This is a genomic window from Alkalicoccobacillus murimartini (assembly GCF_030813245.1).
Taxonomy (GTDB): Bacteria; Bacillota; Bacilli; order Bacillales; family Bacillaceae_D; genus Alkalicoccobacillus; species Alkalicoccobacillus murimartini.
The window spans coordinates 461,371-576,713 of the sequence record NZ_JAUSUA010000002.1; the positions used below are offsets into that span (position 1 = coordinate 461,371).

Genomic DNA, 115,343 nt, shown 5'->3' on the forward strand with positions numbered 1-115,343 from the left:
TAGCAATTTCGACCATCAAATAACACAGGCTCTTTCAAAAAAGAGACGTATTGAGCTGGAGTTAACTCTTTAAACTCATCCCATTCTGTTACAAGAAATGCTGCATCTGCACCGTCTAAGGCAGACTCAACACTATCAACAAAATCGACCGCTTCTGGGAAGAGCTTCCTTGCTGGTTCCATCGCAACCGGGTCATATGCGACAACATTCGCTCCAGCCAAAACAAGCTCTCTCGCTAGTATAGTGGAAGCAGCTTCACGCATATCATCTGTATTTGGTTTAAAAGCAGTTCCAAGCATAGCAATGGTTTTTCCACGTAATGAATCAAAATGCTCTCGTGCTTTATCAATTAAAAGACGTTGTTGTTTGTAGTTCACTTCAATAACCGCTTTTAGTAGAGTAAATTCATGCTCTACATTTCCTGCAATTTGAACAAGAGCACTTGTATCCTTAGGAAAGCATGAGCCTCCATAACCAATTCCTGCATTCAAGAATTTCTCACCAATCCGCTTATCTTGGCCCATACCTTGCGCAACATCATCTACGTTGGCTCCGAGCTTTTCGCAAAGGGCTGCAATCTCATTTACAAAGCTAATCTTTGTTGCTAGGAAAGCATTAGAAGCATACTTAATCATCTCTGAACTACGAATATCGGTCTTGAAGATTGGAATTCCAAAAGGTTTGTTTATCTCTTTCAAAATGGAAGCAGCTAGCCCAGTACTAGAACCAATCACAATGCGATCACCGTTAAACGTATCATGAACAGCTGAACCCTCACGAAGAAATTCAGGGTTTGAGACCACATCAAAAGGAACATCGGTATGCTTCTCAATATATTGCTTAATATAATCATTCGTTCCAACAGGCACTGTACTTTTTGTAACAACAACCGCATAGTCTGCGAGGTATTCAGCGATGTTACGAGCAACTGATTCAATAAAACGAAGATCAGCCGTTCCATCCTCTTTCTGAGGGGTTCCAACGGCAATATAAATGGCATCCGCCCCAGCGAATGCCATCTCATGTGAAGTCGTAAATGATAACCGACCCGCTTCATAATTCTTTTTCATTAGTTCTGATAAACCTGGTTCATAAATTGGAGAGATTCCTTCTCTCATTGAAGCTACTTTCTGTTCGTCAATGTCTACGCATATTACTGAGTGACCGATTTCTGAGAGGGCGACTCCTGTGACAAGGCCTACGTAGCCGGTTCCTATGACAGCGATATTTTTCATATTTATCAAAACCTCATTTCGAATTAATAGAATAATTAATTATTTCGATAGATTCATGAGACCGAGTGTTCCTTTATCACTTATCTCCCTCGCAGGAATATTTCCAATTGTTTTATTAGGTGTTAGAAAAGATTTATTAACAACTGAGTTTGCTCCTATTGCTATATTATCAGCAATTTCAATTTCTCCGAATATTTTCACTCCAGGTCCAATATAAATTCCATCCCCTAATTTTGGAGCCTTGTTTTTTGAACAGCCTCTGTACCTATGTTTACACACGTATGAATTCTGCAATTCCCCCCAATTCTTGCACCACTATTAACTACAAATGTCCCTCTGTGAGCAATACTTAACCCCGGAACAAATACATTTAATGGAATCGAGAATCCGAGCTTAATGCTTAAATGTTTGTATCGAACTCTACAATATATAAGTTTTATTTTTACCAAGGATAGTCTTTTTATGTTTATTTTTATAATACTCAACATGCCTAAGGTATAACTGAAATCTCCAAATTTCATCAGAAAAAAACTTTGGGCGATTTGCAGTTTTACCTAAGTTAATTTTATCTTGTCTTAAATATTTTATTAGATCAACTCTAGATTCAATAATTTTTATCACTACTCTCAAGTTAATAGATAATTATTTCACAGATATTTGTTAAAACTTGTTCTTAATTGTTCTTTTTTAAATTCTACGATACTACTATCTATCAGATAATCATTATATATTTCATTAACTTCAGGAAATGAATCTACTTTAAGATCACAAATTTTTGGATCCACATTAAATGCTGAATAATAATCATTAAATTTAAAGCCATCTCCCATTAAATTATTTGTATATGTTAATCTTTTGTTAGGAATACCAAAGCTATCTGCAACTATTAATCCGTGAAGACTGCTTGAAAGGATAGTTTCACACTCTCCAATTTGTTCGACTACTGTTAAAGGATCTATTGTTAGATCGATAAGAGTAGAGTTATTATAATTATTCAATAAATCAAAAAACTTTTGTTCGTTTTTCTCTTTAAAATGTGGGATTATACCTACTTTATATTTCTTTGTAGCTTTATTTTTAACAAGCTCTGAAGCTAATAATCCACCATCACCTGTAGGGACATCCAAATTTCTATTTAAAATTTTTTCTAACCTCTGCCTACTTAATTCGCCTCTAACTGCAGCTATATTTACGTTACTTCTTATACTTATATGATCTTCATCAGAATAATTAATAAAGCCAGTAGACCAAACTTGTAATGGCGCTTGTAACCTACCGTAAAATGATTTCACTAATTTCTTTGGAAAACTACCAACTACTTCAGATTTTTTTGGAAAGAAAGCATTTAAACTACTTCCTATACCAGTAGTCTCACATTTCCATTTATTACTATGTGTTATCTCGTAACCAAATAGTTCTTCGACAATCAATTCGTTCAACAAATCCCCCATATTTCCAATTTTCGCGTAATTCATTTTTATGTTTTTCAATTTGATATCCCCTAACTTTTTTTACTAGTTTTATACAATACAAAAAGAAGAATTACATAAATTATAAGATATATATCATTAATTAACTTAAGAAAAATCTCAATAGGTAAATTCATGTTTGATGATATAAAATAAATACAAATTGCCGATACAACGAATAACAATTGAAGCATTAACTTAAGTAACTGTTTTCCAGAAATAATAAACCCATGCATCATTGATGTGGTTATGAACCGTATTGCAAACATTGGAATTAATATCTTCACATATTCACCTGATATCATCCATTCGGAACCTAAAAATAAAGCAAATAAATCCTCTACTGTAAACCATAAAAATACGAAACCTATTAGAGAGAGTAATGATAATATGGTCAGATAACTTTTGAATGTATTATAAAAATTTCCTTTCTCATTTTTCTCAAATGTCGCTTTCTTGAAAAAAACTTTCGCTACATTAGAACTAATTAATGTTAAGGGAAGTGTTAAAAGGATGATCCCCATATGAAAATAACCAGTTTCTGTAATCGAGAATAATTCCCCTATAAGAATTGGTAATATCATAAAAGAAAAACTGGTAGCAAATACTCCTGGCAAAGAAAAAAATGGCTGTACTTTAAAATCTATTGCTACCTTTTTCACCTCTAAGATATCTATGTTTTTAAAATTTTTAATATTTGACCTTAAAAACCTTGACTGAGACTTTATTCCTGTAATTTCTGACAATACCTGCGACATTATTAATCCTATATAACCTAGACCAAACAATCCTGTAAGTATCTTGCTAAAGTTTAACACTATCGATTTTCTAAAAGTTACTTTTGACATTAACTTATACTGTTCGAATCGATTGTTGTATGAGTCTAGGATATTTCTTAACCCACCTAAAAATACCAAAGGAATAATTATGAAGAACCAATTACCAATTAAACTAAATGTTGTAGGGAAAAAACGGTTATAACTTATTAATAATGGAATTAATATAATCGACATTAGTATTAGTATTAATCCACAAAGTATTATGATTGAATTAGCAGAAGAGTTTTTACGAGCAGATACAATAGCTAAATGGTACTGCATAGTTACTACCGGAACTAACATCGTTACTGTTGAAATAACAATAGCAAGTAAACCTATTTCAGATGGTGAATATATTCTAGTTATAACAGGTTGGGTTAAAATGGTTATTATTTGAGCCATTAAAACGCCAGTACCAAGAGTAATAATTTGTCTCATACCACTAACTTTGAATATTTTTAAAACTTTGCTTTTCAAATCACGCACCTCTAAAATGTTTTGTCATTCTTTTGATTATATTTTAAATACATTGAATAAGTTAGACCTAGCGTAGCAAATAAAAAAACATTTTGAGGTGAAGAATTAAATGTTGGTGATCCCATAGATTCAACTAGAGTTTGAGTTAATGCTAAACCAGAAAATAACAGAAGAACCTTAATATTTTTGTCTTCTACTTTCTTGGCTTTATTAATGGATCCTATTATTAAAGCAAGATACGTAGAAATTAATAGAATTGCACCCAAATATCCGGTTTCACCTAATATATTAGGCCAATAAGTATCCATTGCGTACTTTGGATCTTCAGGATATAACCCATAAATTGAATGTAAATTATACTGATAATAAAGATTTGAGTAATCCCTTACAGCAATGTAACCACCAAATTCACCAAATCCCGCGCCCAATGGGAAATTATTATTAGCAATTAATATTGATACATAGTACAAAGCTGTTCTTGCAGTGTCCATATATCCTGCATTTAGGTATCTATTAAAAGTGAAGTCAACAAAATTTAGAAATATATCCCCAAATAAGAAACTCACTACCCCTATAATTATTATTGTGGGAAGGAAACTGTACAAAGCTTTCTTAAATGAATAAACAAAATAAAATAAAATTAGCACAAATAGAAGTGCAATAATTGTTTTAAACCTAAACGAAAGTAATGAACAAGCAAATAGAATAGCGCAATACACTAAATATTTGTTCTCCCCATTGATTTTATATTTAACAAGGTTATAAATTCCAACAAATACAGTAAACCACGCAAATATTGCAGGTAAAACAAATATAGATTTCACTGTGTGTATTGAATTAAACCGGTATTCAAGTCCTGTTCTTGCATTGAGGACTGTCCTTAAAGTAGTAGGAGCAATAAGATCAATGACAGTAAATATAACAACTATCATTACAGCAATTTTCGAAAATTTAAAAAATCTAATTACATCATCTTTTGAATAATTTATATTAACAAAGACAATATAAAATAATAACCCTTTAAGTATTAGTAAAGATCCTTCTAACATTTTTACAAAAGAAACATTATTATAAAAACCTGAGAAAAAACCTAATAGAAAAAGAGTTATTAAAACGATTATTGTTTTAGCTCCTCTTAATTTCTCTCCTTTAATAATACATTTTATAATTATTACTGGAAGCATTATCAATATGAATAACTCGTCAAAATAGGAAACTACATTTCCTAAATCGCCCACCACATATTTCATAAGATTAATTATTGTTTCTTGGAAGAGTATAATAAGAAGAAAATAGGGAACTACTAATTTAAATTTTGCTTCATCGAGAAATGAAACTATTGCTAAAATATATATTAAAAAACATACGAAAATTAATAATGATTGAGAATCATATGATGCTAATAGTCCAATAGCTACAGATAATATCCCTGTAAATAAATAAAAGTATTTAGAATTCAATTCAATTTCTTTAATCATTCTTAAATGGAAATGATGATATTAGCTCTTTCTTTTTTAATTCAATATCATCAAAAGATAGAGTATAATCATTCTTAATTTCTGATATATTAGGTACATTATCTTTATTTAAATCTGCAGGTGAATATTCAATCCCAAATGAAGAATAATAATCTCTAAATTTAAATCCATCACCTTTTAACTTGTCTGAAACAATTATATGTTTATTTGGAACATTAAAGCTATCTGCTACTATCAACCCGTGTAAGCTACTTGAAAGAATGACTTCGCATTGAGCGATTTGTTCAATTACACTTATTGGATCTTCTTTTAAATCTATTATTTTCGCATTTTTATTATCCTTATAAATATCACTAAAAACTTTCGAATCTTGTTCCCTAAAATGAGGAATGATTCCTAAAGAAAACTTTTTATTCACTTTATAATTTATTAAATTACTTGCTAATAAACCAGCATCTCCTGTTGGAATGTCTAATTTCACTCCCAGAATTCTCTCAACTTTCTGTTTACTTAACTCGCCTCTTACAGCATGAAATACAGTATTTTTTCTATAAAAATAACTTTCATTAATGTTTTCTCTTAAAAACCCTGTCCCCCATATATGTACATCTTTAAAAAATGGCGCTGTCAATTTTTGAGCAACCCTTTTTTTTCTTTTATCTGACAACAAAAAACTTTCTAACCCACTACCTATACCACTCATTTCACAAGTTAAAAAGATATTGTGTCTTGACTTCATTCCAAATAATTCATCTACAATTAACGGATTCAGTAGGTCACCCATGTTAGGTAATTTTTTATAATATAAATTGATTTTTTTCATTAATATTAATCCTCTTTTCTATTATATCTGTTTTAATTCTTGTACGAATTTTCTGTAATTTATATCTGAGTTATAATTCTTCTCCCAATGTAACCTCGATGAATTCCTAAAAGAATATTTTGATTCTCTATCTATTAAATTGTAAATTTTTTCAACAGCAAATTTCACATCAAAGTTTCTATTTAATAAATGCCCATTAACTCCTTCATCAATTATTTCACCAGTACCTCCTACGTTAGTAGCGATTATAGGAATCCCAAATGACATGGCTTCCATAATTGAAACAGGTATACCTTCACTTGAACTAACATTAATAAATATATCAATATGATTTTGCTTGTAATACTCCATTAGTTCTGAATTGCTAACACTACCTTTAAAATCAACATTAATATTTCCTGTAATTTTTTTTGCATATTCTTTAATTTTTTTTTGTTGACTACCTCCCCCAAAATGGGTCCATTTTATTTTTCTGTCTTTGAATTCACTTAAAATATCAATAATCAAATGAATTCTTTTTACTTTTTCTATTCTAGAACAAGATACAATATGAATTATTGAGTCTTGATCAGAAGGGTTTAAACCACGATTAGGTACACCTAACCTCGATAAATGTATTTTATAACTGTAATTGGGGTATTTTCTAGAAATATAATTCCTTCCATCCTCAGAAATTGAATACACTTTATCAACCTTACTCAATATATGTTCTCTAAATGCAATGTACTTTCCTTTTTCCTCTTGTTCATATATGTCATATCTATGAGCTCTAGAAATTACCTTAACTTTACATTCTGAATACTTACTTATATGCTCTTTAAGTTTTATTGCAATTTCCGCTGTATAGTGCAGCCAATAACTATATATTATAATTTCATCATATTGATTGAAGTTATACTGCTGAATTTTTTTTCTTATATCTGCAAATGCTTTTTTGGGAATATATGAAAACGCAGCACATTTAGCTACTCTAATTGGATGATGTAATATTCTTTTATTTTTTTCTATATCATATATAATATCTTTCCAAAAAAGTGTGTTTGATAAATATCTAAAAACACCAAAATACTTAGGGGAAGTATTACTAACAATGTCAACTCCTTTAGGTACAGACCTTGTTTGTTTAGGGTTATTTTGAGTCAGAGCTGCTATTACTATCACTTTATCAAAATGGTTATTTATTTCACCTATCTCATTTTCGACAAATGGTTCTCCTTTATAAAACGGATAGTTTCTAGTAATCATAATAATGCATCTTTTCATAACATTTTTCCTTTCAAAAAATAATTAGACCTTATAAAGAAAATCATTTATGCTATTAATTATATCTTTAGTGTTAGATTTATACTCCCCCATGTTTACTCTTTTAATATCAATTAATGCATCTTTCAAATTTTCTATTTCATATAGACCATAAATTAAGTTCAAATTGTCGAACTCTTTAATTATTTCAATTTGATGATTATCAACATGTTCTTTATATTTCTTCATTCTAGGAATAGCGATTACTTTTTTCTTCGATTTAACTCCCTTCATAATTGATCCGGTACCTCCGTGAGTAATTAATATTTCACTTTTTTCTATTTGTTTTTCGAATTCATTCTTATTTAAAAAATTCTTGAACTTGAAGTTCTTAGGGGCATAATTAGAGTAACCAGTCTGTGCGTATATCTCTGTCTTCAAATTTAATTCACATGATATCTCATCCATTTTAATTAACAGCCTATCAAACTGAAATTTTTGGGATCCAGTAATAATAAATATCAATATATCCCTCCTTTATAAATTGCATTTTTATAATATTTCTTCAAACCTTCCCATTGAATAATAAATATATCAGCGTATTGATAAGCTATTTTTCCTGATATAGTTGGTGAATTAACTTTAGAGAAAGATTCAATAAATATAATTTTTTTTCTGAATAATTTTGCATACATTATAGTTGGTATAGAAATTAGCGCACCTGTAGAAATTACTACATCAGGCTTTTCTTTAAGAAATATATATAAACTCTTTAAAGACAATTTTATTAATTTAAATATAAAAATCAATTCACGTCTATTAACCTGTGTCACTTCATAACATCTAATGTTTTTGTTGTTTATTTCATAATTTGTTTTTTCTGTGACAATATAGCTATCATTCTCAATCATAATTGGAAATAACATCATCAATTGATCTAAATGTCCACCCGAAGAAGCTATAAAACATATTTTCATAATCCCCTCAAACTCTCAATTCTATTTTGTATTAGTTTTGGAAACAAAAACCTTGAAAAATACAATTGTTGTTTAAAAGGTACTGATCTAAGTAAAATTGACTTTATTAATAATTTAAGTACTTTAGTTTTACTCCAGATTTCCCCTTCTTGGCTTGCAATTGTTTTTAAATAAAACGCATTATACGCTTTTTTAGATAGTCTTTTTTTACTTGACTCAACCCATTTGGTAGAAAAACTAGCATTTTTATAATTTGATATTCTTAATCTGTCTTGTTCTCTGTGACGAATCACTAAAGGTTCATTTATAAAATAAAAAGAGTTCTTGTTTTCTTCTAACCTTAAACAAAAATCCCAATCTTGATGTTTCCCAAGGTTTTCATCAAACATTATTTTCTTTGCAAGTTTGCTTGATAGCATAAGGGTGCTTGTTTGCATTACACCATTAGATGAAAAAATGTAGTCTCCAACTTTTTCGTTTTCTTTTATCGCCCGGTGCGGTTTTATTTTCTTATTGTACCCATCATCATCAAATAATGCAGAGTAGAATACGTTCTTATCTCTATTCTCTTCAATATGTTTTACATAAACATGCAGTTTTGTTGATAACCAAACATCATCTGAATCTAAAAAGGCGACGTAGTCACCTTTCGATCTCTTAATACCTAAATTTCTTGCAACTGATCCATTGGTATTAGAACTTTGTTCAATATAAACTATCTTTTCATTATCCAACTCTTTTATTTTCTTTTTAGTATCATCAGTAGATCCATCATCTACCACAATTATTTCAAGTTTTTCGTATGTTTGTTCAAGTACACTTTTAACAGCCCTTATTAATAAAGCGCTCCTATTGTACGTAGGTATAATTACACTAATATAAGGATTCATTCTTCATCTCCATCCTTAAGCGAGTATTCGTTCATTTAAAAAGCCTTTGATCTAAGCATAACCATGATAGTCAAATATATTAATTTCATGTCTAAAACCAAGCATCTTTTTCTCATATATTCCATGTCCATTTCAAGCATAGCTTCAAAACCAACATGATTTCTAGATGAAACCTGCCATATACCTGTGCACCCTGGTATTACAAGTAATCTTAACTTTTGGTATTCAGTATAAATTTCAACTTCTCTTTTCAAAGGGGGTCTTGGCCCTACTAAACTCATTTCACCCTTCAAAACATTTACCAGCTGCGGTAACTCATCAATACTAGTTTTCCTAATTATCTTTCCTATCTTGGTAATACGTGGGTCTTCCTTCATCTTAAACATAGCACCGCTTACTTCATTTTGATCTAGTAAGCTTTCTAGTAATTCTTCAGCATTACTGACCATCGACCGAAACTTATACATCTTAAATTCCTTTTCGTTTTTTCCAACTCTTGTTTGTTTAAATAACACTGTTCCTTTAGGATTTTCTAGTTTAATTAAAATCGTAAGAAGGAGAAATAATGGTGATAGAAAAATTAGACCTAAACATGATGCAACAATATCCAGTAATCTCTTAGTGAAAAGATAGGCGAAAGAATCGTTAATAATTATTTCCTTAGATAATACTGTTTTAGAATGAGCAACTCGTGTACTGGCTTCATCCATTTAAACTCTCCTTCCTTTATTTTGTTTTATAATGTAGTGCAGTAAAAAAAGCTAGAGAATCGCTCAAACTGATGTAAGCGCTTTTCTAACTTTTTTTACCTTTTTTAATTTCTTTGTGGGGTTATCCCCTGAGGCATCTAACCTCTCCTCACATCATGCCCTTGACGACTGGCGCCTAAGGCTTGTGGCCCGTTGCATGATCGAGTATCTCCAACTGATAGCGGTAGAGGAGACATAACCGTATTCTCAAATTCTTCTGATTATTTTAATTTTACAGAAAATAGTTTCGTTTTCATAGATGCTTATAGTACGATCTCGGCATAGGGACTATAGTAGTCTGTAGACTAGATCTGTCGGTTATGAATTCTGAATGGTTTGTTCACTTTGTACGTATTCTCTCATTTTCTTGACGAGCTCATCTTTTAGTTCATCCCGTTGCATCGCAAAGTCTATCGTTGTCAGGACAAAGCCTAATTTCTCTCCTACGTCATATCGTGTACCTTCAAAGTCATAGGCGTAAACACTTTGCTCTTGGTTCAGCATCTGGATGGCATCAGTTAGTTGAATCTCACCACCAGCTCCGGTTTCTTGTTTCTCAAGGTGAGCGAAGATCTCAGGTGTTAAGATATATCGTCCCATGATGGCTAAATTGGATGGCGCTTCTCCAAGAGGTGGCTTTTCAACAAAACGGTTCACTCCGTAAAGTCTGCCATTAGACTCTAATGGATCAATAATGCCGTAGCGATTGGTTTCGTTATCAGCTACAGTTTGTACACCAATGACCGATGCCCCGGTTTCGTTGTATTGATTGATGAGTTGTTTGGTACATGGTGTGTCGCCTTGCACAATGTCATCACCTAGAAGTACGGCAAATGGTTCATCACCGATGAATTTGCGAGCAGTCCAGACAGCATGCCCGAGTCCTTTCGGTTCTTTTTGGCGAATATAGTGTAGCTCTACTTTAGAAGCAGCAGTCACTTTTTCTAGGAGCTCTAACTTTTGTTTAGCTAGTAAATTTTGCTCGAGTTCAAAGGCGTGATCAAAGTGATCTTCTATCGCACGTTTTCCTTTACCAGTTACAATAATGATGTCTTCAATACCAGAGGCAACCGCTTCTTCAATAATATATTGAATCGTTGGTTTATCGACGATTGGTAGCATTTCTTTTGGCATTGCTTTGGTTGCGGGCAGGAAACGGGTTCCGAGTCCTGCTGCAGGAATAATCGCTTTTTTGACTGGTCTCATTTACTTGGTCTCTCCTTTTTGGCATCTCTCTACTCTCAATATTTCTCTATTCATTCAAAAGATTCCAATATAACGTTTGCGTTTGAAGCGTTCTGGCGGAAGAAATGGAATCTGATGATCCTTCACTATTCTTGTTAAATTCTGTTGCAGGAAATTAGAAGTTTCTTTACCGAACCGATTCTCAACTTGATATAAGGCTTTTTGCAGGTTGGTAGTGTCTGTTTTTGGTCGATCTGTATCCGAAGTCATCATGTGTACAAGGTTACAGCCGATCATTTTTTCTGTTGTTCGTTTGACATATGTGCCTGCCTTGCCTGTGACACTCGTTGCAAGGACTTGCAGGAGTATACCTTGTTTAACAAGCTTATATAATAAATCTGGTTGTTCAATTAAATAACGGTTACGTTCTGGTTTAGATAGAATCGGGGTGATATCCTGTAGCTGCAACTGATAAAGCTGCTCAGCTAAATCCGATGGTACCTCTCCTTCAGGTAGTTCAATAAGCAAATATCTAGAATGGTTAATCGTTAGTAGAGAATGTGATTTGTAGTCTTCAACAAGCGTTTCATTATAACGAACTAGCTGGCCAGGCGAGATCAAAATTGAAATATTCCGTCTAATTAGTTCGTCATTAAAAGTCGAGACAGCTGATTCAAAAAGGTCAACTGTATGAGGAGTTGGATGCTCTGATAAACGTGGAGCTGCAATGATATGTTCAATCCCATTATTATAGGCATTTTTAACTATCTCTAAAGACCTATCTTTTGATAGTTGTTGCTTGCAAATAATCGGAATAATACGGTTATATAAATCAATCATGGCTATCCCTCTCTCTCGAATAATAAATATAAGAAAGTAATTCCATAATCGACCCTATCATACTACATATAGGATGAAATATCGATACTTCCCCAATATAAATTTGTTAATTTTACATTACAATCAATTAACATTTCATAGTTTTTGCCGAATACCATAACGTAAGATGTGTGTATATAGTATGATAGAACGAATGTCGTTACACTAACGTTACACCTTATGGAAAGAGGGTATGAATTGCCTACTATATATATGTGACCAGATTATTTATAACCACTATTATTCTACTTACTCACTTTCAAGTGTTAGTCTTAAGATCATCGCGGCTACGGGGCACGTGCCCCACTTACGGAACCACCTGAGATACTGTCGTTGGACCTAATCGCTAGTTATTTGCACACATTACTTCACTCACTCACTTGATTTGGAGTCTGGTATCCATCTTGCAAGATTCCTCTTCTGAGCTCTTACTATTCTTCACTATGCAAAAATAGTTCCAGATCATGTGAAATCTCTTAGTTTAATGGACTTACTTTTACACCAAAGATAGAAAGCGATGCATTTGAGTTCACTAACTTACTTCAATAAAAGCCAATCTTGCTAACATGGGAACGTTAAAATAAAGCTTGTCGAACCGTTGCTCTCCACATTGAACCAACTATTGCTTCGAATTTGTTATGTCGAGTGGTTTTTGACATGAGCTTTCAAATAGAGGAAGAATTTATTGAAATCATTCAATTGGTTACAGATTATTCTCAATCTGTTGGATAAAAACGATGTATGAGTATCGGACCCAAGAAGGCCATTACAGCCGTTCAAGATGATCGACTGTGCGACTTGCTTAATTTATTTGTATGAATATTTAGATGATGAGGCCGGTAGAGAGAAGTGGCTGGAGAAAAAGACGCTGGTTAAGATCTAGAGAGTGGTCCCGTCTACATTGCAGGCGGAATTTTTCGTGTGTAATGAGAGTAGTTTTGATCCAGGGACTCCTTGTATCCCAAAAAGCAATGAGTTTTATAGACTCATTGCTTACGAATCAACCAAAAAAACTAAAGCGTTTTTTCTTTTTTCGAACGGGTTCTGGCGGGTGAATGATTAAGTTTTGGTTTGAGACTAAGAGCTCGCCATTCTCTCGAAATTGATAGAGAAGGTCCGTCCCATGCTCTTCTTCTATTATATCCGATGCTTGCTTCATCCGAAATGTTCGTGCTTGCAGGTTATGGGCATCGGAGGCGAGAAGGTGTGCTAGGTTAGCTTCAATTAATTGATCGGTAAAGCTTTTGATTGTTTTACCAAAGTGACCGGTGACACTTGATGTTGTGATTTGTGTTAGCGCACCATTACGTACAAATTCAAATAGCTTATCTGGCTTTTGGAGCAAAACCTTATTCCGTTCTGGATGTGCAATAACAGGCGTATAGCCTTGTACGGCTAAATCATAAAACAATCGCTCACTATAAGCTGGAACTGAATTTGTAGGAAACTCTACTAATACGTAGCGACCTTCACCCATTAACGGGATGGAGCGACCGAGTGCTAAATGTTCAACTAACTCTCCAAAAAGTCGGATTTCCTGCCCAGATTTAACGGTTAACGGGATACCTTCATCTATAAGCGCAGAATTCACAGCCTCAACTCCGGCAGCCATCTCATCAACCGTTGAGTCGAAATAAGGGTTGGCATGATGAGGCGTAGCGATAATTGTTGTAATGCCCTCTTGGACAGCTGTACGTGCCATTTCTACACTATGAGAGAGTGATGCCGCTCCATCATCTAGGCCAGGAAGAATGTGACAGTGAATATCAATCATAGCGAATCACCTTCTAATCTCATTCATTTCGTTTAATAATAATAATAGCTCTTCTCATCTACTGGTTTATTATTAAGGATGACACCTAATAGATTTGCCTTTGTTTTGTTTAATAGTTCCTTTGTTTTGATTATCTCATCTCGATCAGTTTTGCCACTCGAGGTCACAAGAATGGTCCCGTCTACCTTACTAGCGATGAGCTGTGCATCGGTAACAGCCATTACTGGCGGTGCATCTAAAATAATAATATCAAATTGGTCCAGTGCCTCTTCAAGCACTAGCTCCATCATTCGTGAATTTAATAGTTCAGCTGGGTTGGGGGGGATGGGGCCACATGTCAAAATGAATAAGTGTTCAATTTTAGTCAATTGAACCGTTTCCTCAAGCGAAGTTTGTTTTGATAATACATTTGTTAATCCTCGAGTGTTAGCAGTAGCAAATGTATAGTGTACCGTCGGACGACGCATATCAGCATCTATAATTAGTACACGCTGTCCGTTTTGCGCCATCACAATCGCTAAATTTGCCACACTGGTTGATTTACCTTCCCCTGGTCCTGCTGATGTGACAACAAAACTCCGTAATTCTTTATCGACTGAAGAAAATTCAATATTGGTACGAATGGTTCGATACTGCTCCGAAATCGGCGAGTGTTTATGTAAGTCTGCAATTAACTGGCGTTGTGTCTTATTTCTTGTGGATCTTGATGTTCCTTTACTTGAACGCATGACCATCTTTGCAGCACCTTCCTTCTATGAACTTTTCTTTAAGAAATCGTCTACACTATCCATGTTGGAGATGGCTCCAAGTACTGGCATATCAAGTGCATCCTCAAGGTCTTTTTCTGTTTTGATTGTCGTGTCAAAATATTCTAACAAGAAAGCAAGTCCAACGGCAGCCATTAGACCAACAACAAAAGCAATGGCGATGTTAAGCATGGAATTAGGGCTTACCTGTGATTGGTTTTCGGCGACAGTCGCAGGAGATAAGATACTCACATTCTCGATATTCATTAGATCCGGTACTTCCTCTTGGAAAACCGTAGCAATCGTATTGGCAAGCATCGCTGCTTCCTCAGCACCAGAATCTTCAACGGTTATATTCATAACCTGTGATTCATTGGCACTGTTAACGGTAATCATTTGATTTAATGAACCAGTAGTTAAATCAACACCTGATTCCTCAATTACTTTGTCTAAAATAAATGGACTTTTAATTATTTCATTATACGTACTGATCATTTCGATATTAGTGCGAATATCATTTTGACTAAATGCATTCTCTGGATTTGGGTTGGTTTGATTGACAAGAATTTGGGTGCTATTTTGGTACATTGGCGTGAGTACAAAGAAGCTAACCGCTGCCGCCACAACCATTGCGATAACTGGGAGGAAAATAAGTAGTTTTAAGCGCCTTCTTAACGTCTGAAATATGTCTTTTAGACTAATGGTTTCTTCCATCCGATACAAATACCTCCTAAATGGTGTAACTTTTCTATAGATATTTTGGATTATATCATAGTTTCGTAGGGAGAACCGATTAATTTTCGCTTGTGTATCTGTAAATTTTTCACTATACTTATGAAAGTATTATGCCTTAAAGGTCTAAAGACCTATACAACTTCAAAGAGAGGCGTTAAGAATCTATGAGAAAAGGTTTTAAAATTGCTATTATTGTAGTCGGTGTATTGTTCCTTGCAGGTGTAGGTTTTGCTTATTATGTGTACGACTCCATTCGTGATACCGCTAATGCGATCCACGAACCAATAGATGGTCGGCAAATGCCAACAAGAGATGTAAGCATTGAAGACTCAGAACCCGTATCATTCTTGATTGCAGGTATTGATGCAACAGGAGATGACTTATCAGGACGATCTGATACGATGATCTTAGTAACTGTTAATCCAGCAATGAATTCATTAAAAATGTTAAGTATCCCTCGGGATACACGCACCGAAATTGTTGGACGTGGTACGGTTGAGAAGATTAACCATGCATATGCATACGGTGGACCAGCCATGGCGATGGACTCCGTTGAAAACTTATTCGATGTCAGTATCGACCACTATGTGTCGATTAACATGGAAGGTTTTAAAGAATTAATTGATGCGCTAGGTGGCGTGACAGTTGATAACGACTTTGAATTCAGCCTAGATGGATACTCTTTCCCGGAAGGCAGACAGTTCTTAAGCGGCGAAGAAGCCCTCGCTTATACTCGCATGAGAAAAGAAGATCCACGGGGAGACTTCGGACGAGCAGCTCGTCAACGTGAAATTGTTGAAGCTGTGATTAAAGAAGCGGCTCAATTCAGCTCTATTACAAAAGCAAATGAGATGCTAGACGTTGTAGGCGGATCAGTCAGAACAGATATGTCTCTAGATCAAATGTGGACTCTACAGAATAACTATAGAGGCTCGCTAGGTACAGTAGATCAGCTTGAATTTGACTATACGACGCCTACGATCGATAACGTGTCTTATGTTGTGTTAAGCGATGAGACTGTAGCAGAGATTAGTGCTGAATTGAGAGAGCATTTGGAATTAGATTGATAGATTGATGAGGAACCCCCTGTAGCTGCTGCTGTGGGGGGTTTTTGTAGTGGGATGACACATGAGTTTTTTGGGGCATTAGCAAGAAGAATTGAAGCCGAGTAAAGAAGATGAGAAACCGGACCAAGATATAAAATCACATAGCAATAGAAATACCTCCCTACCAAGACTGAGCTACGCTACAGCAAGAAGTCGACATCGATAAAAAGAACAAGAACCAATTTATCAAGTACATAGCTCATTCACCAAGCTGAATCCACTTTTAGCAAGAATGCAAGCGACCTCACCAAGTGACATGTAGGCGTAACAAGAAACAACCTCTCCGACGCCAACTCAAAAACCCCTCCGAATTAGTTTCGGAGGGGTTAAATAAATGTTTAATTAAAAGCGTTTTGCTCCTAGGTAGCGAGGCTTCCAGTAGCTGTTGTCTAGGCTTGTAATGGTTACGCCTGAGCTAGATCCAGAGTGGATGAATTGATTGTTACCGATATAGATTCCATTATGAGATGGGCCTGATTTGTAGGTTTCAAAAAAGACTACATCTCCAACTTGTAGAGATGATACGTTACTTCCAGCGCTGTATTGTGATGCGGCTGTTCTTGGCACTGAGATGCCTTGTTGCTTGAAGACATACTGAATGAATCCGCTGCAATCAAAGCCAGCTGGTGTAGCTCCACCCCAAACGTATGGTACTCCAACGTGTTTTGATGCTTCTGCGATTAAGTTTGTTACAGTGGCACCTGAGTTATTGTTCACTGTTTCGTTTTTTGTTTGTGTGTCTGGCTTATAGGTTGAGCCTTGTCCAAGTTTTGCGAACGTTTTTGGTCCTGCAATGCCGTCAGCAGATAGTCCGTTCGCACTTTGGAATTTACGAACTGCGTCACGCGTGTCATTTCCGTAATAGCCTGTTGGGTTTTGGTTGAATACCCCTACTGAGCGAAGCTGTGATTGAAGTTCTGTTACAGCTGCTCCTCGGCTACCTACACGTAGGACACTTGAGCTTGCCGATGGTTTTGCTTGGTTAGTATTTGTGTTCGTCTGATTAGACGGTGCTGGTGCTTTTGACCCGGTGTTATTCAGGGCAGCAAATGTTTGTGGTCCTGCAATGCCATCTACTTGAAGCTTTTTGTTTTGTTGGAACGAGCGAACAGCATCTCTTGTTGCGTTATCGTATTGTCCGTTAGGCTCTTTGTTCAGAAATCCAGCTGAGCGAAGCTGTGACTGAAGCTGTGTCACTTGGTTCCCGCTGCTACCGACACGTAAGATACCCGAGTAAGAAACAGTTGAGTTTGAAGCTGGTGCGGGCGCAGAGGTAGTTGCTTTCTTAGCCGATCCACCTTTAATGGCTCCAATCGTCTGAGGTCCTGCAATACCGTCCACCTTCAGATTATTGGCTTTTTGGAAACTACGTACAGCATCAGTTGTAATCGATCCGTAGTATCCAGTTGATTTTTCATATGTAAAAAATCCTTTTGACTTCAGCTCATCTTGAAGCTGAGTGACGTCTGAGTGATTCATCCCTTGACGAAGAGTCTGGTCTCCAAGTGCAGCATCGGCAATAGTCGGTACACCTAAAACAATTCCAGTTGCAACAGTTGAACTTAATACGGCCTGTTTCATTTTCTTAGCTGTTGATGATTGGCTCAAAAAAAGAACCTCCTCTAATTCTCTAGTTTGTGTTTGTTATTACTTACTTCGGCTACGTGAGTTAACTATTAAATAAGACCTGTTTATTATCTCTCATTAAATTGCTAAAATAAGGGATAAAACTCGATTATATTCCTAAATTCTACACGATTCTACGCTACTAATCTATCATTGTAACGAAACTGTAATATTACATTTGTACATTAGTTCAGCGCGCTCATGGCGCACCTTAACATATTTCCCAATAAGCATAAGAAAACCTAGCGATTAAATCGCCAGGTACGATTACGATCCATGTTTTATGTGTCCAGCAAGTGCGTACAACGCAAGGGTTGAGGCAAAGTGGGATGAGATATCATTTGGATCCTGCTGCGGATACACTTCTACAAAATCCATTCCTACTAACCCACGAGAAGCAAACTCATAAACTAGCGTTAACAGTTCATAGCTAGTTAAGCCATTGACATCAGCTGGTCCTCCAGGATTAAAGGCTACATCCAATACGTCACTACAGATCGACAAGTACACCATATCCACATTTTCACTAGCCATGTCATAAAGCTCACCAGCAAATGTACGCAAGTCCGTTGCTTCCCTAATTTGGTTCACAGTGACTGTTTTTGCGCCAGCTTCCTTCGCATAACGACCAGTGGCTGGTTTGTTACGCGGCCCGTGAATCCCCGTATGGATGAGGCTTTCGTTCACCACACCATCTAGTTCATAAAGCCTTGCAAAAGGAGTGGATCGCGCATATTTTTCACCCTCATGATGCGGCATATTGTCATAGTGGGTATCAAGGTGCAGAATACCAACTTTTTTCCCAGGGTGAGCTTCTGTTAGACCTTGGACAATCGGGTATGTAATTCCGTGGTCGCCTCCAAGTGCAATCGGAAACTTATTCGTTTTCCAAACGTCTTTGGCAAAGGCTGCGATTCGATTCATTGTTTCGTCCACATCTGCCGGAACAACATCAACATCTCCTAGATCTGCTAGTGTTAGATGTTCAAACACATCCAAATGATCAAGCTCTGGAAGATAACCGGAATAACGACCGGAGCACAAGCGCATCACCTTTGGACCAAGCTCACAACCCGTATAATCCCCCCACGTTACCGCACCTTCCCAAGGTACACCATAAATCAGAACATCCGCCTTCTCAATCGAATCCGTCGTTCCATTTATTGCGCCAAGAAACGGCGGAGTATTACCATATAACATATTATTACTGTTGGACATCGACTCAGTCCTCTCGAATGAATTCAGATAATGAATACCCTACTTCTAGTTGATTCAAACATTTATTTGAAGGATAGGATGTACGGGGCTTGGTAGATGGAATGTTCTTCTTGGTTAGGAGTTATTATCTCTTGGTGATTGCGCACTGTTCTTGGTGAAATTCATTCTGGATTTGTGTCTAACGGGTCTCTCAAATATCACCCACTCACTCTTGGTGGATCCTCTATCATCTTGGTATTATAGCTATTCTTCTTGATATACTTCCGCAACCTTCGAAGTGAAATCTAAAAAACCGGTGAGACACATAGATGTCCTCACCGGCCGTTCTCATTTCTAGTTAGCTAAGATGGTTGAGCATTCCTTGACAAATCCTAGCTTTATTAAGTGCACTGGTAAATTGAGAGACTGAGATATCTACAAATAAGCTGCTGTGATCCCTGAATGTAATTAATGTTCCGTTTTTCCCGTGCTTCTTACACGATCTGCTTGTCAGAACATGACTTGCAAAAAACCATACACAGTCAGGGTGGGTTGGAGAATGAGTTGGGCCGGCGATGATGGATTGGCGCTCGCTAATTAAGACGGGCACTTTGTTACGCAAGCCAAGAAGTTTTCGGATATATTCAATTCTTCCAAGATAACTGGAGCCATTAAGCAGGCATGCAGCTTCAAGTAATTGACGCGGCGTTTTCTTTACTAGGTAAGTCGTATTCTCTTCCTTCACTATGGTTACATATTCAATATCTCGATTAGGTTGCATAGATAATGTTTCACTATTAATATCGTACTCATCTACATAATGGATATCTTCCTGTTCAACATTGTACATAGTAATGAGATCGCCTCCTGATAAGTTTAAGAATTTTGCTATTTCAAGCAGTTCCAGATAAAATACGTCCTGTTTTCTGACTAATGCCCTAGAGAAATGTCGTAAAACAGATTGTTTGAGTATCATTTGCCATCTTTTGCTGATGTGCGTATGTATGCAAACTTTCGTAATCTATGCTTACCGCGGAATACTTGGAAAGCGCGCTTTCAGAATGGCGATAACAGATGACTTTACATTTCAATGATGTACTAAAACAGTATACCCCTCTCATAAAAGGTCAGATTAAGAAGCTGCGACTTACGCAGGACTATGATGAATACTATCAGGTAGCTGCGATCGCGCTATGGGGTGCTCATCAACGTTTCAGTCCGGAAAAGGGTGACTTTGCCGCTTATGCAAAGCTTAGAGTACGAGGTGATTTAATTTCACATTTACGCAAGGAGTCGCTAATGTCGGAGAGGTTTCTACTGACAGACGAGTCCACAGAGCATTTGCTTGAACAGGTTCAAGCTGAAACAACGGATCAGATGGCCGATTTTTCCTTTCATCCCTTTCTTCAGTTTTTGTCACCACGCGAATTGCTGTACGTTCAACATGTACTATTCCTAGGAAAAAGCAGGAAAACTGTTGCTGAGGAGCAGGGGGTTACCATAAACACCGTCGCAAGCTGGAGTAAAACAGCACGACGCAAGTTACGCGAGGCTGGCCAAACCCTAGGTGATCCACGAACTGATTGAGTTCGTTTTGTCATTTCAGTTAAAATTATACTAATAGGATTAGTAATATGCAATCGGTTTATTCAAAATATTAGTTTTATTCTGTTAATTTGACTCTTTTTAAAGATAATAGTCATGAATCCTGTACCCAACGCCACGAATGGTTTGAATATAAGGTGGGATTTTGTGATCCGTCACAAGCTTTTTACGGAGATTACTAATATGAACAAGCACGGTTCGCGTGTCTTGGTGACCACTAATGCCCCAAACATGTGCAAACAATTGCTCGGAACTAAATGTTTGTTTAGGTTGATAAGCTAAGTAAGAAAGTAGCTTAAATTCCTGTGTAGAGAGTTCAATGGTCGCACCCTTGTAGTAGACTTTTTGCATGATTAGGTCAATGACAAGATTGGTGAAGTGTAGCTGAAAGGAACGTGATGTTGTCACATTTCTATAATGAAAAAGATGCGCTTTAATTCGAAGCAGGAGCTCTTCAAAGTCAACGGGCTGCGACACATAGTCGGTGGCTCCTGCTTCGAATAGTTCATCTCGACGACAAGTAGGCGACTTCACGATCATAATGGGTACAGTCGTTTGTCTTCTCATCCGACAGCAAATCTCGAGCTGTTGTTTGAATTCGAGCTCACTGCCTATTATGATCAACTGAGGATTCAATTCATCCAGTAAAGATGGAATATCAGCACTGCTCTTTTGCCGTACCAAAATAAATTGTTCTTCTTTTGCGACTGTTAGTAGTGTTGAGAATAACTGTTCATGATCTTCTATTAACAGGATTTTTGCTCTTCCCATTACATTGCACACACCTTATGCTTCTTTTTCTATAGTATACTAGAAAAATTAGGGATAGAGAAGTAATAACAAGGACTATTGTATGATTACTTGACCGAGAAAAAATAGAAAAAGACCTCAATTCTAGAAATTGAAGTCTTTTTTTCTATCTATTGACCTATTCGTCTGACCAATCTTCTTGTTCAACCGATCCGCCTTCCATACGTTCATCATCATTATCCATCATCTGTTCATCAGATGGCTCCGTTTGAGGCTCTACATCTGACTCTTCTTGATCTTCTATATCCTCTGATGGATCATCATTCAGAGCCGGATCAGAGATACTTTCACGCTCTACATTGTTGGAAGGATCGGTTGTCTCGTCATCGTCACCACAGGCCGTTAAAACAACTGCTGAAAGGAGTGCCGTTGCTACAATGCTTGTTGTTTTTTTCATCTTATGACCTCCGTGTCAATTAAAACGATATTTTTCCCTCATCATCTTAACAGCCGAATGAATCATCGTCTATGAAACAAGCCGTTCTTATACATTATTTTGCACAGTTACATGATCTCTCATAAAGCAACCGCTTGTACTAATTTTGCTGCAAGGCAAACGTCATATCCGCCTCAACCGCAACCTCACCATTCACCGTGGCCACACCATGGGCCTTCGCAACAGGACCTTTCAGACGTGTAATTTCAACTTCAAGACGCAACTGATCTCCAGGCTTTACCTGTCTCTTGAAGCGACACTTCTCGATTCCACCAAACAAACCGATTTTCCCTTTGTTTTCTTCCTTGGTTAAAATTGAAATAGCTCCTGTCTGTGCCAGTGCCTCTAAGATTAACACACCAGGCATCACCGGATAATCAGGGAAATGTCCATTAAAAAACTCTTCGTTTGCCGTTACATTTTTGATCGCAACTGCACGCTTACCCTCTTCTACTTCATCCACTCGATCAATTAATAGAAATGGATAGCGGTGTGGAATAATTTCTTTAATTTGCTCAATGGTCAACATATACACAACATCCTCTCAGATCTTTATCAGTGGCATTATACCATATCAGACGATAAGCGTCCGTGCATGAAAAGATAGATCTTTTTGTGTAGGATAAGGGGAAAGGACATAAAGGAGCGATTTCATTGGCAACTTTCCATGGACACTTTTCATCCGTTTCATTAGGTGGTATGCAGACTAGCCTTCAAGTCATTCTACCCGAGCACCACCTCTCCACCCCAAACCGTACACTCTATTTACTTCACGGATTAAATGACAACGAAACCATTTGGACCCGACGCACAGCCGTTGAGCGTTATGCCGATACATATGGCTTTTCTATCATTATGCCTTTCGTAGATACCAGTTACTATACCGACATGGCCTACGGGAAAAATTACTGGACCTATCTATCAGAAGAACTACCTAAGGCGGTCTCTTCATATTTCGGCCTCAACCCAGACCCCGCCTCTACCTATGTAGCCGGACATTCAATGGGAGGTTACGGCTCCTTCAAACTAGCCCTAAACCATCCTGAACACTTTGCCGCAGCTGCAAGTTTCTCCGGAGCCCTTGACGTCTCAAGCCTACTAGAATACACACCCGAAGATAAGAAAGACCAGCGTCGACGCAGTCTTAACATCATCTTCGGCGAAAACTCAGACCTAGATTCCTTCGGTGGCGACCTCTTCACCCTAGTCAACCAACACCAAAAAGCCAAGCGCCCCCTACCCAATCTCTATCAATTCTGCGGAACCGAAGACTATCTCTACAACATGAACACCAAATTCCGCGACCACCTAACCACCCACAACATCCCAGCCTACTACGAAGAATCAAAGGCCGACCACACGTGGGATTACTGGGATTATTGCATTGAGACATTTATGAGGAAAATTAGCGAAGCGGAGAAGGGGCTTGATTAAAGTGCCTTCTCTCTTTATAAAGTACTCAAATTCAATTTTGAGATAAAAATGTTCATTTTTATTCCTTAGGTTATTTGAGCTGCTTGGTTTTGCTTCGGGGGTTTGGTGATTCGCTGATTCTTCTTAGTACTGTCCACACGTTCCATTCGGTATATAAAAATGTTCATTTTTATTCTTTAGATCATTTGAGCTGCTTGGTTTCGCTTCGGTGTCTTGGTAGTTCGTGCCTGGAACTTGGTAAAAGCACCTTCTCTCTTGGTGATGGAGGGGGCTCTTGGTTAATTTTCATTTGGCTTAATGATTCAGTTGCCTTTCTTGCTATTGACCTGCTCCTCTTGGTACATCTCATTCTGTCTTGGTTTCGCATTGATTCCTCTTGGTACTGCCCCCACGTTCCAATCGGTATTTAAAAATGTCCATTTTTATTCCTTATGTCATTTAAACTGCTTGGTTTCGCTTCGGTGTCTTGGTGACCCGTGCGTGGCTCTTGATAAAAGCGCCTTCTCTCTTGGTGAAGGGATCGGGCTCTTGATAGATCTTCCCTGCTCGTTATAATCCCATCATCTTTCTTACTCTCGACCTCTGGCTCTTGATAAGCTTTTAATTCGTCTTGCTATTACGGGGATTCCTCTTGGTAATGATCTGCCTCTCTTGATACTTTGTCATTCCTCTTGATTCCTCATAGTACATTCAACAATCATCATAAAATGGTTGCGCATCATTTTATCTTAGTGTACTATGTGATTAATACAGTACGACATTTGAGGAGTTGAGTGTATGGCAAATCAGGGCAAACCCTTGATTGTAGAGAATGTAAGTAAGAGTTTGGGTGGGAATAAGATTATTAAGAACATGTCCTTTTCTGTTGAGGCAGGGAAGATTTATGGGTTTCTTGGGCCAAATGGGTCGGGTAAAACGACGACGATTCGTATGATTGTCAGTTTAATTAGTATGGATGAGGGTGATGTGAAGATTGGCGGCTATAGTATTCGTACTGAGCGTGAGCAGGCCCTTTCACAAATTGGCGCCATTGTAGAGAATCCAGATTTGTATGATTTTATGAGCGGACGTAAGAACTTAATTCATTTCTCAAGGATGAGCAGAAAGAAGTTGGCTCCTGGACGATTGGATGAGGTCATTAAAATGGTTGAGCTTGACCACGCAATTGATAAAAAGGTCAAAATGTATTCTCTTGGGATGAAGCAGCGTCTTGGGATTGCATTATCGATTCTGCATGAGCCAAGTGTTCTGATTCTGGATGAACCGACAAATGGTCTTGATCCAAAAGGGATTCGTGAATTACGAACGTATTTAAAAAATCTTGCTCGTGAGGCGAATGTGGCCATTCTTGTATCTTCACACTTGTTGTCAGAGATTGAACTCATGTGTGACCGCGCCATCGTTATTAAAGAGGGTCAAGTCATTAATGAATTAGCGGTGAGTGATCTTGAGCAGGGTGATGATAAAGAGGTAGCTGCGCTATTTGGGGTAACGAACCCTGAAAAAGCGGAAGAATATCTCGCTCAATATGGTACGGTGCGAAAAGAGGAGAAATACTTAGTTCTTGAAGGAACAACGATTGAACAAGTCCCTTCCATTGTTACTGGACTTGTTAAGCAGGAGATCGGTATTTTTCACGTTTCTTACAAGAAGTCGCTTGAGGATACGTATCATTCTTTAACTGAAAAGGAAGTGATGTAGATGTTTCTCTCATTGTTACAAAATGAATGGATCAAAACATATTACCGCAATAAATTTATGGTATTTAGTATCATTATTTTTAGCCTTTTGCTATTTGGAGTAGGAGCCACTTTATTTTTTGAGAACTACGATTTTGGAGAAAATGCTGTACCCGTCGATCCAGTTGGGTCTCTGGGCTTTGCCTTAGGTGCGTTGAACAGTATGTCCGTGTTTGTGCTTGTGTTTAGTGTGGTCATCATCATTTCAAGCATTGTTGGAGAGTATAAAAGTGGTACAATGAAACAACTTTTAATTCGCCCGATCTCAAGAACTCAGGTTTTACTTTCCAAATGGGTGGTTGCATTTATCGTTAGCTTAGGGATGTTTGTTGCGATCGCAGCGATCGGTCTACTACTTGGTGCCATTTTCTTTTCCTTTGACACATCGGTTATTGAAGCGATCTCTACGCTCGGTTTATGGATTCTATACAATATGCCTGCACTATTCTTTTATCAGGCGTTTGCTTTATGCTTAGCCGTATTGACTAGGAGCTCTGCACTTTCCCTGTCATCCGTTATCGTCCTTTATTTTGTCGGTAATATTGTTTTTATGTTCCTTTTAGAATTTGACTGGTCAAGATTCATTATCTTAGCTAATCTTAGTCTTCAGGATTATAGTTCAAATGTACATCTTCAGGTTGCAGGTGGTCCTTTGCTAGAAGGAATGACTCTTGGATTCTCGCTAACCATGATTGCGATTTATTCGTTTGTGCTTCTCCTTGTGCCCCATATTATTTTTAAAAAGAGAGATGTACTCTCATAAAGTTCTTATGATGAAACAGAACGCAGAAAGGATGGCTGCTCAATGACAATTGAGTTTGACCCGTCGAAGCCCATTTACAGGCAAATAGCGGAATACTATTATCAGCAAATAAGCAACGGAGAACTCCGCCCTGGGGATAAACTTCCTTCTGTTAGGGAGACAGCCCAATCCCTGAGAGTGAATCCTAATACCGCCTCTAGATCGTACCTAGAGATGGATCGTGACGGAGTAACCTTCACCAAACGTGGTCAAGGCACTTTTGTCACAGAGGATGAACAGGTTGTGAAAGACCTCAAGGTGAGACTAGCTAAATCTCATATTGAAGAGCTAATCGAGTTTTTATACAAACTTGGTTTTACGAATCAGCAGATCAAGGACCAAGTTGATTCGCTATTAGAGGAGCAGGATGGTGAAACCAATGCAGAAAATTGAACTACAAAACCTCTCTAAATCTTACGGGAATAAGGACGTACTAACGAATCTGAACCTTACATTGGAAGGCAATAGAATCTACGGGATCATCGGTGAAAACGGCACAGGTAAATCAACCTTGCTCCGCCTGATCAGTGGACTCGCAAGACCCACCCGTGGATCAATTACCGTCAATGGTCAGACCACGGCAGAGGGACGAAGAAATCAAATCGCCTACTTATCTGATCAGGAATTTCTTGATGGATTCTCAACCTTGGGCTATCAAATTCAATTTCACGAAAAGATGATCCCTGGTTTTCAAACGAACCGAGTCTTTGAAATGCTTGAAACCATCAAGCTACCTGTGGATAGGAAAGTGAAAAATCTATCAAAGGGTCACAGAAATTTATTCAACCTAGTTCTCACACTTGCTAACCCAGCACCCATTCTGATTTTAGACGAGCCGTTATCAGGCATTGATACGAATAAAAAAGAAGACCTCATTCAGCTATTATCTTCTTTTACGCTGGATGAGAAACGCTTAATTTTATTTGCTACACATGAGTATGACGAAATTGAATTTTTAATCGATGGGTTACTGATCATTCGAGGGGCTGAGGTCGCTTATTTCACTGAAGACTTAGAAGAAATGCGGATAGAGCACGGCAAAACCATTCAACAGATTTTTCAGGAGGTAAACCAATGACCTCTTTTCTCACATTATTAAAAAGAGACCTTAGACTACAATTGCCACTGATGATGATCTTTTCAACAACCATGCTTGTCGTGGCCGCTCTCTTTACGATTCTAGCCATTCGCCTGAATAGTAACTTTTATTATGGTATCATCCTGATCTTTTTCTTTCTGTTTTTCTTTATCCTTTTTGCCTTACCAATCAATTCGATCTGGAAGGAATGGCGCATGAAAACAGCAGCTCATTGGCTCATGCTGCCTTCATCAGTGCACGCGAAGATCTGGAGCAAGCTCCTTTCCATTATCATCTGGGTTCTTTTTCTTTTCGTGCTAGCTATTCTACTATGGGCTGCAACTGCCTTAATTGGACAGACGGATCTGCACAACGTATCATTTGAGCTTCTTGGCATGCTCTTTAATTTAGGTCTGCTGACGCTTATCCCTTACGCACTTTATACGATCATCTCAGGCTCCCTCCCTGTTTTTCTCGGCGTCATCATGCTGAAAGGCGAAGGTGGCTGGAAAGGATCTCTTTACGCAGGTTTACTTGTAGCTTTCTATATCATTTTTATGCCATGGGTTACTGTAGCTGAGACATTTTCCTTTCTACGAATCGGACCCATTTATTTTGATCCAACTCCATTCCAGGAGACCACAACCATTGGTAACGCAGAATTCACCTTTGGTATGATAAACAATGGAACAGATCCTTATACGTATGTAAGCTTCCTTATTCTAGAGTTTCTTTTATTCTGCCTCATGTACTTTATATGCTGGTGGTACCTTGCAAGAAAAGTTGAAATTTGATAGTGGAAGAAGGCTGCCTGTGTGGTGGTCTTTTTTTTGTGGTTTTGGGTTTGGAGGTTGGACGGTATTCAGCTCTTTTTGCTGATTTCCTGCTTCCTTTGCTGATATCTGCTTCTCTTTACTGATTCTCTCCTCTATTTTCTGATATCTGCTCCTCTTTACTAATTCTCTGCTCTCTTTACCGATCCCCAACCCTCCTCTCCTCGTTCCCCCATCCCAAAATCCCCAAAAATAAAAGACCAACGCCTAAGCGTTAGTCTTCTACTCCTTTCATCAGGTCGACGATGTGGTACCAGGTTTCGAGGTTGAATACGTCGAAGGCATCTCCGCCTCCGATGGTTCCGTAGCCTACCATCATGCCTAGGAAAAGCGAGGCCCCGATGAGAGTAAGGATAATATATAAACGCAGCCAAATAGGCAGGATTCGGATCCGCCCTTTTTTCTTTCTTGGTTCCCTCTCCGCTTTTTGTGCAGCTTTTTCTTCCATTTTTGCTTGACGAATTTCTGCTCGCATTAAGGGTTTGGCTTTGGTTTCTTCTTTTCCTTTACCAGAAGCAGGTGATGATTTCTTCTGATTATTAGGTTGTTTCTTGTTCATGTATCTCTCTCCAGTCGAGCAACAGTTGAGATCAGCGACGGATACCGTTAATGATGCCTGACATTTCATCAGCCATGGATAAAGAGCGAGCATTAAACTGATATTGACGTTGAGTCAGAATCAAATCGCTCATTTCTTTTGCCATATCGACGTTTGATCCTTCAAGTGCCCCTTGCTGAATCCATTGGTCAGAGCCAGCCAGTATTTGCGTACGATTGTCTCCTTGTGGCATGAGAAAATCTGTATGCCCTGCGGCTTCAAGTAGCTGAGGTTTCGCTACTTCAACCAGAGCCATCTGTCCAACAACTGCCACTGTTCCATCCTGAAGCTGTGCTTCAAGCTGTCCATTCGCTGTCATTTGAAGGGATTCGAAGGTATAAGGAACCGTCATTCGTTCACCATTGTCATCTAATAGGTAAAAGCCATTCTCATTTGCAATAACCAACTCTTGATCGTTCGTCGGATTTTCTGTTAAAAAGAAAGCTCCTTCACGAGTCAACCTTGTTTCCGATGCTCCGTTATCGTTTCTTTCCACTTGAAAGAAATGATAGCCGTTTGTCAGCGCAAAATCAAGTGTTCTCCCTGTTTGCATCGCAATGCCTGGTTCATTAGATAGACGTGTTTGGGCAATTTTTGCTCCTGATCCAACACGTAGGCCAGGAGGGGTTAATCTGTTGCCCTCCGTTGGTTGGTTATTATATTGTTGGCTCAAGAGGTCTGAGAAGGATACATCTCTTTTTTTGAAGCCTGTTGTTTCACTGTTGGCGACGTTATGAGAGATGGTATCTAGCTTACTTTGTAGCTGACCCATAGTCACTGAAGCGATATTGGATGAAATATTCATAAACAATCTCCTTTAAGCGGCTTGTTATTAACCAATTCTTCCTACTTCATTCACAGCCTTGTCCAAACTCTGGTCATAAGCCTGTAAGACTTTTTGATTGGCTTCAAACGAGCGCATGGCACTCATCATGTCCGTCATCGTCTGGTTACTGTCTACATTTGATTGCTCTACAAAGCGCTGTTTGATCTGATAATCAAACGCTGAAGCAGGTAGTTCTTCTTCAGAACGAAGTAAGCCACTGCCTTCTTTCACTAACGCTTGAGCATCCTCTGCATACGCAATCCCCAGCTGACCTAAGTTGGCACCAGCAGAGCTTGTGACTACACCTTCATCATTCACTAGAAACTGTTCATCTTCTACTTGGATAGTCGCACCAGCTGTATTCAATACAGGATGACCTTCTGTTGTAACAAGCTGCCCTGAATCACTAACAGCAAACTGACCATTTCTCGTATAACGAACGGATCCATCATCTTCTTGTACCGAGAAAAATAACATCGGACGTTCTCCATTTTCTCCTTCAGGTAAAACGCCATCAAGAAGAGCAAAGTCTGTTCCATTACCCGTTTCTAGAATGGCTCCCTGTCTGAAGTTAGGCGTTGCTTCCTGCATATACGTTCCCGTAGAGAGGCTTCCGATCTGATAAGAGTTTCCACCAATCGAGTTCGCATTTCTTGCCTGTAGCAACATTTCTGGAAACGAGCGAATGCTCGCTTGATCCGCCTTATAGCCTGGTGTACTGGCGTTAGCCATATTATTAGTCAGCATTTCCTGTCGTTGTTGCTGTGTCAGCATACCTGCTGCTGCGCCATATAAACCTCGTAGCATTTGATCTCTCCTTTTGGGTTACACGCGTGCTCGTTTCTTTGACATCTTATCTAAATTCTCAAGAATCATACCTGTTCCTTTTGCTACACAATGCATTGGGTCCTCTGCGACAAGAACGGGTACTTTCAGTTCTTCTGCTAACAACTGATCGATCCCATGAAGCAAGGCTCCCCCACCTGTTAAGATGACACCACGGTCAATAATATCCGCAGACAGCTCTGGTGGTGTTTTCTCAAGGACTTCTCTCGCAGCCTGCACAATATAAGCAGCAGACTCAATTAACGCTCCTTGGATCTCTTCTGTACGAACTGTGATGGTTCTTGGAAGTCCACTTACAAGATCACGTCCGCGGATATCCAATTCCTCTTGACGTCCCCCTGGAAATACTGTTGCCACTGTTTTTTTGATGTTCTCAGCTGTACGTACGCCAATTAACAGCTTGTACTGCTTCTTGATATACGTAAGAATCTCTGCATCAAAACGATCACCAGCAACCTTAATTGAAGAGGCGGTGACGATATCACCCATGGAAAGAACAGCAACATCTGTTGTTCCACCGCCTATATCAATAACCATATTTCCACTTGGCTGGAAGATATCCATGCCTGCACCAATGGCTGCCACCTTAGGCTCTTCTTCCAGATAGACATCCTTACCACCGCTTTTTTCAGCTGCTTGACGGATGGCCTTTTGCTCAACAGATGTAATATTTGTTGGGCAGCAGATTAAGATACGAGGCTTACTAAACATGCTTCTCACCTTAATCTTATCCAGAAAATGCTTAAGCATAGATTCCGTTAAATCAAAATCAGCTATGACTCCATCCTGCATTGGGCGCAAAGCAACAATATTTCCAGGAGTACGTCCTACCATCCGATATGCTTCCTCACCAACTGCAAGCACACGCTTTGTGGATGTTTCCATTGCCACAACAGATGGCTCATCTAGGACAATTCCACTTCCCTTAACAAAAATAAGTACATTCGCTGTTCCTAAATCAATTCCAATATCTCGACCAAACATGATTCGTTCCTCCCTGTTATTCGAACATTATGTCATCATTTACAATTTTTAAAGGCTATTGTCTCTTCGTACCACATGGACTGAGTCACCCTTTACAAAATTGCAATCATGCATAATGACGGGGGCGGTCCTCAAATTGTGCTCGAGTCTAGATTGACAGGCCTATATACCTAATTGTAGATTTTATCATAATATGCTCTCTCAGGGATGATTTTAGCGAAATTTATTGACGAGATTTTACAATTAGATGGTCCGAAACATCTACGGACTTCCGATATTTAACTTTTGTCGCTTCCCCACCCCGTAAATGGCGAATCGATTTGTGGTATTCAAGAATATCCTTCACTTCATTTGCCAGTTCCGCATTAATTTCGGGCAGACGCTCCGTGAGGTCCTTGTGTACAGTACTTTTTGAGACTCCAAACTCCTTGGCAATCGTTCTCACCGTTTTTCGAGTCTCAACAATGTACCTGCCTATCTTGATGGTTCGCTCTTTGATGTAATCATGCACACGACTCGCCTCCCTAATTCTGTGTTGGTGATTGGTACAGTTTATTAGGGAGTTTATATAGATATACCACCTTATTATAAGGACGAGCGCGGTTTTCCAGCATATTAGCCTGTCCAAGCACTATATACCAGTATCAGGTACTAACTTATGGACTTAAGACCAATTACAGATACTAAAATTAAACCAATAAAAAATAATCGCTTCGGATCACGAGATTCCCCGTAAAAAATCATCCCAACTATCGCTCCACCAAAAGCCCCAATCCCGGTCCACACCGCATACACAGTGCCCATCGGTAACGAATTCATGGCATAAGACAGAAGGATGAAGCTAGAAGCAAACCCTGCAATTAGACCTATATATGGACCCGGACCTTTTTTCGTGCGCAACTGATTCATCATCGTCACACCAAATAATTCACAAAATCCAGCAAAAATCACACTCATCCACGCCATATTAGCTCACACCCTCTGTATCGGACTCTTTCGTGACCATCTTTAGACCCACAACCCCAATTAATAACGTAATAATAAACACAAGCTTAGCAGCAGGTAACGCCTGACCTAACACTAACGTATCCACCGCTACAGAGCCCACCGTACCAAGCCCCACAAACACCGCATACGCCGTCGCAACCGGCAGCTGCTTCGTTGCTTGCAGCAACAAAATAAAACTCACCACAATCGCAACACCCGTACCTCCCCACTCAAGCACAGTTGAGGCCTGATTCAACCCAATCACCCAACACACCTCAAACACCGCAGCAACAATCAATAAAGCCCAATTCCTCATCTCTTTCTCTCCTCTCTCCACACACAGAAAAGCCCGGAAGAATTCCGCACATCCCATGTGCAAAATATCTCCCGGGCTTTTATCCCTCCGTGTCACAGCCAATAAGACCGCGCGCTCCCTCTCGGACCAGACCAACCATAAAAAAACGACTGCGGAACCCTAGGGAACTTTATATGAAGTGAGTATAACGTATATGGGGTGGGGAATCAATTTTTTTGGGTGGGGGGTGGAGAGTTCTTTCTTGGTCTTTTTTCATCTCTCTTGATATCTTGTGTAGTCTTCTTGTTAAGACCCACAAAGTTCTATACGGATTATAAAAATGGACATTTTTATTCCTTAGGTCATTGGAAGGTGTATGTGGGGGCTTCGGGGTCTTGGTGTGCGGAGGGATGCTCTTGCTGGTTGTCTCCTGGCTCTTGGTGGTTTGTGGTTCTGCTTGGTATGGTGGGGGGGTTCTTGGTTTTGAGGGTTTGCTCTTGCTCAATCTTCATCTCTCTTGATATTTTATGTATTCTTCTTGCTAAGTCCCACAAAGTTCAATACGGATATAAAAATGGACATTTTATTCCTTAGGTCATTGAGATCTGCATGCAGGATGCTTAGCTGTCTTGGTGTGCGGAGGGACGCTCTTGCTGGTTGTCTCCTGTCTCTTGGTATCGACGGCTCGCTCTTGGTGGTTTGAGGTTCTGCTTGGTGTGGTGGAGTTCTTTCTTGGTTTCGAGGGCTTGCTCTTGGTCTTTCTTTATCTCTCTTAATGTCTTGTGTATTCTTCTTGCCAAAACCTACAAAGTTCAATACGGGTTATAAAAATGGACATTTTTATTCCTTAGGTCATTTGAAGGTGCATGCGGTGCTTCGCTGTCTTGGTGTGCGGAGCAGATTCCTTGGTGGTTATCTTCTACCTCTTGATATCAAACGCTCGCTCTTGGTGGTTCGGCATCCATCTTGGTAAGATCGTTTTCTCCCTTGATTTCCACCTCTTGCTCTTGGTAAATTCAATTTCGGCTTCATATCAGGCTGTTTCTTCTTAATAACTATTGATTTGCTTCAATAAATAATTAATAACTTTATTTTTGAATTAAAAGGATTTTCACCTATCTTCAAAGAATAATATGTTAACTAAAGGAGTTGATAAGATGGCGATCGTTAAAGAACGAACGGGTCCACTCAGAATTGCACAGCTGGAGGCATTATTGAGGCGACTGCCTAGTGATCACGAAAAAGTCCCCATCATTCAACGGGAGTTAGTCACTCGACGAATTGGTTATCAAGGCGAAAAGTCTTTAAATTATTATTTCAGCTTTCTCTCTGATGAAAATATGTACCTCCTCCACGATCTCCGCTTGTTAGGAACTAACGGCTTCCACTTTCAAATCGATACTCTACTTATCACCCAATCCTATATTGCTATCATCGAAATTAAAAATTACTCCGGCACCATCTACTTCGATCCAGATACACATCAGGTCTTTCGCACCTCCGCCACACATGACGATGAAATTCTCACAAACCCACTCTCTCAAATTCAAATCCAAAAAGTCCAACTAAAAGAATGGCTCACCAAACAAAATTGGCCACTGCTTCCTATCGTAAAAATGGTAGTCTTTAGCGATCCTTCTACTAAGATTGTTTCAACACCAACTAATTTAAAGATCATAAACCAAGTTACAACGGCCCCAGCACTCCTCTCAAAAATTGAAGCTCTTCAGTCTAAATTTTCCACCTCACATTTAACAAAGTCGTCTTTACAAAAACTAGCATATCAACTAGCTAGAAGTCATATTGTGCACAATCCAAACATACTTAGAGATTACAATATCAATGAACGATCCATTATATGCGGTGTCTATTGTCCCTCATGTAAAAAACCAACTCTATTACGCGGTATCCTCATTGGAAAATGGTTTTGCCCAATCTGCCAAATCTCTTCTAAACACGCTCACATCTCTGCACTTGAAGATTACTACCTCCTATTAAATAAAAGCGCCTCTAGTAATGAAATTCACCATTTCCTCCGAACCTCCACTCGCCAACAAGCCTATGATCTCCTAAAACATTTTCCTTTAAACCGATTCGGCGCCTACCGCTCAAGACGCTACGAACTTAAATATCCACTTTCTTTAGGTGGATCTAACGGGTAACTAAATCGTGCTTTATTTAATAGGGTTACATCTAGTTTGCTCTTGGTATCATGAAAAGTGCTCTTGATAATGTTCGTTGCTCTTACTAATGTACTGTTGCTCTTGATCGTTCTCTATCTCTCTTGATGCTTTCCTAGTCCCTCGTGGAGTCAACATTTTCTTCCTGCTAATTTTCCATCTAGCTTGTTTTTATCCTTTCTCTTCTTGATTCCGCTCACATCTTTACCTTCTTAGTAATGAGAGAAAGGAGCTTGATTAAAGTTTGCTGGCTCTTGGTAATGGTCTTCTACTCTTGGTCTTTTTCCATCTCTCTTGATGGTTTACTCATCCCTCTTGGAGTAGACCTCTTCTCCTTGATAAATCTCCATCTAGCTTGATACTTCTGTCATCCCTCTTGGAGTCGACATCTTCATCTTGCTATATCCTCATCGAGCTTGGTTTTATCCTTTTTCTTCTTGATTTCGCTCACATCTTTACCTTTTTTAGTAATTAGAGATCTGCTCTTGGTCTTTTTCCATCTCTCTTGATGGTTTCTCAGCCCTCTTGGAGTAGACCTCTTCACCTTGATAAATCTCTACCTAGCTTGATACACCTCTCATCCCTCTTGGTCTCCTCTCTCACCAGCCCTCACCATCACCATCAACCCTCACTCAATGTATATTTTTATCATTAATAACAAAAAAAGCTAGAATCTCAAGAGATTCTAGCGGTGGTGTTTTTGGGTTACGTGTTAGATGATTCGCTTGGGACTAGGCCTGATTGTTCTTCTTCTGTTGGTGCGTCTGTGTTGTCTTTATCAGTATCTTTGTCTTCATCATCATCTGCTTCTTTTTCTTTATCCGCATCTTGTTCTGGTGCGTCTTGTTCTGGTACTTCTTTTTCTGTTTCTTCTGTTTCTTTTACAGCTTGTTCAAGGGACTGTCCAAAGAAATCTTCTGGGTTCAGGGCTTCGCCTTCGTTGTCACGAATTTCGAAGTGGACGTGGACGCCAGCTGTTTCGTTATAAAGATTGCGTCCTGCTTCTCCTAGTTTGTCGCCTTGATTGATAGTATCGCCTTCTTCTACTTCAAGTGAAGCTAGGCTACTGTAGTGCGTTTTGACTCCATCATCGTGTGTAATTTCTACAACGTTACCGATTGTTGAATCTTGTTGTGCTTTTGTTACTTTTCCACTTAGTGCTGCTACTACGTCAAAACCTTCTTCTGTTTGGGCGCCAAAGTCTACGCCTTTGTTCATACGATACGTATTACTGTAGTAAACAAGAGAGGCTTGCTGTTCTTCTGCTGATGCTGATTCATCGTAAAAGTGTCCGATGATTTCTGCTTGTGCATCTTCAAGTGTTGGTCTTACGATTACTTCAGTAGATGATTGAACCGGTATGGCCTCTTCATCTCGTGGGTCATATCCCACTTGGAACTCATCTGATGGCTGTTCTTGGCTCTCCTGGTCTAAAGGAGTACCTAAATTTTGACCTTGGAAATAGAATACGGAGCTAAGAATGCCTGCTGCTGCTGCTAAATAGACTGCTGGTAATACCCAGCGTTTGCGTAATAGACGTTGTGCATTTGACCACTTGCTTTCATTTTTAGAAGAACGATTATTGTCTTCTTTCATTTCTCATCACCTCAGCAACCATTCTGAACAGATTACTAGAAATGTATACATGAGTTGAAAATATTTTTTTGAAATTCTTTTTCACAGCAGGTCCTAATCGTTATCTAGTAATCAACAGACTTATTCACAGATCCACAGACTTCTCCCCAATTCGGCTTGTTTATCCACAAAAAAAGGAGCTTGAATGTCCATATTGAATGAACATCCAAGCTTAACCTGTGGATTACTTTAATTTGGCTGTGACTTTTTCTGCAAAGTGATCGATTCCCGCGATTTCAATGCCTTGATAATAGTGCTGAATGATTTTGTCGTAGGTTATACCATCCTTCGCCATACCATCTGCTCCATATTGACTCATCCCTACTCCATGACCCCAGCCTTTGGTTTTAATTGTCACGGTACCATTACTGCGCTGCCAGTCGAAGTCAGACGAGTCTAACTTAAGTAGTGTTCGCACTTCACGCCCTGTAATGGTCTTATCACCAATCGTTACGGAAGCTACACGCCCGCCATCAGTTCGTTCAGATGTCGGAGGAATCGTGCCATTACTTGGTAAAGTCACCCCAAGGCTTTGCTCGATTTCAGCATCGCTAAATTCTTTCTCACCTGAAAAACGAGGGGAATTCTGATCCCAAGGACTCTCTACACTACGAAGGTATGGGAAACTGTTCTCATAATAATCCTCCGAGTTTTCCGTAAAGCCGTTACTTGTGGAGAAGAATTGCGCTGAAATGGGCTCATTATCATAGGTTATAATTTCACCTGCCGTGGCGGCTACCGCTTCTTTGACACGATTAAAGTTACTCTCATAATCTTGTCCCCATTTCTGACGGAGCTCTTCTTCATCTTGATAAACCTGATGTGTAATCGTGTCTGTTACAATAGCTCCCTCGGGAAGTTTCGTATCTGCTTCGTTCAAAATCAGTTTTAAAATAAATGTACGGGCAGCTAAAGCTTGTGCCTTTAATGCCTCCATTTCAAATGATGGTAACATCTCAGCTGATACAACACCTGTTACATAGTCTTCAAGAGGCACTTGCTCAAGGCTGTTCTTTTTGCTTCTAAATACACTCACTTCAAATGAGGGAGATGATTCCTTCGACTCCTTGTTCACAACGTCCTCCCCTGGGTCTTGATCCTGTTTAGTCATTGCGCTGATTGATGTTTCACCTTCTGAGAAGAATGCGACCATAGCAGATGGAATAATCAATACAGCTACAAAAAGTAGGACAAACATCCAAATAAATCGTTTCATAGCAGCCCTCCACCGCAAACATACTAACACTACTCTTAAACGTATGCGGGTGAAAAGACAAGTAGAACATATAAGAAAAGAGCCATTCAACAAACTGAATGACTCTTCCTAGAAATATGCTGTCGTCTTATATCATTTCCTAGGCAATAACCTAATTTGTAGACGTATTTAGACTAAGTGAAGCGGCTGTTTCAAGAGCTGCTGCTTCATCCTCGACAATTTCCTGCACTTGTTCAACACGTTCTACATCGCCACCAAGCGCGGCCAATTTGCCGGCAAGATTTACGTAGCCACGATCAATGTGCTTTAATTCCGTTACTCGAGTAACTCCTTCTGAGACCAAACCAGCAATAACAAGCGCTGCACCAGCACGTAGATCAGTTGATGCTACTTCAGCACCTTGCAGATTATTTGGACCAGAAATGATCGCAGAGCGACCTTCAATCTTAATATTACTGTTCATGCGACGAAATTCTTCTACGTGCATGAAGCGATTTTCAAATACTGTTTCTGTAATAACACTTGTGCCTTCAGCTTGAAGAAGTAAAGCCATCATCTGAGCTTGCATATCCGTTGGGAACCCAGGATGCGGCATTGTTTTTAAGTCTACTGCTTTAAGCTTTTCTGGACCAACCACTCTAAGGCCATTAGGAACTTCAGTAATATCTACACCCATCTCTTCCATTTTGGCAATAAGAGGACGAAGATGTTCAGCTACAGCACCTTCTACAACCACATCACCTTTAGTGATTGCAGCTGCAACCATAAATGTTCCTGCTTCGATGCGGTCAGGGATCACTGTATGTTCTGCTGCCGTAATTTTCTCGACACCTTCAATACGAATGACACCAGTTCCAGCTCCGCGTACTTTAGCACCCATTGCATTCAAATAGTTCGCAAGACAAACAATTTCAGGCTCTTCTGCTACATTTTCGAGGATGGTTGTGCCTTCAGCTAATACAGCGGCCATCATAATGTTTTCAGTTGCTCCTACACTTGGGAAATCAAGATAAATCTTGGCTCCTTGTAGACGACCATCAATGCTTGCTTCAATGAAACCATTTCCAATTTCAACGGTTGCTCCCATTGCTTCAAAGCCTTTAAGATGCTGATCAATTGGACGAGATCCAATTGCGCACCCACCAGGAAGAGCGATACGCGCTTTACCAATTCTAGCTAAAAGTGGACCCATTACAAGGAAAGAGGCTCTCATTTTACGTACATATTCAAACGGAGCTTCTGTTTTTAAAGCCTTTGTTGCGTCTACAATAAATTCTCCGTCCTCGTAGGTAACTTCGGCATTTAAATTCTTTAATACTTCTTTCATTGTATATACATCAGCAAGTGAAGGTACCTCATGAATCACACTTGTGCCTTCTTCAGCTAAAATAGATGCAGCGATCACAGGTAATACAGCGTTCTTTGCGCCTTCTACCTTGACGGATCCGTGCAGCTTATTGCCACCTCGGACGATAATTTTTTCCAACATATTCCCCTCCGCGTCAAGTTTTTGTCTCTTCTATATCATCAATATTCAGTCGTAATAATAGGCGTTCCTATTGTCACAGTTGTCCCATCGCCCAAAGCTGAATCGCTTCTTAAAGCTATCTGGACATTCATCGGTTTGCCGCCGGTATTCAGCTGGTCCTTCCACACATTAGTATATGCGGATACCGAGACAAACGTTTCTTCTGTGAGTGCTTCTACCTCTGTGGCATTCAAAACGTCCATGTAGGTATAGGCTTGATCCAAAAGTGAACCACTTTTGGTTATTGGTGCATCTTGTATGCTTTGCACTTGTGTGTAAAGCGATGCCGTGTCCATAGTAAATAGCAGCAAACGACTTTTTAGTTGATCTGCAAGGTCATATCGAAGCCAGTCTTCGGCACTTGTGCCAGACATTTTGTACGAGTATGTGAGAGTATGTGAGCTGTTTTCAGGATACGCCATAAGACGCAGCGATTCCTTCACTCCACCTGCAGATGTCAAATGAAATTCAGCTGTCCATTCAGTTGCACTAGTATCCAAATACGTTTGATCCCAGCCCTCAAGCTGGTCACGAAGCTTATGTACATGTTCTTGGAACAATTGTTGTGAATCCACTGTCCCTTGTACGTCTCTTGCAAGCAACTGCCATTCTTTTAGAGCTAACTCATCGGATTTCACTAGTTCAAGGATCGTTTCAATCGGTTGAATGATTAATTCAGCTTGCGTATTGTCTGGTTTTACATAAAATACAATGACAAAAGACATAATAAGTAAGCTCAATATCCATTTCACCCACCCCATGATAACCGCTCCTTTAGCAAACTGTTCTTAGTAACAGTTTGACCGCTAGGACGCTAAGCATACATGGAATTTAGAGTCACAATTCGACAGCTTCCTACCACAAATATTGGAGCAATCGAGACGCTTGAAGGTAATCGAGAAAAAAGCGGCTAACAAGGTATGTAATAGCAATAGCTGTAAGCAGTCTGAGCATAATCGCCTGAGGACCCTTAGGTTCTCTAACAAACAAATCAAACCGAAAACTCTGCAATGCCCACCAGGATAACCCCAGGAAGAAGAGATTCACCATAATCTGAATCAGTGCGTCCTGCCCAAAACCATCAGTCACCAATAAAAACTCCTTTTCTTACGTGAGAACCACTGTAAGATTATTTGCCGTAAATTAAAATACAATTTGATCATAATAGATTGTATGATGAAACAATCCACACTCAACTATAACGGAAACTTGATAAAATTGCTATAGTTAATCTGCTTTCCATTTAAAAAAATCACTTAAAAGTTGACAAATTAAGACACACTTTGACTCTTTCAGTAAGATTGGGTCTAAGTGCTCTGTTTATTTGTTACCCTTTTTAAAAAGATGATAACCGTCATTTTCAAAATAAATGGAAAAAAGCTTACAACCATTTAGTTGTAAGCTTTTTTCGTATACGTTATTTTAAGAATCCTTGTTCACGTGCTAGGATTTTGGCTACTTTAGGTGCATACCATAGTAGCGGCAACATTAAAATGGAAACAGGCACAGCTGCTACAACCACAAAGGATTGTAAGGCACCAATTCCTCCACCACCGATATTAATTAATAAAACAGCGATAACGGCCATAATGACAGCCCAGAATACGCGAACGAGCTTAGGTGGATTTCCGACACCCGTAACACTCATAGATAACGAATAAGACATTGAATCGACGGTTGTAACAACGAATAAGATCGTCAACAGTAAGAAGACAAAAGGCATAATCGTTCCAAGTGGCATTTGAGCAGCAATCGCTATAATCGCTGCAGGTAAGCCATTATCAAGTAAGGGTCCACTTATGGATCCTGGCTGATTCAGCTCATAATGGATACCACTTCCCCCAAGTACAGTGAACCAAAGACTTGTAATAACAGGCGTCATGATCGCCACAACAAGGAAGATTTCACGGATGGTCCGCCCTCTTGATACGCGTGCCACAAGTAAGGCAACGAGTGGACCAAAACCAATAAACCAACCAAAGAAAAACAATGTCCAAGCACCGAGCCATTCATTATCTCCTCTAAATGTGCTCATGCGGATAAAGTCATTTAGATATACGCCAGTGGATGAGATGAATGAGTCTACAAGAAAGAGACCAGGGCCAAATATTAATAAGAAGACCGCAATAATCAAAGCTACATTCACATTTAATCGACTTAACCATTGAATTCCTTTATCAATCCCAGTAAGCGTTGAAATTAGAACGACTGAGGTTAAGGCAACAATGATGAGCACTTGAGTCATAAAGGTGTTTGGCCAGCCAAAAAGTACATTGACTCCATAGCTTACTTGGAGACCTAAAAATCCAATAGGTCCAATGGTTCCAGCGGCCGCACCAATGATACAAACCACATCTGCCGCTGTTCCCCAGGCACTGTTCTTAATTTTGCTTCCGAAAATCGGATAAAGAAGCGTACGTGGTTTTAGTGGCATGCCCTTATGATTGTGAGCGTACATAATCACAATGACACTAATGGCGCCGTAAACAGACCACGCCGTGAATCCCCAAGAAAGAAAACTTTGCGCGAGCGCCGGGCTTACAGCTGCTTCAGTTCCACTTTCAATACCTGAGAAAACTGGAGGCGTTTCGATAAAATAATACATAGGCTCAGCAGCAGCCCAAAATACGCCACCCGCTCCGAGGCCTGTTGTAACTATAATAGCTAAATATTTAAAAAAGCTCATTTCTGGCTTTTCCAGTTTTCCAAGCACAACATTCCCGCTTCTTGAAAAGGCAATGTAAGCACCCACAATAAATGTGGCAATTAAAAGAATCTGCCAATACGGACCAAAATAGCGAATGGCATAATCAAAACCTAGATCAACATATGTAGAGGTCCACTCCACATTAAACACAGATAACAAGACAAACAAAACCAAAATTCCCCCACTGATTAGAAAAACTGGCCAGTTGAGTATCTCTTTTATCTTACTCAAATCCTTACGACTCATTTATTTCCTCCATTTGATTCATGTAGTAAAGAATAATCTTAGCACAAATTAAGGCGTGGAATATTGTGAATACTTTCTACTTAGCAAAAAAAGGATATTGCCTTATTAATATGGAAAGAGAAATCATAGTAAGGAGGTGATTTTTATTATGACCGTAAAAGAACGAGATATGCCTATGAAGATGCAACAATTACTCGCTTTAGAAAGAAGGATGAATGGATTTCCGAGGAAAATGAAAGAAGATTTATTGTTGTATGAAGCAGGGTATCGAGGAGAGCAGAATCTAGATTATCATCTGACATTTCTAGAGGATGATGAGTTCATATTGTTACATGACCTGAGGATTAATAATAAGAGAAGGCATTATTTTCAGATCGATACACTCGTCGTAACCTCTCGATTCTTCGTTATTTTAGAGGTTAAAAATATGGTTGGTCGATTTGAGTTTAACGATGACTTAAAGCAAATGGTGCGCAGGTGGAACGGCGAGGAGTTGATAATGCAAAACCCTTTAAATCAAGTTCGCCGCCAACAAACTCAATTATCAGACTGGCTACTTCATCATAACTTCCCTCTCATGCCAATCGAACAGCTACTTGTCTTCGCACACCCCTCAACAGCCATTCATTCAACAGAAGCAGGCAAACACACGCTGTCGAAAGTTGTCTATGCAGAAGGAGTGGTTCCTCGATTAGAAAAGCTGAAAACGAATTACGGAAAAGCCAGATCCTATTTAGATAAGACCAACCTTCTTAAAATCGTTGGGCTACTAAATGCCAACCACTCTCCCCTTTTATCTCCTATCCTAAAAACCTACCATCTTAAACCATCTCAACTGCAAAAAGGTGTCTATTGCCCAAGTTGCAGTGCCCCAAACATGATCCGTCGAGCCAGGAGCGGACACTGGCACTGTCAAACGTGTCCCGTGAAATCTAAAACGGCGCATGTGAGAGCATTGGAGGATTATTATTTGTTGATTAAGCAGACGATTAGCAGTGCGGAGTTGAGGGAGTTTTTGGGGATTGAATCAAAAATGGCAGCCTACAATATATTGAGCAAATTGGACGTAAGGCGCACGCACAAAAACCGGCACTGTTACTACCACCTAACATATCCGCTACGATTAAAGTAAGTTGAGTGTGTAAGAGATGTTTGTATTTTAAGGTCCTTAGTAAGTGCACCAATTGGTCGAATACCATTTCGATATTGCAGGCTATCGTTTCACTTGCTCCTCCATCGTTTCGATTCTGCGCTCTATCGTTTCACTTGCTCTCCCATCGTTTCGATTCTGCGCTCTATCGTTTCACTTCCCCTCCCATCGTTTCGATTTCACGCTCTATCGTTTCACTTGCTCTCCCATCGTTTCGATTCAACACTCTATCGTTTCACTCCCCCTCCCATCGTTTCGATTCAACACTCTATCGTTTCACTCCCCTCCCATCGTTTCGATTCTGCGCTCTATCGTTTCACTTGCTCTTCCATCATTTCACTTCTGCGCTCTATCGTTTCACTTCCCCTCCCATCACATCGATTCTCCGCTCTACATCATCCCCACCCCAAACAAAAAAACTGCCCTCCACCAAGTGGAGAGCAGTTTTTTTATTATTTACCCGCGACTTTCAAGCGGTTGAGTGCGCGTTCGAGGGCGGCTTTGGCGCGGACGGTGTTGATGCCGTCTTGGCTTTTGGCGTTGACTCGTTTTTCGGCGCGTTCTTTTGCTTGTTGAGCGCGGTCGACGTCGATGTCAGACGGTTGTTCTGATGCTTCTGCTAAAATGGTAACCTTATCCGGTCGTACTTCTACGAATCCGCCGCTGACCGCGATGATGTCTTCGGAAGAGCCTTTTTTCATTCGGGCTGCGCCGATGGCAAGTGGCGAAACGAGCGGGATATGGTTTGGTAAAATACCAAGCTCACCTTCAACAGTGCGAACAACGACCATGTCGACGTCACCTTCGTAAACAGTGCCGTCTGGTGTTACGACGCTGGCATGAACAGTTGGCATAAAATCCCCTCCTTTTCAGCAGAGCTTGGTTTTAGACCATTTGCTCTGCTTTTTCAACCACTTCTTCAATGCGGCCAACTAGACGGAATGCGTCCTCTGGCAACGTATCGTATTTTCCTTCAAGGATTTCGCTGAATCCTTTGATTGTTTCTTTAAGTGGAACATATGAGCCTTTTTGTCCAGTAAACTGTTCAGCTACGTGGAAGTTCTGGCTTAGGAAGAACTGGATACGACGAGCTCGTTGTACAACAAGCTTATCATCCTCAGATAATTCCTCCATACCAAGAATCGCGATGATATCTTGAAGCTCACGATACTTCTGTAGAGTTTGCTGTACACGACGAGCTACAGAATAATGCTCATCACCAACAACTTCTGGTGAAAGTGCACGTGAAGTTGACGCTAATGGATCAACCGCTGGGTAGATACCCATTTCAGTTAGTTTACGCTCAAGGTTTGTTGTTGCATCCAAGTGAGCAAACGCTGTAGCTGGTGCTGGATCCGTATAGTCATCGGCAGGTACAAAGATCGCTTGGATCGATGTAACAGAACCTTTTTTGGTTGAAGTAATACGCTCTTGAAGTTGACCCATCTCTGTTGCAAGTGTTGGCTGGTACCCAACGGCAGATGGTAAACGTCCAAGTAGTGCAGATACCTCTGAACCAGCTTGTGTGAAGCGGAAAATGTTATCGATGAAAAGTAGCACGTCGGCTCCTTGCTCATCACGGAAATACTCAGCCATTGTCAAACCGCTTAGTGCAACACGCATACGCGCACCAGGTGGCTCGTTCATTTGACCAAATACCATGGCCGTTTTCTTAATAACGCCAGCTTCAGTCATCTCATGGTACAAGTCGTTTCCTTCACGTGTACGCTCTCCAACACCGGCAAATACTGAGATTCCACCATGTTCTTGTGCAACGTTATTGATTAATTCTTGAATAAGAACGGTTTTACCTACACCCGCTCCACCAAATAGTCCAACCTTACCACCCTTTGTATACGGAGCAAGCAAGTCAACAACTTTGATTCCTGTTTCAAGGATCTCAGTTGCTGTCGTTAGTTGATCGAAATCAGGTGCGTCACGGTGAATTGGGTCACGGCGTACACCACTATCTACTGGATCTTTAAACTTCAAGTCAATTTCGTCACCTAAAACGTTAAATACACGTCCTAGTGTTTCCTCACCTACAGGTACAGAGATTGGAGATCCTGTATCTACTGCGGCTGTTCCACGAACAAGTCCATCAGTTGAGCTCATTGCAATGGTACGAACAGTATTGTTACCAAGGTGAAGGGCAACTTCAAGTGTGACAGTTACGTCAACAGCTTTTGTTTCGCCACCTTGCTGATTTACGGTTAAGGCATTGTTTATTAGAGGAAGATCGCCATCGACAAACTGAACGTCAACAACGGGTCCTGTAATTTGAATAATACGCCCTGTGCTCATCTTTTTCCCTCCTATTTAGATCGGCTGTATGTCTACTCGAGAGCGGCTGCTCCACCGACGATTTCTGTGATTTCCTGCGTAATAGCCGCCTGACGTGCACGGTTATAGGAAAGTGTTAGATCATCAATCATAGAGTTTGCATTATCTGTCGCAGAACTCATGGCTGTCATTCTTGCACCAAATTCACTGGCTTTCCCATCAAGCAGGGCACCGAAGATTAGGCTCTCTGCATATTGAGGTAGCAATTGGTCAAGGATGGCTTGCTCATTTGGTTCATAGATATAACTTGCATTTGAACTAGCAGCCTCATCTTCAAGGCCAGCTAAAGGCAACACTTTATTCTCTGTCGGAACCTGAGAAAGTGGATTCACAAAGTGGTTATGCCAGATGTATAACTCATCAAATACCTGATCAGCAAACATCTCGACAGTGGTACTAGCCAATTTCTTAATGTCACTAAATTCAGGCTGGTCTTGTACTTGAATCATTTCCTGAATAATTGGAAGGCCTCGTCCTCTTAACAAGTCACGACCAATTCTCCCGATCACGATTAACGCATACTCATCCGATGAGTTATGTCGCTCATTCAGTGTGTTTGTTAACCTACGAATTAGCGTACTATTATATCCACCAGCAAGGCCGGTATCAGATGTAATCACAATATATCCTGTTTTTTTCACCGGACGTTCTTCAAGCAATGGGTGCGTAGCATCGGTTCCGCTTGCAGCCATACTTGATACCACTTCTTTGATTTTTGCAGCGTACGGATTAAAAGCCTGGGCTTTTTCCTGTGCGCGGTTAAGCTTAGATGCCGCAACCATTTGCATGGCACGCGTAATCTGCTTTGTCTTTTTCGTAGAAGTGATCCGGTTTTTTATATCACGTAAAGAAGCCAATCTCTCACCACCTTTATTCAAAACTTTGGTTTAGCTGCTTAGCTGTCAGATACGTTAAAGCCTTTTTTGAACTCTTGAATTGCTGCTCTAAAGTCAGCATCCTCAGGTAGGTTACCTGTTGTACGAATGTGATCAAGCAGTTCTTTTTTGTTGTGGTCCAAAAATACGAATAGTTCAGCTTCAAAACGAAGAACGTCTTTAACCGGAATATCGTCTATATAACCGTTAACTAGTGAGAAAAGAATAGCTACTTGCTTCTCAACTGGAACTGGTTTATTAAGATCCTGCTTAAGAATTTCAACGGTACGTACTCCACGATTTAGTTTCGCCTGAGTAGCCGCATCTAAATCTGAACCGAATTGAGAAAATGCTTCAAGCTCACGATATGAAGCTAAATCCAAACGAAGCGTTCCAGCTACCTTTTTCATTGCTTTGATCTGAGCAGATCCTCCAACACGTGATACAGAGATACCTGGGTTTACTGCTGGACGAACACCAGAGTAGAACAAGTCAGACTGAAGGAATACCTGTCCATCTGTGATCGAGATTACGTTTGTTGGAATGTATGCTGATACGTCACCAGCTTGCGTTTCAATAAATGGTAGTGCTGTGATTGAACCAGCGCCTTTATCGTCACTTAACTTCGCTGCACGCTCTAATAGGCGAGAGTGAAGATAGAATACATCCCCTGGGAATGCCTCACGACCTGGAGGACGACGAAGCAATAAGGACATTTCACGATAAGCAGCTGCTTGTTTAGATAGATCATCGTAGATTACTAATACATGCTTGCCATCGTACATGAATTCCTCTGCCATCGTTACACCTGTGTAAGGAGAAAGGTATAGCATTGGTGCTGGATCTGATGCACCAGCTGTTACTACGATTGTGTAATCAAGCGCACCGCGTTGGCGAAGCGTCTCTACTACGTTAGAAACCGTAGATTCTTTTTGACCAATCGCAACATATACACAAATCATGTCTTGGTCTTTTTGGTTAAGGATCGTATCAATTGCGATCGATGTTTTACCAATTTGACGGTCACCGATGATAAGCTCACGTTGACCACGACCAATTGGAATCATTGAGTCAATTGATTTGATACCTGTCTGCAAAGGTTCATGAACGGATTTACGATCCATAACACCTGGTGCAGCCGCTTCAATTGGGCGACTCTTTGTTGTGTTAATTGGACCAAGTCCATCAACAGGTTGTCCAAGTGAGTTCACAACACGTCCAAGTAATTCCGGACCAACTGGAACCTCCATGATACGGCCTGTACGCTTAACCTCGTCACCCTCACGAATACCAAGATAAGGGCCAAGAATGATAATACCGATGGTGTTCTCTTCCAGGTTCTGAGCCATACCCATGATACCATTGGAGAATTCAAGTAATTCACCAGCCATTACATTTTCAAGACCATGAGCAAACGCAATTCCATCCCCTACGCGGATAACTGTACCTACGTCTTGGACTTCAACATTTGCTTCAAAGTTCTCAATTTGCTGTTTAATCAGCGAGCTAATTTCTTCAGCTTTAATGCTGCTCATTTTGATTCACCCCTTTAGTGATTGCTACCGATAGTCACTACCGATATTTGCTACCGATTTCCTGCTAACAGGTTTCGTTCTAGACGGTTCAGTTGTCCTTTGATGCTGCCGTCGTATATACGATCGCCAATCCGGATTTTGATTCCGCCAACTAGCTCTTTGTCTACCTTATTTGTTGCAATAAGACGGCTTTTGCCTGCTTTCGGCGCAAACACAATCTCAACTTGCTTTAACTCATCTTCTGTTAATGCTTTAGCAGAAAACACAGTGGCTTCAGCAATGTTTAATAAATCATGATGTAATTTTGTAAATGCCTTAGATAGGTCAGGCACAATTGAAAAGCGCTGACGCTCAAGCAAAAGAAGTAATGTATGTACTACATCTGCCCCTACTTGCCCAGAGAAACTTTTGTTAACCAGTTCCTTTTTCGTTACTAATGTAACTTTGGGATGGTTGATTGCCTTTAAAAGCTCCGGCGTACTCTCTAAAACGGAAGCAATAATTTCTAGCTCTTCGCCCGTTTTTTCAAGTGTCCCTTTTGACTGGGCCAATTGAAAAAGAGCAACCGCGTAACGATTTGCTACCGCTTGGTTGCTCATAGCTCTTCGCCCGCTTGTTTAAGATAGTCTTGGATCAACTGTTCTTGAGCCTTTTCATCCAATTCTTTCTCAATTACTTTTTGCGCAATTAAGACAGATAAAGACGCGACCTGTTCGCGAAGAGCCACAACAGCTTGGTCTTTTTCATTTTGGATTTCAGCAATAGCTGTATCTTTCATACGGCCAGCTTCTTCTCTAGAGGTTTTGATAATATCTTGCCCCTGTTGCTCGCCTAATTTCTTAGCATTTTCAATGATTCCTTGAGCTTCTTTTTTTGCATTGTTTAATTCTTCACGTTGCTGGTTAAGAAGTTCTTCCGCATCTTTACGATTGCGTTCTGCAGAGTCAATTTGGTCATTTACAAGCTTTTCACGTTGCTCCATTACTCCAAGAAGTGGCTTTAGAGCAAATTTGCTAAGTAACGCTAAGAGAATGATAAAACCAATTAATTGAACAGCAATTGAACCCCATGGTATTACTAATCCACCCATGATTTTGTACTCCTTTCGTCGCTATACATAAGGAATGGCGAAGGTTCAAGCATGAACACAGTCGCCATTATTATACAGTCGTTCTAATTAACCACCAATACCAAACAGCATTAAGATTGAGATAACAATCGCAATGATTGGAACAGCCTCTGCCAATGGTACACCAATAAACATAAGTGTTTGAAGTGTTGACTTAAGTTCTGGCTGACGCGTAACACCTTCAAGAGTAGCTTTAACAATGATAGCAACCGCAATTGCCCCACCAATAGCAGCAAATCCAGCTGCAAGTGCAATACCTAAAAATAACATAATTCATGTTCCTCCTAGTAATATAGTTTTTTATATATAGTTTGTCCGAAAAACGGACGGTGTTAAAAAATTAATGCGCTTCTACTTTATGAGACATATAAACCATTGCTAGCATCACAAAGATATAAGCCTGTAAGCTTCCGATAAAGATACTAAATGCCTGCCAAATCACCAAAGGAACAAGTGATGTAATAGCAGAAAGTACATACATCAGTGGATTTGCACCCTCAATTCCAAAACCTGATACCCCGAACGTTACGATCAGTATCATCAGGATTTCTTTGGCATAAATGTTACCAAATAGACGCATACCTAGTGTTAGCATATTTGAAATTTCTTCAATGATCTTAAATGGTAGCAAGAACCATACAGGTGTTACGTAGCCTTTTAAGTAACCTTTCATTCCATTTATGCGTACGCCATAAATATGTGTCAGCAATACGACAAAAACAGAAAGTGAAAGAGCCAACGCGGGATCGGAAGTTGGAGATTTCCACCAAACCTCATGAGTTTCTCTGTTATATATTTCAAAAGGAATCCCTAGCATATTACTCACAAATACATAGAATAGAAGTGTTACAGCTAATGCAATAAATCGCCCGCCGACTTCCCAGCTCATATTTGCTTTTATAATGTTTCGACAAAAGTCTACTGACCATTCCAAGAAATTCTGAAGCTTGCCAGGACGAACAGATAAATTACGGGTGCCAATAAAGAAAAGCAGAAATATAATTAAACTTGCGACAAACGACATGACAATCGTTGAGGCATGGAAAGTTAGTCCGTATATTTCCCATTTGGCCATTACATGGTCCACACACCATCACCTCTCTTTAACAATAAATTTTCGTACACTGTCAATGAATAGCATTGCGTATACCGATGAAAAGCCTACCAAAACAAATAGTACATTTAGCCATTCTGGAAAAATAATTGCGATATACATAATGACTATTGGACAAACCATTCGGACGATAACATTCAACCCTACAAGCAAAGACATCGTACGGTTCTGCTTTAAGGCAACATGTCCTATGATCTTTGCATCAACAAAGTTCAACAAAAGATTCACAAGCCCTGCAACCAACCCAGCAAAAATACTTAGAAACAAGATATGAAAAGAGGTAATCATAAACCCAGTCATGCAAATAGCGGCGCATACACCAAGTATCGTCGCATATCTCTTCATATTTGTTTCGAGTTCACCTGTCATGTTCATCGTCTCCTAAAAAAGGCTGAACTACCTTATACATTCCATAACAGCCTGTAAAGAGTCCAACAAACAGGAAGATGATTAGAAACCAAGGCATCGTTCCTAGTTGACGATCCAACCATAAACCGAAAAATACGCCACCTACTAATCCCCCAACCAAGCAAGAGGAGATCATTGAAACTAATCCCGCTGTTTTCCAAAGGTTAGATTTTTGTTTCGGCATGTTAGCCTCCAAACACAAGAAATCATGTAGTACTAATGATGCCCTTATGTAACCCTTACCATTTGTCCCTAGTTATCGTACAATAGCGAAACCCTTGTGTCAACGGTGTTTTGCCTTGAAAGAAAAGGGGTTGCAGGAGTTGACCATGATTGTTCACACATCTGTCATATTGCCTGAAAGATATTCCATAACATACCTAATTATCATACTTAATTAAATTAAAAAACTCAAGAGAAAACGCTTTCTCTTGAGAACTTTTTTCTTATATTTCATCATTCTTCATCAATTTGGATCATAGATTCGATAATATCCTGTCGACCTTCTTGCTTTGCAAAAACTAATGCTTTGTACATTCCAGGCGGAAGACTGACATCTGTCATCTCTGCTTGAACCATGCCTCGGTCTGTATGATCTCTGGTTTCAAGGTACGTAATGAATTGGAACGTGTCAGGATCGTACAGTGCAATACCTGACTCCTCAGCACCTCCAGGGAGATAGTATTCATATCTATAGGTATTTGGTTTATCTCCGTGCACAAACTGAAAGGCCATGACCCTTGGATAATCAGGTTCTTCCATAAATAAGATGTATGGAACAAGAATGTCTTCTCTTCCCCCTGTAATTTTAATATGGTCATAGTGAATACCTTCCCCTAAAATAGAAGGCATCAGATCCAGAGAAAGCGTGACTTCTTGTTTCTCCTTTGGCTTTAATGTGATGGCTGACGGCGCATGCCACTCCATTCCATCGAGAAGCACAAAGGGTGGATCGATATGGTACGTATTAGTCTGATCACTCTGGTTTTCGACAGTAAAGGTCACTGAGCGTTTTTCACGGACATCATTTTTCGACCATTTCCCAAACGTAACCGCTGCTGGATACACTAGAGTATCTAACTTAAGCGCCTTATCTACTTGCAGACGACCTGCTCCCTGCTCGTGTGGCGCATACGGTTTATTCTCTTTGTTCATTAGTTGCTTAGCTGAATTCATCAACGCAGCTTTCACTTGTTCTGGTGTCCAGTCTGGATGAGCTTGCACAAGTAACGCCGCAGCACCTGCAACATGAGGGGATGACATGCTCGTTCCATCAAGTCCGGTATAGCCACCTGGTACCGTACTATCAATACTCATTCCCGGTGCCACAAGATCTGGTTTCACTTCCCACGAGAACGTAACTGGCCCACGCGAACTAAACGGCGCTAAAAAGTCCTGTTCTTTTCTGTACATCGTTCGAATGGTTGAAGAGTGGGTAGACTCTAGTTCGTTAAGTAGCCATTCACCATCTTCTTGGCTTAACGTACCTGCGGGCAGCGAGCTCGGTTGTTCTAATCCACCTACAAATGAGCCTGACGTATTGTTATAAATCAACACGCCGACAGCACCAGCTTTTACTGCTGCCTTCACTTTCTCTTGAAAGGATATTCGCCCGCGCTTTACTAACGCAATCCGACCGCGAACCTCAACTTCACTATAGTCATCTTCCATGCCATAACCTGCAGGCACAAATTCAAAATCGCGTGTAAGCGTCCACCTCTCAGCTCCTTTTAACGCATTTAATTCCAATTCTTTATCTTTACTTGGAATCGTAATGTAAGGCGTCTGCATAGGCGGAGCCGAGGCTCCAACTGAAATGGCTTTTTGTGCGGTCCCAGGTGACCCGACCGTCCACATCCCTGGCCCGCTATTGCCACTTGATGTGACAGCAACCACACCTGCGTCCACTGCTTTGTCTAGAGCTAAGCTGGTGGGCCAATCCGGTCCATTCACTGTATTTCCTAGTGAAAGGTTCAGAACATCCACATCGTCTTCCACTGCCTTCTCTATCGCTTCAATGACTTGTTCCGTTGTCCCTTGTCCTCCTGGTCCAAGTGCACGATAGGCATAGATCTCCGCCTCAGGAGCGACACCCTGCACTCGGCCATTTGCAGCGATAATACCTGCCACATGTGTTCCATGAAGCGTTGGCGGACCTTGCCTCGCTAGTGTTTCCATCGGATCACCATCCGAATCAATAAGGTCATAGCCACCCTTGTAGTTCTGCATTAAGTCAGGATGAGTATAATCAATGCCTGTATCGATGACCGCTACCTTTACCCCTTCACCCGTCAGCCTATGTCCGGATTCATCCAACATACCGCGAACAGAACCCGCTCCAATAAAAGGAACACTCTCCTCTAAAGCCGCTTGGTAGGTTGCCACTTCATCTACTCGCTCTACATACTTTAATGCCTTTACCGAAGCCAAATCTTTTTTAGGCACACTTAATGAAAACCCATTATATAAAGTGGAGAATGTCTTTCGAATAACACCGGTCGGAACCTGTGTCGACACCTCTTCTATCGCCTCACTCAAATTACCTTCTTTCGCTCCTACAATCACAACCGTATCAGATGTCTCTTCTGCGATGGAAGTCTGAACTGGGAGATCAGGGTACAGAACCTCAGCCGTTGCAGAAAAGGGAGTGAATCCACCTATAATGAGTACTAAACAAATCGCCGTCTTCTTCATTTCTCGCACCTCCCCAACGTGACATATTCTATGTAGTATGAGGGAATAAACCGCACATTATACACCGCGTTTGACGAGTAAAATGAAACAAAAAAAAAGACCCAGACGATCGTTCCATCGTCTGAATCCTATTTTACCTTCTATTATTTCGTACCAAATAATCGATCTCCAGCGTCACCTAGACCTGGCACAATATAACCATGATCATCAAGCTTCTCGTCCATTGCCGCTAAATACACGTCCACATCAGGATGCGCTTCATTTAAGGCTTTTACCCCTTCAGGAGCAGCAACTAAACACATTAGCTTAATATTGGTTGCTCCACGCTTCTTAATACTAGCAATCGCATCAATGGCAGAACCACCCGTCGCAAGCATTGGATCGATGACGATAAAATCACGTTCCTCCACATCATTCGGAAGCTTGACATAATACTCAACCGGCTTTAACGTCTCAGGATCACGATACAAACCAACATGCCCAACTTTCGCCGCTGGTATCATACGTAAAATCCCATCAGTCATTCCTAATCCCGCACGTAAAATTGGCACAACACCCAATTTCTTACCAGCAATTCGATTGGCTACAGCAGGACCAACAGGCGTCTCAACCGTTGTCTCTTCAAGTGACAAATCACGAGTAATCTCAAAAGCCATCAGTGCCGCAACTTCCTCAACCAACTCACGAAACTCCTTCGTACCAGTCTGCTTATCACGTATGTATGATAATTTATGCTGAATGAGAGGGTGATCAAAAACAAATACTTTACTCATGGCAATCGCTCCTTTTAATGGACTTTCCTTAAAGCATTCTAGCTGAAACAAGCCCCTTGTTCAAGTCTGAATACTTTAAAAGGGGAATTCTGTGTGTGGGAAGTGAGTTCTTTTGGTGTTTGTGGTGGGGTTCTTGGTGGGGTTCTTGGTGGGGTGCTCGGGTTCTTGGTAAATCTCCACTTCGTCTTGATCCCACACTCATCCTTCTTGCTAAACGCCCACGACTCCATTCTGATATAAAAATGTCCATTTTTGTTCCTTACGTCATTGGAATTTAACGATTTAGTTCCTGGCTCTTGGTAAGTGGTGCTTCTCTCTTCGTAAAAGTGGTCCGGCGCTTGGTATCAGGTTCCTGCTCTTGGTATTTTGGATTTGCTCTTGATTGAGGGGCCTTCTCTCTTTGTATCGGGCTCTCCCTCTTAATAAATCCTCTTCCCTCTTGACCCGGAGCACATCGCTCTTGCTAAGACGCTCGGGGGCTTGGTGTGTCTCCACTTCGTCTTGATTCTACACTCATCCTTCTTGCCAAACGCCCACGGCTCCATTCTGATATAAAAATGTCCATTTTTATTCCTTAGGTCATTGGAATTCAATGATTTCGTTTTTGGCTCTTGGTAAGAGGTGCTTCTCTCTTTCGTATAAGTGGTCGGGCGCTTGGTATCAGGTGTCCGCTCTTGGTATTTTGGATTTGCTCTTGATTGAGGGGCCTTCTCTCTTTGTATCGGGCTCTCCCTCTTAATAAATCCTCTTCCCTCTTGAATCGGAACACATCGCTCTTGCTAAGACGCTCGGGCGCTTGGTATGTCTCCACTTCATCTTGATTCTACACTCATCCTTCTTGCTAAACGCCCACAATACATTCTGATATAAAAATGTCCATTTTTATTCCTTAGGTCATTGGAATTTAATGATTTCGTTCCTGGCTCTTGGTAAGAGGTGCTTCGCTCTTGGTAATAGTGGTCAGGCGCTTGGTATCAGGTGTCCGCTCTTGGTATTTTGGATTTGCTCTTGATTGAGGGGTCTTCTCTCTTTGTATCGGGCTCTCCCTCTTAATAAATCCTCTTCCCTCTTGAATCGGAACACATCGCTCTTGCTAAGACGCTCCGGCGCTTGGTAAATCTCCACTTCGTCTTGATTCCATAATCATTCTTCTTGCCAAACGCTGCCCACTCCTCCCCCACATATCACAAAAACCTCCCGCTCCGCACTTATGCGGAACAGGAGGTTCTGTATGTTTTATAGATTTGGATACATTGGGTATTTTGCAGTTAGGTTTGCGACACGTGCGCGCACTTGCTCTGCTACTTCTTCGTCTTCTACGTTTTTCAGTGTCAACGCAATGAGTTTCCCGACTTCTTCCATTGCTTCTGCATCAAATCCGCGAGATGTTACAGCTGCTGTTCCTAGGCGGATACCGCTTGTAACAAATGGGCTTTGTGGGTCAAATGGAATGGTGTTTTTATTTGTAGTAATACCTACGTGGTCTAGTGCTTTTTCTGCTACTTTTCCAGTAAGTTCAAGTGATTGAAGATCCATTAATAATAGGTGGTTATCTGATCCGCCTGAAACGAGATTAATGCCTTCAGCTTGAAGGGCTTCTCCTAGGCGTTTTGAGTTATCAATGACATTTTGAGCGTATGTTTTAAATTCTGGTTGAAGTGCTTCTCCAAATGCCACAGCTTTTGCTGAGATAACGTGCATAAGTGGTCCACCTTGAATACCAGGGAAGATTGATTTATTTAGAGCTTTGCCGTATTTTTCACCGATTTCTTCGTTGGTTAAAATAATCCCGCCACGTGGTCCACGAAGGGTTTTGTGAGTCGTTGATGTGACAAAGTGGGCATGAGGAACTGGGTTTTGGTGTAAGCCAGCTGCTACTAGACCTGCAATGTGAGCCATATCAACCATTAGGTAAGCGCCAACTTCATCAGCGATTTCACGGAACTTAGCAAAGTCAATTGCACGTGGGTACGCACTTGCACCTGCAACAATCATTTTTGGTTTGTGTTCTTTCGCTAATTCGCGAACAACATCATAATCAATCAGTTGTGTTTCTTTATCCACACCATATTCAACGAAATTATATTGAACACCACTGAAGTTTACAGGGCTACCATGAGTTAAGTGACCGCCGTGAGAAAGGTTCATCCCAAGAACAGTATCTCCTTGCTCAAGCACTGTAAAGTATACAGCCATGTTTGCTTGGGCTCCTGAGTGGGGCTGGACGTTTGCATAAGCTGAACCAAAGATTTGATTTACTCGTTCTTGTGCAATTTCTTCTACGATGTCGACATATTCACAGCCACCATAGTAACGACGACCTGGGTAACCCTCTGCATATTTGTTTGTTAATACAGAACCCTGAGCCTCCATTACCGCTTCACTAACAAAGTTCTCAGAGGCGATCAATTCAATTTTATCGCGCTGACGACCTAGCTCCAAATTGATTGCTTCTAGAATTTTCGGATCTTGCTTCTTTAGATTCTCCATTACCCATTCCCCTCTCAAAAACCGCTCTCATTCGGTTTTAGACTATTTCTATTAAGATTCAACTTTATACTATCACATTACAAAGAGTATTTCCGTAACATTTGACGAAATTCCTGAAAATCATTCTGTTTTTGGCGATTCGTATACTGCTCGTATCCCACCAATTAGTTTCGGTCGAGTGATGGCCATTGTCACATGAGCAGCTCCAATTTCTTTGATTTGGCTACGAACCGGTATGGCCACCTTTTTTAAATGCATACCAATAAACGTATCACCAATATCAATTCCAGCATCGGCACGAATCTCTTCAACTAAAACTGGGTTAGTCATTTTGGAAAAAGCGTATTCAGCCATTGCGCCACCGGCCTTGCGAATTGGAATGGCTGAAACGGGCTCATAGCCCCTCGCTTTGGCAGAGCTTGCTTCGAGTACAAGGGCCCGGTTGAGATGTTCACAACATTGGAAGGCGAGCTCAATTCCTGTTCTTTCTTTAAAGTGTAGCAACGTTTGGTAAATAGCTGTCGCTACTTCTTCTGAGCCATGTGTGCCAATGTGTTCACCTATTACTTCACTTGTACTGGTACCAATGACCAATAAATCACCTGTTGAAAGTGGTTTAACCTTGTACAAATCTTCAAGCAGTGTAGAAAGTGATAACTGAATGGATTCAGGTGAGATACTCATTTATAGGCTCCTCCTAACACTCGTAGCTTGAAACTTTGCCAATTCGTGTGGCATGGCGTCCGCCTTCAAAATCTGTTTGCAACCAAGTACGCGCAATTTCAATGGCTATACCAGGGCCAACCACTCGCTCTCCCATTGCAAGCATATTGCTGTCATTATGCTCTCGTGTCATCTTCGCTGAGAAGAGATCATGAACAAGTGCACAGCGAATGCCTTTTACTTTATTGGCAGCAATCGACATACCAATGCCTGTCCCACAAATTAAAATACCACGATCAAAACTTCCGTCTGCAACCTTCTCAGCAGCTGGAAAAGCGTAGTCAGCGTAGTCCACGGATGCTTTGCTATTTGGTCCGAAATCTTCACATTCATGGCCAAGTTCAACAATGACTTCTTTAATGCTTTCTTTTAGATCAACACCTGCATGGTCTGAAGCAATGGCAATTTTCATCAGGGGTACCACCTTTGTCTGTTTGGATTCGCAAAAAAACGCCCGATTCAGTCAGGCGTTTTTTAACATGTAGTTATATTGTAAACCTTTCGATCGTTGCCTTCAATCTCTTCGCTTGATGAGATAACTCCTGCGCGGCCTTTGACGTGTCTTGAATGACCTTTGTTTGTTCATTCGCCAAGTTCGTTACGCTTGACGAGTCACGAGACGTCTCTTCTGCAATGGCTGCTACCTCCTGCGAAGCTTGGGCTGTGACATGAATGGCCTCCATTTGTTGATCAATCATTCCTGTGATATCTGAAATGACCGCCGCCACTTCATCCACTGATCGTGTCATTTCTTTCATTGCTCGGCTTGTTTGCTCCCCTTGGCTGGATTGTTCATTCGCTTCAGCTACTTGTCCATCAATTTGCGACACAACATTTTTCACTTCTGCTTGAATCGTATGTACAAGAGTTGTGATATTTGCAACGGCCTGCGCACTTTCATCAGCAAGGTTACGAACTTCCTCAGCAACAACAGCAAAACCTTTGCCTTGTTCACCTGCTCTCGCAGCCTCAATTGATGCGTTCAGCGCCAACAAATTTGTTTGACCAGCAATTTCACCAACAAGAGAGATAATCTTTTCTACTTCTCCCGCTTGTCTTTCTAGCTTCTTAACTGCTCCAAGGGATGCTTGGTTGTTATTAGCGAGTAGCCGTATCCCCTCTACCAATCCCTTCACAACCGTTCGGCTCTCACTTAAATTCTGAACCAGTTGTTTGGACGATTGGCGAGATCGATCCGCACGATTTTTGACCTGCTCTGCAATTTGCTTCGCTTGCTCCATGGATTCAGCATTCTTCCGACTGACCGCTGCTGAACCCTCGGCTCCTTGAGAAATAGAAACAAGCGTTTCACCCATTTTTAAAGCTCGTGAAGATGCCAGCTCCGAAGACTGCGACATATCACTAACTCGTTGCTCCGTCGCTTCAAAGCTTGAATCAATGTCCTGAACCATACGTCTTAAATTATGCAGCATTTCGTTATACGCTTCACCTAATGCTCGAATTTCGTCATCCGACCCGACCACTTCTACATCTTCCTGAATATCTCCAGCAGCAGCTCGTCTTGCCGAAGCTTCCAGACGATTCAGTGGTTTTGTGATATAGCCAGCGGCCCAGAAGCAAAGGATTCCTGTCCATATAATCCCCGCAACTAACGTTAAGACGGTGAACAGTTCACTACTCAATCCTAATAATTCTGAAAGGTAATCAGATAGCACAAAGATGAACAAAGCACTGATTCCATACGTTAACAGTGCTAAGCCGCTTACGCCCAATACCAACTTTTTGCGCAAACTAAAACGATATGACGGTTTTTCCTTCTCCAATTTCTACATCCCCTTACACACACATGATCAATTATTCTTTCCATTTCACTAATAAACTTGTCAAACACCGATCTAGTTCTACTCCAACTTGCTCATACTCTTCTTGTGGTCCACCGATTGGATCAGCGATATCTCCACCTGTTGATAGGTAACCTTTTAGCGTAAACACTTTTCCGGATGCGTTTGGATGTTGGATCGCAAGCATTTCTTTATGGCTTTGAGTCATCGTCAAAATAATATCTGCCCACTCGACCAGATCTCCCGTTACACTTTGTGAAGCATGTTGATGATTGATGCCTCGCTTACTTAACACCCGAGCCGTGCCATCAGATATTGGAACTCCCGGCCAAGCCGTTACACCCGCAGATTGGATATTTAGTAGGTCGCCAGCTTTTTCTTTTAATAAGTATTCCGCCATCGGACTCCGACACGTATTCCCCGTACAGACAAAAAGAATATTTTTCAAAATGGACATCCCCTTTTTAATAAGTATTGCCCTTATCTTATCACTTCTTGTCCGTTAAAGAGGAAGCATAATCTTCAACCCAAACCCAATTAAAATACTGCCACCTAATAACTCACCATAAATCCCGATGTACTGATGAAACCGCGACCCAATGAGCAGCCCCAGGCACGAAAGAACCATGCTGACGAACCCGATTAGAAAGACAGTAAGCAACGTTTTAGCACCCAGGATTCCAAAGCTTAACCCCGCCGAAAAACTATCCAAGCTTACACTAATAGCAAACGCTGCTAACCCCCAACCAACCGGTTTCAAAAACGAACTTTCTTCTGATGAGAATGCAGATAAAATCATCTGTAACCCAATCAACAACAGAAGTCCTCCGCCAATATAAATAGCCACCATATCAAAATAAATAGAAAGCCATTTTCCAGTAGCCATACCTAACAACGGCATTGCGACATGAAACAACCCAATGGTTAATCCAATACGAAAAACCTGCCGCCCACGCAGCCCCAACATCCCCATGCCAAGCGTAACCGAAAACGCATCCATGCCAAGCGCAGCTGACATAATTAATATCGTCACAAATTCACTCACTGTTTACTCACTCCTTGAACATGCTACTTGAATGTATGCATGACCAAGCTAAAATAGACAACCTCAGTGAAAGGTTGTCTATTTTAGGGGTTATGAGAGGGGACGAGAACGGGGGAGATTTAGTTGAATGGCTGGGTTCTCTTTTCCGCTCGCGGCGACTGCTTTGCGCTCAATGGACCCCCTCCTCCAATCCACCCGCAACCCTAAAACATCCCTACACAAAAAAACCGGCACTCGGCCGGTTTTCTACATTTACTCTATGATACGTCCGCCTGCCGCCTTGCGTAAGCGATTCATGACTGCTGCTCCGACGCCGTTTTCTGGGAAAACTTCTGAATAAATCACATCGATTTGATGATCATCGAATTGTCTCAGTCCATTGTAAAGCAGTGCCGCAGTTGTCGTTAAGTCCTCGTCTACGCCGCAAGCAAATACAAAATCTGCGACGTATTCATGCTTGCGGTTTTCGGTGGTGAGGATTCCGACTCGGCTTCCTTGCGCCTGTGCATGTGCAGCTAGCTCCTGAATCTGAAGATAATTCGTTACTAGGGTCAGACTACCTTTGGGGGCATAGTGCGTATATTTCATGCCCGGAGACTTAGGGGCTTGTCCTTCTGTCACCAACGCTTGATCTAATTCCACATCTTCAGCAATCTCAGCGATCTGCTCTTGTGTGAGGCCACCTGGACGGAAGATGACGGGATGTGGACCGCTAATATCAAGTACTGTGGATTCGACACCAACGCCTGTAGGTCCCCCATCAACGATACCAGCAATTCTACCTTCAAGATCTGACCAAACATGATCTGCTGTTGTTGGGCTTGGTCTACCTGAGAGATTTGCGCTTGGTGCAGCTACGGGAACACCCGATTCTAACAGAAGTTCTCTCGCAATCGGATGCGAAGGCATTCTTACAGCTACAGTATCCAATCCAGCGGTTACATCTGTTGGAACTTGATCGCTTGCTTTAAAGATCAATGTTAATGGACCTGGCCAATAGGCTTTCATGAGCTTTTCGGCAACTTCAGGAATGTCGGTTACTAACGCATCAAGCTGTTCACGTTTTGCGATATGCACAATGAGCGGGTTATCGTTGGGGCGACCTTTTGCTCGGAAAATCTCTTTTACTGCTTGAGAATCCAGTGCATTTCCTCCTAAACCATAAACCGTCTCTGTTGGAAACGCTACTACTTTTCCTTGCTTAATCCATGCTGCTGCTTCTTGCAAATCTGTTTCTTTTTTCTGAAGATTCATTGACTTATTCACATTCCAACGTTTTGTCTGTATATAACTCATATCACAGCTCCTATCCTCCCTATTTTGAGATTCTGCATGTCTTTTGTCAATACCGTACTCAAAATAGCTGAACACCCTGTAATGATAAGGGTTTCACGCTACTAATTTCGTAGCGAAATATGCATAAGTACACCCGTTCGTATACGCAGAACAAGGTTATCCACACTTGTGGATAACCTGTAGATAAGCCGTCACTTCTGCGATTTATTCACATGTTTGCTCAAGTAATTCACAGGCAAAAATCGTTACATCTTGATTCTCAAATTGCTGGAAATGTGATAATCGTTGTATCTCATTTGGCACATCAATCTGCTTAATGGGTCTGAACTGTAGCTGTTCAAAAAAAGCTCCAGCTTGCTTAGTGATTAGAAAGACTTCATTCAATTGAAGTTTGCGACCATACGCAAGAGCTGCTTCAAGGAATCCCATGCCCTTTGCTGGTGTAAAGTAGTCCGTTTCAAGGACAAGCGATCGTAGTAACCCATAGTCTCCTGATGGCTCCAGTCCAATGATTCCAACGATTTCATTGTCTATCGTTTCAGCAACCAAAAAAATATTTGTGATGTTACTTGTGTCATCCTCTCGAAGTCCTGCCCGCGCTAGAAGCCTTTGAACATATAATAAATCGCGGTCCTGAGCCTGTCTGAATACCATTGTCATAACTACACGCCCCTTATTTGCACTATGTTCCATCCTATGCAGGGCTTGTATCAGGTATTACTGATTTTCTTCAGCAAGCGTCGTGGTCTCTCCGCCAAATATCGTTTCAAACAATCCTTTGAAAAAGTCTACGAAGAAAAATGAGACTTCCACTTCTTTTTCAGGCTGGATGTCAGCTTCAACTTCTTCAGCAGGGACTGCTTCACTTTGCTCCATATCAATAAAGCACAAAGGAGGAAACAGCACACACCACCAATTTTCTCCCTTTCCTTCACCAAGTGTGATCAACACCGCTTGGTACTCTCCAGCAGGATACACAAGGTTTCCATATAATTTCGTCGGAAAGTCTACTTGCTCAAAGTCGACTTCAAATAATTGATTGATGCCTCTGTTCTCAAGCTCTGATTCCACAATCGCTTCTATTTCATGTAGCTTTGAGCTAATGACATCCATCGCGTCTTGCTTACTTTCTATACCTGTCACCCATTCTGTAATGGATTGGTTCACTTTGTCGCGAATCTCTCGTTTTAACTTTTGATCACTAATAGAATCGCTATTTGCTAGAATCCGTAAACGAATCGCGTCCTCCTGGCTTACTTCATGATGGAACGCAGCAATCGCTTGGTTTCCTTGGTCTTCCCAACTAATAAGTAATACAAAAAAAGAGAATAATAGATATATAATAGCTTGTGGTTTCATGACCAACACCATCCCTTCCCCCTCATTGTGGTCAGGATGGTTGAAGACTAAACCTATAACTCTTCGACAAAATCTCCATAGGCAAGAACGATTCGGTCTTTTTTATTTATATCAAAACGAACCTCGGTTGTCGTGTTCGGAAAAGCTTCCTGTAACATTTCTCTTACGACCTCTCCCTGTCCGGCTCCCACTTCAAAGGCAACCAGAGCATGAGGCTTCACCACGTGTTTAAGTTGTTGAGTAAGCTTCCTATAGCACTCTAACCCGTCATCTCCTGCAAACAATGCCAATTCTGGCTCATGTTCACGCACATGAACAGCAAGGGTTTCTCTTTCTCCTTCTGGAATATAAGGAGGATTAGAGACAACAACATCAAAGCGTTTCCCTTGTTGAATAAAAGGGTCTAATAGGTCACCTTGATAAAATTCGATCTCTGCTTGATGTTCGATCGCATTCATTTTCGCCATCTTTAACGCTTGTTCCGATAAATCAACTGCCGAAAGATGAAGAGCTTTATCCTCAAGTGTAAGAGTGGTTGCGATGATACCACTACCCGTCCCTACATCTACAGCCTCTAATACCACGTCGCCAAACAATGCTTTTCTTCTCTCCAATACCGCAATAATTAGTTCCTCTGTTTCCGGTCTTGGAATTAAGACATCCGCTGATACATTAAAACGGCGACCAAAGAACTCTTCATACCCAATTAAATGTTGAACAGGGTAGCCTTGGGCAAGCTTGTATACATCATTCTTATATGCATCCAACATCTCTTCGTCAATCGGATCATGAAAACGAGCAAACAATCCAGCTCTCTCCAGACCAAGATGATGGCGGAGCAACCACTCACCAGCCATCGTCTCCGTATGTCTTTCTTCTAAAAAAGAAGAAGCCCAACGAAGGGCTTCGTGTATTGTGTGTATGGTCGACATCTTAATCTTCTGCTCGTTGCATCAGTTCAGATTGTTCTTCCATGATGAGTGTATCAATAATTTCATCCAACTTACCTTGTAATATTTGCTCAAGCTTCTGCAGAGTTAAGCCAATTCTGTGATCCGTCACACGGCTTTGTGGAAAATTATACGTGCGAATACGCTCAGAGCGATCCCCTGTACCTACAGCTGACTTGCGGGTCTCATCATACTCAGCTTGTATCTCACGGTTAATCTTATCGAAGACACGTGCACGAAGAATCTTCATTGCTTTCTCTTTGTTCTTAATCTGTGATTTCTCATCTTGCATCGAAACAACAGTCGAAGTAGGCATATGAGTCAAACGCACTGCAGACATCGTTGTATTTACACTTTGTCCACCGGGTCCACTTGAAGCAAATGTATCTACACGAATATCCTTCTCATGGATTTCTACTTCAACTTCTTCTGCTTCAGGAAGAACCGCAACGGTCGCTGTAGATGTATGAATTCGACCACCAGATTCGGTTGAAGGAACACGTTGCACACGGTGTGCTCCATTCTCATACTTAAGCTTAGAATAGGCACCTGTTCCATTCACCATAAAGATAATCTCTTTATAGCCACCAAGCTCGGTTGTTGTTGCTTCCATCACTTCAATCTTCCATCCCTGTGCTTCCGCAAAGCGATGATACATCTTATAAAGGTCACCAGCAAAAAGCTGCGCCTCATCTCCACCTGCTGCTCCGCGAATCTCAACGATTACGTTTTTATCATCGTTTGGATCCTTCGGAAGAAGAAGGATATGCAGGCGTTCTTCAAGCTCTTGGCTTTGAGATGAAAGATCAGAAATCTCTTCCTTCACCATTGCATACATCTCATCATCTAGCTTTTCTTCAATCATCGCTTTTGCATCTTTTAACTGCCAAGAGACTTCCTTGTATTCGCGATACGCTTGAACCGTATCCTCAAGACCAGACTGCTCCTTCGAATACTCACGCAATCTTTTTGTATCACTAATAATATCCGGGTCACTTAATAATTCATTTAACCGATCATATCTGTCCTCTAAAGACTGTAAACGATCAAACATGTCTTCACCTCATAACATAATATCCGTACATAGCATAACGTTCTAAGTATAGTATATAGGCACTCGGTGGTCAATGTGACAAGGGGTTTGATTCGTTTTTTGCCGACTCTTGCTCTTTTTTGTACCACAGATAGGAATCAGTTAGTTCAAAGACCATCATTATAAGAAACATACATGCGAGGAGAAGCATCCTCCACCCTTCCATTTCAGCAAATAACCAGAATAAAATAAAGATTAAAAGAACAAAGGTAGGAAAAAATTTAGCTTGCTTGAACCGCTTTTCAGCCGTTAGCTTTCCAACCCCTGTTTTTGTTGCCTTTCCTATTAACCTACCAACTAAAACAGCTACACTAATTAAAAACGCTAAGATTAGACCTCCGTTAATCAAGTAAACGGTGACAAATAACCAGAGAAACATCAGCATAGTGCTGACTTTATCATTAACCATTAAAGTTCTCCTCTTGTAAAAGTTCTTGTTGTTCTTTTTTGTACCAAATATACGAATTCACGATATTAAAAGCCGCTAAAATAAGAATAAAGGAGATAACTACTATACGACGCAGGACAGAAAGATCAAGTTGCTGGTATGGAAATAATGATACGTATGCAATAATTAGGACACCAAAGCATATGGACTTAATTAAGTACTTTTTAGCTGGCTCACGCTCGGTTGCCACCTCTTGATAATATCCTAATATAGAGATAATTGTTATAACTACGCCCCACCCAATTATAAGCATCCAGCCTGCACCAATAATCAACAGGAACAAAATAAAAAGAAGTGGCGTTAGCTGTATCATATGCCTTCTCTCAACCATATTCGTCCTCCTTTACCCGCTTTGCTTCAAGATCCTCCTCTTCCTTTTTCTCTTTTTTATACCATAGATACGAGTCTATATAATCAAATAAACCCGTAATAAAAATCAATCCTACAGCCACTAATTGACGCCATAAAGGTAGGTCTAAGTCTATAAACAAAAACACAGTCATTAACGCTATCCATAAAATAGAAGACCATTTCGAGAAAATGTGTTGTGTTCTCGCAGAAGCCCCCCATATGCCTGCTCCAGTCTTATAGCCTATAATAGACCCAATAAAAATAGATGCACCCATAACACCTATATACCACCAGCTTTGATCTAAGACGAAAAAAAACACCATTATCCACATAGGAGCTAAATATGTTAAATGTTTTTTCTTTATCACATCATCATCTCCTACCATCATTCTCTTACACCGACTATACATGATTACCTTTTATAGAACAAATAGGAATATTACGTAAGAAGAGGTTGAAAGATCAAGGTGCTAGCTCTTGGTAAACCGTCCTTCTGTCTTGATCTTTTTCACTCTTTCTTAACTATCCTGTCGCTGGTCTTGCTAAATTTACGTCTTGCTTAGTATTTTGTTTATTTCTCTTAATATCTATGTCTGCTTCTTGATAAGACTCCATTCTGTCTTGATCTTTCACACTTTTCTCTTGATATCCAACTCTATCTCTTTTTAGATTTGTATCCTTCTTGACTCTTCATCAAACCTTCTTGCTAAAGGCTAACCATTTAACGAAAAAGCCAGAGCGTCTGTGCTCTGGCTTTTCCTACTTGTTATTCTGCTTTTTTGATCATTAATACGTTTTCGACTCCAGCTTCAGCTTCCCCTGATTGGAGCAGCTGAATGAATTCATCTTCAGCTAGGTTTGTAAACACAATTGGTGTGATAATAGATGCTGCTTTTTCAGAAATAATTCCTGTATCAAAGCGCAACAATTCCTGTCCTTGTATCACCTTATCACCCTGCTCAACCAAAGCTTCAAATCCTTCACCTTTTAAATGAACGGTATCAATACCGATGTGAATCAAGATTTCTTTTCCTGATTCATCGACTAATCCAAGTGCATGCTTTGTCGGGAAGAAATTCACAACCGTTCCAGTTACCGGTGAGTGAACAACTCCTTCTGTTGGTTCAATGGCGAATCCGTCGCCCATCATTTTTCCGGCAAATACATGATCCGGAACATCTGTAATTGGTAGGATTTTACCTGTAATCGGAAGTGTAAAGCTAAAGTCACCTGTTCCACCTGGTTCAACAACTGTTTCGACTTCTTCAATTGGTGATGGTGTTTTTCCAGAAATGATATCTTGAATTTGCCCTTTTAGTTGATCTGATTTCGGTCCAAAAATCGCTTGAATGTTTTGACCTACTTGCATAACTCCTGAAGCCCCAAGCTTCTTCAGCCGGTCTTTTTTCACTTGATCAACGTCTTTTACTGATACACGTAAACGGGTGATACACGCGTCAATATTGTTGATATTTTCTTTGGTCCCTAATGCTTTTAATACTTCGTACGGAAGGTCTCCAACTGGTGCGGAGCTAGATGCTCCTCCCTCATCATCTTCCTCGTCTTCCTCACGACCTGGTGTCATTAGGTTAAATTTCAGAATGGCAAAACGGAATAGAACATAATAGATGACCGAGAACCCTAGGCCAACGATGATGACCCACCACCAGTCCGTTCGGTTAGGCAGGACGCCATATAGCAGGAAGTCAATGACTCCACCTGAGAAGCTCATACCGATTTTTACATCTAGTAGATACATCAGTAAAAAGGAGAGTCCGGCAATAAGAGTATGGATTACAAACAAAATGGGTGCGACAAACAAGAAACTAAATTCAAGTGGTTCGGTGATTCCAGTTAGAAATGCAGTAAGTGCAGCTGATCCCATAAGTCCAGCTACGATTTTCTTATGCTGAGGTTTTGCACAGTGATAGATCGCAAGTGCTGCTGCTGGAAGTCCAAACATCATAAACGGGAATTTCCCGACCATAAAAGCTCCAGCTGTTGGCTCAACGCCGTCACGAATTTGCGCAAAGAACATGGCTTGGTCACCTTTTATTAATTCACCTGCAGCATTTGTATACGTTCCAAATTCGAACCAGAAAGGTGAATAGAAAATATGGTGCAATCCAAATGGAATTAATGCGCGTTCAATAACCCCAAAGATGTACACACTTAGTGCTGGACTTGCTTCTGTCATGAAGTACGAGAAGGAATTAAGTCCTGATTGAATAAAGGGCCATACAAAATGCAAGAGAACCCCTACAAAAATCGCAAAAAATGCTGTAGCAATTGGTACAAAACGTTTTCCTGCAAAGAATCCTAAATATTGAGGAAGGTTGATATTATAATATTTATTAAATGTAAAGGATGCTAAGAGACCAGCTATGACACCGCCAAATACTCCGGTTGATAAGGTTGAGATTCCTAGTACATTGGCGTAAGCCGGATCCTCAGCCACCATATCTGGTGTGATGCCTCCCATGGTTCCCATCGTTACGTTAATGATTAAAAATCCAATAATCGCAGCTAACCCTGCTACCCCGTCTCCGTTTGAGAGCCCGATGGCAACCCCAACCGCGAAGAGTAGTGGCAAATTCGCAAATACTATATCCCCTGTCTCAAGCATCAAGGTGGAAATTAGTGAGAATACTTCATTACCTAAAAACGGCATGGCGCTAAGAATATCCGGGTTTTGCATCGCATCACCTAATGCCAAGAGGATACCAGCAGCAGGTAAAAGGGCAACCGGAAGCATAAGAGCTCGTCCCATTCGTTGTAACACACCAAAAACTTGTTTAAACATGTATAAAACCCCCTATATTTGTTGTAAAACCACATAAAAAAGGCATGAGGGAAAGAACGCTCGTAACCAGAGAAGGATAGACTCCTCCTGTTGGACATACGAACGTTTTCTTTCTCTCATGCCTGCATCACCAGTAACACGTTCAAGAAAACGATAGGTTTATATTTGAGTTAGACGCTGCAAGTGAAGCGTAAGATAGACCGCTTCTCCCTCAGGAATTTGCTTCTTAAGAGATTGTTGCATCACTTTTATGAGATTCCATGACAAATTATAGCACACAGGATATTCCTTTTGCAACACATCTTTAAGCGCTTCCATCGGATCTAAATATTTTTCTTCTTCAATCCGTTCGATTGCAAAATGAAGATGACGAACCAACCGCAAATAATTAAGCTCTGTCCGATCGACCTTTATCTGCAATCGTTGTTCAATGATCTCAACCAACTGCGCAATTAAACGAGTATGGGCATTTACATCCTGAAGACTACGATTTGTTATCCCACTATGAATATGTAAGGCAATAAAACCAATTTCACTATCAGGTAATAAAACATTCTGTTTTTCATATATATATTCTCTAATATCCGATGCTGTTTTAAATTCTTTTGGATACGCAAGCTCAGTTTCTTTTAAAAATGGATTTGTAATTGCCTGCCCTTGTTTAATCCGCTTGATCGCATAAAATAAGTGATCCGTTAAGGCAACATGAATGTGCTCATATAGTCTCGTGTGTAGCTTATCTTCAATCATTTCAATCACATCATTCATCAGTTCAAGAAACGCTTCATCTATATAGTGCATCAGCTGTTGATATTGTATTTGTTCTGATTCTTCTTTTAGAACAAAGAACTTCTCCGCTTGTTCACGCCCTACTTCATCCCCTGGTGACCTTCCAAAGCCTAAGCCTTTTCCAATTAACACAACCTCATCGTAATTTGGATGATGAGCCACTAAAACATTATTATTTAATACTTTTTTTACTATGAGCATGACGTACAAGCCCCTCTCACTTCCTGAAAAGAATGTTTTCATCATACGAAAGGTTGCAAGTTTCGTCAATAACTGGGTTTATAAGCTGTTTCAGAAAGGAAGCCTTAGGGAATCCTAGTTGAGAGCGATAAACGGATAAGTGAGGTGTCAGGATGAATTATGTGATTATTGGCGGAGATGCTGCTGGAATGAGTGCAGCCATGCAAATTATACGCAATGACAAGGAAGCCAAGGTGACCGTCCTTGAGAGTGGTACGTATTATTCCTATGCGCAGTGCGGGCTGCCCTACTTATTAAGTGGTGTGGTTGGAGAACAGGATGACCTTGTCGCGAGAGACGTTGAGACATTTCGACAGAAACATGGTATTGATGCGCGAGTGAACCACACCGTGACAAGTATTGATACGCAAAATAAAACAGTGAGTGGCGAGGACTTTACTGTTCAATACGATAAGTTGTTAGTTGCCACCGGGGCACGCCCCATTGTACCTAAGTGGAACGGATTTGAACTCGGACGAATTCACACCTTAAAAACCATTCCGGACGCTTTACGAATTATGGAAAATCTAACGGATGAAGTGAAGCACGTTACCATTGTGGGAGGCGGATACATCGGGTTGGAGGTTGCCGAGAACATCGTGATGACAGGACGAAAAGTAACGCTTGTGAATCGCTCGGAGCGACTTGGCGCTGGATTTGAAAAGAGCATGTCCAAGCTGATTCAAGACGAGGCCGAAACACACGGCGTTGAACTTATGCTTGGTGAGGAAGTGCATTCATTTAAAGGCAATCAAGATGGGAACGTGACTGAAGTCTCAACAACCTCTCGTACCATTCAGACAGATATGGTTATCGCCGCTGTAGGTGTCACTCCAAACACAGACTTTTTATCAGGTAGCGGCATACACCTTTCTGAAAAAGAAGCGATAAAGGTCAACGCGTATTTAGAAACAAACGTTCCAGATATTTACGCAGCAGGTGATTGTGCCACACAATATCATCGACTGAAACAAAAGGATGATTTTCTCCCATTAGGCACTCACGCCAATAAACAAGGCAGACTCGCCGGGCTAAATATGATAGGCAACGCCCGCCCTTTTCAAGGTGTAGTCGGCACAGCCATTATGCAATTCTTTGATTTGACTCTGGCAAAAACAGGCCTAAACTCCGCTGAAGCACAGGATCTTGGTTTCCCTTGTGCCATATCTGAGACGGAGACCTCAACCAGCGCCGCCTATCACCCCAATGCTGAGCGAATCAACAGTCTGTTAGTCTATCATGGCGATACCGAACAAGTACTTGGCGGACAATTCATCGGAAAGACCGGTGTGGATAAACGTGTTGATGTGCTCGCAACCGCACTTTATTACAAAGTGACTATGGAAGAGATCGAGAATCTGGATCTGTCTTATGCCCCACCTTATAACAGTGTGTGGGATCCATTGCAGCAGACGGCTAGACGGAGATAATAACAATAAACAGGCTGGTTATGATGACCAGCCTGTTTTTTAGTTGTTTTGTTCTTCTTCCATAATCCCACCGTCTTGATATCACCCTCACATCTCTTAGTAAAATCGTCTTCCCTCTTACTAAAGCGTTCTAGCTCTTGATAGAAATGATTCCGGCTTGGTCACGAGGTAAAACCTCTGAATAATATGTTCCATCTCTTGCTAAATCCCTTCCAGCCTTGGTGTTCCCTCTAACCTTCTTGCCTCTTATCCTTTAACCACAAAAAAGCCCAGGCTCTTAGGCACTGGGCATGTCATCTTCATTTATTTAGCGTTTGTTTCCTCTAACTCGGGTTGTTTTTGCTCATGCATAAGAAAACGCGAGGGTTCATCTGGTACACTGTGGCAGTGACGGCATCGGGGTTCATAGGATTCTGATGCTCCAACAAGAATGATTGGGTCATTGTAGGATGCTGGTTCGCCATTGATAAGTCGTTGCGTTCGGCTGGCTGATCCAGAACAGCTTGCGCATACAGCTTGAAGCTTAGTTACTTGTTCCGCAACGGCCATAAGTTTCATCGTGGGACCAAAGGGCTCGCCTCTAAAATCCAGATCCAGTCCAGCACAGATCACTCGAATGCCTTGGTCTGCAAGCTGTCCAGCTGCATTAATAATATCTGTATCAAAGAATTGAACCTCGTCAATAGCTACAACTACTGTATCTTTGTCCACGGACTCCAGAAGTTCAGAGGATGTAGAAACTGGCTCAGCCCACACTTTGTTGCCATTATGAGAGACGACTTCTTCTACACTGTAGCGATTATCAAGCAACGGCTTAAATACTTGGGCTTTCAATTTGCCGAAGCCGACTCGACGAACACGGCGAATGAGTTCTTCAGATTTTCCTGAGAACATCCCACCACAGATCACTTCAATTCGACCTTCATGATTATAATTACTCATTTGAACCCACCTTACTTTGGTCTTTTATGATACGATATCGCACTTCTTGATGTATGTATAGGGTTTGTCTTATGTTGAATGCTATGTATAGACAGAAAAAAAGCAGGCAAGAGACCTGCCCGCTATATTTCTTATAGGTTGTATTTCTTTTTGAAACGGTCAACACGGCCGCCAACATCGTTAAGCTTCTGCTTACCAGTGTAGAACGGGTGTGAATCAGAGCTGATCTCAACTTTAAGAAGTGGGTATGTGTTACCATCTTCCCATTCAGTTGTTTCAGCAGATCCTCTTGTAGAACCACTCAAAAATTTGAAGCCAGTACTTGTGTCTAAAAAGACAACCTTTTGGTAATTAGGATGGATATCCTGTTTCATAATCTTTCATCTCCTTTTGCCCTGAATCTCTTCGAAACAGAGTTGATCGCACACGGTTGAATTATAACAAGTCCTCATGATAAATGCAAGATCGTTTTTGTTATGATTTAGAGCTTACAGGTCTTTTTCGAACACCCTTCATATCTTGATCTAAGGCGTCAAAGAACTCCGTATTTGTTTTTGTATCTTTCACTCGTTTGATAAATTGGTCAACATACTCAGGTGAATCATTCATTGTTTTGCGAATGGTCCAAAGCTTATCTAGCTGAGATTTCTCAATAAGTAGTTCTTCTTTACGTGTACCAGAACGACGAATATCGATAGACGGGAAGATACGACGTTCAGAAAGCTTACGATCAAGGTGAAGCTCCATGTTCCCTGTCCCCTTAAATTCTTCGTAGATAACGTCATCCATACGTGAACCTGTTTCCACTAAGGCTGTAGCTAAAATCGTTAAGCTGCCACCTTCTTCAATGTTACGTGCTGCCCCAAAAAATCGTTTCGGACGGTGGAATGCAGCTGGATCAATCCCCCCAGAAAGCGTACGCCCGCTTGGTGGCAAGTGAAGGTTGTAAGCTCTGGCCAGACGGGTAATACTGTCCATAAGAATGACTACATCTTTTTTGTGCTCAACTAGACGCATCGCACGCTCTAAGACTAGCTCAGCTACTTTAATATGATTCTCCGGCAACTCGTCAAACGTTGAACTAACCACTTCTCCTTTTACAGAGCGTTCAATATCTGTTACTTCCTCAGGTCGCTCATCAATTAATAGGACCATTAATTCAACATCTGGATGGTTATCAGCGATACTATTCGCTACTTCTTTCATTAATGAAGTCTTACCCGCTTTTGGAGGTGCAACAATTAAACCACGCTGTCCAAACCCAATAGGAGAGATAATATCTATAATACGGGAGGATACTCTGCCTGGCTTTGACTCAAGCTCAATTTTCACTTCAGGATAAAGAGGTGTTAAGGCCGGGAAATACGGACGATCTTTTGATGTTTCAGGAGCTTTCCCATTAACAGCTTCAACGTGTAGGAGTCCATGATATCGTTCGTTTTCTTTTGGTGGACGAACTTTACCCGAAACCTTATCTCCCTTACGTAGATCAAAACGACGGATCTGGGAAGCTGAGATATAGATGTCCTCGACACTTGGTGTATAGCTTATTGGACGAAGAAAACCAAAACCTTCATTCGGAACAATATCTAATACACCTTCCATAAACATCAAGCCATCCTTCTCAGCCTGACCTTTTAAAATGGAAAAGATTAATTCTCTTTTTGTTAGTTTACTATAGTAAGAAACTTTATATTCTTTCGCAAGCTCATAGAGCTCTTTTAGCTTTAGCTTTTCAAGTTCAGCAATGTGAACACTCATTCTTACACCACGTTTCTATTAAATTTCAGAATCATTTTATTCTTTGAAAGCGCTATTTCATTTTGACTCGAATCATTTCTTTTGTTATAAAGCAACACAAAATAGACCACAGCTATTCAATTGTTTTTAGGGAAATTTCAACATGTACCACTTTCGTTACTTTGGGAGTATGTGTACGTTTTCTCTTATTATTAAATAGGAGGATTCGTGGAGAAATGATTCTGTGAATCAGTATGATAGCGAGAGTATATATTATTCTATTCTACCCTAAAACATAGAGGATATTCAATACCTTCATAAAAAAATAGAGAGATCTCCTCGGAAGAGACCCCTCATTTTTGCATTAACGGATAACTAGATCTGGTTTCTTTTTCATACTATGCGTTCCATCAACAAAACGAATCGTTCCTGATTTAGCTCTCATAACGATCGATTGTGTATCAGCATTCTTCCCTTTATAACGGACACCGCGTAATAACTCACCATCAGTTACTCCCGTTGCAGCAAAGATACAATCATCTCCGCCAACAAGGTCATCCATCATAAATACTTTATTTACTTCTTTGATTCCCATCTTGTGGCAACGTTCGATCTCAGCATCATTTTGCGGAAGCAGCCGCCCTTGAAGTTCGCCTCCCAAGCATTTTAGACCAGCTGCGGCAATAACACCCTCTGGCGCTCCACCTGATCCAAGCATAATATCTACACCTGTGTCTCCAAATGCTGTATTAATAGCTGCTGCTACATCACCATCAGATAATAATTTGATTCGAGCTCCCGTTGCTCTAATTTCTTGAATCATTTTTTGATGGCGTTCGCGGTTTAGAATCGTTACAACTAGATCCTCTATGTCCTTGTTCTTAGCTTTTGCCACTGCACGAAGATTATCAATAACCGGCGCATCAATGTCAACAAGACCTACAGACTCAGGGCCTACCGCAATTTTTTCCATGTACATATCAGGGGCATTAAGAAGCTGTCCATTGTCGGCAACTGCTAATACAGCAAGTGCGTTCCATTGGCCATAAGCTACAATGTTTGTTCCTTCAAGCGGATCAACGGCGATATCTACACGTGGACCAAAACCATTTCCGAGCTTTTCTCCAATGTAGAGCATTGGTGCTTCGTCCATTTCTCCTTCACCAATAACAACAGTACCTTTCATTGGAATGGTGTCAAAAACGTCACGCATCGCTTCAGTAGCCGCACGATCAGCCTCTTCTTTATTCCCTCGTCCCATCCAGCGTCCAGATGCAAGAGCTGCAGCTTCAGTTACCCGAACAAGCTCCATTGATAAACTTCTTTCCATGGTAAAACCCCTTCCGAAATGTACATATTTATTAGCTTTTAACTTGTTCTCGTTCTTCTTCTGACATTTGTTCACGCCAAATCCGTGCCCCAAGTCCAACTAATTTCTCTTCTAAATTCTCATATCCTCGATCCACATGCTCTAATCCAGAAAGCTCTGTAACCCCGTCTGCCATTAAGCCTGCAATGAGCAAAGCAGCGCCAGCACGTAGATCACTTGCTCTTACCTTTGCTCCTTGTAAAGAGGAAGCACCATTAATAATTGCTGATCTTCCTTCAACCTTCACATCGGCTCCCATTCTACGAAGCTCGTCAATATGCTTAAATCTGGCATTGTAGATAGTGTCAGTTACAATACTTGTCCCTTTTGCCTGGGTAAGCAATGTTGAAAAAGGCTGTTGCAAATCAGTAGGAAATCCCGGGTAAACAAGCGTTTTAATATCCACATTTGTTTTCGGTTTATGATTTGAAATTAAGACTTGGTCGTCTCTTTCTTCTACAGAAACGCCCATTTCTCTTAATTTAGCAATGAGTGACTCCACATGATAAGGAATAATGTTATCAACCAATACTTTTTGGCCAATCGCAGCAGCTAATATCATATAGGTACCTGCTTCAATACGATCAGGAATAATCGTATGTCTACACCCATGTAAAGACTCGACTCCATCAATACGAATCACATTAGTTCCTGCACCTTTAATCTTTGCACCCATGTTTGTTAGGAGTGTGGCTACATCAATAATTTCTGGCTCTTTTGCTGCATTTTCAATAACGGTTTGCCCTTTAGCAAGCACAGCCGCTAGCATAATATTAATGGTTGCTCCAACACTAACCACATCTAAATAAATTCTCGCACCTTTTAATTCATCAGCACGCAAATAAATGGCCCCCTGCTCATTCGTTACTCGAGCGCCCAGTGCTTCAAAGCCTTTTATATGTTGATCAATCGGACGTGGTCCTAAGTTACAACCCCCAGGAAGTCCTATGACTGCTTTCTTAAACTTACCAAGCATAGCACCCATCAAATAATACGAAGCACGCAATTGTTTCACTCGACCATTTGGAAGTGGCATTGAAAACATGTTTTCCGGGTGAATCGTCATCTCGTGATCACTTAATTCAACATCTCCACCAATTTCTTTTAAGAGTTCAGACAAAAGCTCTACGTCAGAAATTGACGGTAAATTATCTATTGTTACCGGACTATCAGCCAAAATGGCTGCCGGTATCAGTGCAACTGCACTATTTTTAGCGCCACCTATTTGTACGGTTCCTTCAAGAGGATACCCGCCTTCAATCATTAATTTATCCATGATCGCATCCCTTCTTTCATCGTTCCATCCTTCTAACCAGTATAGCCAGTTTCATCCTCATTCTAACAGTTGACAATGACATAAACTGGGCAGAAGGACGGACCAGATTCGCTTATGCAAAAAAAAGCTTAGCGGTCCGCCATCTACATTTGAAATTAGTTATTACGATTTTCCCAGTCTGCAAGGAACTTTTCAATACCTTGATCAGTTAATGGATGTTTTGTTAGTTGCTTAATCACATTAAGAGGAATTGTTGCGATGTGTGCACCTCTGATTGCTGCCTCAGTTACATGTACTGGGTGGCGGACAGATGCTGCAATAATTTGTGTTGGTAGCTTGTGAGTCTCAAAAATAGCGGCAATCTGATCAACTAGATCTAATCCATCATGTCCAATATCATCAAGTCTTCCAAGGAATGGAGACACATACGTTGCTCCTGCACGAGCTGCTAGCAGCGCTTGTACAGCAGAGAAGATAAGCGTTACATTTGTTTTAATTCCTAGCTCAGAAAAAGCATGTACAGCTTTTAAGCCATCTGGTGTCATTGGAACTTTCACCGTGATATTCGGCGCAATGGCAGCCAACTCTTTTCCTTCATTAATCATCGTTTCAGCATCTAATGCAATAACCTCGGCACTTACAGATTCAGATACTAGATCCGTAATCTCACGTAAACGATCGTGGAAATCCACACCTTCTTTGGCAACAAGCGAAGGGTTCGTTGTTACTCCAGATAGAATGCCTAACTCTTTCGCTTCACGAATCTCACTAATATTAGCTGTATCAATAAAGAATTTCATCTCTATCACATCACTTTCTAACATAGATTAAGTTCACAATTATCACAAAGTATAAAATAAAATCGATAAAAGCAGTTCCAAAAGAACTGCTTTTATCATTGTACTATATTAAGCCTTGTTCGAAGAGCCAAACTCTCTCATCTTACCAATAACTGTTTCTTTAATTGCGTCTCTTGCTGGTCCAAGATATTTACGCGGATCGTATTCATTTGGTTTAGCAGCAAGTACTTCACGTACTGCTTTAGCAGAAGAGATTTGACTCTCAGTGTTTACATTAATTTTAGCATGACCAAATTCAATGGCTTTCTTAATGTCTTTTGTTGGGATTCCAGTACCACCGTGAAGTACTAGTGGAATACCACCAACTAGACCGTTGATTGTTTTCATGTGATCGAAACCAAGGTTTGGTTCGCCTTTGTATGGACCATGAACAGAACCAAGTGCAGGCGCAAAGCAATCTACATTCGTTGCTTCTACAAGCTCTTTACACTCTTCAGGAATCGCATAAGCTGCTTCTGCATCATCTACGATTAAATCATCTTCTTGTCCACCAATACGTCCAAGCTCTGCCTCAACAGATACTCCAACTGCATGAGCCATCTCAACAACACGTTTCGTGATTGCGATGTTCTCTTCAAGTGGATGATGTGATCCATCAATCATGACAGATGTAAATCCAGCACGAATTGCTTTTGCACAACTTTCAAGACTTGAACCGTGATCAAGGTGAATTGCTACTGGAGCTTCTACTCCGTACTCTTCAATAAGTGCTTCAACCAATGTTACGATGGTTTTGAATCCACCCATATAACGAGCTGCCCCTTCAGAAACACCAAGAATTACAGGAGAGTTCTCCTCTTTGGCTGCTTGAAGAATAGCTTGTGTAAACTCAAGATTGTTCAGGTTAAACTGTCCTACAGCGTAACCTTCCGCTTTTGCTTTTTTCAACATGTCTGTCATTGATACTAAAGGCATAATGATCCTCCTAATATATATTGCAGATTTTCTTACATACGAGCGTCAAAACCCACCGCGTGCTATAAAGTAAGTCTCATCTCGCACCTAACTATGCGCCCTGACGAGATGCGTAAACATGTCTCACTATGTATGACTGGAACAAACCAGTGCGTGCTTCGGTTTCATTTCGGGTTCGTTTGAACGTGTCCATTATAGCATATTATGAGTTAAATACATCATTTTTACGCAGTGGATTACACGTTTTTATTAAAAATAAATGGTACCGGATGAAATTTTATAGATTTTCTCTAATGACTTGTCTAACATCATCAATATCAAAAGGCTTAGAGAAATAATTTACAGCCCCTAAACGAATGGCTTCATTAATTAAATTTAACTCACCATATGCTGTCATCATAATGACTTTCATATCTGGATGAGTCAATTTTATTCTCCTGAGAATCTCCAATCCATCCATACCTGGGATCTTCATATCCAACAGAATTAAATGAGGGTTCTCTTTTCCAACAATTTCAATCGCTTGAACACCGTTAGCTGCCTGAAATACTTCATATCCGTCTTTCTGTAAAATCTCATTGAGAAGCACACGTATACCATATTGGTCATCAACCACAAGTAATTTCTTCAATTAAGTCCCCCCTTATGCGCTAATCATTCTTTCGATCCAATGCACTAGTTTCGGTGTGCTATGTAAGGAATCCTGCTTTTGTTTGCAGATTGTTAAATTTAATCGAAAAATGTTATCAAAGCAAGAAACAATGAAGTTTGGTACAATAACAAAACAATTCACAAATGCTGAAAGGAGCCCTTTATGCTTCGAATATTCACGACACAATTGACCGGCTCAACAAGAGCTTTATTAGAAAAACAAGAAGAAGAAATTGAAGACGCAGCAAGACTTTTGGCTCAAGCCCTCACATCAGACGGCACAGTGTACATCGCAGCTTTCGGAGAAATGAAATCCATAGAAGCTGAGGCACTGTACGGAAAAGATGCATTTCCACAGATGGCTACCTTTCATGAACTGGATTCACTAACAGAACAAGATCGAGTCATTATCACCACACGTCATTCAGGTGATCCCGACGCCGTTCAACTCGCCACACAACTATCTAAACAACACGTTCCGATTCTCTCTATTACTACTGTAACAGATGACGAAGGTGATTCGCTTGTAAATCTGAGCGATGTTCTCATAAATATCAATGCACACAATGGACTTGTCCCTACAGATGATGGCTCACGCATTGGCTACCCAGCCTCTATACTCGGTTTGCACGCGTATTTCTGTCTTTACTTAACAGTGAAAGATATTTTGATGGAGATGGATGAGTGATTTTTGAGCATGGATCAAGGGGAGGCGCGCATTTTTTCTTATTTTTGAGCGTTTTGGCCTTGTTTTCGCGCATTCTCAGCTTTTTTGAGCATGGATCAGGGATTTGCGCGCATTCCTTCTCATTTTTGAGCATTCTAGCTCTGGTTTCGCGCATTCTCAGCTTTTTTGAGCATAGATCAGGGATTGCGCGCGTTCCTTCTCATTTTTGAGCATTCTAGCTCTGATTTCGCGCATTCTCAGCTTTTTTGAGCATGGATCAAGCCTATCTTCTGAGTTCCAGATTCCATAATGATTGCGCGTAAGGAGGATTTAGCCATTTCCTTGCATTTGATTTCGTTCTTTCAGCATTCTATACGTGGTGTGTCGAGATTGAAGTTGGAGGAAGTCTCTGCATGCTCTATTGGTGAGAGGTTCATCGAATAATATGGAGAAATCATCTAATGCTTGAAGGTGTGCTGTTTTAGAGTAATTCAAACAACGGGAGCAGTACCAACTGCCATTTTTTTGTTGGCGACTCATAAGTGGATGCGAGCATGACGGGCAATATACACCTTTTCTTATATCCGATCGATCTATTTCGTAGGTTTGGAAAATGGAGGTCAAATCTGGAGAGTCTGCCTGACATAGTTGTTTTGCAATCGATTGAATTTGATTGAATGTGAGGTGAGTTTTGATGGGGTTTCCTTGGAGAAGTTCTAGTTTCTCTGAAATAAATTCTGCACGTATAACGGAGTGAATAATTGATTTGTTTTCTGTCTCTATAATAGTGGATGGGTGAGCGAAAACTACGATTGATTTCACAGGCAGACCTGGAAATCCCTGATCAGTTAGAAAATTTTCTAGTTGAATGCGTTGCCGACGAACTTGAGTGAGCGGATTAGGGAGACTCTCAACACCATTTTGAGTCTTACGTAGCATTTGCTTAGTCGATTCATCAAAAATAATACTCCCCGATAGATTCTTCACTTCAATAATTCCAATAAACTGCGGACATAACACAACGGTGTCCATTTGAAAAAAGGTTTGGTTTATTCCTCGGATACGCAAATCATGTAGAAGTGTAAAATCATCATTTAGAAATTGAAAATGATAATCCATCGATCTCTCACCCTGATAGCCAAGCTCTCGATTAGTAAGGTCTTGATATACTTTTTGATAAGCACTGTGTTTGGGATTAAGCCTTTGATGCAGCACACGGAGTTGACTCAGCCTACGTGGTAAAACTCGCCTTTTATAAATAAATATGAATCTCCACCTCCTAATTAGTATCCAAGTACTTTCAATATCCCAAGTCGAATATCCTTCTAGATCAGGATAAATTTAAAATTAATGATGGAAGGTTTGATAATGTTACATTGATGTACCTTGTAGCTTTTTTCGCGCACCTCTCTTTCCATTTTGAGCATTTTCATGCTTTTTGCTCACTCCCTCCCTCTTTCCGCGCACCTCCCCTCTCTTTTTGAGCATTCTCAAGCTTTTTGCGCACTCACTGCCTTTTTTCGCGCACCTCCCCTCTCTTTTTGAGCATTCTCAAACTTTTTGCGCACTCACTGCCTTTTTTCGCGCACCTTTCCTCTCTTTTTGAGCATTCTCAAGTTTAATACGCACTCCCGCCTTTTTTCCGCGCACCTCCCCTCTCTTTTTGAGCATTCTCAAGTTTTTTGCGCACTCAGGCACTCTTTCCGCGCACCTCACCTCTTTTTTTGAGCATTCTCAAAACTTTCTGCGCACTCACGCCCTTTTTTCGCGCACTCCCGCCTTCTTTTTGAGCATTCTCAAACTTCCTGCCCACTCCCGCCCTTTTCCCCCGCACCTCACGTCCCTCCCCCTCCAAAACCACAAAAAAAAGCGCAGGTCGCTCCTACGCTTTTTTGTATGCATTATTTATTTAGTGAGGCTTTGATAAAGTCTTTGAATAGTGGTTGTGGTCGTGTTGGTCTTGATACGAATTCTGGGTGGAACTGTGATGCGACAAAGTATGGGTGGTCAGCCAGTTCGACGATTTCTACGAGGCGTCCGTCTGGGCTTGTACCGGAGAAGATGAATCCTTCTGCTTCCATTTGTGCACGGTATTCGTTGTTAAATTCATAACGGTGACGGTGTCTTTCGTAGATCACCTGTTCATTATTGTATGCTGCTTTTGCTACGCTACCGTCTTGTAGTTTGCAGGCATATAAGCCAAGGCGAAGGGTTCCACCTAAGTCTTCTACGTCTTTTTGTTCTGGTAGAAGGTCAATGATTGGATAAGGTGTTGATGGGTCAAGCTCTGCTGAGTTTGCTCCTTTTAGGTTCAACACGTTACGTGCATATTCTACTGAAGCTAGTTGCATACCTAGGCAGATACCAAGGAATGGAACGTTATTTTCTCTTGCATAGCGAATCGCGCTGATTTTCCCTTCGATTCCACGGTCTCCGAATCCACCTGGAACCAGTACACCGTCTACGTCTTTTAGCATTTCTGCAGCGTTTTCTTCGGTTACTTCTTCTGCATTAATCCAGTCAATTTTGATATCTGCATCATATGCGTAACCAGCGTGGCGCAAAGCTTCTGCTACAGAAAGATAGGCATCTGGAAGTGAAACGTATTTACCAACAAGGCCAATACGGATCGTCTGATTTAGGTTACGAACTCGTTCAACAAGCTCTTCCCATTCCGTCATATCGGCTTGTTTGGTTTCAAGCTTCAAGTGGTCACAGACAATATCATCCAGCTTTTGTTTTTGAAGGGCTAATGTTACTTGATACAGTACATCAGCATCTTCTGCTTCAATGACTGCTTCTTTGCGAATGTCACAGAAAAGCGCAATTTTTTCTTTCATTTCGTGAGGAACCGGACGTTCTGTACGAACAACAATCACGTTTGGTTGGATACCTAGTGAACGAAGCTCTTTCACGCTATGTTGAGTTGGTTTTGATTTCATTTCACCTGCTGCTGCAAGGTATGGAATCAATGTACAATGAACATACATCACATTCTCAAAACCGACATCACTTTTGATCTGACGAATTGCTTCTAGGAACGGTAAGCTTTCGATATCTCCAACTGTTCCGCCAATCTCTGTAATGACGATATCTGCATTTGTTTCTCTTCCAGCTCGGAATACGCGCTCTTTAATTTCATTCGTAACATGAGGGATCACTTGCACAGTACCGCCAAGATAGTCGCCACGACGCTCTTTCTTAAGAACGGTTGAGTAGATTTTTCCTGTTGTTACGTTACTATTTTGACTTAAATTGATATCAATAAAACGCTCGTAGTGTCCAAGGTCCAAGTCTGTTTCAGCACCATCATCTGTTACGAAAACTTCACCGTGCTGATACGGACTCATTGTTCCTGGGTCCACGTTAATGTATGGATCAAATTTTTGAATCGTTACACTCAAACCTCTGTTCTTTAGAAGTCTGCCTAGTGAAGCTGCTGTGATTCCTTTACCAAGTGATGAAACGACACCGCCTGTAACGAAAATGTACTTTGTTGCCATGCTTGATCTCTCCTTTTTGTTGATCACCTGGGTGGCCACCAATGACATCATTGCTCTTTAAATCTAGATACAAAACAAAAAAAAACAAAAGCGGCGGACTCCCTCTATAACAGGGGGCACACGCTTTTGTTTCCATTACATCTATGTCAGTTCATTATACTATTTCTTAAGCCCAAGGATGATTCTACATAGAAAATGTGGATAAGTCAAGTCCTTGTCTTAGCGATCTTCTTCGTCTTCAGAATCAAAGGCTTCATCTTCGTCATCGTCTTCTTCGTCGTCATCATCATCAAATCCATCAAGGTCTTTCTCTTCAAAATCTTCTTCAGAAGCATCCTCTTCATTTGAAATCTCATCAAGCTCGTCAGCAAGATCTTCAAACTCATCCTCTTCAGAGTCATCTAGTTCGCTATCGTCTACTAGATCTAGATCATCATCATCTTGAGACGCTTTTTTCTTTTTCTTTTTTGGAGTAGCAGCCGGAACTGGCTCTTCAATTTGGTCAATTGGATACCAGGCTTTAATGCCCCAACGGTTCTCACCCATCGTAATAAAACGGCCATCTGTATTTAGGTCTGTGTACAAAAAGGAAATACTGTTCTTCACATCCTGTTTGCTCATTCCTTTAATTTTGGCAATTTCATCAACTAGAGCATAGTATTCGATTGGTTGATTTTTATTTTGCATTAACTCAAAAGCAATCTCTATCATGGACATTTCTTGGATTTCATCAGCAGTGTAATTATTAAATTTCAAACCGGGCACGCCCTTTCAGCATTATCTATACGATTTATATCGTCTATGAATCATTTTGAGATCATCTTTTTCATTATAAACATATTTTCATAAAATATGCTAGAGCTTCCTTAGTGAGCGTGCTTATCGATTTTTAATTAAGTTCTTAATCTGTAATGTTATGTATTCTTCTAAGGTGAAATCTCTTCTAAGTGCCCATCTGCGAAAGGTCCACATTTGACCGGCAACTAGCAGATTGTGGGTAAAGAGTTTGCTTTCTTTATCTGTGAGGGTAAAAACAGCTTCCTTCTGGCAGTCGGCTACAATCTCTTCCATCATCGCTACCATCTCTGTTTCCTTTTTTAATACGTATGGAAGTGTTTCTTTTGGAAGAGACTTTGTTTCCTGATACATGACCAATACTTCATCTTGCATGGAATCAATGACTAGGAAATACGCACGAATCGCTGCTTCTAGGCGATCAATAGCTGGGCCCGTTGTATGTAATTGCTTCTTCAGGCGTTCCGTTACTTCGTCATAGATCGAATCACAGACTAAGTAAAGCACATCTTCCTTTGTCCCAATATATTCATAGAGTGTTCCAATACTAAATCCTGATTCTTTTGCTATTTCTCTTGTTGTTGTTCGATGGAAGCCTTTTTCGATAAATAGTCGAACGGCTCCTTTAATAATCTGCTCACGACGTTTACGAATGAGCTGCTGATCTTTTACTAGTGATGGAACAGACTTCTTCTCCATAAGGCAACAGACTCCCTCTCACCTATTTGTCCTTATTCTACCATGAGAGTTCCTAAAAATTCAAAATTGCACCTCATGAATGATTAACATACTGGGCATAGTAAATAAAAAGAATCCAAGGAGCTCCGATATGATCATTGCGTTGATAGTACTTGTGTTGCTCTTGCTCATTATTGTTTGGCTAAGAGTCGATTATGTCATCGGGTACAAAAAGCTACATACGAATAACCACACGTCGATCCAGGAATCCCGCTATCCTACTCTATCCTTCATCGCTACAGGTGAAGACTTTTTTGATCAACTCTTTGCAGATATTCGAGCTGCTCATCGTCATATTCATCTGTTGTTTTACATTTTCAAAGATGATCACATTGGGTCGCGACTCATTAAATTATTAGAAGAAAAAGCTACAGAAGGAGTAGACGTCATTGTCATGGTGGATTGGTTAGGGAATAAGCTCCCTCACAAAACCATCAAACGCATGCAAGAGTCTGGAATCCTTTTCACTACTAGTCACACACCTGCATTTCCCACGCTGTTCTTTTCTCTCAACTGCCGTAACCACCGTAAGATTGCAATTATTGATGGGAAGCTTGGCTATGTAGGTGGGTTTAATGCTGGAGATGAATACCTTGGACGTGATCCGAAATTCGGATTTTGGCGTGATCTCCATCTACGTTTGGAAGGAGATGGGGTGCAAGATTTGCAGAAACAATTTTTAGTGGACCTTGATCATACTAAAACAGATTATTTTAACAGGAACGATTATTATCCCCATCTTGCTAAAGGGGCCCATACGGTTCGATTGATTCCTACTGATGGACATTATTTAGAGGATTTATTAATGGAAACCCTGCAAAAGGCCAAATCCTCCATCCTGTTAGGTTCGCCTTATTACATACCAAGTGATCCATTACAGGAGTTATTAATTAATTCAGCTCAAAATGGCATAAGTGTTAAACTCATTCTTCCGCAAAAATCAGATCATCCATTAGTTAAAGAAGGCTCGATGCCTTATGTCCAACGATTAGTGGAATCAGGAGTAGATGTTTACCATTATGATCAAGGCTTTTACCACGCAAAAGCCCTGGTCATCGACCAGAGCTTGGCATGGGTAAGTACAGCTAATCTTGATAAGCGCAGCTTTTACCTGAACAGCGAAATGACGTGCATGTTATATGATCAGAAAAGCATCCAGGAATTGATTACGTGTATACAACACGATATGCAAATCTCTGAAAAGGTAACAAAGGAATCCTTCCAAAAGCGTTCACTCTTAAGTAAGAGCAAAGAACAAATGGCCGGCCTACTATCTGGTTTACTTTAAAAAACAAACACTTCTAGCAGGAACCAAATAATCAAAACGGTTTGAATTACAGCCTTTGCTACCGTCCCACTTAAAAAAGCGAGGAAGGAAGCGAAGGCGATTTTCAAGGCATTGTTCATGTTACGATGTAGAATTAATTCCACAATGAGGACAAGCGCAAATGGCACAAGGATAATACCAAATGGCGGAATGACAAAGGATCCAACGATGACACCAATGATTCCTGCCCATTCTCCCCATTTAGAGCCACCATACTTTTTAACAAAGTATCTGCTAGCTAAGATATCCGCTGCAATTAATACAATGGTCAGAATAACGGCTACTGCCCAAAATACCCAACTAAGTGAACCGTCCGTTACCCCAAACTGATAGATTAAAAAACCTACCCACAAAACGAGCACTGAAGGAACAAGCGGGAAAATTAACCCTACGTATCCTAGGACAAAACAAACTACAATGAGGATCCACCAAATCATATCCATCTCGTGAATTACATTTTCTCAGGTGCACTAACACCTAATAGGTCGAGTCCACTTTGTAGTGTAATTTGAGTTGCTTTCATTAGTGCAAGGCGTGCTTCCGTCTTTTTCGTATCTTCTGGATCAAGGACACGCTCTGCATTATAGAAACTGTGCAGTAACGAAGCGAGTTCATGCACGTAGTTAGCTACCTTATGTGGCGTACGCTTTGTTGCTGCATCGGCAACCACAGCCGGGAAATCACCGATTGCTTTCAATAAATCATATTCTTTTTCCGATGATACTGGCGTCAGATCAGTGGATTCACTAAAACTAAGTCCCATCTCTTCCCCTTGACGAAGCATACTGCACACGCGTGCATGCGCGTACTGCACGTAGAAAACAGGGTTTTCATTAGATTTTGATACAGCAAGATCCATATCAAAGTCTAATTGAGTATCTAGGCTTCTCATTGCAAAGAAATAACGGGTCGCATCAAGACCTACTTCTTCCATTAATTCACGCAACGTCACCGCTTTCCCTGTACGCTTGCTCATCTTCACTTTTTCCCCACCTTGAACAAGGCTAACCATCTGAGTGATTTGAATATCAAGCTTTTCACGATCGTAGCCTAATGCTTCAACCGCTGCTTTCATTCGTGCAATATAGCCATGATGATCTGCGCCCATCATGTCAATCAACCGATCATAGCCACGATTAAATTTATCTTCATGGTATGCGATATCTGGTAGTAAATATGTGTAGCTACCATCTTTTTTGATCAGAACACGATCCTTGTCATCACCATACTTCGTTGTTTTTAACCAAGTGGCTCCGTCTTCTTCAAAGATCTCATCTTGTTTTCTCAACACATCAAGCGTTCGATCGATCACTCCAGATTCATATAGAGACATCTCAGAAAACCATGTATCAAATGTAACGCGGTAGTCCGTTAGATCCAGTTTGATTTTATCAAGTGCTTTGTTTAAGCCAAACGTGCGTAATGCCTTCAAGCGAGCTTCATCTTCTAGTTTCAGGTAAGCATCACCTTCTGCGTCAGCAAGTTCCTGACCCATCTCAATAATATCCTTACCATTGTAGCCATCCTCAGGCATCTCTGCATCCATACCCAATGCCTGCTTATAACGAGCCTCTACAGAATAAGCTAAGTTATTAATTTGATTGCCGGCATCATTAATATAATACTCACGCCCCATTTGATAGCCAGCTTTCTCCATAATCCTAACCATCGCATCTCCAACTGCAGCCCCACGTGCATGCCCCAGATGCAGCGTTCCTGTTGGATTAGCAGAAACATACTCAACCAATACTTTCTCGCCACGACCAATATCGCTCGCACCATACGTATCCGGCTTAGCAAGTACATCCGTAATAACGTCTAATAAATAAGAATTATCCATATAGAAATTTATAAAACCTGGACCTGCAATATTTACTTTGGCCACAGAGGCTTTCTCTTGATTCAAGCGTTGTGTAATCTCTTCGGCAATTTGCTTAGGTGCCTTTTTGGCGATCCTCGCTAACTGCATTGCTACATTACTCGCATAGTCCCCGTGTGACTTTTCCTTTGGTGTTTCAAGCAAGATGTCAGGAATGTCTTGCACCTCTGCCAGTCCAGCCTCAACAATCGCTGCTTTTATTTCTTCTCTTAATACTTGTTTGATTTGTTCCACGCTGTTCATCTGTTATGCGCCCCTCTGATCATTTAATAGTTAATCGGTTCTCTCTTCTAATTTTAGCCTAATCTCGTGACTTCCAGTCTCTTGCCCAGCTAGCCAGAATCGATAACGGATGTAGATTTTACCACGTGGTTTCTGGATGGTTGGCCATTGAACAAGGACAACCTCTGTATCAGATTTCGTCTCCCACGATGCTTCAGGTGTCACGTAGCGACCAATGGTTGATTTTCCTGAGACAAATGTCTGCCTCATCAGGACATCCCCTTGACGGATCAGTGTCAATTCTTCTCCATCCCACTTCATCGTCGTTTGAACCTTCTTATCGACCCCAAATGTCTCAACGAACCGAAGATAATCCTGTTCTCTCTTATGGTAAAGCTCACCTTCTGTTGAAAATTCATATGAGTCAATCTCACCATTAAGCTCTATATTAGTTTGAAACGTTAAACGTAATGCTCGTTTTACTGGTTTATTCATGCGTGCACACCTTTCTTCTTCTCAAGTTTAGCGAGTTTGTCCAGCACATGCAAGATACCTATTATACATTAAAATGTTTAGCTTTCAGTAAAAAAGTGTATACAAGACATATAAGAAAAAAGGAGGCAACAATCATGAGTAACGGAACTGGAGATAAAATTAAAGGCGCAGTAAATAAAGCAAAAGGTGAAATTAAAGATCAAGCAGGTAGCGCAACTGACAATAAATCATTACAAGCAAAAGGTAAAAAAGATAAGGTTAAAGGGAACGTTCAAGAAGGCGTTGGAAAAGCGAAGGACGCTGAATAAATAGGTATGATTGATGGGACCGCTGCTGTAATAGCATCGGTTTTTTTGTGTGTAGGGAAGATGCTGCTTTGATATGGTGAGTTATCGTTTCAATTGCTTCTCTATCGCTTCAATTCGGCGTCCTATCGTTTCATTTACCCCTCTATCGCTTCAATTCAGCATTCTATCGTTTCACTTGCTCCTCTATCGCTTCATTCCGGCGTTCTATCGTTTCAATTTCCCCTCCATCGCTTCAATTCAGCGTCCTATCGTTTCATTTGCCCCTCTATCGCTTCAATTCAGCATTCTATCGTTTCACTTGCCCTTCTATCACTTCACCTTTGACTTCCCCAACATCTTCGAGCATCATAAATTCATATCTATCTACAGCCAAGGAAGGTGCATACCCTTGAAGAAAATAAAAACGAATGCCAGCCGCCTACTCGATCAGCAGAGCATTGCCTATACAACACTCGAATATGAGACAAAGGACGGAAAGATTGATGGACTTTCGGTGGCGGAGAAAACAAATCAAGATCCTGATCAGGTGTTTAAAACGTTGGTGACGCAAGGGTCGAGCAAGCAAAATTATGTCTTTTTAGTAAGGGTAGCCGACGAACTTCATTTAAAACATGCAGCAAAGGCTGTTCAGGAAAAACAACTTACGATGATTCCTGTAAAAGACATTCTAGCAACCACTGGCTACATCCGTGGAGGCTGCTCACCAATCGGGATGAAGCGCCTATTCCCTACCATCATTGATGAGACTGCATTGCAACACGATGAAATCGTCATAAGCGGCGGTAAGGTTGGCATTCAACTAAAGCTGAACATACATGATTTGATTCAACTTACCAATGCCAAAACAGCTCCTATCTCAAAATAAAAAAGCCATGCTACGTGCTGTATCAGCAGCGTAGCATGGCTTTTATCTCATTTACTTCAATAGATCGCCTACGAATTTCGGCAGAGCAAACGCTGCACGATGAATGTCTTTTGTATAATACTTAGATTCGATCTCGTGGAATCGATCTTCACTCACTTCAAGAGGATCTTGTTTCTTAGAACCAATTGTAAATGTCCAAAGGCCACTTGGGTACGTTGGGATATTTGCCGTATACACGCGTGTAATTGGAAAGATTTCTTTAATGTCCTTATACACGGTTTGAATCAGCTCCTGCTGGAACCAAGGATTATCCGTTTGTGCAACAAATACACCATCTTCTTTTAACGCTCTAGAGATACCCTCGTAGAACCCTTTCTCAAATAGCTTCACAGCTGGTCCAACTGGCTCAGTGGAGTCTACCATAATGACATCGTATTGGTTCTCAGACTCAGCAATATGCATAAAGCCATCTGCAATTTGAACATCCACTCGCTCATCGTCCAATGCGCCTGCAATCGTAGGTAGGTATTTTTTTGAGTATTCGACGACTTTGCCATCAATCTCAACCAGTGTAGCTTTTTCTACAGATGGATGCTTTAGGACTTCACGAATCACTCCGCCGTCTCCACCACCAACAACCAGTACTTGTTTCGGGTTAGGATGAGTGAAAAGAGGCACATGAGCCACCATTTCATGATAGACAAATTCGTCTTTTTCCGTTGTCATTACCATACCGTCTAGCACAAGCATATTTCCAAATTCCTCGGTCTCAATCATATCTAGCTGTTGAAACTCTGTTTTTTCTGTATGTAAGGTACGCTTGATTTTCGCTGTAATACCAAAGCGTTCAGTCTGTTTTTCTGTGTACCATAATTCCATTTCAATCACCTCATCATTTTTTGCGTGTAACAAAGCAAGTATATAGTAAAAGTGACGTTGTGCCAATTCAGTCCAATGCGATGTTTAAAATACCGCAGATCAACCCATCCTGTATGTATTAAAGACATATAGGAGGTGGGATCTACCATGCAGATTAGTCTCAGTCGCAGAAAAAAAAGACGCATTCGCTTATTCCGTTTTATGCTTCGTTCCATCTTACTTGCTCTTATTCTATTTGGACTCTTTGTCCTTGGGCTCCTTTCCTATACAAGAATGCAAGGCCCTCCCCCTATTCAAGTCTCTCAGACCACCGTTCTATATGGTTCCGATGGGGCCGTTATAGGCGAGGATCAAGGTGACCAGAATCGATATTGGGTATCCTTTGATGAAATTTCTCCTTTTGTGAGTGACGCAACTGTTTCGATAGAAGATCGAAAGTTTTATCAGCATCTTGGATTTGATCCTGTTCGAATTGGCGGTGCGGTCATTGCCAATATTAAAGCAGGCTCTAGTGCACAGGGTGCCAGTACCATTACCCAGCAGTACGCACGAAATCTTTATCTCAATCACGAGAAGACCTGGTCTCGTAAATGGAACGAATTGGTGTACGCCCTTCGTCTTGAAATGAATTATAGCAAGGAAGAGATTCTCGAAGGTTATCTTAATACGGTTTATTACGGTCATGGAGCGTATGGAATTGAAGCTGCTTCAAACTATTTTTATAACAAAACATCCGCTGACCTCACTTTAGCTGAAGCTGCAATGCTAGCTGGTATTCCAAAGGGACCTAGTTATTATTCACCTATTGTTGATTTTGATCGCGCAAAATCGAGACAGGAGCTAATTTTGACCAGCATGGTAGAGAATGGGTACCTGTCAAAAGGGGAAGCAGATGCTGCCAAGGCTGAGAAGCTAGTGTTTGTCGAAGCTGAAGCTAAAACCTCTGAGATGATTGGCCCCTACTTTCAAGATGTCGTGACCAACCAATTAACTAAGCTATTGGATCTTGGTGCGGATGAGCTTGAAACAGGAGGGTATCATATCTATACGACGCTTGATCCAAAGATGCAAAAAGAAGCCGAACACTGGGTACAGCAAGAGATGCCTGATTCTGATCTACAAACATCACTCGTAGCCATTGATCCAAAAACAGGTAGTGTACGCGCCATGGTTGGTGGTGTTAATTATGTTGAGAGCACGTACAATCGCGCGACTCAAAGCGAGCGGGAGCCCGGCTCTACGATTAAACCACTCTTATATTATGAAGCTTTGCAGCATGGCTTTACAGCGGCGTCTACCTTTATGAGTGAAAAAACAGAGTTCACCTACGACGAAGGCAGACAAACCTATTCACCGACAAATTTCAACGATCATTATGCGGATGATTTTATAACGATGCAACAGGCCTTAGCCGTTTCAGATAATATCTTTGCCATCAAAACGCATCTTTTTATAGGGCCAGATAAGCTTGTCACACTTGCTGATACATTGGGACTTGGAACGTTTAATGATGTGCCTTCCCTCGCCCTCGGATCACAGGCAGTTAGCTTGCTTGATTTAACGAACAGTTATGTCCCTTTTGCCAATAACGGGTTATATGGGGAACCGCAATTCATTACAAAGGTAGAGGATTCCGAGGGGACTGTTTTATATGAACAAGAACCGCAACTTCAGCCAACACTCGACCCAGCCTCCGCTTTTTTGATGACAGAAATGATGACGGGCATGTTCGACCCTGCTCTGAATGGATATACTTCCGTAACAGGAAGCTCAGTTGTGCCACTCTTGCACCGTCCAGTAGCGGGCAAATCAGGTTCAACACCTAACGACAGTTGGATGGTCGGTTTCACACCACAGCTCGTAACCGGTGTCTGGGTAGGACATGATCGCGATCAGAAACTTGATCAAAAATCTGAAGGACCGATTTCCAAAAAAATATGGGCTAACTTTACAGAGCACGCTCTTGAAGGAAAACTCAAGCTTCCATTTCACGAGCCTGAAGGAGTTGTTAAGGTAGATGTGGACCCTCAAAGCGGACTACTGGCGAATGATGCCTGCCCAGGCGGGGTACCCATGTATTTCAAAGCAGGAACCGAACCAACATCCTCATGCGCATCAGCTGAAGAGCAAGAAAAGTTAGAAGAACAGAAACAAGAGAAAGAACGATTTATAGATCGCTTCAAGAAATGGTTTGGTCAAGACGATCATTAAGTAAAAAAGGAGAGAGCCTTCGTATGAGCAAACGATCTAAAATTGCCCTGATAGTCGCTCTGACTACCACCTTTGGTCAAGTCCTTCTCTTCCTGGTCGCTTCCATCCTAACGGGGAATTGGAAGCTGATGGTATGGAGCTCATCCTTTGGCGTATTAGTTGGCATCCCCGCGTTACTCGTGGTCATGCGGCAAATCCGTCTTAAAAAAACATAACGATCCTGTATGACAAGACGATCTAGTGCATACCTATAAAGAGAAGTTCAACAAAGAACATGCTACACTATGCTTACCATATCTATAAGGAGTGACAAGATGACCACGTATAAAAATAGACAAGATATCCCTGAAGAAGAGAAATGGAACTTAGAGGATCTTTATGCAGAAGAGTCTGCATGGCATAGTGACCTGAAAAAAGTAGAAACCATCGCTCAAGACCTTGCAACGTATGATGGAAATATCCAAGATGGACAATCCCTATATGAGTTCTTAAAAAAGCAAGAAGATCTCAGCTTTATTTTTACAAAGGTATTTGCGTATGCAATGTTTAGCACGGATATTGATACACGGGACTCTAATGCACAATCCTTAAAAGATCGCGCTACCCAAGTCAGTGTAAAAGTTGGCTCTGCCACCTCCTTTTTTATGCCTTTTCTATTAACTTTAGAGGAAGCTACCTTAAAGGCCTACATAGAGGACGTGAAGGAGCTAGAATACTTTGAAGAGGACCTTTGGGATTCCTTCCGCTACAAAGCACATGTTTTAACTAAGGAAAAAGAAGAAATATTATCCGCACTTGGTGAAGCACTTTCCTCACCAGACCGAACATATGGCATGCTAAACAATGCAGATATTGTCTTTGGAAAAGTAACAAACGAAGACGGAGAAAAGGTTGAAATGACCAGAGGAATGTACTCCAAGCTGATTGAAGATGAAGACCGAAGCAAACGAGAGGAAGCGTACAAAGCGTATTACAAACCGTATGTACAGCTAAGCAATACCATCGCCTCTACCTTATCATCTGCTATTAAAAATAACGTGACGCTTTCTAAGCTTCGCAACTACGATTCAGCTCTTGGCAAATCATTATTTACAGACAATGTTCCAGCGGAGGTCTATGACAATTTAATTGCCACAGCGAAGAAAAACCTTGAACCGTACCACCGATATACTGCCTTACGTAAGGAAATTCTAGGAGTAGACGAACTAAGACAATATGACTTGAACGTATCCCTTGTAAGCGGCGCAAAAAAAGATATCTCGTATGAAGAAGCGTATGATACCATGTTAACCGCACTCGCGCCACTTGGTGAAGAATACATTCAGACATTAAAAGAATTTAAAGAAAAACGCTATATTGATGTGCGTGAAACCCCAGCAAAACGTTCCGGTGCTTACAACATGGGTGTGTATGGTGTCCATCCATTCGTCTTGTTGAACCATCATGATGATCTCGATAGCTTATTCACCTTGGCACATGAAATGGGTCATGCGATGCATAGCCATTACTCAAGTAAACACCAGCCACAGATTACAGCAAGCTATACCATTTTCGTGGCAGAAGTGGCTTCAACAGTCAATGAAGTCCTATTGATTCATCATCTACTTGAACACTCGACCGACAAAGACGTTCGAAAATATCTACTTAATCATTTTATCGATCAATTCCGTGGCACCTTCTTCACCCAAGTAATGTTCGCTGACTTTGAAAAACGCACGCATGAACTAGCTGAACAAGGCGAACCACTAAACGCCGAGCGCTTCAACGAAATTTACGAAGAGCTTTTCCGTGAATATAACGGACCAGACATCGTTTTTGATGAAGAAGTAAAATACGGATGGTCCCGCATCCCTCACTTCTACCGTCCATTTTATGTATACAAATACTCAACCGGATTCGCTTCATCCATCAAAATCGCAAAACGAATCCTGGACAAAGAAGAAGGCGCACTCGAAGACTATCTAACCTTCCTCAAAAGTGGAAGCTCCGACTACCCGCTTGAATTATTGAAAAAAGCAGGCGTGGACCTAACCACCCCAGAGCCAATTGAATCTGCGCTGGCTTACCTAGGTGAAATTGTTACTGAATTTGAATCTCTTTAATTAGATCATTAGAAAAAGAAGTGGGCATTAGTTTGTCCTCTTCTTTTTTTGTGTTTTGAGGGTGGGTATAGGAGGGGGTGGTGTTTGTGAGAGTGCTGGGATTCTTGAGTGAGTATGCCTGTTTCTCTTAGTTTGGTGCTCAGGCTCTTGGTGGATCTTGTTTCCTCTTGATTGAGCATTGATTTCTCTTGGTAAAGTGCCTGGCTCTTGGTGAATCTTGTTTCCTCTTGATTGGGCTCTGATTCTTCTTGATATCGTGTCCTCGCTCTTGATAAATCCTCTTTCTTCTTGATTTAGCTCTGATTCTTCTTGATATCGTTTCCTCGCTCTTGATAAATCCTCTTTCTTCTTGATTTAGCTCTGATTCTTCTTAATATCAAGCCTTGGCTCTTGATAAATCCTCTTCCCTCTTAATTGAACGTTAATTTCTCTTGGTATCACGCACTGGCTCTTGATAGATCTTCTTTCCCCTTGATTGAGATCTAATTCCTCTTGGTATTACGCTCTGACTCTTGATCGCGTCCTCGGCCTTGGTAATTCCTCTTCTCTCTTGAATAATGTATGATCTCTCTTGATATCTTGCCCTTGCTCTTAATGAATTTTATTTCCTCGTATTCAAGCACCTACTTCCCTTGGTATCGCTCCCTGGCTCTTGGTAATTTTTCTTATCCTCTTAATTGAGATCCGATCTGTCTTGGTATCGTACCCCAGCATTTGATCGAGACCCATCTCTTGATCAATTCTCTCCGTAGATTCTTTGGCTTCAAATAAGATCCACACATTCACTCACTTTTTATCAATTCAAACAAATAAACAAACGGATTGCCGAACAGAGGTAATAGGACAAACATTCCTATAATTAATCCCAGGATAAATATCACGATGTTTCTACGTCTCATATGAACCCCTACCTTTTTCAACGCTTTCTCAGTAAAATATGAAAAAAGAGCAGACACTTGGTCAGCTCTCTCTACATTCCATTTAATCCTTACTCAATGATTCATGCAGCTCTTTCTCTGAATGATTCCACATATCTTCATTATGCTTTTTCAAAAATTCCGCAAGCAACGTGCGTGATTTTTTCTCCATATCATCCACTAATATCTTGCCTTTTAACGATTTATCCATCTTATTCACATGCTCGGGCATACTTTTGTATCCTCGTCTGATTTCTGTATCAACAAGCATCTCGCATCCAGCTACTCCACCATAATACGGCTTACCTTCCTTGCTTAAAATAGTGACCCATACTAACCAGTACAGTTTTCCGTTAGGCACTTTATCCTTTTCTTTTAGAAACTTAATTCTCTTCTCAACAGCGGAGCGTGCGTGAAGTGCTCCAAGATCCACAAATACCTCTTCATCATCCGGACTTACAAATACCGGAGTCATATTATCAAGGTTCAACGTACCTGCGCCATACCCACCATGACCATCTGTTGAATCTCCACTTAAAATCGTGAAGCCATCTGTTTTTTTCTTGAGGTTCTTATTGTTTAGTAAATCCATTAGCCGAACTCCCTTTCAAGATCATTCGTTTTGTAACAATAGTTTAACACATTGGCTTGGTTCGTTCCTATTCTCGGGCACAGGCAAATTCCGACACATTTCTCCGCCTACCGACAGGAGCATACAGTAGTTATCAGCATTATATAGCAGGATTCAGCCGTTAGAATAGGATAATATAAAATATTTATAAAATATGAAAATATAAGTGGATATTCAGAGACTTAAGGACTATAATCATTTCAGCAGTATACAATATATTTCCTTAGGAGGAAAAACATGAAGCGTTTTGTATCGATGTTTTTAGTTATTGCACTTTTGGTTTTCTCTGTACCATCTATTAGTTTTGCTGCAGTAAGTGATGAAGAGTTAGAAATTCTTTTAACAGACAAGAATATTACTAGAGAACAACTAGATAGTTATCTTGCTGATTTTTTTGACTTAACCGTTGATGACTTTGATGACTATGAGTTCTTATATTGGTTTGTCTGGACTGTGGATGGCGATGATCCTGATGAAGGCATACCTTATATTGAACATACCCTTGGCAACTTCGGTATTACATATGACGAGCTAGTTGCTCTGCTTGCCGAGAACGATAAAACGATTAATGACTTTGTATTTATTGAAGAGCTAGATACTTATCTGTTTGAAAACTATGAGTGGGAATGGGATGAAGAATGGCCAGAAGAGCCTTATTATGAAGGATTTTTCACAGAGTTCGGTTTCACTTATAAAGAATTAGACAACCTGTTTGAGCACTTATTTAAAATTATTGAGGAGAACCCAGAATCTGTAGAGAAGCTCTCTGCACTAGCAGATCGTTTAGAAGCCTTTGACGGATTTGAATCATCAACTGAGCTAACAGCTGAAGAAATTGCTGAACTGTTCTTAATTGGTACTGAATTGATTGATGTTCTTAAAATAGATGCTCAATTTTTCTTAGCAAAACCAGGTGAACAAAAACCAATTAGCTTTGCTGATCTAATGCAATTAACAAAAATTGAAGGCTATGACCTTTTAATTGTATTAAATGATTTAGATGGCAATAAGCTTGCTGACTTCATTATTACAGCAGAAATGTTTAATGGAAAAACAGTTAACAATGCTGGTGGACAAATTGATGATGCCGTTAAAGAAACTGAAAAAGAAGTAGAAAACAAAACTGAAAACGAAAACAAAGCAGCACCAACTCCACCAGCTAAAGACAAAACAGTTAAAACTGAAAAGAAAGCAGCTAAATCAGACGATACGAAAAAAACAACGGCAAAAAGTGATTCTGGTTCATCTAAAAAAGTAACAAAAACAGTTGATGGCGCTAAAATGCCTAAGACTGCTACGTCTTATCCAACTTATACGTTGATTGGACTACTTGTTACTTTAGGTGGCGTGTTCCTATTCCGTCGGTTTAACTCTGTATCATGAGAAAGAAACAACTAAACGGGACGAAACGCTCTAAAAAGCGTTTCATCCTTCTTTTTTTAACTGGCGTACTCATTGTATGTGGGCTTTTATTTACTACAACAAACGCGTATAAGTTCGCTAAAGGTTATTTTTTGTTTAAAACAAATCAAGTAGATGCTAGCAGTAGTATAAGCCAAGTTGAACAGCCACTTGATGAAGAATCTCCAGAAGAACCGACTGAACCGATTGATTGGTGGCCTGAACAAGGTGAATTCATGGGGGAAATCGAAATCCCAGTACTTGATGCTACAATGCCCATCTATCACGGGACAGACGATAACGAGTTAGATCAGGGAGTGGGTCATTTTGCTCAAAGTGTCCTTCCTGGCGATCCAGATAACTCTGTGCTTTCTGGCCATCGAGATACAGTTTTTCGTCAGCTTGGTGAGGTTGGCGAGGGCGACACATTAATTGTTCGTACTAGAATAGGTGAATACACCTATAAAATATTTAGAGAGCGTATTGTTGATGAGGATGATCGTACGGTTATTGTTTCAACAGATGATGCGCAATTAACATTAACGACTTGCTATCCTTTCGACTTTGTTGGGACTGCACCCGATCGTTATGTTCTTGAGGCAGAGTTAATGAGTACTACCCTTTACCCTGAACTTGTTGATTTTGATTCTTAGGGTCATCTGCTATACTAAAAGCAGACGAGATTGAGGAGGAATTAATATGCCAATTGTAACGGTTAAAATGCTTGAAGGTCGTAATGATGATCAGAAACGTGCGCTTATTGAACAAGTCACATCTGCGATTGTTGAGACGGTGGATGCTCCTGCAGAGAATGTAACGGTAATCATTGAAGAAATGAAGCACGAGAATTACGGGAACGCAGGCAAGCGCCCATCTATACTTGATTAATGAACAAAAAGAAGGACACTTGATTATCTCTCAAGTGTCCTTCTTTTTTTGGGTAATTTATCTCTTTTTATATAATGATGTATACAGAACCAAGAAATAAGAATGACTGCGAGGACCGTATAGCCAACTTGGGGCTTCTCAATCGTCAGCCATAACAATAATGGAATTCCAGCACCAAACAATAACCAAAACAACACAACACAACATAACTGAAGAACTTCATTGTCCTCACCTTTCACGTTGTCATAAAGTCTACTTTTACTATACAAAAATAAGAATTATGATGACATCGTAAAGCTGTCTAAAAACATGTGAGATTATGTCAGCCGTACTATTGTAGCACCTTTTTTGCTAGTTGCTGTTTGTATTCCAACGCTCGCTCAAATTCTTCATCCGTGTATTTTTGTTTAGGTTTCACAGAGATGACCTTTTGTTTTAGTTCCTCGCCACTTAGCTGATCAAAGTATAGCAGCGTTGACAACAATTCAAGGAATCTGGAGCTCTGCTCGTTCAGACTGGTTGTAACAGCCGTAGCATCCGGCATGTGTATTGAAGAAAGTTCTAAGAATTTAATCCCTTCTTCTGACAAACTATATCGATAGTGATAATAATGTCCTTTGTCTTCTTTTAATTCGTTAATTAAGCCTAAATTAGTCAGCTCTTCGATACGAAGGCTGAGTTCTTCTGAATAAGGACCGTACATATGAAACGTGTACCGTTCCGAAAAAGGGATATTCAGCTTTTTTTCTATGTAAATCATCTTCTGCAATTTTTTGCGGCCAATCACTTCGCCCGCTTGCGAAAAGAATGTCATTAGCTTCGCATGATCTTCCAGCATATGCGCCTCCTTTAGCCTTCTTGAAATAACAATTTTCGTATCTCTTGTTTTGCCTCACGGTGTTCATCATCAAGTGCGTCGAGCCAATCATCAGGATAATACAGCTTATGGTCCGTTCGTTTTTTTCCTGAAATCGATTCAACTAAATCCGATTGCCTTGAGAGTTCACGAATTTTCCCATTTGGGAGGACTAAGTGAATCGGAACCCTCTCCTCTTCCTCACCAGGACGATAAAAATCATATGGCAGATCAGATGAAGAATCCACGACAAGATAATAATCAGGATCAAGCCCTGCTCCTGTAAATAACTCTCGCAAACGTGCCCAATCGGCCATCTGAATATTTGGGTTCACTTCAACATACTTGAACAAACGTCGATTAATAAATCGCACACACAGATCTTTTAGAATGTCATCCTGTTCATCTTGCCAAATCTGAAAATAATAAAGAACAATCGACTCATCTAACCGCAAATAATCATCTAATGTTGGATGATTATCAAAAAATGAAAAGAGATGCTGTGGCGCTTGATTAAAGGCATAACCTTGTTTGTAAAGATATTTTGCGCGTTGAAAAATCTTACTCAAAATCACTTCCGCGCTTCGAGTAACAGGGTGAAAATAGACTTGCCAGTACATCTGATAGCGGCTCATAATGTAGTCCTCTACAGCATGCATACCGCTTTGCTTAATGACCACTTGATCCTCAGTCGGCCTCATCACTCTCAAAATACGCTCCATATCAAAATGGCCATAGCTCACTCCGATGTAGTAAGCGTCTCTTTGCAGATAATCCATTCGATCAGCATCTATCTGGCTAGAAATCATACTAGTGACCAGTTTGTTGGACGAGGTCTTCTCGATGACTTCAGCAACTTCTTTCGCAAAATCTGGACCTATAGACGTCAGTACCTGATTCACTTCCGTATCACCTAGGATGATCGCACGAGTCCAAGCCTCATGATCTGAATGAAAAACCTTTTCAAACGAATGAGAAAATGGTCCATGACCAATGTCATGAAGCAACGCTGAAACAAGAGCTAACTGCCGATCTTCCTCATGCCAATGAGGTCTACCTTCAAACACATCAATCATTCGTCGCGTGATCTCATACACACCTAAAGAATGTGTAAAACGCGTATGCTCGGCGCCATGAAAGGTCATATAGCTTGTCCCTAATTGACGTACTCTTCTAAGCCGCTGAAACTCCTTCGTTCCAATCAATGCCCAAATCAACTTATCCCGCACATGAATATAGCGATGCACCGGGTCTTTAAATACCTTCTCCTCATCAAGCAATCCCTGATACGATTCTGTCATGGCAGTTCCTCTCCAATTACGTACTAATAGCCCTATTATACATCAGCAAAGTCGATGATGAAATGAAAAACCAAGACAGTCTATTAAGACTATCTTGGTTTAATAAAAGATGATTTATGATGATACCTGTATATCCTCATCATCTTTAATATGTCCATTCTTACGCTCTCCTCGATCTACAATGACTGCACATGCTGCGTCACCTGTAATGTTAACAGACGTACGAATCATATCAAGAATACGGTCTACACCTATTACTAGCGCAATTCCCTCTGCCGGAAGTCCAACCGATGTTAGAACCATCGCAAGCATAATCATTCCGGCTCCAGGGACTCCCGCTGTACCAATACTAGCCAAAGTAGCAGTTAATACAACTGTCAGTAGGTCAGGAACAGTGAGCGTCTCGGCGTAAACTTGGGCAATAAATACGGTGGCAATCGCCTGCATAATGGCTGTTCCATCCATATTAATTGTTGCTCCAAGTGGCTGAACGAAGCTTGAAACCTGTTTAGAAACACCAAGCTTTTCCTGAGCAGTTTTCATAGATAATGGTAATGTACCTGTACTACTTGATAGACTAAATGCCATCGCAATAGCCGGGACGAAGTTTTTAAAGAATTTAATTGGATTCATACGACCCAGTAATGACACACTTAAACCATACGTTAAAAATGTGTGAATGATCAGCGCGCCAACCACACATATCATATACATCCCTAAAGATTTCATTGCTGCAAAACCAGCATTACCAAGAGCTGATGCGATAAGAGCACCTGCACCATAAGGAGCTAGCTTCATAATTACAGTGACCAAGAACATCATTATTTCATTACCTTGTTCTAATAATTTCCTAAAAGTTGCAACTTTTTCACCTAGGATTGCGATTGCTACCCCTATAAATAACGCAAATGCTATAATTTGAAGCATTTCTCCATTAGCCATTGCTTCAATGGGATTTGATGGAATAATATTTGTAACTGTTTCCATTATAGGAGGAGCTTCAGATACTGAATAGTCCTCATCTCCACTACCAAGTAATCCTTCATCCCCTGGTTGTACAATTAATGCGATAGAAAGACCAATTGTCAAAGCAATCGCCGTAGTAGTTAAGAAAAACGTGATTGTCTTCCCACCAATTCTTCCTAATTTCTTAGGGTCACCCATCCCTGCTGCACCTAGTGCAATAGAAAAGAAAACTAAAGGAATAACAATCATCATAATTAAATTAAGAAAGATTGTACCAATAGGACCAAAAAAGTACATGTCTACTGATTCAAAAAGTTCAGGTGCAAATACATTAAATAAAATTCCAGTAACAATACCTACAAAAAGCCCTATCAGAATTTTTACTGTTAAATTCATACCTATTCCCCCTCTGTCCCAAAAATTTCAAATATAAAGGATATCAAACATCAATTCCCTAATTTTTATCAAAAGAAACCTGTTTCACTATATTCAAATTTTGATTTAGACATGCTACCCATTGTATAACAGAGATTAAGAACAATGCAATATAGAATCAAAAGCACCAAAATCCTACAACACTGAATTCATCATGATATACTAAATTCATTATTGATATATAGCTTACAAGGAGAAAATAAAATGATTTCTAAACAAACCAACCAAAAATTCGCCAAACAATGGCGGTATTTTGATCACACTGAACGGGGCCCAGAATACGATGCACTTCAATCGTTTGCCTTCGATGACATGTTGTGTCAAACAGTTGGGGAAACTGGCTCAGCTGCCTTTAGAGCATGGGTTCATCATCATACAGTCGTGCTAGGCACACAGGACTCTCGATTACCCTTTATCCATGATGGGCTTCATTTTTTAGCTCCTCATTATCGTGCTGTGGTTCGAAATTCGGGTGGACTTGCTGTCATGTTAGATGAAGGAGTATTGAACCTCTCACTCATTTTTAAAGAATCAAAAGGGTGGTCCATTAATGCAGGATATGATCTGATGGTGGAGCTTATTCGTTCAATGTTCAGCAACCACAGAGAACAGATTGAAGCACGCGAAATTATCGGTTCCTATTGCCCAGGTAGCTATGACCTAAGCATTGACGGACGTAAATTCGCAGGCATTTCACAGCGTCGCACACGAGGCGGTGTAGCTGTACAAATTTATCTTTGTGTGACTGGCAGCGGTGAAGCACGAGCAGAGGTCATTCGGAACTTTTACGAGGTCGCACTCCGCGACGGTGAAGCTCGTTATGATGTTCCTACGATCCGACCTGAAGTCATGGCTTCCTTGGAAGAATTAATAGGCGAAGAGCTCACGGTTAAAAGTGTGCTTGAACGAGCATTTGAAGCGATGGAACAACTAGGTGCCGTGATCTCACCCTCTGAAGCAAATGAAGAGGAACAAAACCTATTTGAGCAACAGCTCATTCGAGTAACGCAGCGACATGACCGTTGCCTCGAATAACAGGATATATCTTTGAGTGGAGGTGGCCAAATGAGACCTCCTCTTTTTATGTCTTAAATAAATCGCACAAAAAAGAAACGCAGCGGAATCCGCTGCGTTTCTACTCAACATTTATTATACTGTTACACGTTGTTTGATGGCTTGCATCGCTGTAATTAAGCTAAGCTTAAAGACGTCGTCTGCATCACATCCGCGTGATAGATCGTTGACTGGTTTGTTTAGACCTTGCAGGATCGGACCAATTGCATCGTATCCACCAAGACGCTGAGCAATTTTGTAACCTAGGTTACCTGACTCAAGGCTTGGGAAGATGAATACATTTGCTTGTCCTTGAAGTGGAGAATTAGGTGCTTTCTTTTGAGCTACAGCTGGAACAAATGCTGCATCAAATTGGAACTCACCATCAATTACTAGATCAGGACGAGCAGCTTGAGCTATTTTTGTAGCCTCTGATACCTTTTGTGTTTCCTGAGATGAAGCTGATCCAAGTGTTGAAAAGCTAAGCATTGCAACTTTTGGATCGATATCAAACAATTTAGCTGTTTCCGCTGTGGCAATCGCAATTTCAGAAAGTTCTTCTGCGTTTGGCGCAATATTAATTGCACAATCTCCAAACACAAATTTCTGATCTTCTTTTACCATCACAAACACACCAGATGTACGTTTGATTCCTGGAAGTGTTTTAATAATCTGAAGCGCTGGACGAACAGTGTCTCCCGTTGAATGAGCGGCACCACTCACAAGTCCTTCTGCTTTGTTCATATAAACAAGCATCGTACCAAAGTAGTTCACATCAAGAAGAACTTTACGCGCACTGTCTTCTGTTTCTTTTCCTTTACGACGTTCAACAAATGCTTCGACCATTGCATCAAACTCTGCATAGTCTGCTGGATTGTATATAGTAATGTCTGAAGTAAGTTTGATTCCTTCTTTATTTGCAACTTCCTTAATCGCTTCTGGAGAACCAATAAGAATCGGCTTTACAATACGCTCCGATGTCAATTGAATAGCTGCCTTTAAAATTCTTTCATCCGTACCTTCTGGAAAAACAATGGTTGGCTGATGCTGTTGTACCTGTCCTTTAATTTCAGTAAACAAATCGCTCATGCCAAACCCCCCTTTACTTTATTCATACCCTGTATACCTCTAGGATACCCCTGTTTATCGCAAAATGGAACAGGTATACACAAAGTTGTCATTTTTGCAATTAAAAAAAGTATGGCCATGTATACGCTCTCACACAAGCTCTCATTGATAGAGATCGCTTACATTTTATTTTCAGCAGTAATTCGACTTTTTATGTGCTTACCTGTCCTAAAAGATGTAATACACTCATCAAATATGATAATGTAAATATGGATTGGTCAAAAACACAGTGATTTGACTTAGGAGGTTTTTATAGAAATGAATGAAGCTGCTAAAACACTTGATGGTTGGTATGTCCTTCACGATTTCCGCAAGATTGACTGGGCATCCTGGAAACGGGTTCCAACAGAAGAAAGAGAACAAATCTTAAACGAATTACACAGCCTGCTCTCTAACTGGGAGGAAGCAATGACCGAGGAAAAAGGAACTCATACGATGTACTCGATCCTTGGACAAAAAGCTGATCTAATGCTCATGTTGCTGCGCCCCACTATGGCTGAGCTTAATGAGCTTGAGAACGCATTTAATAAAACTAAATTTGCAGAGTTTACGACACCTTCTTACTCGTATGTATCTGTCGTTGAGCTAAGTAACTACCTGGCTGGAGACAGCGATGAGGACCCTTATCAGAACCCTCATGTTCGCTCTCGCCTCTACCCAACTCTCACCGACGCACCTTACGTATGCTTCTATCCAATGGATAAGCGCCGTGACGGAGACGATAACTGGTATATGCTTGACATGGACGAGCGTCGCTCCCTCATGCGCAGCCACGGAATGATTGGTCGTAGCTACGCAGGAAAAGTGAAGCAGATCATCTCAGGTTCCATTGGATTTGACGACTGGGAATGGGGAGTCACGCTTTTTGCAGAAGACGTTCTTCAATTCAAAAAGCTAGTATATGAAATGCGTTTTGATGAAGTTTCTGCCCGTTACGGAGAATTCGGTTCATTCTACGTTGGATCGTTGCTTACAAAAGAGCAGCTCCCACGTTATTTCCACGTATAATTATTTGAATAAAAACGAAGCGGACTTCTTTTTGTTGTCCTCTTCGTTTTTTTGTATGGTGAGCGGGGGCGGTTGGGCGGTTCTTGATAAATTCTACATCCGTCTTGGTCCGGTAAACCTTCCTCTTGCTTACGCCTCTCAATATATAAAAATGTCCATTTTTATTCCTTATGTCTCTTGATGAAGTTGATCTCGCTTCGGCGGACTTGCTAAGTCAGTGATGCCTCTTAGTGAATCCAGTGTACTTATTGGTTATCGGGTGCAGCTCTTGGTAAATTTAGATCTCGCTTGATGTTTTTTCAGACTTCCTTACTAACGCCTGCTCCTTCTTAATCAATATCTATCCTTCTTGGTGCCGTGCTGAGACCTCTTAATAACCTCAGATCCTTCTTACTAAATCTTCATCTGGCTTGGTCCCTCATCAATACCTCTTGATTACGCTCCGAACCGCCTTCATTCAATAAAAATGTCCATTTTTATTCCTTATGTCTCTTGATGAAGTTGACCCCGCTTCGGTAGCTTGCTAAATCGGCTCTTCTTCTTGATGAACGTTGCGTACCTCTTGGTTACCAGCTACGGCTCCTTATAGAATGGAATTCCGCTTATTGATGAGCCAGTCTTTCTTACTATCGCCTGCTCTCTCTTACTAAATCTCCACTCGGCTTGGTCCCTCATCTATCGCTCTTGATAACGCTCCAAACCGCCTCTATTCAATAAAAATGTCCATTTTTATTCCTTATGTCCCTTGATAAAGTTGACCTCGCTTCGTCGGCTTGCTAAGTACGCGACTCCTCTTGGTATTCCCTACATACCTCTTTGTAATCAGCTGCAGCTCTTGATCCTTTCCAATCTGTCTTGGTATCCGTCCGTTCTTTCTTACTATCGCCTGCTCCTTCTTACTAAATTCTCACTCCGCTTGGTCCAACATCAATCGCTCTTGCTATCGCCCCAAAACCACCTCTCATCCAATAATAATCACCTTTTCTATCTCAACCCCACTCCAATCGTCCTCCTTCACCATAAAAAAAGCTGACCACCAGGGCCAGCTTTTCCTCTTATTTCTCTAGTTCTGCCATCGTCAAGTTCGGACGGATGACAACAAAGTATGTTTGAATGATCATGAAGATGTTACCTATTACCCAGTATAGGGATAGAGCAGATGGTAAGGTTACACCGGCAACGATAATCATCACTGGCATAATCCAAACGAGGATATTCATTGGGTTTGGCATACCTTCAACTGGTGGTGTCATTTGTGGCATTTGGCTCATAGACATTTTTAGTTGAACAAATGTTGTGATGGCCGCCACAATTGGTAACACGTAATCTGGTTGTCCAAGGTTGAACCATAAAAATTCATGGGCTCTAATTTCTTCTGTACGAATAATCGCAAAGTAGAACGCCATAATGATCGGGAATTGAACTAGTATTGGCAAACACCCAGCTAGTGGATTCACGCCATGCTTCTGGTACAGTCCCATCATTTCTTTTTGAACTTCTTGTTGGGCTTTAGGGTCGCCCTTTTTCTTTTTCATACGTTCTTGAATTTCTTGCATTTCAGGACGTAATAATTGCATTTTTCGTGTACTCTTTTGTTGCTTCAGTACTAATGGTAATAACACACAACGAATTAGTATCGTTGTAATAATAATAGACAGACCGTAGTTATCATTAAAGAATACGGCAACCGTTGTGATCAACCAAGACATTGGATAAACGAAAAAGTGACTCCAAAATCCCTCGGTTTCAGCTGTGATAGGTGCTTGTTCCATTGGTGAACATGCTGATAATACAAGCATCAACAGCGCCATTGTTAACATGATTAAATGAGACTTCTTCAAGATTGTGACTCCTCCTTGTTGTATATAAAACGGACTAACTTACCATGCTGCAACAAGAGATGGAGCTTCATCATCAGAAGCTGATTGATCTAAAACGGACGGTATCTTTGGACGATACGTAACCGACATAGGGCGAATAGGCGGAGCTGTGAGATGTGAATACGCTTGGACACGCATCGCCTTTTGCTGCTCCCACTTCATATTTTGGTTCGAAAACGCAAGATTTTGACTTGAGAACGCAGCCAGCATATACAAGCCAATTAGTACCACAGCCCATAGCATCATCATTTCGAGTAATAACTCAATCACACCTATTCACCTCCTACCTTTTGCACAACAGAATCATCGTACCACACTTGTCCATCGTTCTCAAAATGCTTTTTGAAGATCTTTCTTATTTTTTTGAAAGCGATAACGCTGACTTGATGCCTTTAATTAATGATCCGCTACCGTACATGATTACTCCGCCTTTATAGACGTTTGCAGCAAACAAACTAAACACAACAATTGATACGATCATCACTCCAAAGGAAAGCACAACTTCCCAGACTGGAATAGCGAGTAATCCAAAACGTAGGAACATAATAATTGGTGAGAAAAATGGTACCCACGACGTGATGGTTACTAACATTGAATCTGGATTACTTAATCCATAGATAGCAATAAAGAATGCGATCATGACCATATAGATAAGCGGTTGAATCAATGTATTAACATCCTCTACCCGACTCACTAATGAACCTAGCATAGCGGCAATGCTTCCATAAAGTAAGAAACCTAACGCTAGGAAAATAAATGCATAGATAATTAAATCATAAGGAAGACTGTCCCCTAAAATTTGTGAAAGAAAGCCATTATCCGTACCTGATCCTCTAATTAAATAACCAATTCCTGCACCTATCGCAATTGTTAACACTTGCAAAAGGGCCACTCCAGCTATTCCAATTATTTTTCCGAACATCTGTACAATAGGATGTACACTTGAGACAAGAATCTCCATGACTCGTGAAGACTTTTCTGTTGCTACCTCTGTTGCTATCATCGTTCCGTATAAAATAACTGACAAATAGATAACAAATAGAAGTACATACACAATCGCTTGAGCTTGGAACGTTTCTTCTTCCGTTCGATCCGGTGTTAAAGATGCTGCCGCTGATTCTGTTTCAAATGAGATTGGGGAATAGATTTGCGCTAACTCTGCTTCATCCAGTCCAAGTTCCAGCGTAGCAAGAGATTCCTTTACTCTTTGCAATGTTGTTTCAACCTCAGTGGCGACCGATCCATCAACGTCCTCGGCATAAAGCAAAGCTGACATTTGACCACTATCTTCTCCTGAGAGAGTTAACACATAATCAGCACCTGACTCCTGTAGGACATCTGCTGGTTCCCCTTCAGTCGCTGATTCATTCGATGCGTCTAAGTCCTCGACGCCTGACAGTTCGGTGACTATTGCATTTGTCACATCCTCTTCATTCCCTACAACAGCAATCGTTTGGGGCTCCGAATCACCTGAAAAGGCCTCAAAGATGCGGTCAATATTCATCGCTCCAGCAATAAATGCAATAGTTATCAGTGTTGTAACGATAAACGTTTTGGTTTTTAATCGATTGGATAATGTGTGTAAGACAACAGTCCAGAAATTATTCATAAGAGGTCCCTACTTTCTCCACAAAGATATCATGTAAGCTTGGCTCTTCGACCTCAAAACGTTCGACAAAGCCTTTTTCACTAATTATTGAAAAGATTCTTTTGGCTATATCCAGTCCCTCTACTTGTATACGCGCCCCATTAGCCAATGAATCATATTTGGTCACACCTGGTTGGTCTTTTAAGAAATCCAACGAATAGTCCGCACGAATTAAGACATTTTTCTTTCCATAATCTTGTTTGATCTCTTTCAGTTTCCCATGTACTACTGGGTGTCCTTTATGCATAATACATAAATGTTCACACAGCTCTTCGACATGCTCCATTCTGTGACTTGAAAATACGATGGTTGCTCCTTCATTTTTCAGATCCATCACTGCTTTTTTCAGTATGTCTACATTAAGAGGATCAAGTCCGCTAAACGGTTCATCTAATATAATCAGCTCTGGTCGGTGCAAAACAGCTGCGATAAATTGAATTTTCTGTTGATTCCCTTTAGATAGTTCTTCAATCTTTTTGGTCGCATATTCAGGTACTTTAAATTTCTCCAACCACTCGGTCATAGCTGTAAGGATATCTGCTTTTTTCATTCCTTTAAGCCTACCAAGATACAGAAGTTGTTCTTTCACAGTCAACTTCGGATATAAACCGCGCTCCTCTGGTAGATAGCCAATTAAACTCGTACGGCTATAATCAATCTTTTTCTGATCCCATGTTATCTTGCCTTCTGATGGCTCCAATAACCCAAGCATCATTCGGAAGGTTGTGGTTTTACCCGCACCATTTGCACCTAGCATGCCAAACATTTCACCCTTTGGTACTTGAATCGTCAAGTCATTCACAGCTTTATGCTGTCCAAACTGTTTCGTCACATGATCAATGGATAAACTCATAAGTTCAACTCCTATTTTTCCTCTAATTTTGTACGAAGAATATCTGTAATTCCTACTGACTGTATTTGCTGAATCTCGTAACGCTTCTCTAACAGCGCTTGTTCAGTGCTAAGCCTATCCTCTGAAATCAGCATCGATGTTTTTCCTGTTGTTTGTATATGGATGACACCAGGAAGACTAGATAAACCAGGTGCATGTTCCACCCAAACATACGCATAACTTTCTGTCAGTTGGTCCTTTTCATAAGGCTCATCTACAGATCCATTTTTAAGAAAGTGAATATAATCGGCCATTTCACCAACTTCACTTGGTGTATGAGTTGAAAATAAAATGGTTCGTTCCTCATCTTGCTCCAAGTACAAAATCCATTCCTTCTTTAATTGTTCCTGCCCGCTAATATCTACTCCTGCTAATGGTTCATCCATTAGCAACAGCTTAGAAGGACGTGCAAGAGCAAGGGCTGTCATTGCCTTCTTTTTCATCCCCACAGAAAAGGTGTCGAGCTTCTTATTAAGAGGTAATTCAAATGTCTCTACCAAACGCTTGAATAGTACCTGATTCCAGCCTTTATAAGCGAGGGATTCTAGATTAGCTATCTCTTTTAATGAGAAAAAGGATTGTGGTCCAATTTCCTGTGGCATGTAGGAAAGCTTTTGCTTCCACAGCTCTTTTTCCTCTACTCCATCAAATCGTTGAATAGTTCCTGAATCGCTTCCTACCATGCCTGCAATGAGATGAAATAGAGTGGTTTTGCCCGCACCATTGTTTCCAACTAACACATGGATACTTCCAGATTCAATGTGCATCTCTTCTATTTGAATAACTTGGTCAGTGCCTATAGATTTCTCTACGCTCTTTAATGTTAAAGGTTTCATTTAAAATCCCTCCCTATTTGTTTAGTAGTCGCTCAAATAGTTTTAACAATTCAGCATCTGAATAATTATGTTGCCTGCCCATAGCTATGGCTTGTAGCAACCCTCGTTCGACCGTCTCTTCCTTAAAATGCTGGCGTGCACCCGTATCAACATCAGCGACAAACGTTCCTTTTCCTTGCAAGGTTCGAATCAGCCCCTTCTCTTCAAGGTTGTGATATGCGCGTTTTGTGGTAATTACGCTACAAGCGAGATCCTTAGACATCACTCGGATGGAAGGAAGACTTGATCCCGGCTCTAAATGTCCAGAGACTATCAAAGCCTTTATTTGCTCTTCAATTTGATGATAGATTGGAGAACGGCTTGTTTCATCAAGCTGAATGGGTAGCTTCATCCGGTTACCTCCCTTTCTAGCTTACACATGATAATCAACCTTTCTCATATAATGCTTCATGTAATAGAAAGCAAAGATAGTCGATATTGTTCCTAAAACCAGTGAAAGAATCATCGTGGGAACAGGATATAGATTAGATAAATATAAGATTCCTCCAAAGATGCCGTACCCAGTAAAGTGAATAATGGCAAACATGACTAAAAGAACAAGTAGATAAAAAATTAAACTAAATACGGTCAAATACCTTTTGCTGTAAACAGCACCTGGTTCGCTCATCGTCATCCAAATCCCAATAGACAACGTCAGCATATTCCATATAACCAGCCAGAAAGGAAATAATTCTGGTGTGATCCATTCTTGCAACCCTGGAGCGAAGAAATAGATGATACTGATGTGAAGTGAGTTAATAAGAATGGCTAACAGCAAAAACAAGTAAATACGAGACTTTATAATCGTTTCATCCTTTATAGGCATGGTTCGTAAAAGAATCATAAATGGAGATGCATACAGACCGTCTTTTAACGGTTGTAATTTAAACGCCTTTGAACGAATCGACGTAATCATATAGAAAGAATAGGCTAAAACCATAATGTCCGTTGAAAAACTCGCTGCCTTATTTCCATTAACAATGTCAAAGTCCCCATAGAATAAAAACTGTGAAAAGAAATAAATAGCGAATGCTGAAAGAACGATGAAAAGAAATCCATTTTTAACTGTCATATTTCTCAATTCAAACATCATCATTTCTTTCACAAGCTTTCTCTCTGTCATACAAACCCTCCTAGTGATCATGTGTGTATATCTTTATACACAGTATAACAGTGAGCATAAAATAAGATCAAGTGTTTTTTTTGAATTTATTTTGAAAATGTACATATTGAATCAACCTCACTCATACAGTTAGAGGGATGGCGGAAGCAGGCAATATGAAGTCATACGGAGGTGTAAGATGGCAGTTATCAAGGCGTCTTCAAGTGATATTGATGTACTGGCCAGATTAATGCGAGCCGAGGCAGAGGGCGAAGGGGAACAAGGCATGCTGATGGCCGGTAATGTCATGGTCAATCGTGCAAGAGTTCGTTGTTTAGACTTTGGAAATGTGAATACCATTCCACAGGTTGCCTTTCAATCTCCAGGAGGATTTGAAGCTGTACAAAAAAGCTATTTCTATCAGCGGGCACGAGAACGTGACAAGCGATTAGCACGAAGATTAATTAATGGTGAGCGTTTTTACCCAGCTGATAATGCGTTGTGGTTTTTCCGTCCTGGCGGAGATTGCCCCGATACTTGGTATGGACAAGTGAATTCAGGCAGGTATAAGTCACATTGTTTCTTCATTCCTACTCAAGAAGAATGCACAGAGGTTTTTAATACTTTCTAATTATAAAGGAGTGTGTTTACGTGTATCAGCAGCCAGGCAACTACAACTATCCTTCAAATGGCTATTATGACCAATACTATCGCCAACAACAGCAACCTCAACAAGGGCAGGAAGCTTATTTTTCAGCACAGAACTATCAGACGCCAGGTTTTGCTCAACAAGCCCAATCGACCCCATCTCCTTCAGAAGGCGGTGGCTCACTACCCATTGAACAATCCTTCATTGAGAATATCCTACGTTTAAATCGAGGGAAAAATGTGGTGATTCACCAAACATTTGAAGGAAATGATGAATGGAGATCTCGTGTTTTCCGGGGACGTTTGGAGGAAGCTGGTCGCGATCACATCATTGTTAGTAATCCAGAAACAGGCGAAAGCTATCTTTTATTAATGGTTAATTTAGACTGGGTGACATTTGATGAACCGATTACGTATTCATATCCATTTGGCCAGCAAGGAACCTCGGACATGAGCACTTACTCTCCTCGATAACAAAAAGGATACCAGCCGCATTAACATGACGGTGGTATCCTTATTTTTTTATAACGCTCGAACAGCGTACGTTCCGAGTAAAATCCAACCTATGATAAATGCCAAACCGCCAATCGGTGTAATGGCCCCGAGCTTTGTGATTCCAGTTAACGCCATGACGTATAAACTTCCAGAGAAAAAGATAATGCCAATTAAAAACGCCCACCCAGCTCCTGTTAACAAAGCAGAGGATGTTAGCTTCATCCCCATTATGGCTACTGCAATAATGCCTAGACCATGAATCATGTGATACTGTACACCTGTTTGGTAATTCTTCATCATACGTTCCGATATTCTTGGTTCTAAGCCATGAGCCCCAAACGCACCAATACCCACTCCTAAAGCCATCACAATGCTACCTAGTAATAAAAATAATTTGACCATATGTATAACTTCCTCTCTTCTCATCCTGTCTTTCCTATAAGATTATCACACCTTATACTGGAGATATCCGTTCAAGCCAAACTGTCATTGAATACTCATTTCTATTAGTATAGAAGAATGGAGGTGTTTACATACATATGAATAAAGTGACCGTGCGTCCATATACAATCGACGATTATGATGCGTTATTAAGCATTCAAAAAGAAGCATTCCCTCCACCCTTTCCTTCAGACCTTTGGTGGTTGCCTGAGCAAATCCAAAGCCATGTAGAAATATTCCCAGAAGGTGGATTGATTGTTGAGGTAAATGGCGTGCCAGCAGGTTCAGCGACCTCACTACTCGTCCAATTTGATGGAAGCAATCATACGTGGGAGGAGGTATCTGATTCTGGCTATATCCGTCGCAGTCATCAGCCTGATGGAGACAGCTTATACGGTATTGATTTGTGTGTTCGGCCCAGTATGCGTGGGCAAGGTATTGCTCAAGCCTTGTATGAAGCCCGTAAACAAACCGTCCGTAATCTTAATCTTACACGCTTCATCGCAGCATGCCGCATCCCGGGCTACCACCATCATGCTGAACAACAAACGGTTCAAGACTATGTGCATGCCGTTCAGGCAGGTACACTCAAGGATCAAGTGCTATGCTTCATGCTCAAACAAGGACTAACGCCGCTATCTATTCTTCCTAACTACGTTGATGATGAGGAATCATTGAACTATGCTGTTTTAGTAGAATGGTTACGATAGTTTTTTTTGATCACGACGCAGTTTTTTTAGAACCATGATATCAATCAAGAGTTGACACTTAAGGTTAAAATTATCGAATCGGATGGCTGTCAGCTCTTGAATCTGCTTCAATCGATAAGAGAGTGTATTAGGATGGATAAACAGCTGCTCTGACGCTGCTTTCACTCGACAATTATTAAGTAGATAGAATTCAATGGTTTTGATAAATTCTGTATGACTCGCTGCATCTTTCCTTTCGAGAATGAGTAGATCCGGATTTTGATATCCGTTCTCCTCTTGCACTTGAGAGACAGTCTCTAGATACCTAAACATGCCTAATGTTGCATATTCTCTTCGGTCAATCGGTTGATCGCCAAGCATCTCAGCTATCTGTATGACTTCAGCTGCCTCTTGGTAACCCCTAGCAAGTTCACTTAAATTTAAACACGAGTGACTAATCCCCATCCACATCTGCTCATACTCAAGATCACTAACTTCTTCCTTCAAAGCTTTTAACATACTTCTTATCGTGAAAGGAGTTGGATACTCTCCGGTCAGCACAATGATCTGCCCTTGATAGGTTAATACATAGCTATTCGGTAGACCAATCTTTCGCACGACATCCACTCTTTTGGATAACCGAACTCCTTTTGGTTGAGAGAAGACCGTTACCGCAAGTTGTCGAGTATAAGGAATCCCCTCTTCATGAGCGATCTCCTGTAGTTTTGTCTTAGATGAATAGGAATGACTAAGTGCGGCTTGATAGACTCGATCTGCTGAATCACTCTTTGCTAACTTTACAACTTGACTCGAATGAATCGTTTCCGCCAAATGATGAACGGTGGCTTCAAAGAATTGGACTTCCCATTCTGTTAATGACTGTTGGTGTTCCTGAAGCCACATGTAGCCTTGGATTTCTCCTTTATACCGAATCGTTTTAACGATCCGTGCATTTAGACCAATTTCTTCTATGGGTCCTACAGTAAAGCGCTCTTCGCTCTCTTGCAATGTATCAATAATGCCACAATCCAAAAATTTATCGTAAATGTGTTGTGGACATTTTTTAGAGAAGATCGTCTGCTGATTGGCTAGATCAAATTGATTGATATGGTAGGAATGATAGGCTGCTAATGAAAAATCAGCACGTTCAAGAATAACAGGACGTTTTAATTGCTTACTTGCATAATCTATAATTTCTCCAATCTCTGATAACGACTCAAGCTTCTTCAGAGGCTCGCCCATACCTACACCCTCCTACACCGTTTTATCATCATCATACTTGTAATCTGATTCCTTGTATAGAGATAAACACAT

At 40.7% G+C, this 115,343-nt stretch carries 118 protein-coding genes and 1 riboswitch (1 of these 119 running past the window's edge); of the genes, 25 read left to right on the forward strand and 93 right to left on the reverse strand.

All coding sequences use genetic code 11. The features are described 5' to 3' along the window. The 16 genes from J2S05_RS08785 to J2S05_RS08860 all read right to left on the reverse strand — a co-directional run. Positions 1-1,235: the 5' portion of a UDP-glucose dehydrogenase family protein gene (locus J2S05_RS08785; protein ID WP_306981912.1), read on the reverse strand. 85 nt of this gene lie to the left of the window's left edge; the window shows 1,235 of its 1,320 coding nt (coding positions 1-1,235); it begins with the start codon at positions 1,233-1,235; its stop codon lies beyond the left edge, outside the window. A gap of 39 nt (positions 1,236-1,274) precedes the next feature. Further along, positions 1,275-1,529 (reverse strand): hypothetical protein, encoded by a 255-nt coding sequence (locus tag J2S05_RS08790; protein ID WP_306981913.1) that lies wholly within the window; start codon positions 1,527-1,529, stop codon positions 1,275-1,277. Between the two features lie 353 nt (positions 1,530-1,882). After that, on the reverse strand, positions 1,883-2,725 hold the full coding sequence (locus J2S05_RS08795) for a polysaccharide pyruvyl transferase family protein (RefSeq protein ID WP_306981915.1): 843 nt from the start codon (positions 2,723-2,725) through the stop codon (positions 1,883-1,885). A gap of 11 nt (positions 2,726-2,736) precedes the next feature. Beyond that, positions 2,737-3,999 (reverse strand): lipopolysaccharide biosynthesis protein, encoded by a 1,263-nt coding sequence (locus J2S05_RS08800; protein WP_306981917.1) that lies wholly within the window; start codon positions 3,997-3,999, stop codon positions 2,737-2,739. An 11-nt stretch (positions 4,000-4,010) separates the two neighbouring features. Beyond that, positions 4,011-5,459 (reverse strand): hypothetical protein, encoded by a 1,449-nt coding sequence (locus J2S05_RS08805; RefSeq protein WP_306981919.1) that lies wholly within the window; start codon positions 5,457-5,459, stop codon positions 4,011-4,013. Between the two features lie 10 nt (positions 5,460-5,469). Continuing rightward, positions 5,470-6,300, reverse strand: a complete 831-nt coding sequence (locus J2S05_RS08810; RefSeq protein ID WP_306981921.1) for a polysaccharide pyruvyl transferase family protein — start codon at positions 6,298-6,300, stop codon at positions 5,470-5,472. A 21-nt stretch (positions 6,301-6,321) separates the two neighbouring features. Further along, on the reverse strand, positions 6,322-7,545 hold the full coding sequence (locus tag J2S05_RS08815; RefSeq protein WP_306981923.1) for a glycosyltransferase: 1,224 nt from the start codon (positions 7,543-7,545) through the stop codon (positions 6,322-6,324). Positions 7,546-7,587: 42 nt separating this feature from the next. Next, positions 7,588-8,067 carry a PssE/Cps14G family polysaccharide biosynthesis glycosyltransferase gene (gene pssE, locus J2S05_RS08820; protein ID WP_306981924.1) on the reverse strand — a complete coding sequence of 160 codons (480 nt, stop codon included), beginning with the start codon at positions 8,065-8,067 and terminating at the stop codon, positions 7,588-7,590. After that, positions 8,064-8,519, reverse strand: coding sequence for a PssD/Cps14F family polysaccharide biosynthesis glycosyltransferase (pssD, locus tag J2S05_RS08825; protein ID WP_306981926.1), 456 nt, complete (start codon positions 8,517-8,519; stop codon positions 8,064-8,066). The genes pssE and pssD overlap by 4 nt, the downstream gene beginning before the upstream one ends. Continuing rightward, positions 8,516-9,409 carry a glycosyltransferase family 2 protein gene (locus tag J2S05_RS08830; RefSeq protein WP_306981927.1) on the reverse strand — a complete coding sequence of 298 codons (894 nt, stop codon included), beginning with the start codon at positions 9,407-9,409 and terminating at the stop codon, positions 8,516-8,518. The genes pssD and J2S05_RS08830 overlap by 4 nt, the downstream gene beginning before the upstream one ends. A gap of 35 nt (positions 9,410-9,444) precedes the next feature. After that, positions 9,445-10,119 (reverse strand): sugar transferase, encoded by a 675-nt coding sequence (locus J2S05_RS08835; RefSeq protein ID WP_306981929.1) that lies wholly within the window; start codon positions 10,117-10,119, stop codon positions 9,445-9,447. A 357-nt stretch (positions 10,120-10,476) separates the two neighbouring features. Further along, complete coding sequence (gene galU, locus J2S05_RS08840) at positions 10,477-11,364, reverse strand: UTP--glucose-1-phosphate uridylyltransferase GalU (protein ID WP_306981930.1); 888 nt, start codon at positions 11,362-11,364, stop codon at positions 10,477-10,479. Between the two features lie 54 nt (positions 11,365-11,418). After that, entirely contained in the window at positions 11,419-12,183 is a 765-nt protein-coding gene (locus J2S05_RS08845; protein WP_306981932.1) for a tyrosine-protein phosphatase, read from the reverse strand. Between the two features lie 1,039 nt (positions 12,184-13,222). Continuing rightward, complete coding sequence (locus tag J2S05_RS08850; RefSeq protein WP_306981933.1) at positions 13,223-13,996, reverse strand: tyrosine-protein phosphatase; 774 nt, start codon at positions 13,994-13,996, stop codon at positions 13,223-13,225. 32 nt (positions 13,997-14,028) lie between these two features. After that, positions 14,029-14,730, reverse strand: coding sequence for a CpsD/CapB family tyrosine-protein kinase (locus J2S05_RS08855; RefSeq protein WP_306981936.1), 702 nt, complete (start codon positions 14,728-14,730; stop codon positions 14,029-14,031). 18 nt (positions 14,731-14,748) lie between these two features. Continuing rightward, a complete protein-coding gene (locus J2S05_RS08860; RefSeq protein ID WP_306981938.1) occupies positions 14,749-15,456 on the reverse strand; it encodes a YveK family protein in 708 nt (235 codons plus the stop codon). A gap of 185 nt (positions 15,457-15,641) precedes the next feature. On the opposite strand from J2S05_RS08860, the gene J2S05_RS08865 reads away from it, so the two are divergent. Next, complete coding sequence (locus J2S05_RS08865) at positions 15,642-16,544, forward strand: LCP family glycopolymer transferase (RefSeq protein ID WP_306981939.1); 903 nt, start codon at positions 15,642-15,644, stop codon at positions 16,542-16,544. Positions 16,545-16,925: 381 nt separating this feature from the next. On the opposite strand, the gene J2S05_RS08870 is transcribed toward J2S05_RS08865, so the two are convergent. The 3 genes from J2S05_RS08870 to J2S05_RS08880 all read right to left on the reverse strand — a co-directional run bounded on the left by J2S05_RS08870 (position 16,926) and on the right by J2S05_RS08880 (position 20,256). Beyond that, positions 16,926-18,191, reverse strand: a complete 1,266-nt coding sequence (locus J2S05_RS08870; protein WP_306981941.1) for a C40 family peptidase — start codon at positions 18,189-18,191, stop codon at positions 16,926-16,928. 285 nt (positions 18,192-18,476) lie between these two features. Then, on the reverse strand, positions 18,477-19,427 hold the full coding sequence (locus J2S05_RS08875; RefSeq protein WP_306981943.1) for an agmatinase family protein: 951 nt from the start codon (positions 19,425-19,427) through the stop codon (positions 18,477-18,479). A gap of 337 nt (positions 19,428-19,764) precedes the next feature. Continuing rightward, positions 19,765-20,256 (reverse strand): competence protein ComK, encoded by a 492-nt coding sequence (locus J2S05_RS08880; RefSeq protein ID WP_306981945.1) that lies wholly within the window; start codon positions 20,254-20,256, stop codon positions 19,765-19,767. Between the two features lie 224 nt (positions 20,257-20,480). Here J2S05_RS08880 and J2S05_RS08885 point away from each other — a divergent pair, with 224 nt between their 5' ends. Continuing rightward, a complete protein-coding gene (locus tag J2S05_RS08885; RefSeq protein WP_306981947.1) occupies positions 20,481-20,993 on the forward strand; it encodes a sigma-70 family RNA polymerase sigma factor in 513 nt (170 codons plus the stop codon). A gap of 99 nt (positions 20,994-21,092) precedes the next feature. On the opposite strand, the gene J2S05_RS08890 is transcribed toward J2S05_RS08885, so the two are convergent. The 3 genes from J2S05_RS08890 to fabZ all read right to left on the reverse strand — a co-directional run bounded on the left by J2S05_RS08890 (position 21,093) and on the right by fabZ (position 22,786). After that, a complete protein-coding gene (locus J2S05_RS08890; RefSeq protein ID WP_306981949.1) occupies positions 21,093-21,782 on the reverse strand; it encodes a response regulator transcription factor in 690 nt (229 codons plus the stop codon). Positions 21,783-21,939: 157 nt separating this feature from the next. Next, the gene (locus tag J2S05_RS08895; protein WP_306981951.1) at positions 21,940-22,218 is read right to left on the reverse strand and encodes a hypothetical protein; all 279 of its coding nucleotides are present in this window, start codon (positions 22,216-22,218) and stop codon (positions 21,940-21,942) included. Between the two features lie 139 nt (positions 22,219-22,357). Further along, the gene (fabZ, locus tag J2S05_RS08900; protein ID WP_306981952.1) at positions 22,358-22,786 is read right to left on the reverse strand and encodes a 3-hydroxyacyl-ACP dehydratase FabZ; all 429 of its coding nucleotides are present in this window, start codon (positions 22,784-22,786) and stop codon (positions 22,358-22,360) included. A gap of 125 nt (positions 22,787-22,911) precedes the next feature. Here fabZ and J2S05_RS08905 point away from each other — a divergent pair, with 125 nt between their 5' ends. The 6 genes from J2S05_RS08905 to J2S05_RS08930 all read left to right on the forward strand — a co-directional run bounded on the left by J2S05_RS08905 (position 22,912) and on the right by J2S05_RS08930 (position 28,104). Next, complete coding sequence (locus J2S05_RS08905; RefSeq protein ID WP_306981954.1) at positions 22,912-23,691, forward strand: alpha/beta hydrolase; 780 nt, start codon at positions 22,912-22,914, stop codon at positions 23,689-23,691. A gap of 777 nt (positions 23,692-24,468) precedes the next feature. Continuing rightward, complete coding sequence (locus J2S05_RS08910; RefSeq protein WP_306981956.1) at positions 24,469-25,392, forward strand: ABC transporter ATP-binding protein; 924 nt, start codon at positions 24,469-24,471, stop codon at positions 25,390-25,392. Further along, positions 25,393-26,193 (forward strand): ABC transporter permease subunit, encoded by an 801-nt coding sequence (locus J2S05_RS08915; protein WP_306981957.1) that lies wholly within the window; start codon positions 25,393-25,395, stop codon positions 26,191-26,193. Positions 26,194-26,235: 42 nt separating this feature from the next. Next, on the forward strand, positions 26,236-26,625 hold the full coding sequence (locus J2S05_RS08920) for a GntR family transcriptional regulator (RefSeq protein ID WP_306981958.1): 390 nt from the start codon (positions 26,236-26,238) through the stop codon (positions 26,623-26,625). Further along, positions 26,612-27,310 carry an ATP-binding cassette domain-containing protein gene (locus J2S05_RS08925; protein ID WP_306981959.1) on the forward strand — a complete coding sequence of 233 codons (699 nt, stop codon included), beginning with the start codon at positions 26,612-26,614 and terminating at the stop codon, positions 27,308-27,310. Before J2S05_RS08920 ends, J2S05_RS08925 begins: the two co-directional genes overlap by 14 nt. After that, on the forward strand, positions 27,307-28,104 hold the full coding sequence (locus tag J2S05_RS08930) for a hypothetical protein (protein ID WP_306981960.1): 798 nt from the start codon (positions 27,307-27,309) through the stop codon (positions 28,102-28,104). Before J2S05_RS08925 ends, J2S05_RS08930 begins: the two co-directional genes overlap by 4 nt. A gap of 253 nt (positions 28,105-28,357) precedes the next feature. Here the strand turns inward: J2S05_RS08930 and J2S05_RS08935 are convergent, their stop codons facing one another. The 7 genes from J2S05_RS08935 to J2S05_RS08965 form a co-directional block, all read right to left on the reverse strand. Beyond that, positions 28,358-28,702 (reverse strand): DNA-directed RNA polymerase subunit beta, encoded by a 345-nt coding sequence (locus J2S05_RS08935; protein ID WP_306981962.1) that lies wholly within the window; start codon positions 28,700-28,702, stop codon positions 28,358-28,360. 31 nt (positions 28,703-28,733) lie between these two features. Beyond that, the gene (locus J2S05_RS08940) at positions 28,734-29,546 is read right to left on the reverse strand and encodes a flagellar hook-basal body protein (RefSeq protein ID WP_306981963.1); all 813 of its coding nucleotides are present in this window, start codon (positions 29,544-29,546) and stop codon (positions 28,734-28,736) included. Between the two features lie 27 nt (positions 29,547-29,573). After that, a complete protein-coding gene (locus J2S05_RS08945; RefSeq protein ID WP_306981966.1) occupies positions 29,574-30,374 on the reverse strand; it encodes a flagellar hook-basal body protein in 801 nt (266 codons plus the stop codon). An 18-nt stretch (positions 30,375-30,392) separates the two neighbouring features. Further along, complete coding sequence (gene mreB / locus J2S05_RS08950; protein WP_306981967.1) at positions 30,393-31,397, reverse strand: rod shape-determining protein; 1,005 nt, start codon at positions 31,395-31,397, stop codon at positions 30,393-30,395. Positions 31,398-31,620: 223 nt separating this feature from the next. Next, positions 31,621-31,908: a sporulation transcriptional regulator SpoIIID gene (gene spoIIID / locus J2S05_RS08955; protein WP_306981968.1), complete on the reverse strand. Its 288-nt coding sequence runs from the start codon at positions 31,906-31,908 to the stop codon at positions 31,621-31,623. A gap of 140 nt (positions 31,909-32,048) precedes the next feature. Next, positions 32,049-32,363 (reverse strand): DMT family transporter, encoded by a 315-nt coding sequence (locus J2S05_RS08960; protein WP_306981969.1) that lies wholly within the window; start codon positions 32,361-32,363, stop codon positions 32,049-32,051. A gap of 1 nt (position 32,364) precedes the next feature. Further along, entirely contained in the window at positions 32,365-32,700 is a 336-nt protein-coding gene (locus J2S05_RS08965) for a DMT family transporter (RefSeq protein ID WP_306981970.1), read from the reverse strand. A gap of 66 nt (positions 32,701-32,766) precedes the next feature. Then, a riboswitch (guanidine-I (ykkC/yxkD leader) is annotated at positions 32,767-32,874 on the reverse strand. A gap of 962 nt (positions 32,875-33,836) precedes the next feature. On the opposite strand from J2S05_RS08965, the gene J2S05_RS08970 reads away from it, so the two are divergent. After that, positions 33,837-34,841 (forward strand): nuclease-related domain-containing protein, encoded by a 1,005-nt coding sequence (locus J2S05_RS08970; protein WP_306981974.1) that lies wholly within the window; start codon positions 33,837-33,839, stop codon positions 34,839-34,841. 723 nt (positions 34,842-35,564) lie between these two features. Here the strand turns inward: J2S05_RS08970 and J2S05_RS08975 are convergent. The 6 genes from J2S05_RS08975 to J2S05_RS09000 form a co-directional block, all read right to left on the reverse strand. Continuing rightward, on the reverse strand, positions 35,565-36,455 hold the full coding sequence (locus J2S05_RS08975; RefSeq protein WP_306981976.1) for a M23 family metallopeptidase: 891 nt from the start codon (positions 36,453-36,455) through the stop codon (positions 35,565-35,567). A 223-nt stretch (positions 36,456-36,678) separates the two neighbouring features. After that, entirely contained in the window at positions 36,679-37,710 is a 1,032-nt protein-coding gene (gene spoIID / locus J2S05_RS08980) for a stage II sporulation protein D (protein ID WP_306981977.1), read from the reverse strand. Positions 37,711-37,861: 151 nt separating this feature from the next. Continuing rightward, positions 37,862-39,196, reverse strand: a complete 1,335-nt coding sequence (gene murA, locus J2S05_RS08985) for a UDP-N-acetylglucosamine 1-carboxyvinyltransferase (RefSeq protein ID WP_306982663.1) — start codon at positions 39,194-39,196, stop codon at positions 37,862-37,864. Between the two features lie 41 nt (positions 39,197-39,237). Continuing rightward, positions 39,238-39,999, reverse strand: a complete 762-nt coding sequence (locus J2S05_RS08990) for a YwmB family TATA-box binding protein (RefSeq protein WP_306981979.1) — start codon at positions 39,997-39,999, stop codon at positions 39,238-39,240. A 94-nt stretch (positions 40,000-40,093) separates the two neighbouring features. Beyond that, positions 40,094-40,327: a DUF1146 family protein gene (locus J2S05_RS08995; protein WP_306981980.1), complete on the reverse strand. Its 234-nt coding sequence runs from the start codon at positions 40,325-40,327 to the stop codon at positions 40,094-40,096. Positions 40,328-40,655: 328 nt separating this feature from the next. Next, positions 40,656-42,191 carry a BCCT family transporter gene (locus tag J2S05_RS09000; protein ID WP_306981981.1) on the reverse strand — a complete coding sequence of 512 codons (1,536 nt, stop codon included), beginning with the start codon at positions 42,189-42,191 and terminating at the stop codon, positions 40,656-40,658. Positions 42,192-42,339: 148 nt separating this feature from the next. Between J2S05_RS09000 and J2S05_RS09005 the strand changes: the two genes are divergently transcribed. Then, entirely contained in the window at positions 42,340-43,323 is a 984-nt protein-coding gene (locus J2S05_RS09005; protein ID WP_306981983.1) for a nuclease-related domain-containing protein, read from the forward strand. 470 nt (positions 43,324-43,793) lie between these two features. Here J2S05_RS09005 and J2S05_RS09010 read toward each other — a convergent pair whose 3' ends face one another. From J2S05_RS09010 to glcT, 28 genes are all read right to left on the reverse strand, one after another. Further along, positions 43,794-44,195, reverse strand: a complete 402-nt coding sequence (locus tag J2S05_RS09010; protein WP_306981984.1) for a F0F1 ATP synthase subunit epsilon — start codon at positions 44,193-44,195, stop codon at positions 43,794-43,796. Between the two features lie 31 nt (positions 44,196-44,226). Further along, positions 44,227-45,645 (reverse strand): F0F1 ATP synthase subunit beta, encoded by a 1,419-nt coding sequence (gene atpD, locus J2S05_RS09015; protein ID WP_306981986.1) that lies wholly within the window; start codon positions 45,643-45,645, stop codon positions 44,227-44,229. Positions 45,646-45,677: 32 nt separating this feature from the next. Next, positions 45,678-46,541: an ATP synthase F1 subunit gamma gene (atpG, locus tag J2S05_RS09020; protein WP_306981989.1), complete on the reverse strand. Its 864-nt coding sequence runs from the start codon at positions 46,539-46,541 to the stop codon at positions 45,678-45,680. Between the two features lie 38 nt (positions 46,542-46,579). Beyond that, positions 46,580-48,094 carry a F0F1 ATP synthase subunit alpha gene (atpA, locus tag J2S05_RS09025; protein WP_306981991.1) on the reverse strand — a complete coding sequence of 505 codons (1,515 nt, stop codon included), beginning with the start codon at positions 48,092-48,094 and terminating at the stop codon, positions 46,580-46,582. Positions 48,095-48,144: 50 nt separating this feature from the next. Continuing rightward, complete coding sequence (locus J2S05_RS09030; protein WP_306981993.1) at positions 48,145-48,693, reverse strand: F0F1 ATP synthase subunit delta; 549 nt, start codon at positions 48,691-48,693, stop codon at positions 48,145-48,147. Beyond that, entirely contained in the window at positions 48,690-49,184 is a 495-nt protein-coding gene (gene atpF, locus J2S05_RS09035) for a F0F1 ATP synthase subunit B (protein WP_306981995.1), read from the reverse strand. Before atpF ends, J2S05_RS09030 begins: the two co-directional genes overlap by 4 nt. 87 nt (positions 49,185-49,271) lie before the next feature. Further along, positions 49,272-49,493 (reverse strand): F0F1 ATP synthase subunit C, encoded by a 222-nt coding sequence (gene atpE / locus J2S05_RS09040; protein ID WP_251607426.1) that lies wholly within the window; start codon positions 49,491-49,493, stop codon positions 49,272-49,274. A gap of 70 nt (positions 49,494-49,563) precedes the next feature. After that, on the reverse strand, positions 49,564-50,310 hold the full coding sequence (gene atpB / locus J2S05_RS09045; protein WP_370873621.1) for a F0F1 ATP synthase subunit A: 747 nt from the start codon (positions 50,308-50,310) through the stop codon (positions 49,564-49,566). A gap of 6 nt (positions 50,311-50,316) precedes the next feature. Continuing rightward, positions 50,317-50,706 (reverse strand): ATP synthase subunit I, encoded by a 390-nt coding sequence (locus tag J2S05_RS09050; RefSeq protein WP_306981999.1) that lies wholly within the window; start codon positions 50,704-50,706, stop codon positions 50,317-50,319. Then, entirely contained in the window at positions 50,696-50,929 is a 234-nt protein-coding gene (locus tag J2S05_RS09055; protein ID WP_306982002.1) for an AtpZ/AtpI family protein, read from the reverse strand. Before J2S05_RS09055 ends, J2S05_RS09050 begins: the two co-directional genes overlap by 11 nt. Positions 50,930-51,201: 272 nt before the next feature. Further along, positions 51,202-53,439, reverse strand: coding sequence for a S8 family serine peptidase (locus J2S05_RS09060; protein ID WP_306982004.1), 2,238 nt, complete (start codon positions 53,437-53,439; stop codon positions 51,202-51,204). 143 nt (positions 53,440-53,582) lie between these two features. Beyond that, complete coding sequence (gene upp / locus J2S05_RS09065; RefSeq protein ID WP_306982005.1) at positions 53,583-54,212, reverse strand: uracil phosphoribosyltransferase; 630 nt, start codon at positions 54,210-54,212, stop codon at positions 53,583-53,585. A gap of 1,236 nt (positions 54,213-55,448) precedes the next feature. After that, complete coding sequence (glyA, locus tag J2S05_RS09070; RefSeq protein ID WP_306982007.1) at positions 55,449-56,702, reverse strand: serine hydroxymethyltransferase; 1,254 nt, start codon at positions 56,700-56,702, stop codon at positions 55,449-55,451. Positions 56,703-56,822: 120 nt separating this feature from the next. Continuing rightward, complete coding sequence (locus tag J2S05_RS09075; RefSeq protein ID WP_306982009.1) at positions 56,823-57,386, reverse strand: TIGR01440 family protein; 564 nt, start codon at positions 57,384-57,386, stop codon at positions 56,823-56,825. Positions 57,387-57,399: 13 nt separating this feature from the next. After that, the gene (gene rpiB / locus J2S05_RS09080; RefSeq protein WP_306982011.1) at positions 57,400-57,837 is read right to left on the reverse strand and encodes a ribose 5-phosphate isomerase B; all 438 of its coding nucleotides are present in this window, start codon (positions 57,835-57,837) and stop codon (positions 57,400-57,402) included. Between the two features lie 73 nt (positions 57,838-57,910). Beyond that, positions 57,911-59,209: a methyl-accepting chemotaxis protein gene (locus J2S05_RS09085; protein ID WP_306982012.1), complete on the reverse strand. Its 1,299-nt coding sequence runs from the start codon at positions 59,207-59,209 to the stop codon at positions 57,911-57,913. Between the two features lie 31 nt (positions 59,210-59,240). Then, on the reverse strand, positions 59,241-59,675 hold the full coding sequence (locus tag J2S05_RS09090; RefSeq protein WP_370873622.1) for a low molecular weight protein arginine phosphatase: 435 nt from the start codon (positions 59,673-59,675) through the stop codon (positions 59,241-59,243). A gap of 54 nt (positions 59,676-59,729) precedes the next feature. Then, positions 59,730-60,272: a manganese efflux pump MntP gene (locus J2S05_RS09095; RefSeq protein WP_306982016.1), complete on the reverse strand. Its 543-nt coding sequence runs from the start codon at positions 60,270-60,272 to the stop codon at positions 59,730-59,732. Between the two features lie 252 nt (positions 60,273-60,524). Continuing rightward, positions 60,525-61,568 (reverse strand): L-threonylcarbamoyladenylate synthase, encoded by a 1,044-nt coding sequence (locus J2S05_RS09100; protein ID WP_306982017.1) that lies wholly within the window; start codon positions 61,566-61,568, stop codon positions 60,525-60,527. A gap of 204 nt (positions 61,569-61,772) precedes the next feature. Further along, entirely contained in the window at positions 61,773-62,228 is a 456-nt protein-coding gene (locus J2S05_RS09105) for a GNAT family N-acetyltransferase (protein WP_306982018.1), read from the reverse strand. Between the two features lie 57 nt (positions 62,229-62,285). Next, the gene (gene spoIIR / locus J2S05_RS09110; protein ID WP_306982020.1) at positions 62,286-62,927 is read right to left on the reverse strand and encodes a stage II sporulation protein R; all 642 of its coding nucleotides are present in this window, start codon (positions 62,925-62,927) and stop codon (positions 62,286-62,288) included. Between the two features lie 53 nt (positions 62,928-62,980). Continuing rightward, the gene (prmC, locus tag J2S05_RS09115; RefSeq protein WP_306982022.1) at positions 62,981-63,859 is read right to left on the reverse strand and encodes a peptide chain release factor N(5)-glutamine methyltransferase; all 879 of its coding nucleotides are present in this window, start codon (positions 63,857-63,859) and stop codon (positions 62,981-62,983) included. A 1-nt stretch (position 63,860) separates the two neighbouring features. Further along, complete coding sequence (gene prfA, locus J2S05_RS09120) at positions 63,861-64,931, reverse strand: peptide chain release factor 1 (protein ID WP_306982024.1); 1,071 nt, start codon at positions 64,929-64,931, stop codon at positions 63,861-63,863. A gap of 70 nt (positions 64,932-65,001) precedes the next feature. Beyond that, positions 65,002-65,379, reverse strand: a complete 378-nt coding sequence (locus J2S05_RS09125) for a hypothetical protein (RefSeq protein ID WP_306982026.1) — start codon at positions 65,377-65,379, stop codon at positions 65,002-65,004. Continuing rightward, positions 65,372-65,749: a hypothetical protein gene (locus J2S05_RS09130; RefSeq protein WP_306982027.1), complete on the reverse strand. Its 378-nt coding sequence runs from the start codon at positions 65,747-65,749 to the stop codon at positions 65,372-65,374. Before J2S05_RS09130 ends, J2S05_RS09125 begins: the two co-directional genes overlap by 8 nt. Continuing rightward, positions 65,742-66,137, reverse strand: a complete 396-nt coding sequence (locus J2S05_RS09135) for a hypothetical protein (protein ID WP_306982030.1) — start codon at positions 66,135-66,137, stop codon at positions 65,742-65,744. The genes J2S05_RS09130 and J2S05_RS09135 overlap by 8 nt, the downstream gene beginning before the upstream one ends. 398 nt (positions 66,138-66,535) lie before the next feature. Then, on the reverse strand, positions 66,536-68,572 hold the full coding sequence (gene ptsG, locus J2S05_RS09140) for a glucose-specific PTS transporter subunit IIBC (protein ID WP_306982032.1): 2,037 nt from the start codon (positions 68,570-68,572) through the stop codon (positions 66,536-66,538). A 159-nt stretch (positions 68,573-68,731) separates the two neighbouring features. After that, positions 68,732-69,562: a glucose PTS transporter transcription antiterminator GlcT gene (gene glcT, locus J2S05_RS09145; protein WP_306982034.1), complete on the reverse strand. Its 831-nt coding sequence runs from the start codon at positions 69,560-69,562 to the stop codon at positions 68,732-68,734. A 152-nt stretch (positions 69,563-69,714) separates the two neighbouring features. Between glcT and J2S05_RS09150 the strand changes: the two genes are divergently transcribed. Beyond that, the gene (locus tag J2S05_RS09150; protein WP_306982036.1) at positions 69,715-71,031 is read left to right on the forward strand and encodes an FAD-dependent oxidoreductase; all 1,317 of its coding nucleotides are present in this window, start codon (positions 69,715-69,717) and stop codon (positions 71,029-71,031) included. 303 nt (positions 71,032-71,334) lie between these two features. Here the strand turns inward: J2S05_RS09150 and J2S05_RS09155 are convergent, their stop codons facing one another. The 8 genes from J2S05_RS09155 to J2S05_RS09190 all read right to left on the reverse strand — a co-directional run bounded on the left by J2S05_RS09155 (position 71,335) and on the right by J2S05_RS09190 (position 78,764). After that, positions 71,335-71,973, reverse strand: a complete 639-nt coding sequence (locus J2S05_RS09155) for a thymidine kinase (protein WP_306982038.1) — start codon at positions 71,971-71,973, stop codon at positions 71,335-71,337. A gap of 131 nt (positions 71,974-72,104) precedes the next feature. Then, positions 72,105-72,347 carry a type B 50S ribosomal protein L31 gene (locus tag J2S05_RS09160; protein WP_306982040.1) on the reverse strand — a complete coding sequence of 81 codons (243 nt, stop codon included), beginning with the start codon at positions 72,345-72,347 and terminating at the stop codon, positions 72,105-72,107. Between the two features lie 100 nt (positions 72,348-72,447). Then, a complete protein-coding gene (rho, locus tag J2S05_RS09165; RefSeq protein WP_306982042.1) occupies positions 72,448-73,734 on the reverse strand; it encodes a transcription termination factor Rho in 1,287 nt (428 codons plus the stop codon). A gap of 343 nt (positions 73,735-74,077) precedes the next feature. Next, the gene (gene glpX / locus J2S05_RS09170; RefSeq protein WP_306982044.1) at positions 74,078-75,043 is read right to left on the reverse strand and encodes a class II fructose-bisphosphatase; all 966 of its coding nucleotides are present in this window, start codon (positions 75,041-75,043) and stop codon (positions 74,078-74,080) included. A gap of 31 nt (positions 75,044-75,074) precedes the next feature. Next, positions 75,075-76,358, reverse strand: a complete 1,284-nt coding sequence (locus J2S05_RS09175) for a UDP-N-acetylglucosamine 1-carboxyvinyltransferase (protein ID WP_306982045.1) — start codon at positions 76,356-76,358, stop codon at positions 75,075-75,077. Positions 76,359-76,513: 155 nt separating this feature from the next. Next, the gene (fsa, locus tag J2S05_RS09180; protein ID WP_306982047.1) at positions 76,514-77,158 is read right to left on the reverse strand and encodes a fructose-6-phosphate aldolase; all 645 of its coding nucleotides are present in this window, start codon (positions 77,156-77,158) and stop codon (positions 76,514-76,516) included. Between the two features lie 108 nt (positions 77,159-77,266). Further along, positions 77,267-78,133 carry a class II fructose-1,6-bisphosphate aldolase gene (gene fba / locus J2S05_RS09185; RefSeq protein WP_306982049.1) on the reverse strand — a complete coding sequence of 289 codons (867 nt, stop codon included), beginning with the start codon at positions 78,131-78,133 and terminating at the stop codon, positions 77,267-77,269. 277 nt (positions 78,134-78,410) lie between these two features. Further along, positions 78,411-78,764: a response regulator gene (locus tag J2S05_RS09190; protein ID WP_306982050.1), complete on the reverse strand. Its 354-nt coding sequence runs from the start codon at positions 78,762-78,764 to the stop codon at positions 78,411-78,413. 183 nt (positions 78,765-78,947) lie between these two features. Between J2S05_RS09190 and J2S05_RS09195 the strand changes: the two genes are divergently transcribed. Then, on the forward strand, positions 78,948-79,472 hold the full coding sequence (locus tag J2S05_RS09195) for a DUF2529 family protein (protein WP_306982053.1): 525 nt from the start codon (positions 78,948-78,950) through the stop codon (positions 79,470-79,472). 309 nt (positions 79,473-79,781) lie between these two features. Here J2S05_RS09195 and J2S05_RS09200 read toward each other — a convergent pair whose 3' ends face one another. From J2S05_RS09200 to J2S05_RS09215, 4 genes are all read right to left on the reverse strand, one after another. Then, positions 79,782-80,666: a nuclease-related domain-containing protein gene (locus J2S05_RS09200; RefSeq protein WP_306982056.1), complete on the reverse strand. Its 885-nt coding sequence runs from the start codon at positions 80,664-80,666 to the stop codon at positions 79,782-79,784. A gap of 686 nt (positions 80,667-81,352) precedes the next feature. Further along, complete coding sequence (locus J2S05_RS09205; protein WP_306982058.1) at positions 81,353-82,954, reverse strand: CTP synthase; 1,602 nt, start codon at positions 82,952-82,954, stop codon at positions 81,353-81,355. Positions 82,955-83,173: 219 nt separating this feature from the next. Continuing rightward, entirely contained in the window at positions 83,174-83,710 is a 537-nt protein-coding gene (gene rpoE / locus J2S05_RS09210; protein WP_370873623.1) for a DNA-directed RNA polymerase subunit delta, read from the reverse strand. Positions 83,711-83,833: 123 nt separating this feature from the next. Further along, positions 83,834-84,448, reverse strand: a complete 615-nt coding sequence (locus tag J2S05_RS09215) for a TetR/AcrR family transcriptional regulator (RefSeq protein WP_306982062.1) — start codon at positions 84,446-84,448, stop codon at positions 83,834-83,836. 130 nt (positions 84,449-84,578) lie between these two features. Between J2S05_RS09215 and cls the strand changes: the two genes are divergently transcribed. Further along, complete coding sequence (gene cls, locus J2S05_RS09220) at positions 84,579-85,775, forward strand: cardiolipin synthase (RefSeq protein WP_306982063.1); 1,197 nt, start codon at positions 84,579-84,581, stop codon at positions 85,773-85,775. On the opposite strand, the gene J2S05_RS09225 is transcribed toward cls, so the two are convergent. The 3 genes from J2S05_RS09225 to J2S05_RS09235 are packed head-to-tail and all read right to left on the reverse strand — an operon-like array spanning position 85,772 to position 88,410. Beyond that, complete coding sequence (locus tag J2S05_RS09225) at positions 85,772-86,251, reverse strand: DUF456 domain-containing protein (RefSeq protein ID WP_306982065.1); 480 nt, start codon at positions 86,249-86,251, stop codon at positions 85,772-85,774. The genes cls and J2S05_RS09225 overlap by 4 nt on opposite strands. Positions 86,252-86,265: 14 nt before the next feature. Next, positions 86,266-87,936 carry an arginine--tRNA ligase gene (argS, locus tag J2S05_RS09230; protein WP_306982067.1) on the reverse strand — a complete coding sequence of 557 codons (1,671 nt, stop codon included), beginning with the start codon at positions 87,934-87,936 and terminating at the stop codon, positions 86,266-86,268. 30 nt (positions 87,937-87,966) lie between these two features. Further along, positions 87,967-88,410, reverse strand: a complete 444-nt coding sequence (locus tag J2S05_RS09235; RefSeq protein ID WP_306982069.1) for a YwiB family protein — start codon at positions 88,408-88,410, stop codon at positions 87,967-87,969. A gap of 134 nt (positions 88,411-88,544) precedes the next feature. Here J2S05_RS09235 and J2S05_RS09240 point away from each other — a divergent pair, with 134 nt between their 5' ends. Together J2S05_RS09240 and ybaK are read left to right on the forward strand one after the other, a co-directional pair. Next, on the forward strand, positions 88,545-88,718 hold the full coding sequence (locus J2S05_RS09240; protein WP_306982071.1) for a CsbD family protein: 174 nt from the start codon (positions 88,545-88,547) through the stop codon (positions 88,716-88,718). A gap of 388 nt (positions 88,719-89,106) precedes the next feature. Further along, on the forward strand, positions 89,107-89,583 hold the full coding sequence (gene ybaK, locus J2S05_RS09245) for a Cys-tRNA(Pro) deacylase (protein WP_306982073.1): 477 nt from the start codon (positions 89,107-89,109) through the stop codon (positions 89,581-89,583). Positions 89,584-89,634: 51 nt separating this feature from the next. Here the strand turns inward: ybaK and speE are convergent, their stop codons facing one another. Next, positions 89,635-90,462, reverse strand: a complete 828-nt coding sequence (gene speE / locus J2S05_RS09250; RefSeq protein ID WP_306982075.1) for a spermidine synthase — start codon at positions 90,460-90,462, stop codon at positions 89,635-89,637. Between the two features lie 147 nt (positions 90,463-90,609). Here speE and J2S05_RS09255 point away from each other — a divergent pair, with 147 nt between their 5' ends. Next, positions 90,610-92,673: a transglycosylase domain-containing protein gene (locus J2S05_RS09255; RefSeq protein ID WP_306982077.1), complete on the forward strand. Its 2,064-nt coding sequence runs from the start codon at positions 90,610-90,612 to the stop codon at positions 92,671-92,673. A gap of 314 nt (positions 92,674-92,987) precedes the next feature. Further along, positions 92,988-94,775 (forward strand): oligoendopeptidase F, encoded by a 1,788-nt coding sequence (pepF, locus tag J2S05_RS09260; protein ID WP_306982079.1) that lies wholly within the window; start codon positions 92,988-92,990, stop codon positions 94,773-94,775. 981 nt (positions 94,776-95,756) lie between these two features. Here the strand turns inward: pepF and J2S05_RS09265 are convergent. Further along, a complete protein-coding gene (locus J2S05_RS09265) occupies positions 95,757-96,284 on the reverse strand; it encodes a YwhD family protein (RefSeq protein ID WP_306982081.1) in 528 nt (175 codons plus the stop codon). 276 nt (positions 96,285-96,560) lie between these two features. Between J2S05_RS09265 and J2S05_RS09270 the strand changes: the two genes are divergently transcribed. Genes J2S05_RS09270 through J2S05_RS09280 form a run of 3 tightly spaced genes read left to right on the forward strand, consistent with a single transcriptional unit; the run spans position 96,561 to position 98,612 of the window. Continuing rightward, positions 96,561-97,706 (forward strand): processed acidic surface protein, encoded by a 1,146-nt coding sequence (locus tag J2S05_RS09270; RefSeq protein ID WP_306982083.1) that lies wholly within the window; start codon positions 96,561-96,563, stop codon positions 97,704-97,706. Beyond that, complete coding sequence (locus J2S05_RS09275) at positions 97,703-98,377, forward strand: class D sortase (protein ID WP_306982086.1); 675 nt, start codon at positions 97,703-97,705, stop codon at positions 98,375-98,377. Before J2S05_RS09270 ends, J2S05_RS09275 begins: the two co-directional genes overlap by 4 nt. Before the next feature lie 46 nt (positions 98,378-98,423). Next, the gene (locus tag J2S05_RS09280) at positions 98,424-98,612 is read left to right on the forward strand and encodes a 2-hydroxymuconate tautomerase (RefSeq protein ID WP_306982088.1); all 189 of its coding nucleotides are present in this window, start codon (positions 98,424-98,426) and stop codon (positions 98,610-98,612) included. Positions 98,613-98,943: 331 nt separating this feature from the next. Here J2S05_RS09280 and J2S05_RS09285 read toward each other — a convergent pair whose 3' ends face one another. The 3 genes from J2S05_RS09285 to J2S05_RS09295 form a co-directional block, all read right to left on the reverse strand. Next, positions 98,944-99,450, reverse strand: coding sequence for a YwgA family protein (locus J2S05_RS09285; RefSeq protein ID WP_306982090.1), 507 nt, complete (start codon positions 99,448-99,450; stop codon positions 98,944-98,946). Between the two features lie 11 nt (positions 99,451-99,461). After that, entirely contained in the window at positions 99,462-100,769 is a 1,308-nt protein-coding gene (locus tag J2S05_RS09290) for an HD domain-containing protein (protein ID WP_306982092.1), read from the reverse strand. A 114-nt stretch (positions 100,770-100,883) separates the two neighbouring features. After that, positions 100,884-102,131, reverse strand: coding sequence for a dicarboxylate/amino acid:cation symporter (locus J2S05_RS09295; protein ID WP_306982093.1), 1,248 nt, complete (start codon positions 102,129-102,131; stop codon positions 100,884-100,886). Between the two features lie 243 nt (positions 102,132-102,374). On the opposite strand from J2S05_RS09295, the gene J2S05_RS09300 reads away from it, so the two are divergent. After that, positions 102,375-103,205 (forward strand): lipoate--protein ligase family protein, encoded by an 831-nt coding sequence (locus tag J2S05_RS09300; RefSeq protein ID WP_306982095.1) that lies wholly within the window; start codon positions 102,375-102,377, stop codon positions 103,203-103,205. A gap of 114 nt (positions 103,206-103,319) precedes the next feature. Here the strand turns inward: J2S05_RS09300 and pta are convergent, their stop codons facing one another. After that, the gene (gene pta, locus J2S05_RS09305) at positions 103,320-104,312 is read right to left on the reverse strand and encodes a phosphate acetyltransferase (RefSeq protein ID WP_306982097.1); all 993 of its coding nucleotides are present in this window, start codon (positions 104,310-104,312) and stop codon (positions 103,320-103,322) included. Between the two features lie 297 nt (positions 104,313-104,609). Here pta and hemQ point away from each other — a divergent pair, with 297 nt between their 5' ends. Further along, on the forward strand, positions 104,610-105,359 hold the full coding sequence (gene hemQ / locus J2S05_RS09310) for a hydrogen peroxide-dependent heme synthase (protein WP_306982099.1): 750 nt from the start codon (positions 104,610-104,612) through the stop codon (positions 105,357-105,359). A gap of 1,055 nt (positions 105,360-106,414) precedes the next feature. Here hemQ and yidC read toward each other — a convergent pair. The 7 genes from yidC to J2S05_RS09345 form a co-directional block, all read right to left on the reverse strand. Beyond that, entirely contained in the window at positions 106,415-107,200 is a 786-nt protein-coding gene (gene yidC, locus J2S05_RS09315; protein WP_306982101.1) for a membrane protein insertase YidC, read from the reverse strand. Positions 107,201-107,239: 39 nt separating this feature from the next. Then, positions 107,240-107,509, reverse strand: coding sequence for a hypothetical protein (locus J2S05_RS09320; protein ID WP_306982103.1), 270 nt, complete (start codon positions 107,507-107,509; stop codon positions 107,240-107,242). Between the two features lie 85 nt (positions 107,510-107,594). After that, positions 107,595-108,848: an ABC transporter permease gene (locus tag J2S05_RS09325; RefSeq protein ID WP_306982105.1), complete on the reverse strand. Its 1,254-nt coding sequence runs from the start codon at positions 108,846-108,848 to the stop codon at positions 107,595-107,597. Continuing rightward, the gene (locus tag J2S05_RS09330) at positions 108,841-109,740 is read right to left on the reverse strand and encodes an ABC transporter ATP-binding protein (protein ID WP_306982108.1); all 900 of its coding nucleotides are present in this window, start codon (positions 109,738-109,740) and stop codon (positions 108,841-108,843) included. Before J2S05_RS09330 ends, J2S05_RS09325 begins: the two co-directional genes overlap by 8 nt. A gap of 11 nt (positions 109,741-109,751) precedes the next feature. Beyond that, positions 109,752-110,615, reverse strand: coding sequence for an ATP-binding cassette domain-containing protein (locus tag J2S05_RS09335; protein WP_306982110.1), 864 nt, complete (start codon positions 110,613-110,615; stop codon positions 109,752-109,754). Positions 110,616-110,628: 13 nt separating this feature from the next. Beyond that, positions 110,629-111,006 (reverse strand): GntR family transcriptional regulator, encoded by a 378-nt coding sequence (locus J2S05_RS09340; protein WP_306982112.1) that lies wholly within the window; start codon positions 111,004-111,006, stop codon positions 110,629-110,631. Positions 111,007-111,027: 21 nt separating this feature from the next. After that, positions 111,028-111,777, reverse strand: coding sequence for a hypothetical protein (locus J2S05_RS09345; RefSeq protein ID WP_306982114.1), 750 nt, complete (start codon positions 111,775-111,777; stop codon positions 111,028-111,030). Between the two features lie 178 nt (positions 111,778-111,955). Between J2S05_RS09345 and J2S05_RS09350 the strand changes: the two genes are divergently transcribed. Both J2S05_RS09350 and gerQ read left to right on the forward strand, forming a co-directional pair. Beyond that, a complete protein-coding gene (locus J2S05_RS09350; RefSeq protein ID WP_306982116.1) occupies positions 111,956-112,387 on the forward strand; it encodes a cell wall hydrolase in 432 nt (143 codons plus the stop codon). Between the two features lie 20 nt (positions 112,388-112,407). Continuing rightward, entirely contained in the window at positions 112,408-112,878 is a 471-nt protein-coding gene (gerQ, locus tag J2S05_RS09355; RefSeq protein ID WP_306982118.1) for a spore coat protein GerQ, read from the forward strand. Positions 112,879-112,926: 48 nt separating this feature from the next. On the opposite strand, the gene J2S05_RS09360 is transcribed toward gerQ, so the two are convergent. Then, positions 112,927-113,301 (reverse strand): DUF423 domain-containing protein, encoded by a 375-nt coding sequence (locus J2S05_RS09360; RefSeq protein WP_306982120.1) that lies wholly within the window; start codon positions 113,299-113,301, stop codon positions 112,927-112,929. 137 nt (positions 113,302-113,438) lie between these two features. Between J2S05_RS09360 and J2S05_RS09365 the strand changes: the two genes are divergently transcribed. Beyond that, positions 113,439-114,050: a GNAT family N-acetyltransferase gene (locus tag J2S05_RS09365; protein WP_306982122.1), complete on the forward strand. Its 612-nt coding sequence runs from the start codon at positions 113,439-113,441 to the stop codon at positions 114,048-114,050. Here the strand turns inward: J2S05_RS09365 and J2S05_RS09370 are convergent. Further along, the gene (locus J2S05_RS09370; RefSeq protein WP_306982124.1) at positions 114,042-115,271 is read right to left on the reverse strand and encodes a PucR family transcriptional regulator; all 1,230 of its coding nucleotides are present in this window, start codon (positions 115,269-115,271) and stop codon (positions 114,042-114,044) included. The two genes, J2S05_RS09365 and J2S05_RS09370, sit on opposite strands and share 9 nt — an antisense overlap. Positions 115,272-115,343 lie beyond the last annotated feature (72 nt).

Bases quoted from the DNA above. Each gene is read 5' to 3' on its own strand.
- J2S05_RS08835 (WP_306981929.1), bottom strand. From the start codon at position 10,119: ATGGATGAAGCCAGTACACGAGTTGCTCATTCTAAAACAGTATTATCT.
- J2S05_RS09365 (WP_306982122.1), top strand. From the start codon at position 113,439: ATGAATAAAGTGACCGTGCGTCCATATACAATCGACGATTATGATGCG.
- J2S05_RS09330 (WP_306982108.1), bottom strand. From the start codon at position 109,740: ATGAGTTTATCCATTGATCATGTGACGAAACAGTTTGGACAGCATAAA.
- upp (WP_306982005.1), bottom strand. From the start codon at position 54,212: ATGAGTAAAGTATTTGTTTTTGATCACCCTCTCATTCAGCATAAATTA.
- J2S05_RS09125 (WP_306982026.1), bottom strand. From the start codon at position 65,379: ATGGTTAATGATAAAGTCAGCACTATGCTGATGTTTCTCTGGTTATTT.
- J2S05_RS09105 (WP_306982018.1), bottom strand. From the start codon at position 62,228: ATGACAATGGTATTCAGACAGGCTCAGGACCGCGATTTATTATATGTT.
- J2S05_RS09335 (WP_306982110.1), bottom strand. From the start codon at position 110,615: ATGAAACCTTTAACATTAAAGAGCGTAGAGAAATCTATAGGCACTGAC.
- J2S05_RS08850 (WP_306981933.1), bottom strand. From the start codon at position 13,996: ATGATTGATATTCACTGTCACATTCTTCCTGGCCTAGATGATGGAGCG.
- J2S05_RS09295 (WP_306982093.1), bottom strand. From the start codon at position 102,131: ATGAATTTAACAGTAAAAATTCTGATAGGGCTTTTTGTAGGTATTGTT.
- J2S05_RS08945 (WP_306981966.1), bottom strand. From the start codon at position 30,374: ATGCTACGAGGTTTATATGGCGCAGCAGCAGGTATGCTGACACAGCAA.
- glcT (WP_306982034.1), bottom strand. From the start codon at position 69,562: ATGCTCATAGTAAAAAAAGTATTAAATAATAATGTTTTAGTGGCTCAT.
- galU (WP_306981930.1), bottom strand. From the start codon at position 11,364: ATGAGACCAGTCAAAAAAGCGATTATTCCTGCAGCAGGACTCGGAACC.
- J2S05_RS08885 (WP_306981947.1), top strand. From the start codon at position 20,481: ATGACTTTACATTTCAATGATGTACTAAAACAGTATACCCCTCTCATA.
- J2S05_RS09175 (WP_306982045.1), bottom strand. From the start codon at position 76,358: ATGGATAAATTAATGATTGAAGGCGGGTATCCTCTTGAAGGAACCGTA.
- speE (WP_306982075.1), bottom strand. From the start codon at position 90,462: ATGGAATTATGGTACACAGAAAAACAGACTGAACGCTTTGGTATTACA.
- J2S05_RS09345 (WP_306982114.1), bottom strand. From the start codon at position 111,777: ATGACAGAGAGAAAGCTTGTGAAAGAAATGATGATGTTTGAATTGAGA.
- J2S05_RS08830 (WP_306981927.1), bottom strand. From the start codon at position 9,409: ATGAATCCTTATATTAGTGTAATTATACCTACGTACAATAGGAGCGCT.
- glpX (WP_306982044.1), bottom strand. From the start codon at position 75,043: ATGGAAAGAAGTTTATCAATGGAGCTTGTTCGGGTAACTGAAGCTGCA.
- J2S05_RS08970 (WP_306981974.1), top strand. From the start codon at position 33,837: ATGGCGATCGTTAAAGAACGAACGGGTCCACTCAGAATTGCACAGCTG.
- J2S05_RS08865 (WP_306981939.1), top strand. From the start codon at position 15,642: ATGAGAAAAGGTTTTAAAATTGCTATTATTGTAGTCGGTGTATTGTTC.
- fabZ (WP_306981952.1), bottom strand. From the start codon at position 22,786: ATGTTGACCATTGAGCAAATTAAAGAAATTATTCCACACCGCTATCCA.
- J2S05_RS08855 (WP_306981936.1), bottom strand. From the start codon at position 14,730: ATGGTCATGCGTTCAAGTAAAGGAACATCAAGATCCACAAGAAATAAG.
- J2S05_RS08880 (WP_306981945.1), bottom strand. From the start codon at position 20,256: ATGTACAATGTTGAACAGGAAGATATCCATTATGTAGATGAGTACGAT.
- ptsG (WP_306982032.1), bottom strand. From the start codon at position 68,572: ATGTTTAAACAAGTTTTTGGTGTGTTACAACGAATGGGACGAGCTCTT.
- atpD (WP_306981986.1), bottom strand. From the start codon at position 45,645: ATGAGCACAGGGCGTATTATTCAAATTACAGGACCCGTTGTTGACGTT.
- pepF (WP_306982079.1), top strand. From the start codon at position 92,988: ATGACCACGTATAAAAATAGACAAGATATCCCTGAAGAAGAGAAATGG.
- J2S05_RS09340 (WP_306982112.1), bottom strand. From the start codon at position 111,006: ATGAAGCTACCCATTCAGCTTGATGAAACAAGCCGTTCTCCAATCTAT.
- J2S05_RS09240 (WP_306982071.1), top strand. From the start codon at position 88,545: ATGAGTAACGGAACTGGAGATAAAATTAAAGGCGCAGTAAATAAAGCA.
- J2S05_RS08815 (WP_306981923.1), bottom strand. From the start codon at position 7,545: ATGATTACTAGAAACTATCCGTTTTATAAAGGAGAACCATTTGTCGAA.
- J2S05_RS09280 (WP_306982088.1), top strand. From the start codon at position 98,424: ATGCCAATTGTAACGGTTAAAATGCTTGAAGGTCGTAATGATGATCAG.
- J2S05_RS09005 (WP_306981983.1), top strand. From the start codon at position 42,340: ATGACCGTAAAAGAACGAGATATGCCTATGAAGATGCAACAATTACTC.
- J2S05_RS08845 (WP_306981932.1), bottom strand. From the start codon at position 12,183: ATGATTGATTTATATAACCGTATTATTCCGATTATTTGCAAGCAACAA.
- J2S05_RS09255 (WP_306982077.1), top strand. From the start codon at position 90,610: ATGCAGATTAGTCTCAGTCGCAGAAAAAAAAGACGCATTCGCTTATTC.
- J2S05_RS09360 (WP_306982120.1), bottom strand. From the start codon at position 113,301: ATGGTCAAATTATTTTTATTACTAGGTAGCATTGTGATGGCTTTAGGA.
- J2S05_RS09275 (WP_306982086.1), top strand. From the start codon at position 97,703: ATGAGAAAGAAACAACTAAACGGGACGAAACGCTCTAAAAAGCGTTTC.
- J2S05_RS09270 (WP_306982083.1), top strand. From the start codon at position 96,561: ATGAAGCGTTTTGTATCGATGTTTTTAGTTATTGCACTTTTGGTTTTC.
- J2S05_RS09325 (WP_306982105.1), bottom strand. From the start codon at position 108,848: ATGAATAATTTCTGGACTGTTGTCTTACACACATTATCCAATCGATTA.
- hemQ (WP_306982099.1), top strand. From the start codon at position 104,610: ATGAATGAAGCTGCTAAAACACTTGATGGTTGGTATGTCCTTCACGAT.
- J2S05_RS09195 (WP_306982053.1), top strand. From the start codon at position 78,948: ATGCTTCGAATATTCACGACACAATTGACCGGCTCAACAAGAGCTTTA.
- J2S05_RS09265 (WP_306982081.1), bottom strand. From the start codon at position 96,284: ATGGATTTACTAAACAATAAGAACCTCAAGAAAAAAACAGATGGCTTC.
- fsa (WP_306982047.1), bottom strand. From the start codon at position 77,158: ATGAAATTCTTTATTGATACAGCTAATATTAGTGAGATTCGTGAAGCG.
- J2S05_RS08920 (WP_306981958.1), top strand. From the start codon at position 26,236: ATGACAATTGAGTTTGACCCGTCGAAGCCCATTTACAGGCAAATAGCG.
- J2S05_RS08875 (WP_306981943.1), bottom strand. From the start codon at position 19,427: ATGTCCAACAGTAATAATATGTTATATGGTAATACTCCGCCGTTTCTT.
- J2S05_RS09350 (WP_306982116.1), top strand. From the start codon at position 111,956: ATGGCAGTTATCAAGGCGTCTTCAAGTGATATTGATGTACTGGCCAGA.
- argS (WP_306982067.1), bottom strand. From the start codon at position 87,936: ATGAACAGCGTGGAACAAATCAAACAAGTATTAAGAGAAGAAATAAAA.
- J2S05_RS09000 (WP_306981981.1), bottom strand. From the start codon at position 42,191: ATGAGTCGTAAGGATTTGAGTAAGATAAAAGAGATACTCAACTGGCCA.
- glyA (WP_306982007.1), bottom strand. From the start codon at position 56,702: ATGGAGAATCTAAAGAAGCAAGATCCGAAAATTCTAGAAGCAATCAAT.
- J2S05_RS09030 (WP_306981993.1), bottom strand. From the start codon at position 48,693: ATGAGCAACCAAGCGGTAGCAAATCGTTACGCGGTTGCTCTTTTTCAA.
- cls (WP_306982063.1), top strand. From the start codon at position 84,579: ATGATCATTGCGTTGATAGTACTTGTGTTGCTCTTGCTCATTATTGTT.
- J2S05_RS09155 (WP_306982038.1), bottom strand. From the start codon at position 71,973: ATGAGTAATTATAATCATGAAGGTCGAATTGAAGTGATCTGTGGTGGG.
- atpF (WP_306981995.1), bottom strand. From the start codon at position 49,184: ATGGGTGGATTAGTAATACCATGGGGTTCAATTGCTGTTCAATTAATT.
- prmC (WP_306982022.1), bottom strand. From the start codon at position 63,859: ATGTCGACCATACACACAATACACGAAGCCCTTCGTTGGGCTTCTTCT.
- J2S05_RS08915 (WP_306981957.1), top strand. From the start codon at position 25,393: ATGTTTCTCTCATTGTTACAAAATGAATGGATCAAAACATATTACCGC.
- J2S05_RS08925 (WP_306981959.1), top strand. From the start codon at position 26,612: ATGCAGAAAATTGAACTACAAAACCTCTCTAAATCTTACGGGAATAAG.
- J2S05_RS09075 (WP_306982009.1), bottom strand. From the start codon at position 57,386: ATGAGTATCTCACCTGAATCCATTCAGTTATCACTTTCTACACTGCTT.
- J2S05_RS08960 (WP_306981969.1), bottom strand. From the start codon at position 32,363: ATGGCGTGGATGAGTGTGATTTTTGCTGGATTTTGTGAATTATTTGGT.
- spoIID (WP_306981977.1), bottom strand. From the start codon at position 37,710: ATGAAACGATTTATTTGGATGTTTGTCCTACTTTTTGTAGCTGTATTG.
- J2S05_RS09150 (WP_306982036.1), top strand. From the start codon at position 69,715: ATGAATTATGTGATTATTGGCGGAGATGCTGCTGGAATGAGTGCAGCC.
- J2S05_RS09370 (WP_306982124.1), bottom strand. From the start codon at position 115,271: ATGGGCGAGCCTCTGAAGAAGCTTGAGTCGTTATCAGAGATTGGAGAA.
- J2S05_RS09050 (WP_306981999.1), bottom strand. From the start codon at position 50,706: ATGACAGGTGAACTCGAAACAAATATGAAGAGATATGCGACGATACTT.
- J2S05_RS08965 (WP_306981970.1), bottom strand. From the start codon at position 32,700: ATGAGGAATTGGGCTTTATTGATTGTTGCTGCGGTGTTTGAGGTGTGT.
- J2S05_RS08975 (WP_306981976.1), bottom strand. From the start codon at position 36,455: ATGAAAGAAGACAATAATCGTTCTTCTAAAAATGAAAGCAAGTGGTCA.
- pssD (WP_306981926.1), bottom strand. From the start codon at position 8,519: ATGAAAATATGTTTTATAGCTTCTTCGGGTGGACATTTAGATCAATTG.
- fba (WP_306982049.1), bottom strand. From the start codon at position 78,133: ATGCCTTTAGTATCAATGACAGACATGTTGAAAAAAGCAAAAGCGGAA.
- J2S05_RS09055 (WP_306982002.1), bottom strand. From the start codon at position 50,929: ATGCCGAAACAAAAATCTAACCTTTGGAAAACAGCGGGATTAGTTTCA.
- rpiB (WP_306982011.1), bottom strand. From the start codon at position 57,837: ATGAAAATTGCCATTGCTTCAGACCATGCAGGTGTTGATCTAAAAGAA.
- J2S05_RS09205 (WP_306982058.1), bottom strand. From the start codon at position 82,954: ATGGCAACAAAGTACATTTTCGTTACAGGCGGTGTCGTTTCATCACTT.
- prfA (WP_306982024.1), bottom strand. From the start codon at position 64,931: ATGTTTGATCGTTTACAGTCTTTAGAGGACAGATATGATCGGTTAAAT.
- J2S05_RS08990 (WP_306981979.1), bottom strand. From the start codon at position 39,999: ATGGGGTGGGTGAAATGGATATTGAGCTTACTTATTATGTCTTTTGTC.
- J2S05_RS09010 (WP_306981984.1), bottom strand. From the start codon at position 44,195: ATGCCAACTGTTCATGCCAGCGTCGTAACACCAGACGGCACTGTTTAC.
- J2S05_RS08910 (WP_306981956.1), top strand. From the start codon at position 24,469: ATGGCAAATCAGGGCAAACCCTTGATTGTAGAGAATGTAAGTAAGAGT.
- J2S05_RS09285 (WP_306982090.1), bottom strand. From the start codon at position 99,450: ATGCTGGAAGATCATGCGAAGCTAATGACATTCTTTTCGCAAGCGGGC.
- J2S05_RS08810 (WP_306981921.1), bottom strand. From the start codon at position 6,300: ATGAAAAAAATCAATTTATATTATAAAAAATTACCTAACATGGGTGAC.
- J2S05_RS09225 (WP_306982065.1), bottom strand. From the start codon at position 86,251: ATGATTTGGTGGATCCTCATTGTAGTTTGTTTTGTCCTAGGATACGTA.
- J2S05_RS08930 (WP_306981960.1), top strand. From the start codon at position 27,307: ATGACCTCTTTTCTCACATTATTAAAAAGAGACCTTAGACTACAATTG.
- spoIIR (WP_306982020.1), bottom strand. From the start codon at position 62,927: ATGAAACCACAAGCTATTATATATCTATTATTCTCTTTTTTTGTATTA.
- mreB (WP_306981967.1), bottom strand. From the start codon at position 31,397: ATGTTTGGTCGAGATATTGGAATTGATTTAGGAACAGCGAATGTACTT.
- atpE (WP_251607426.1), bottom strand. From the start codon at position 49,493: ATGTTATTTTTAGGTATTGCACTTGCAGCTGGATTTGCTGCTATTGGT.
- J2S05_RS09060 (WP_306982004.1), bottom strand. From the start codon at position 53,439: ATGAAGAAGACGGCGATTTGTTTAGTACTCATTATAGGTGGATTCACT.
- J2S05_RS08895 (WP_306981951.1), bottom strand. From the start codon at position 22,218: ATGAAAAAAACAACAAGCATTGTAGCAACGGCACTCCTTTCAGCAGTT.
- rho (WP_306982042.1), bottom strand. From the start codon at position 73,734: ATGAGTGTTCACATTGCTGAACTTGAAAAGCTAAAGCTAAAAGAGCTC.
- J2S05_RS08935 (WP_306981962.1), bottom strand. From the start codon at position 28,702: ATGAACAAGAAACAACCTAATAATCAGAAGAAATCATCACCTGCTTCT.
- J2S05_RS09215 (WP_306982062.1), bottom strand. From the start codon at position 84,448: ATGGAGAAGAAGTCTGTTCCATCACTAGTAAAAGATCAGCAGCTCATT.
- J2S05_RS09290 (WP_306982092.1), bottom strand. From the start codon at position 100,769: ATGACAGAATCGTATCAGGGATTGCTTGATGAGGAGAAGGTATTTAAA.
- J2S05_RS08860 (WP_306981938.1), bottom strand. From the start codon at position 15,456: ATGGAAGAAACCATTAGTCTAAAAGACATATTTCAGACGTTAAGAAGG.
- J2S05_RS09130 (WP_306982027.1), bottom strand. From the start codon at position 65,749: ATGGTTGAGAGAAGGCATATGATACAGCTAACGCCACTTCTTTTTATT.
- pta (WP_306982097.1), bottom strand. From the start codon at position 104,312: ATGAGCGATTTGTTTACTGAAATTAAAGGACAGGTACAACAGCATCAG.
- J2S05_RS09160 (WP_306982040.1), bottom strand. From the start codon at position 72,347: ATGAAACAGGATATCCATCCTAATTACCAAAAGGTTGTCTTTTTAGAC.
- J2S05_RS09235 (WP_306982069.1), bottom strand. From the start codon at position 88,410: ATGAATAAACCAGTAAAACGAGCATTACGTTTAACGTTTCAAACTAAT.
- J2S05_RS08940 (WP_306981963.1), bottom strand. From the start codon at position 29,546: ATGAATATTTCATCCAATATCGCTTCAGTGACTATGGGTCAGCTACAA.
- J2S05_RS09300 (WP_306982095.1), top strand. From the start codon at position 102,375: ATGATTTCTAAACAAACCAACCAAAAATTCGCCAAACAATGGCGGTAT.
- J2S05_RS08890 (WP_306981949.1), bottom strand. From the start codon at position 21,782: ATGGGAAGAGCAAAAATCCTGTTAATAGAAGATCATGAACAGTTATTC.
- J2S05_RS09100 (WP_306982017.1), bottom strand. From the start codon at position 61,568: ATGAGTTATATACAGACAAAACGTTGGAATGTGAATAAGTCAATGAAT.
- atpA (WP_306981991.1), bottom strand. From the start codon at position 48,094: ATGAGCAGCATTAAAGCTGAAGAAATTAGCTCGCTGATTAAACAGCAA.